The following is a 115343-nucleotide window of genomic DNA, read 5'->3' as shown; positions in this document are numbered from 1 at the left end:
CGTCGAGGCGGTGAAGCGGGATGATCGGCAGCACCTGGTCGATCGCCCAGGTATCAGGCAGGCTCTGGAATACCGAAAAATTGCAGATGTATTTGTCGGCCAGCTTGTCGTTCAGCTCGTCGAGCACCTGGCGATGCGAGCGCTGACGCGCCTTCAACGAGTTGTGCAGGCGACGGCAGACAGCGAAATAGCACTGCTCGCCCAGCGCTTTTTGCGCGAGGGTAAGCTTGCCGTCCGAATACTGGGCGGCGATGTCACTCATGTAGTGCGTGGCGCGCCAGTAGGTTTCGGTGACCATCTCGATGTCGGTCGGGCCCAGCAGATCGATGAGCCACTGCAGGGTTTCCGGCAGGCTCTCCTTGTCTTCGATCACTGGCACCTCGTCGTTGTGACGCTCGACGTCCGTGACCTGGATCACCAGCATCGCATGGTGAGCCGTCAGCGAGCGGCCGCTCTCAGAGAAGATGTGCGGATGGGGCAAACCCTGCGCGTCGCAGAATTCCTTGAGCATGCCGACCACGACGCCGGCGTAATCGTCCATGTCGTAGTTGATCGAGCTGGCATTGCGTGAGTGGGTGCCGTCGTAATCCACACCCAGCCCGCCACCGACGTCGACGTGATCGACCGGCAGGCCGAGGTTGCGCAACTCGCCGTAGTAACGAATGGCTTCCTTGAAACCGTGCTGGTAGTCGGCCAGATTGGCGATCTGCGAGCCCATGTGGAAGTGCAGCAGGCGAATGCCCTGATCCAGACCGGCTTTGGTAAAGCGGTCGACCACCGACAGCAATTGAGCGGCAGACAATCCGAACTTGGATTTTTCGCCCCCGGTGTCGGCCCATTTGCTCGACGCCAGCGACGACAACCGCACGCGCAGCCCCACCTGCGGAGCGACCTTCAGCTCGGCAGCCTCTTCGATGACCAGTTCGACTTCCGATTCCTTCTCGATGACGATGAAGACGTTATGGCCAAGCTTCTGCCCCATCAGCGCCAAACGAATGAACTCGCGGTCCTTGTAGCCGTTGCAGACGATCGTCCCGCCTTTCGGCGCCAATGCCAGCACAGCCATCAGCTCGGGCTTTGAACCGGCCTCCAGCCCAATGGACACGTTCTGCGTCGCAATGATGTTTTCCACCACCGCTTCCTGCTGGTTGACCTTGATCGGATACAACGCGGTGTAGGTGCTCTGGTATTCCAGACGGGCAATGTTCGCGTCGAAAGCACCGGTCAACTGGCGGACACGGTCTTGCAGAATATCGGGAAAACGCACCAGCAGTGGCAGTGACAAACCGCTCTTGCGCAATTGGTCTACCTGCTCGTAGAGATCGATGGGCGAACTGCCCGGCCCGTTGGGGCGAACTTCAACACGCCCGGCTTCGTTGATTGCAAAATAACCAGCCCCCCAATGGCGAATCCCATAGACACTGCGGCTGTCCGCCACGGTCCATTGGCTACCATCGTCTTTGCGTGTGCGTCGTACGGACATCGAAGTCCCCTGTATAGAAGTCGTGAAGCGCCGGCCATCGAAGGCTGGGCGCAGTGTATAGCGTGGAAATGACGGTTTGGCGCAGGCGTCGAGCCCCTGAATGGCTCAGTAGACCCTACACGCAGAGCAGAGTTTGCTCCGATAACCGAGCGATCGTGAAAGCCGGAACGGACGAGGCGTGACTCAACCGCCCGATTTTTTTGCCTTGAAACCCTGCTTGACCAGCTCAGCCAGTAGCGTCTCGACGTGATCGCCCTGGATTTCGATCACGCCTTCCTTGAGCGCCCCGCCTGTTCCACACCGTCGCTTGAGCGTAGACGCCAGTTCCTTGAGTGCATCTTCAGGCAGCGGGACACCGGTGACAGTGGTCACGGTCTTGCCGCCACGGCCCTTGCTTTCACGGCGCACGCGGGCGATGCCGTCGCCTTCGGGAATCAGGGTTTTCTTGCAGGTGCAGGCGTCGACAGGCTGACGGCAGTCAGGGCAATGCCGGCCGGCGTCGGTAGAAAATACCAGGCCACCGAGGGCAGCAAAGGAGGCGGCTTTTTTGGCCACGGGCAATCCTCTTCTTGAGGACCAAAGTCTGGTCGGGCAGACCGATGAGCCATCGATCTGTGATACCGACCGCGAAGCCCCACTCAGGCAGGGGCAGCGCAACCGGACCGCGGTGACGGTCCGGCGTGAAAAGGCGCGCAGTGTAACGGCAAACCACGCCGATGCTAAGAGCAAATATGCGGCAATTTACGGGACTTTTGCGACGTCGGCCAAATAGCGCTTCAGCGCAGCCAGAGAGTCCGGGCAATAGGGCATTTGCGAGGCTTCATCCAGCACCTGATCAATCGTCACAAAGCGCGCTTCCAGCACTTCCTCTGGTTGCAGATTGAGCGGTCCATCCCAGACGGCTGAGAACACTGCACACCAAAGCCGGTTGTCCGGCTGATCGAAGAAGAACCGCTCGTGTGCCGTCAATTGAACCCCAGCCACGCCCAGTTCTTCCTCCAACTCGCGGGCCGCCGACGCCGCATAGGTTTCGTCTGCCTGGACCATTCCACCCGCCGCCACATCCCAATACCCGGGGTAAATGGCCTTGCTCAGCGTGCGACGGTGGACGCACAACTTCCCTGCGGAATTGAACAGCAAGATAAAGGTGCCGCGCCCGATCAGGCCGCGCTCGCGCAAGGCAGCGCGGGGGAGCGAACCCAGTAGCTGGTCCTGACGGTCGACCCAGGCGATGAGTTCGGCGTCAGAAGCCGCGCGGTGCGCGACTTCGCTTTCAGGGATGGGCACCGATCAACCCTGCGACAGCAATTGACGAAGATCGATGACGGCGGCATTGGCGCGAGACAGGTAGTTGGCCATCACCAACGAGTGGTTGGCGAACACGCCGAACGGGCTGCCATTGAGGATGATCGGGCTCCACATTGGCTCTTGGGAGGCCTCCAGCTCTCGAATGATCTGACGTACGCTCACCGTCGCGTTCTTTTTCGCCAGCACATCGGCGAAATCCACTTCAATGGCGCGCAGCAGATGAGAGAGCGCCCACGCCTGACCTCGGGCCTCATAGAACACGTTGTCGATTTGCATCCATGGCGTTTCGACGATTTCTTCATCGACCTGCGGAACCTCACCCGGCTTCACCGACACCTCGGACTGCGCTTCGGTTTTCAGGCTGGTGTTGAGCTTGACCCGTCCCACGCTCGCCGACAGCCGTTGCGAAAGCGAACCCAGGCGCGTACCCACGTCACCCAGCCAGTTGTTGAGATTATCGGCGCGCGTGTAGAACAGAGCATTCTTCTGATTCGGGTCGGACAAGCGGGCCTGATAACGGCTTAGTGCCGCAATGCCATCCCGGTACTGCGACTCGCTGGAGGGCAGGACCCAACTGCGGTTATCAAAGTTGAACAGCGGCTCTGCGCGTGCCAGATCGCTGTCTTCGGCGGACTGCGACTGCGAGCGGGCGAAGTCTTTGCGCAAGGCGCGCGTCAGGTCGCGCACCTGGACGAGCACGCCGTACTCCCAGCTCGGCATGTTGTCGAGCCACAGGCCTGGCGGAAAGCGGTCGTTGGAAATATAACCGCCCGGTTTGTCGAGCAACGTCGAGACGACGCTTTTCAGGGTTTCGACGGTGGTGTACCCGATCACCATCTGTTTGCCTTCGCGCTCGGCAGCCGCCTGAGCGTTCTGTTGGACCGGAAACATCGCAGGCTCACTGCTCCACCAGATGCCCAGTGCAAGGGTGACCACCAAGTAGATGCCCACCACGGCACCGACCGCACGACTGAAGAACAGGCCGCCCCAGTAACCACGAGGCGCCTTGCCTATCGGCTTTTCTTCAACACGCTCACCTGTACCTTGAGTCTGCGAGCGTTTTTTCCAATCCAGCATGGCCTTGTCCTTTCAGTCACGGAGTTCAGTGCTTGTGACCGCAACCTTACAGCAAGGTGCGTTCGTCAGGAACGCAGCGGATGGCCCAGATGCGTTATCCACAGGTCCAAGGGCGTCATTGACCGGGTCGCCGCCTCGAGCGCCGGAGCCTGCCGAAGCCCCAGCATGCCGCCCGCAAAAAGGAAGTGCGTCTAGGGTTTTTCCTGAGGAGCGTACAGGGGGGACGTTGCTCGCTTTTCTGTCAGCAATTGTTCTATCGGGGTGGAAAAGATAAAAAATTGACGCGAAAAAGCCTGAAAAAATGACAACTAAATGACTTGCGGCGCACTTAAGAAAGCAAAGTGGTGCTAGCATAGCGCCAGCATTTGCATCAGGGTTTCCCCTATAAGTAGTCAGGACATGACCGAGCCAGAAGATCCGAGTCGCGACCGCCTCAAGCATCACTTCGCCCAGCGCGTCATCCATCAAGCACGTCAAATACTTGAGGTTTGGCAACGCTTGCAGCAAAGCGAATGGTCGCTCGCAGACCTTGAAGAGCTCATTGAAGCAAACCAGCGCCTGCTGCGTTTCGCCGAACGCTTCGATCAGGTCGAGCACGCTCATTTGGCGCGCGACATCAGTCAGTCACTTTTCGAGGTGCAGGCCAACCGTGGACGACTGAGCAGTGCGCTGATCACCGATCTCAATCGGCTGATGCAGCGCCTTTCGCGCACGGGACTGCGTCACGGGGACAAGCTGGAGCACACCTCGCTGCCGCCTCTGCGCAAGCCAGTCTATGTGATGCTGCAGGATCACGAACGGGCCGAGCGCCTGGCCAAGCAGCTGGAATTCTTCGGTTTGAGCGCGCAATCGCTGGACAGCGTGGAAGCGTTCAATGCGTCACTGTCCGAGCGCCTTCCCGCTGCGATCGTGATGGACGTGGATTTCGGCGGCAACGGCGCAGGCCTGCAACTGGCAGCCAGAATGCAAGAAGGGCTGGAACAGAAGCTGCCGTTGTTGTTCTTCAGCCACCAAGAGACCGATACGCCGACGCGGTTGGCAGCCGTGAGGGCCGGTGGCGAAGAATTTCTGACCGGCACCCTGGACGCGTCGAGCCTTCTTGAGAAAATCGAAATCCTTACGCGGGTCGCTCAGTACGAGCCCTATAAGGTGCTGGTCATCGACGATTCGCGTGCTCAGGCCACGCACACCGAACGTCTGCTGAACAATGCCGGCATCGTGACGCGTACTTTGTTCGATCCAATCAAGACCATGTCCGAACTGGCCGAATTCCAGCCAGACTTGATCATCCTCGACATGTACATGCCTGGCTGCACAGGCACTGAACTGGCCAAGGTGATTCGCCACAATGACCGCTATGTCAGTGTGCCGATCATTTATCTGTCGGCTGAGGACGATCTCGACAAACAGCTCGATGCGATGAGCGAAGGCGGCGACGATTTCCTGACCAAACCGATCAAACCGCGCCACTTGATCACCACAGTGCGCAACCGTGCGGCGCGAGCGCGCAACCTCAAGGCGCGAATGGTCCGTGACAGCCTGACCGGCCTCTACAACCACACCCACATCCTCCAGTTGCTGGAAGATTGCAGCTTCCGCGCGCGTCGCGAGTGCAAACCGTTGAGCTTCGCCATGCTCGACATCGACCACTTCAAGAAAGTGAACGACACCCATGGCCACCCAATGGGTGACCGCGTGATCAAAAGCCTGGCGCTGTTTCTCAAACAACGTTTGCGCAAAACCGATTACATCGGCCGCTATGGGGGCGAAGAGTTCGCCGTGGTCATGCCTGACACGGATCTGAAAGCAGCCTATGGCGTGCTCGACGAAATCCGCCGTCGCTTCGCCGAAATCCACTACCCGGCGCAGCCGGCCGATCTGTTCTGCACCTTCAGCGCGGGCGTTGTCGAGCTGGGCGAATACGACGATGCGCTGATGATGGCCTCCCACGCGGACGAAGCCCTGTATCGGGCCAAGAAAGCCGGCCGCAATCAGGTCTACACGGTCAGCGATGATTTCATGCAGACCAGAAAGCATTCGCCGGTGGATGTCGATTAGTCGCAAAGGTCTCTGACGAGGCGCTCACGACCGCAAACACAGACCGGCCACACTGCAACGGGTCACGATCGGTAACGCCTGGCACAGCCTCAGGTAGGCAAGATCCGTTATCATGCGCCGATCTTTGTATCGCGAGACCGCCATGCGCCGCCTGCTTTGTCTGATTCTCCTCACTCTCGCCCTTCCTGCGTTCAGCGCCAGCCTGCTGGACAGTCGGCCGGCATCAGGACTGGGCACCCCGGCGCTGGGCGCTTCAGCCATCGACAACAGCAAAGATTTCCTCCCGGTTCGCCAGGCCTTTCAGTTGAACCTGATCGACACCACGCCTGAGGCGATCAAGCTGCAGTTCGTCGCGACCGAGGGTTATTACCTTTACCGCCACCGCTTTCAATTCCGCACCGAACCGGCTGACATCAAGCTGGGAGCCCCGCAGTTACCGGCAGGTGAGAAAAAGCACGATGAGTATTTCGGCGATGTCGAGGTCTATCACGGCATTCTCGATGTCACCCTGCCCCGCGAATCCGCGGCCACTGGCGCGTTCACGCTGGTGGTGACCTATCAAGGCTGCGCCGACAAAGGCTTGTGCTACCCACCTGAGACCGAGCGCTTGACTATAGGCGGCGCGCCCTCCAGCGAGGCGGACATCCCCGTCAGCGACAGCAACGCCCCATTCAGTTGGAAGCAACTGGCGCTGTTCTTTCTCGCAGGCATCGGCCTGACCTTCACACCCTGCGTTCTCCCCATGTTGCCCATCCTGTCTGGCGTGGTGTTGCGCGGCCAGGTGGGCGGCCTGCGAGGCCTTTCGCTTTCCCTTGCCTACGTGCTGCCGATGGCCATCTGTTTTGCAGCGCTCGGTGCGTTGATGGGCCTATTCGGCGCCAGTCTCAATTTGCAGGCGCGGCTTCAATCTGCTTGGGTGCTCGTGCCGTTCTCCCTGTTCTTCGTCGTGTTCGCCATCGCCATGTTCGGCGTCTTCGAGTTGCGCTTGCCTCGGGCCCTCAATGACCGGCTGGATCGCATCGCAGGAAATGCACAAGGCGGATCCCTATGGGGGGCGGCGGTACTGGGCGTGGTCTCCAGCCTGCTGGTTTCGCCTTGCGTCTCCGCGCCATTGGCAGGCGCGCTTCTTTATATAAGCGCCAGCGGCGATGCGTGGGGCGGAGCATTGAAACTGTTTGCGCTGGGCCTTGGCATGGGCGCGCCGCTGGTGCTCGTCGCTACAGGTGGTGCGGCCTGGTTGCCCAAAAGCGGCCCCTGGCTGGTCACGGTCAAAAATGCGATCGGTGTTCTGCTGCTGGCCCTGGCCATCGCGTTGCTCAGCCGCGTGATTCCAGGGCAGGCCACCCTGCTCCTGCTCGGTTTGCTGTGGGCCGGGGTCGCGCTGTTTCTCGGCACGCTGGAGTTCACGAAGAAGAGCCCCCGAGCTCGCCTTGCTCAGTTGGTGGGGCTCTTCCTGCTGGTTTACGCGGTGTCCTGCTGGTACGGCGCTTTGAGCGGGCAGACCGATCCGCTCCGCCCCCTGGGCCGCGACCAGAACACGTCGATGACCGGGCAGCCCCAGGCACAGCAAGGCTGGCAAACCGTCACTCAAGTCAGTGAGTTGAAACAGCAGCTGAGCGATGCGAAGAATAACGGCACACCGGTGTTGGTGGACTGGTATGCCGATTGGTGCATCAGTTGCAAGGTCATCGAGCATGACGTGCTGCCCGATCCGAAGATCGTCAGTCAGCTGAAGGGATTTCGCCTGATTCGCTTCGACATGACCGATAGCAATGCCGAGCAGCGCGCTTTACTCGATCACTACAAGCTGTTCGGTCCGCCAGCGTTGCTATTTTTCGGAAAAGACGGCAACGAGCTTGAAAATGTCCGTGTTGTCGGCGAAATCGACGTCGAAGGGCTCGCAGAGCGCCTTTCTAGAGCAAATGACCAAATTTAGCCACTTAGTCACAAACTTTGCGCAAACATCGCTCATCGTGCTTACATTGTCGATATCTGGGTCGGTAACTGGACAGTCCATTGCGCTTTCCGGCATAGTCCCGGCGCAATAAACGCTCATCTCAGGCGAATGCCTGGGTGTAAGCGACGGCTAGCAGACAACAAGGAACACTCAATGGCGACTTTTCTGGTCCTGCACGGGCCCAACCTGAACTTGCTAGGGACCCGCGAACCGGGGATCTACGGCTCGATCACGTTGGCCGACATCAATCAGGACCTCGAAACGCGCGCTCGCGAAGCGGGCCACCATCTGATGTACCTTCAGAGCAACGCCGAGTACGAGTTGATCGATCGCATTCACGCAGCCCGCGATGAAGGCGTGGACTTCATTCTGATCAACCCGGCGGCTTTTACTCACACAAGTGTTGCAATACGTGACGCATTGCTGGGAGTGAGCATCCCATTCATCGAAGTGCACCTCTCGAACGTGCACAAACGCGAACCTTTCCGCCATCACTCCTATTTTTCAGATGTTGCCGTAGGAGTGATCTGCGGCCTTGGCGCCAGCGGTTACCGACTGGCCCTGGAGGCCGCCATGGAACAACTGGCCACCCGTTCGCAGGCGTGAGCGGCACGGTTTAGCACTGAGCCACGCAGCCCGAACCGGCTACTGAATTACCCCTGACCGTCCCCTGGGAGTTGATTAATGGATATCCGTAAAGTCAAGAAACTGATCGAACTGCTGGAAGAGTCTGGCATCGACGAGCTGGAGATCAAGGAAGGCGAGGAGTCCGTCCGTATCAGCCGCCACAGCAAGGCGCCAGCGCAGCAGTACTACGCACCGGCACCAGCCGCCGCTCCGGTTGCTGCCCCGGCACCAGCCGCCGCTCCCGTTGCCGCTTCCGCCGACGCGCCGGCCGCCGCACCGAAACTGAACGGCACCGTGGCTCGCTCGCCAATGGTCGGCACCTTCTATCGCAAAGCGTCGCCCACCTCGCCAGCTTTCGTTGAAGTCGGCCAGTCGGTGAAGAAAGGCGACACCCTGTGCATCGTCGAAGCGATGAAAATGATGAACCACATCGAAGCCGAAACCAGCGGCGTGATCGAGTCCATCCTCGTCGAAGACGGCCAGCCGGTTGAGTTTGACCAGCCGCTGTTCACCATCGTTTGAACCGCGGAGTGTCTGTGATGACGAATCCTGCGAAGTTGGAAAAAGTACTGATCGCCAACCGCGGTGAAATCGCCCTGCGGATCCTGCGTGCCTGCAAAGAGCTGGGCATCAAGACCGTCGCCGTGTATTCGAAGGCCGACAAGGAGCTGATGCACCTGGGTCTGGCGGACGAATCGGTGTGCATCGGTCCGGCATCGGCCGCTCAGTCCTACCTGCACATCCCGGCCATCATTGCCGCCGCCGAAGTCACGGGCGCCACGGCTATTCACCCGGGCTACGGCTTCCTGGCGGAAAACGCCGACTTCGCCGAGCAGGTCGAGAAATCCGGTTTTGCCTTCATCGGCCCGAACGCTGACGTCATTCGCCTGATGGGCGACAAGGTGTCGGCCAAGGACGCAATGATCAAGGCCGGTGTTCCGACCGTTCCAGGTTCCGACGGCCCGCTGCCGGAAGACGAAGCGGAAGCACTGCGCATCGGCCGTGAAGTGGGCTACCCAGTGATCATCAAGGCCGCTGGCGGCGGCGGTGGTCGCGGCATGCGCGTGGTGCACAAGGAAGAAGACCTGATCGCTTCGGCCAAACTAACCCGTTCCGAAGCGGGCGCGGCATTCGGCAACCCGATGGTTTACCTGGAGAAGTTCCTGACCAACCCGCGCCACGTGGAAGTTCAGGTGCTGTCCGATGGCCAGGGCCACGCGATTCACCTGGGCGACCGCGATTGCTCCCTGCAACGCCGTCACCAAAAGGTGCTGGAAGAAGCGCCAGCGCCAGGCATCGACGAAAAAGCCCGCGCTGAAGTGCTGGCCCGCTGCGTCAAGGCGTGCATTGACATTGGCTACCGCGGTGCCGGTACGTTCGAATTCCTGTACGAAAACGGCGCGTTCTATTTCATCGAAATGAACACCCGCGTTCAGGTCGAGCACCCAGTGTCCGAAATGGTCACCGGTATCGACATCGTCAAGGAGATGCTGAGCATCGCCGCTGGCAACAAGCTGTCGTACACCCAGGATGACGTGAAGATTCACGGCCATGCGCTGGAGTGCCGGATCAACGCCGAAGACCCGCGCACCTTCATGCCAAGCCCTGGCACGGTCAAGCATTTCCATGCCCCGGGCGGTAACGGCGTTCGCGTCGATTCGCACCTGTACAGCGGCTATGCGGTGCCACCGAACTACGACTCCCTGATCGGTAAACTGATCACTTGGGGCGCGACCCGCGACGAGGCCATGGCCCGTATGCGTAACGCGCTGGATGAGATCGTCGTCGACGGCATCAAGACCAACATCCCGCTGCACCGTGATCTGACCCGTGACCCAGGCTTCTGCAAGGGCGGTGTCAACATTCACTATCTGGAACACAAGCTGGCCGGTGAGAAACACTGATCCACCCAGTCACGCTGCAGATACGACAAAGCCGCTTCCGAGCGGCTTTGTCGTTTTCCCGACCTGCCCCATCAGCCTCTTTGTTGTTTTTCCCCGAACCCCGTAAACTTGCCGGTCTTTCGCGACATTGCGTCGCCTGTCATCTTTTCATTCGAAGGTAATACGCCATGCCTTGGCTGCAAGTCCGTCTCGCCATCAGCCCGGAACAAGCCGAAACCTACGAAGATGCGCTCCTTGAGGTCGGCGCGGTGTCCGTGACCTTCATGGACGCTGAAGATCAGCCCATCTTCGAACCGGAACTCAACACCACGCCGCTGTGGACCCACACCCATCTGCTGGCCTTGTTCGAAGCTGATACTGACGCCGCTCTGGCCCTCGCCCATCTCAAGCTGCTGACCGGGGCCGAATTGCCCGAGCACAGCCATGAAGTCATCGAGGACCAGGATTGGGAACGCAGCTGGATGGACAATTTTCAGCCCATGCGTTTCGGCCAGCGCCTGTGGATCGTACCCAGCTGGCATGCCGCGCCCGAGCCCAACGCCGTCAACCTGTTGCTGGATCCAGGGCTGGCGTTCGGTACCGGCACCCACCCCACCACCGCCCTGTGCCTGGAATGGCTGGACGGCCAGGATCTCAGCGATAGCCACGTGCTGGATTTCGGCTGTGGCTCGGGTATTCTCGCCATCGCCGCCCTGCTGCTGGGTGCGAAACATGCCGTGGGCACCGACATCGACGTGCAGGCATTGGAAGCCTCGCGTGAAAACGCTGGCCGTAATCACGTACCCGCCGAAAAATTCCCGCTGTACTTGCCGCCGGATCTGCCTCAAGAGCCGGCTGACGTGTTGGTGGCGAATATCCTGGCCGGGCCGCTGGTCTCGCTGGCACCTCAGTTGAGCCGCCTGGTCAAACCGGGTGGGCGTCTGGCGCTGTCCGGCATCCTGGCCGAGCAAGGCGATGAAGTGGCCGCCGCCTACGCCGACGCCTTCGAGCTTGACCCAATCGCCAATCGCGACGGCTGGGTGCGCATTTCCGGCCGCCGTCGCTGATACACACTGACCGCAACCTATAAGGGCTTCCAACCCCGGATAACCGCATGACCGATAGCTTCGTCACTCAGTGCCCTCACTGCCAGACCAGTTTCCGCGTCAGCCACGCTCAGTTGAGCGTGGCGCGGGGGATGGTTCGTTGCGGCTCCTGCCTGCAGGTGTTCAACGCAGCGAAACAACTGCTGGAAAAAAGTGCCCAGGCGCAAACGTCGACCGCTGCCCCAACGTCAGCACCGGCACAGAGCGACCCGCAGCCAGCGATCATTGCACCGCACTCTGTCACCGTCGCACAGCCTGCCTCGCCGCCCGCCCGGCAGGCCGATCACACGGTCGATCTGGACAGCCTTGACCTGGACGATCTGGATGTCGAACTCGCCCGCCTGGAGCAACGCGAAATCCAACTGCCGGAATCCTTCGGCCGCGCCCAGCCATCGAAAGAGCATGAAGTCGAATCCTTCAGTGCCCGCCGGGATGAACCGGACGTGGCGCCCGAAGATTGGAACCCAGCCCTCAGTCACGACGACATCAACCGGCTGCCGGAGCTGCGGGCTGAAGTGGTGGAAGAGCGTGAAGACCCGCTGGAGTCCGACGCACGGCAAGAGCCCATCGTGGGCGAAGCGTCTGACCCTGATGACCATCGCACCGAACCTTCGCTGTCCATGGCGCCAGACGCGGTGGACGACGAACGTTATCCTTCAGAGCACGTCCGTGCGACTGAAAACGCCCAAAGTGCGGCCCCTGCCGAGCGGCTGTCGGCGCTGGACGACGAGGACGATCACCCTTCCGCCCGACACGAGATCGATGAGGATGACGGGCCGAGCCTTGGCAAGGGCAAGCGCAGTGAACCGGGCTTGCGCGATCAGGCGCTGCTGGACCTGATGGACGACCCGCTGCAACTGTCCTGGCAAAAACCCAAGCCTCGCTGGGGCCGCCGCCTGCTGTGGCTGGCTCTTGCACTGATCGCGCTGGGCGCCCTCGCGGGGCAGTACGTGTGGTATCACTTCGATGAACTGGCGCGACAGGACCAGTACCGGCCCTGGTTTCAGGACATTTGCCCGCAGGTCGGCTGTAAGGTGCCTTCCAAGGTCGACATCAAACTGCTCAAGAGCAGCAACCTCGTCGTGCGCAGTCACCCCGAGTTTCAGGGGGCCCTGGTCGTCGACGCGATCATCTATAACCGCGCCTCGTTCTCTCAGCCGTTTCCCCTGCTGGAGCTGCGTTTCGCCGATACCAATGGTCAGTTGATTGCCAGTCGTCGGTTCAAACCGGGGGAATACTTGAGTGGCGAGCTGGCGGGAAAGGACGAAATGCCGCCCCAGACGCCCATTCATATCGCCTTGGACATTTTGGACCCCGGTCCCAAAGCGGTGAATTACAGTTTGAGTTTCCGCTCGCCGGAGTAGACTTCTCCACGGGCCAAGATGATGCTGACCCGGCGCCACGCGCCAAAATGCGGCACAGAGCCATCAGCATTCCACTGACGCTTTCGGCCATCAAGCGAACCGTGACCTAACCGTTCGCGATAAGAATGCAGCTGTTCAGATTTTATCCAATTCAGCCTTTATCCAGTCATCGAGAGCGGGTATCATGCCCACCCTTTTTCATACTCTGGGTCCCGTCTGAACAGTTGCCTAAGCACTTTTCGGACCAGGCTTCGTGATTCGGCCCCACAACAGGTCACCCTATGTCGGCGGTACGCATCGGCCCCTATACATTGCAAAACGGCTTGATACTCGCCCCAATGGCGGGCGTCACTGACCAGCCGTTCCGCCAGCTCTGTCGCCAACTCGGCGCGGGCCTGGTGGTGTCGGAAATGGTCACCAGTGACATGAGCCTGTGGAACAGCCGCAAATCGCGGCTTCGCATGATTCATGAAGGCGATCCCGAGCCCCGCTCGGTCCAGATCGCCGGTGGTGATCCGCAAATGCTTGCAGATGCGGCGCGTGCCAACGTCGAACTTGGCGCACAGATCATCGATATCAACATGGGTTGCCCAGCCAAGAAGGTCTGCAACAAGGCTGCTGGCTCTGCGCTGTTGAAAGATGAGCAGTTGGTGACCGAAATCCTGCACGCGGTAGTCGCGGCAGTCGAGGTACCGGTCACCCTGAAGATTCGCACTGGCTGGGACCGGGCGAACAAGAACGGTATGACCATTGCCCGAATCGCCGAACAGGCGGGTATTCAGGCATTGGCGGTGCATGGGCGTACCCGTGCGGACCTGTACACCGGCGAAGCCGAATACGACACCATCGCCGCCATCAAACAGGCGGTGTCGATCCCGGTTTTCGCCAATGGCGATATCGATTCACCGGAAAAGGCCCGGTACGTGCTGCATGCGACCGGCGCCGATGGACTGCTGATTGGCCGGGCCGCTCAAGGGCGCCCATGGATTTTTCGCGAGATAGAACACTTCCTGCGCACCGGAGAAAAACTTCCGGCGCTGGCATTGGATGAGGTGGAACGCATTCTGCTAGAGCATCTGGCCGCGCTTCACACGTTCTATGGCGACGTGATGGGCGTGCGGATCGCCCGCAAGCACGTCGGCTGGTACCTCGCAACCCTGCCGGGCGCCAGGGAGTTTCGTGCCCTTTTCAATCGTTTGGAAGATACGGAAGCACAGTGCGCCAACGTTCGGGACTTCTTTGCCGAACGCCAAAAAAGCCCGGTAGCAGGGAACGAACAAGAGGTGGCCGCATGACGATGATGACTGAGACTTTAGTGAGTGGAACAACACCCGTGAGCGACAACGTCAATTTGAAACAGCACCTCAACACGCCGAGCGAAGAGGGTCAGACCCTGCGCGGCAGCGTTGAAAAGGCGCTGCACAATTATTTCGCTCACCTGGAAGGTGCTGCCGTCACTGATGTCTACAACCTGGTGCTCTCGGAAGTCGAAGCACCGTTGCTTGAGTGCGTGATGAACTACGTCAAGGGCAACCAGACCAAAGCCTCCGAGCTGCTGGGCCTGAACCGTGGCACCCTGCGCAAGAAGCTCAAGCAGTACGATTTGCTGTAAGCCGCCCACACACAAAAAGCGACCTCACTCGATGCGGTCGTTTTTTTTGCTGAACCCTTTAGCTTTTGATGGAAGTTGAGATGACCGACCAGACGACCCGCCTGCCGATCCGCCGCGCCTTGATCAGCGTTTCCGACAAAACCGGAATCCTTGAATTCGCCCGTGAACTCGAAACCCTGGGTGTCGAGATCCTGTCCACTGGCGGCACGTTCAAACTGCTCAAGGACAACGGCGTCGCTGCAGTCGAAGTCGCGGACTACACCGGCTTCGCAGAGATGATGGACGGACGGGTCAAGACCCTGCACCCGAAAATCCATGGCGGCATCCTGGGCCGTCGCGGCACCGACGACGCCATCATGGCCGAGCACGGGATCAAGCCGATCGACCTGGTGGCGGTGAATCTGTACCCATTCGAAGCTACGGTCTCCAAACCTGGCTGCGATCTGCCGACAGCTATCGAGAACATCGACATCGGCGGCCCGACCATGGTCCGCTCGGCGGCGAAAAACCATAAAGACGTGGCCATCGTGGTCAACGCCAGCGATTACGGCCAAGTGGTGGACAGCCTGAAAGCCGGTGGCCTGACCTACGCCCAGCGCTTCGACCTGATGCTCAAGGCGTTCGAGCACACTGCCGCCTACGACGGCATGATCGCCAACTACCTGGGCAGCATCGATCAGCGCGCCGACACCCTGTCGACCGAAGGCCGTAGCCAATTCCCCCGCACTTTCAACACCCAGTTCATCAAGGCTCAGGAAATGCGCTATGGCGAGAACCCGCACCAGAGCGCGGCGTTCTACGTGGAAGCCAAACCTGCCGAAGTCGGTATCGCCACTGCGACTCAGCTTCAAGGCAAGGAACTGTCGTACAACAACGTGGCCGATACCGATGCCGCGCTGGAGTGCGTCAAGAGCTTCGTCAAGCCTGCCTGCGTCATCGTCAAGCACGCCAACCCGTGCGGCGTCGCGGTCAGCCCGGAAGGCGGCATCCGCCAGGCCTACGAATTGGCTTACGCCACCGACAGCGAGTCGGCCTTCGGCGGCATCATTGCCTTCAACCGGGAACTGGATGCTGAAACCGCCAAAGCCATCGTCGAGCGCCAGTTCGTCGAAGTGATCATCGCCCCTTCCGTGAGTGCCGAAGCGCAAGCCATCGTTGCCAGCAAAGCCAATGTGCGCCTGCTGACCAGCGGCCAATGGGCGGCCGAGCGTGTACCGGCCTGGGATTACAAGCGCGTCAATGGTGGGCTGCTGGTACAGAGCCGAGACAACGGCATGATCACCGCCGACGACCTGAAGGTCGTCACCCAACGCGCCCCAAGCGAGCAGGAAATCCATGATCTGATCTTCGCCTGGAAAGTGGCGAAATATGTCAAGTCCAACGCCATCGTTTACGCCAAGAATCGCCAGACCATCGGTGTCGGCGCAGGCCAGATGAGCCGGGTGAACTCGGCGCGCATCGCCGCCATCAAGGCCGAACACGCGGGTCTTCAGGTCGCCGGTTCCGTGATGGCATCGGACGCCTTTTTCCCATTTCGTGACGGCCTGGACAACGCTGCCAAGGTGGGTATCACCGCAGTGATCCAGCCGGGTGGCTCGATGCGTGACGCGGAAGTCATCGCGGCAGCCGACGAAGCCGGTATCGCGATGGTGTTCACTGGCATGCGCCACTTCCGCCACTGAGTTATGAAATCGGCCGCACTGGCGCAGGCGTCTGCTGCGTTGGATGGGGCTCCGCTGATGCTCATTGCCAGAAGGCAACTCCGCTCAGCGAAGCCCCATCCGCCTTGCATCCACCTACGCCATTGCGACCTCGTGATGCGGTGAGGCATTCCCACGTGGAGCGTGGGAACGATCAACCGTCACACCGGCGAATGCCCCAAACAGAATTAGCGTCATCGAGGTTTTGAAATGAACGTACTCATCATCGGCAGCGGTGGCCGCGAACACGCGCTGGCCTGGAAGGTTGCGCAGGACGCCCGCGTGCAAAAGGTTTTCGTTGCGCCAGGCAACGCTGGAACGGCCATCGAAGCCAAGTGCGAAAACGTCGCAATCGATGTGCTGGCACTGGAACAACTGGCGGATTTCGCTGAAAAGAACGTCTCGCTGACCATCGTCGGCCCTGAAGTCCCCTTGGTCGCCGGTGTGGTTGACCTGTTCCGTTCCCGCGGCCTGGACTGTTTCGGTCCGACTCAAGGCGCTGCGCAACTGGAAGGTTCGAAAGCGTTCACCAAGGATTTCCTGGCGCGCCACAAGATTCCAACCGCTGACTACCAGAACTTCACCGAGATCGAGCCTGCGCTGGCTTACCTGCAGGAAAAAGGCGCACCGATCGTGATCAAGGCCGATGGCCTGGCTGCGGGCAAGGGTGTGATCGTCGCGATGACCCTGGAAGAAGCCGAAGCGGCCGTGCGTGACATGCTGGCGGGCAACGCGTTCGGCGACGCTGGTTCGCGCGTGGTGATCGAAGAATTCCTGGACGGCGAAGAAGCCAGCTTCATCGTCATGGTCGATGGCAAGAATGTACTGCCGATGGCCACCAGCCAGGACCACAAACGTGTCGGCGATGGCGATAGCGGCCCGAATACCGGTGGCATGGGTGCCTATTCGCCAGCCCCCGTGGTCACTGCCGAGGTGCATCAGCGCGTGATGGCCCAGGTGATCTGGCCGACTGTCAGAGGGATGGCCGAGGAAGGTAACGTTTATACCGGTTTCCTCTATGCTGGTCTCATGATCGACAAGGCCGGAAATCCCAAGGTCATCGAGTTCAACTGCCGTTTTGGTGATCCGGAAACCCAGCCGGTGATGCTGCGTCTGCAATCGAGCCTGGTCTTGCTGGTCGAAGCCGCTTTGGCGCAAGCTCTGGACAAAGTGGAAGCCCAATGGGACTCGCGTCCCAGTCTTGGCATCGTGCTGGCCGCAGGCGGCTACCCCGGCGATTACGCCAAGGGCGCGGCCATCCACGGCCTGGACGCAGCGGCAACATTGCCGGGCAAGGTTTTCCATGCGGGTACTGCATTGAAGGATGGCCAGGTGGTAACCTCCGGCGGTCGAGTTCTGTGCGCCACGGCACTGGGTGACAGCGTTGGCGACGCTCAGAAACAGGCCTCCGCGCTGGCTGCAAAGATTGATTGGGAAGGTTGTTTCTACCGCAAGGACATTGGCTACCGCGCCATTGCCCGGGAACGCGGCGAACATCTGGAGTAACGCCGGCTTCGGACAATCACCTGGAAACAGGCGATTGTCCGATCGTCCACGGCCGCACCAGAGTAACTGGCTTCATTCACGAAGGGATTTCGCCGTGCGCTGGCTCAGGATTGCCACTTGTTCGATCATCGCCATGATGACCCTGCTCTGTATGCCGCCTTCGACCGCGGCGGTGAGTGCAGGATGGTCGACGCTTGTCGACGACCAGGCCAACCTTCAGCTCAGCGACGTTCGTTCTCCTCACTATGACTCTCAGTTCGGTCCTGTCGAGCTGGGTCAGATTCGCGCCTTCAGCCGCGATGCCGCCCTCTGGCTGCATTACCGACTCGCTCCAACCCCTCATGAGCAACTGGTGCGCATTTTCGCACCTGACCTTGCGACCGTGGACATGTACGTCCTCAACGGGGAATCGTTGATCGATCATTTGCGTTCGGGCAACAAAGTCCCGCGCGCCCAGCAACCGCTCCCCTCCGTCGACTTTCTCCTGCCTATACCGCAGAGCAGCACCCCGCTGGACATCTACCTGCGCCTGAAATCCGACCAGGAACTGCGACCGAACATTTCGCTGGAATCTGCCGTGTCCAGCGCCGCGGATGAACATCGCCCGCTCCTGCTCGGCCTGTTCTTCGGCTCGCTGATCATGTTGATCGTGCAGAACATCACCCGCTACGCGCAATCGCGCTCGGTCAGCAGCCTGTGGCTGGCCGCCTGTGAAGCGTGCCTGGGGCTTAGCGCATTCCTGCTGTTGAACCTGCAGGCGCTGTGGCTGCCGCACTGGCATCTGGCGCAAACGCCAAGCGCCCATCTTGCGCTGCTCATGGCCGCGGCGACCGGGCTGATGTACACCCAATGTTTCTTTGTCCAGCGAGGTGCCGAATTCCTCAACAGGCTGCTGATGGGCGTACTGTTGATCGTGGGGTTCGGCGGTCTGCTGGTGCTGTTCGTCGATAACCTGCCGCTCAATATCATGACGTTCCTGTTGGTCGCGCTTACCACGCTGACCATCACCCTGGTGTCGATCTATCACCTGCAAAGAGGCTACACACCGGCGCGCCCCTTCGTGATCGCGATGATCGCCTTCAATCTCGGGAACCTGGTGATTCTTCCCGCCTTGCTTTGGCTGACGACCCTTCCCGCCCAGACGCTGATCATCGCCGTGATGGGTATGTTCTGCCTCTGTGGCCTGCTGATGAGCATTGCCTTGAGCGAGCGCCATCGCAGCATTACCGAAGACAACTTCAGCATCAGCCGAGAACTGGCGGCCAGTACCGCAGAGATCAACGCCAAGGCCGAATTTCTGGCCAAGATCAGCCATGAGATCCGCACCCCCATGAACGGCGTGCTGGGCATGACCGAGTTGCTGCTCGGAACACCGCTGTCGGTGAAACAGCGCGACTACGTTCAAACCATCCACAGCGCGGGCAATGAACTGCTGACGCTGATCAACGAGATTCTCGACATCACCAAGCTGGAGTCGGGGCAGATCGAGCTGGACGATGTGCAGTTCGACCTCAACGCGATGATCGAAGATTGCCTGAATATCTTCCGGGCGAAAGCCGAGCAGCAACGCGTGGAGCTCATCAGTTTTATTCAGCCGCAAGTGCCGCGGGTGATCAGCGGCGATCCGACGCGGCTTCGTCAGACGCTGCTGAGCCTGCTCGAAAACGCACTGAAAATGACCGACGAAGGCGAGATTCTGCTGGTGGTCGCGCTCGACTCACGGGGCGGCAAACCGCGGCTGCGCATTGCCGTTCAGGACAGCGGCACGCCGCTCACCGCCAAGGAGCGCGACGCGCTGCTGCACGCCGAGTTGCACAGCAAGAATTTTCTCGCCGCCAGCAAGGTGGGCGGCCATCTGGGCCTCGTCATTGCCCGCCAGTTGATTTTGTTGATGAATGGCGAGTTCGGTATTCAGAGCGGCGCCAGCCAAGGCAGCACACTGTGGCTCAGCTTGCCTCTGGATGCCGATCGGCTGGAGCAACCGCCTGCCGATCTGGACAGCCCTCTCAAAGGCGCACGCGTGCTGGTCGTGGACGATAACGACACCTGTCGCAAAGTGCTGGTCCAGCAATGCAGCGCGTGGGGGCTGAACGTCAGCGCGGTGCCTTCGGGCAAGGAAGCGCTCGCCCTACTGCGCACCAAAGCCCACCTGCGCGACTACTTCGACATCGTCCTGCTGGATCAGAACATGCCCGGCATGACCGGGATGCAACTGGCGGCGAAAATCAAAGAAGACCCGAGCCTGAACCATGACATTCTGCTGATCATGCTCACCGGCATCAGCAATGCGCCGAGCAAAGTCATCGCCCGTAACGCAGGGGTCAAGCGCATCCTCGCCAAGCCAGTGGCAGGCTACACGCTCAAGACCACGCTGGCCGATGAACTCAACCAGCGCAACAAAGGGCAGGCTGCGTATCTCTCGGTGCCAGCCCCCGTTCCGGAAGTCGACGTCCCCAGTGATTTCCGCATTCTCGTGGCCGAGGACAACAGTATTTCCACCAAAGTCATCCGTGGCATGCTCGGCAAGCTCAACCTGCAACCGGACACGGCCAGCAATGGCGAGGAAGCGCTGAGGGCAATGAAGGCGCAGCGTTATGACCTGGTTCTGATGGATTGCGAAATGCCCATTCTCGATGGCTTTTCGGCAACGCAGCAATTGCGGGCCTGGGAGGTGGGCAACCAGCGGCTGCGTACGCCCGTGGTGGCATTGACCGCGCACATTCTGGCGGAACACAAGGACCGCGCCCGGCAGGCCGGCATGGACGGGCACATGTCCAAACCCGTAGAGCTTTCGCAACTGCGCGAACTGGTTGAGTACTGGGTCGAACAACGGGCGCGCACGCCGGTGAGCGATGAGCCGGACGAACGGAATCGCTATCAGCGAAACTGACGCTCGGTCGGCGGCGCCTGATAGACTGCCCCGGTCCGAATCTGTCACCACGAGCCCACCCCATGCTTCATGTGCTGTTCAGCGTTTATCTGAAGATGCTGGTGCTTTACAGCCCGTTCTTCGTCCTGTCCTGCTTCATCAGCCTGAGCCGCGGCTATACCCGCAAGGAGCGACGCCATCTGGCCTGGAAAGTCGCCTTCGCCACCTTGGTGGCCAGCGTGTTGCTGTACTTGTTCGGACGAGTGATTTTCAGTGTGTTCGGGATCACCGCCGACGCCTTCCGCATAGGCGCGGGCAGCGTGCTGTTCATCTCGGCGCTGGGCATGGCGCAGGGCAAATCAGGTGTGCAGACGGACAACGTTCAGCAGGACGTGACCATCGTCCCGCTGACGATCCCCATCACCGTCGGCCCAGGCACCATCGGCGCGCTGCTGGTGATGGGCGTCAGCCAGCCCCATTGGGACGACAAGCTGACCGCCATCGTGAGTATCGCCCTGGCCAGCTTCACCGTGGGCGTCGTGCTTTATCTGTCCAATAGCATCGAGCGCATCCTGGGTGAACAAGGGTTGCAGATCGTCAGCCGCTTGATGGGGCTGTTCGTCTGCGCCCTCGCAGCACAGATCATTTTTACGGGGATCAGGGGCTATCTGATCCAGTGAGCGAACGACCCGCCAGCCCTACAGCTGGGTGATCGCGTGGTGCGCCTCACGTGCCAGGTAGCGAGTGATGGCCTCTCGGTAGGGCGCACATCGTCAGTCAGCATTTGAGGGGCTATGTCAGCCGATACTCGATTATTTCCCGTCTGGTCCTATCTGACTTCGAGCTTTTTCCGACCTTCGACATCTTCATTTCCCAGGCTTGGCGCCATACCAGCGGGGCGTGTAGACCCATTGAGCGCCATCGCCGCGCGGGAAGGTGCAGGTCAGCGACGAACCAATCAGCACCATGGTGCGCATGTCCACCTGCTCAGCGGTGAGCTCGGCGAGGGTAGTGACGCGCAGTGTCTGCCCCGGACGGCCGATGTCACGCCCCAGCGTGACGGGTGTTTCAGGACGACGATGCTGGCGCACGATCTCCAGCGCCCGTCCCAATTGCCACGGACGCGAGCGGGAAATGGGATTGTAGAAGGCCAGCGCCAGATCGGCCTGACACGCCAGTTCCAGACGCTTTTCGATGATGTCCCAAGGCTTGAGGTTGTCCGAAAGCGACATCACGCAGAAATCGTGGCCCAACGGGGCGCCCGCCTGTGCGGCGGTCGCCAAGGACGCCGAGACGCCTGGCAGTATTTCGAGGTCCACCGCGTGCCACTGCGGATTGTCGGACTCGTGAAGCGCCTCCAGCACCGCCGCCGCCATGGCGAACACTCCGGGATCGCCCGAAGACACCACGACCACCGAGCGCCCTTTGGCTGCCAGCTCGAAGGCATGGCGAGCACGTTGCATCTCTTCGCGGTTATCGGTGCAATGCAGCACCTGATCGGCTCGGAAGGGGCCAGCCATTCGCACGTAGGTCTCATAGCCCAGCACATCGTTGGCACGCGTGAGTTCGGCCTTCACGGCAGGGATCATGAATTCGGCAGCGCCCGGCCCCAACCCGATTACCGCCAGGCGTCCACGCCCTCGCCCCACCTGTTCAACCTCCAGCGGCTGTGGCGCCACCGCAATGGCGACGCCATCGACCGTTGCAAGCACTGACGACCCGTGCGGCGAGGCCCGCTGCGCCATGTCGCCAGGTACAGCATGCGCCGTGAAGCGTACCGGCACACCCAAGGCCGCGGCGGCAGCGTGCAGCGCAGAGTGCGCCATGTCGCGCTCGCTCGCCAGCAGGCAGGCCACTGCCTGTACGGCGATGCGCGAATCACGCAACGCGGCACGTACGACATCAACCAGGTTTTCCACCGACGCGTCCACCGCGACCAACACGTTTCGCGGGTAAATCAGCAATTCATTGGCAGACGGCTCCCGCTCGAGGCAGCTCACATGAATCGCCAGGTTCGCCTGATCGTCCTGCGGCAGTTGCGCCTGCGCCAGCCAGGGTGCGGTGCCTTCCACGCGGACGGACTCACCTGAAAGCAGGTCCGACACGAAACGCTTGCCCCGCTCAAGGTCACCCAGCGAATAGCCCGCAGGTGGATTGAGCAGGCAGGTGCCAAAGCGCAACTCGCCACTGGTGGTGATGGCCGCGTCAGTTTCCAGCACAGCCGCGATTTCACGCGCCATGACGTTGACCCCGCCCAGCCCGCCCAGTAACGGAACGACCGCACTGCCATCCTCGGCTACGGCCAGTACGGGCGGCTCCGCGCCTTTTTCCAGGAGTACGGGGGCGAGCGTGCGTATGACGATGCCCGCTGCACACAGCGCGATGATCGGCGTGTCCTGTTGATACAACTGGCGCAGCGTCGCGCCGAATTCGACGTAACGGCGGTCCGCCCCCTCGACTCGGTCGGCAAGCCCGTGAATCACAGCGTCCGGATACCGCTGTTGAATCCGGCGCGCGGTGTCCAGCGCGCCTTTGCCCAAGATGACGATGGCCGGGGCCTGGCCGTTCGAAGCGCCCATCAGCCTTGCCACCTTTCACCCGGAACGATGATCAGCGAGAAATACGGCGACGACATCGGATCGACGTCTGCCAGGGGCACGATCTTCTGGTTGGCCATGGTTGCCCGCTCAACGTACAGTGCCCGTGCCGCCAGGCCGGTTTCCACCAGCACCTGACGAACTTTCGGCAGATTGCGACCCAGCTTCATGATCACTGCCGCATCGGCATCCTGCAGTTTGCGTTTGAGCTCTTCGGACGACAGCACGCCTGATAGCACCGACAGGCTCTGGTTGCGATACACCAACGGCGCCCCCAATACCGACGCGCCACCCAGCATCGAGCAGACCCCCGGCACCACCTCAGCTTCATAGCGTGCGGCGAGGCGATCGTGCAGGTACATGTAAGAGCCATAGAAAAACGGATCGCCTTCGCAGATCACAGCCACATCGCGACCGGCATCCAGATGCGCCGCGACGTCCAGGCTGGCAGTGTCGTAGAAGTCACTGATGATCCGCTCATAAGACAAGGGTTCGGGCAACACTTCGGTGGTCACCGGGTAGACCAATGGCATCAAGGTCTGGGCAGCCTGCAAATGCGCTTCAATGATCCCGAAGGCATTGCCCTTCTTACCCTTGGCGACGAAATAGGCCACCACAGGTGACTCACGCAGCAACCGCAATGCCTTGACCGTGATCAATTCCGGATCACCCGGGCCCACGCCAAGCCCGATCAGACGACCGCGAGCCTGCATCATTCGACCTCCGTGGCAAGGGCGTTGACCGCCGCAGCGGCCATGGCACTGCCGCCACGACGCCCTTGCATGATCACGTAGGGCACGCCACGGCTGTCCGCGGCGAGCATGTCCTTGGATTCAGCCGCGCCGACGAAGCCGACCGGGAAGCCGAGGATCAGCGCGGGTTTAGGCGCGCCCGCGTCAAGCATTTCAAGCAGGTAGAAAAGCGCTGTGGGTGCATTGCCGATCACCACCACAGCCCCTTCCAAATGAGGGCGCCAGAGTTCCAGCGCGGCGGCGGAGCGGGTATTGCCCAGCTCGCGTGCCAGCTCCGGTACGCCTGGGTTTTTCAGGGTGCAGATGACCGGATTGTTGGCGGGCAAACGGGCGCGGGTCACCCCTTCGGCGACCATATGGGCGTCACACAGGATCGGCGCTCCCGCGGCGAGAGCCTGACGTCCCGCTGTACCGGCACCCGGCGAAAAACGCAGGTCATCGACCGCATCGACCATGCCGCAGGCATGAATCACCCGCACCGCGAGTTTCTCCAGATCGGCCGGTACGCTGTCGAGGCGGGCTTCGGCGCGGATGATCGCGAACGAATTGCGATAGATCTCCTGACCGTCGCGGATGTATTCAATCATGGGTGTTGCTCCGTGAGTCGGCGGTCAACAACGCACCAACTGCTTCAATAGTGAGGTCACGCCCGCGCAACTCGCCGAAACCCGGCTGATCGGCGTGGCGAAAATACAAGTCGTAATGGCCGGCGCTCACCGCCAGCAAGGTGACAGGCGCTACGTGGGCGGCAGCGCAGGAACGATTGCACCCCGTCAGGTGCACGGCGTAAGTCACGCCTTGTTTCTGCAAGTCAGCCGCCAGTTGCAACGCGTCCGTCTTGGTGTCGGCCAGGCCCTTGCCACAGGCGGCCGAGCCCGTGCACGCAATCATCTGCGACAGGGCCTGACCGGCGTCACACATCAACCCGGCGTTCTGCAGACTGTCGAGGACGCGCGACGTATGTTCATCTTGCACGTTACGCAACATCAGGCTCTGCCATGGCGTCATCACCAGGCTCCCGTCGCCGACGTCAACAGCCAGTTTCGCGGCGCTGCGCAACATGGACGGCGTGAGGCGCCCCAAAGGCACGCCACCGCCGACCGAGAACAGACCGGGCTGGCGTTGTGGATAAATCCCGATGTGCGCGTTTGGCCTTGTCGGGATGGGCCGCGCATCGGAAAGGGTACGATCCCTTCGAAGGGCGTGTGGCAAGCGCTGGGCCAAATCGTCGAGGAACTGCTCGGGCGACAGCCCCTCCAGCAGATGGCGCATGCGCGTCTGATCGGGCCGGGCATGGTGGAGGAACCCTTCCAGTACCGCGACAACCAGATCATGCGCTGCATCCAACGACACCGCTGCCAAGGGCGAATCGGTCGCAGGGCAGCCGGCAAGGCCGAAGCCCAGCACGACCTCGCCCTCCAAGTGGAGCGCAGATAGCCAAAGGTCATGGGGATGGTCGCGCATCGTCAGGCCCTCACCCGCATCCAGCGAGAGTGCGAACTTGGGCGAGAGATCATGAAAGCGACGATGGCTTTGCAGCGTATCGAGGATCTGGCTCGCCAACGGGCGCGCATCGAACAACTGCTGCGGATCGATACCGGCAGTGGGACTGATCATCAGGTTGCGCACATCATCGCTGCCAGGATGCTTCGGGCCCAATCCGGCATTGAGTAACGTCATGATCAGGCCCTGATGATCCTGACCGATCCCGCGAACCTGCAGATTGCCGCGATTGGTCGCCTCGATGACACCGCAGCCGAATCGCTCGGCGGCATCCGCCACGGCCATCGCCTGATCCGCGGTGATCACCCCGCCCGGCAGCTTGATCCTGCAAATCCCGCCATCCAGCGCCGGGACGATACGCAGCAACCCCGGGCAAGCCGAGGGGCGCAGGGGCGCAGCGGGGATTCGAGCGGACAACGGCTCGGCCAAAGGATCACCTGGTGTGAACGGACTGAACGGGCAGAAGGCGGGTTCTGCGAGGGCAGTATTATGCCTGCTTTGGCAGGGGGCGGGAAAAGGCGGTTGGTCGGAAGCGTCCGGCTCGATGGGGCGAACCCGCGCGGACGTGAGCATCTGGGCAAGACGACGAGCCCCCTCTCTCGCGCTATCATGCCCACCTTATCCACAGGCCCCCGCAACCGGGCCTGTTGCAAGCATTCTGTCTGAGGGCAATACATGTCGCCGTGGCTGACAGTCGTGGGAATCGGTGAAGACGGCTACAAGGGCCTGGGGCGCAATGCGCGGCATGCGCTGTTACAGGCGCGTCAGGTGTTCGGCAGCTCGCGCCAACTGGAGCTGCTACCGGCGTGCATCCAGGCCGAGCGGCGGCGGTGGCCGAGCCCTTTCTCCCTGCAACCAGTCCTGGAGCAGCGCGGTGAGCCGGTGTGTGTGATTGCCAGCGGCGACCCCATGCTGTTTGGCGTAGGGGCCAGTCTTTCACGTCACGTGCCGGCGGAGCACATGCGCGTGATCCCCGCGCCCTCTTCCTACTCGCTGGCCGCCGCGCGCCTGGGCTGGGCATTGCAGGACGTGGTGACACTGTCGGTGGTCGCGCGCCCCATGGCCGCACTCAATGCCCATCTGCACCAAGGCCTGCGCTTACTGGTCCTGAGCAACGACGGCAGCAGCCCAGCCGCGATCGCGGCGTTGTTGCGTGAGCGCGGATTTGGTCTCAGCCACATGACCGTGCTGGAACATCTGGGCGGATCATCCGAGCGACGCATCGATGGAGCTGCGAACGACTGGACGGACGTGCAAACCGCAGCCCTGAATCTAGTGGCGATCGATTGCCGTGCCGAGCCTGGGGCACTTCGCCTGTCGCCGCTCGGCGGCCTGCCCGACGACGCATTCCGCCACGACGGCCAACTGACCAAGCGCGACGTGCGCGCCGTCACACTCGCCCGCCTTGCGCCAGTGCCCGGCGAGCTGCTATGGGACGTGGGGGCAGGCTGCGGCTCTATTGGCATCGAATGGATGCGCGCTCACCCGACCTGCCGTGCGGTGGCCATCGAGGCGAACGAAGAACGCCAACAGATGATCGAGTTCAACCGCGATGCGCTGGGCGTGCCTGGACTTCAGTTGGTACGTGCCCGTGCCCCCGATGCCCTCGAAGGCCTGGAACAGCCCGACGCGGTTTTCATTGGCGGTGGCGTCACCCGCCACGGCGTCCTGGATCGTTGCTGGGAGCAGTTGCGCAGCGGTGGTCGGCTGGTGGCCAATGCGGTCACGCTGCAGAGCGAAGCGATGCTGGTGAACTGGCGTGAACGGCACGGCGGCGAACTGACGCGCATACACTTGGCCCATTCGAAGCCGCTGGGCACATTCGACACTTGGCGCCAGGCGCTGCCCATCACCTTGCTGGAAGCGGTCAAACCCTGATGCGCGAAGAGACCGGCGAACAACCTGCACCGCTGCGCAGTGGCCTGACGACGGGCAGTTGCGCCACCGCCACGTCACTCGCCGCCGCGCGGTTACTGCTGTGCGCCGAGGTCAATGACGCTATTCACATCACCCTGCCCAAGGGCAAGCAGGTAGAGATGCGCCTGGAGTTCTGCCGCGCCGTTGAGGGTGGCGCAGAAGCCGGCACGATCAAGGATGCCGGCGATGACCCGGACGTGACCCATGGCGCGCTCTTGTCCTCGCAAGTGCGCCTGATTGCCGGGCCGGGCGTTCGCTTCGTCGCAGGGGCCGGTGTCGGCACGGTCACCCGCCCCGGCCTGGTGCTGGGCGTTGGCGAACCGGCAATCAACCCCGTGCCCCGGCGAATGATGACCGAACATCTGATGCAACTGGCCGCCGAATGCGGTTACACGGGCGGCTTCGAGGTCACCGTGTGCGTCGAAAACGGCAGCGAACTGGCACTCAAGACCATGAACCCCCGCCTCGGCATTCTTGGCGGTCTATCGATCCTGGGCACCAGCGGGATCGTTCGTCCCTTCTCTTGCGCCGCTTATATCGCGTCTATCCACCAAGGCATCGATGTTGCTAAAACCAACGGTTATATGCACATCGCCGCTTGCACGGGCAATGCGAGCGAAGACACCATGCGCCGGGTCTATCGCCTGCCCGATATCGCGCTCATCGAAATGGGCGACTTTGTGGGCGCCGTCCTCAAGCACCTGCGCAAAGTCTCGGTGGATAAACTCAGCCTGTGCGGCGGGTTCGGAAAAATCAGCAAACTGGCCGCAGGGCACATGGATCTGCACAGCCGTCATTCCAGTATCGACCTGGAACAACTGTCGCATTGGGCTGCGGACGTCGGCGCCAGCGCCCATCTGCAGCAACAAATCCGCGAAGCCAACACCAGCCAGCAGGCGCTGGCGATGGCGTCCGCCCTCGGTGTGCCGTTGGGCGATGCCGTCTGTGAGCATGCGCTGGCTTTCGCTCGCACGGTGGTGCCATCACAGGTCGAGGTCGAAGTCTTCGCGATCGACCGTCAGGGCGAGATCGTGGGCCACGCCGGGGCTTTGGCATGAAACGAATCCTGCTGTTGGGCGGTGTCACCGAAGCTCTGGCAATCGCCCGCACGCTGGGGCCAGCGCACATTTACAGCCTTGCGGGTGTGGGGCGGGTGCCCAACGATCTGACCTGCCAAGTCCGGGTCGGGGGCTATGGCGGAGCGCAGGGGCTGGCTCGATTCATAAGCGATGAAGGCGTAGACCTTATCCTCGATGCGACGCACCCCTACGCGGCGCAGATCAGCCAGAACGCCGCCACAGCGGCGAGACTCGTCGGCACCCCCATCTGGGCCCTGCGACGCCCAGCCTGGCAACCCAGGCCGGGAGACGACTGGCGAGAGGTAGCGAACTGGGCTGAGCTGGCCGCTGCCCTCACCCCCTTCGAACGGCCGTTGTTCACCCTCGGCCGCGAGCCGCTCGAGCATCTGGACGAGATTCCACATCATCAGTTCTGGACCCTTCGCGCGCTCGACACCTACCCCGGCAACGAGCGCTGTGAGGTGATCGGGGCCCGAGGCCCGTTCAACATCGAGGACGAACGGGCGCTGTTCACGCAGCGCGCGATCGATGTACTGGTCAGCAAGAACAGCGGCAGCAGCGCAACCGAGCCCAAACTTGAGGTGGCGAGGGAACGGGGGATACCGGTGCTGGTAGTGAGGCGCCCAGTGTTGGCGGGGGTGGATCGGGAGTTCTGGGGTGTAGAAGAGGTCGTTGCGCAGTTGGCGGCGTTTTCTTGAAGCTCCCACTCCAGCGAAACACCCACGGCATCCAGAAAACGCTGACTGGCTGGGATTGCCCACCCATCCGCGACATAACGCCGCACCCTTAGTTTTTACATCCATCGGCCATTCAGGCTAAATGGCCGACATGAAACCACAACAATATTCCCTTCCCAGCCAAAAGCGGCGCCGGACGTTCGCCTGGATCGCCTGCTTTGCGCTGCTGTTTGGCATGCTGGCGATGCCCATGACGCCAACGATGCCCCGCATCCAGGGTGAACAGTGGGTATGGAGCAGCTTTTGCACCGGTCAGGGCACAAAATGGGTAGCGACGCCCGTTGCGCTGGTCGATCAAGGCACCCCCACGCACAACGACCACACCTCTGTGCAACATTGCCCGTGCTGTTCCGGCGCTCTGTCGATGGTCGCGGTCCCCGCGGGCAATCAGCTCGGTTTCCTGGTTTTAGTGCAGCCGGTCCACCTGCAGGACGTCGAACTCTGGTTCCATGCGCCGCCTCGTGTGCTCTGGCCCCATCTCAATCCACGCGCCTCCCCACGAGTCTGATCGTTCGCACACGCCCTATGCCGCGTATCTGAATGGATTGGAGACTCTCCGCGATGTTGAAAACACTTCTGTTGCTCGCAGTGCTGCTGCCTGCCTGCTTTGCTGATGCCCACGACTATGCGAAAGGCAATCTCGCCATCGCTCACCCTTGGTCAAAGGAGCTACCGCCGAATGCGCCAACGGTGGCGGCCTATTTCGTGATCCAGAATTCCGGCTCGGACGACGACCGGCTGATGGGGGCTGACAGCCCTATCGCTGGTGCCGCACAACTCCATGAACATGTGAGCAAGGACGGGCTGATGAAAATGCAGCAGGTGCAGACCGTCAGCGTGCCGGCGGGCGGCACCGTGACGTTCGCGCCCATGGCCTATCACGTCATGCTGCTGGATGTGAAGGACCGCTCCAGGCTGACCGAGGGCCTGACGTTTCCGCTGAACCTCCACTTCGAGAAAGCTGGCGACGTGACGGTGCAGGTCATGGTGCAGAAGCAGCCACCCGACGCATCCACGTCCCACACGCATTGAATGATCCCCGACCGTAGAAGCTGACCGAGTGAAGCGCATGCTTGCGAAACACGCTCATTCCACCCATGCCCCTCGCAGATTGCCAGGTGCGTGGCTGAGCCTGTTCGCCATGCTGATGATCTTCATCGGGCCACTGATTTCCCAGTCGATGCCAATGGAGCATCACACTGGGATGTCGATGTCCTCGTCCATGTCGGGCGGGATGGACATGTCCTCGCCGATGACCATGACGGCAGACGATCACGCCGGCCATCACACCGTGAAGGCCGATAAGGGCGGCATCGATCATGTGATCTGGGCAAAGTGTGGCTATTGCACCCTGCTCTTCAGCTGTCCGGCGCTGACGCAGACATTGGCGGTGACAGCGCCCGTCCCGCCCAAACCGGCCGACTTCTACCGGGCGCTCCCGCAAAATGGCCACGCCCAACGCAGCGTGTTCCCCAACGCCCGCAGCCGAGCGCCGCCCTCCCGCTCCGTCGTGTAATGCCTTTGACAAGATCCGTATCCGTTGGCGGCCCTGGTGCCGCTGACGTGCTGCGCCGTGTTTTTCCCTGACGGGAGCGTTTCACCATGTCCAAACCGAATGTGTCGTTCTACAACCTGGCGTGGCGTTGGCATTTCTATGCCGGGCTGTTCGTTGCGCCGTTCATGATCCTGCTGTCACTGACCGGGATCGTCTACCTGTTCAAACCCCAGCTCGACTCGCTCATGTACAGCGACTGGCTGACGGTCAAACCCGCCCATCATTCGCTGAGCGCCGATGCTCAACGCCAGCGAGTGCTGGAGGCGTACCCCAATGTATCGATCAGCAAGTACCTGCCGCCCGTCAACGCGGAAAGCAGCGCGCAATTCGTGGTGAAACAGGACGGCCGTGAGTCGAACCTGTTCGTCGACCCGTACAGCGGGAATATCCTTGGCACGCAGGACGCCAAGAACAACCTGCAAGCGATGGCCCGCGCCCTGCACGGCGAGCTGATGATCGGCACCGTGGGGGATCGTTTGGTGGAACTGGCCGCAGGTTGGGGCGTCGTACTGGTGGTGTCGGGCCTTTACCTGTGGTGGCCTCGTGGACGCGCCTCGGCGGGCGTACTCTGGCCAAGGGTCACGGCGAAAGGGCGCGTTCTGTGGCGTGACATTCACGCCGTCACCGGTTTTTGGGGGGCCGTGGCATTGCTGTTCATGCTGCTCAGTGGCATGACTTGGACCGGTATGTGGGGCAAGCTGTACGCCGATGTGTGGAACACGTTTCCGGCTGCCATGTGGAATGACGTGCCCAAATCCACCAGGCAGGCGAGCGAGCTCAATACGGCCGCCGCACAGACGGTGCCCTGGGCCATGGAAAACACGCCGATGCCGGTGTCGAGTGGCGATCACGCCGAGCACATGAACCATGGCGCGCACTCCAGCGCCCCTGCCGCCCCGGGCATCACCCTGCAAAGGGTCGTGGACATCGCCCGCGAACGCCAGATCGAACCCGGCTACAGCATCACCCCGCCCAAGACCGCCGACGGCGTGTTCACCGTTTCGGTCTTCGCCGATGATCCGCGCAACGACGCCACGCTGCACATCGATCAGTACAGCGGCAAGGTGCGGGCGGACGTTCGCTACAGCGATTACAGCCTGGTTTCAAGAGCGACCGAACTGGGTGTGATGCTGCACGAGGGCAAGATGTTCGGGTGGTTGAACCAACTGGTCATCCTGCTTGTTTGCCTGATGGTATTGCTGAGCTCGGCGAGCGGGATCGTGATTTGGTGGAAGCGCCGCCCCCAAAACGGCTGGGGCGTTCCGCCGTTGCGCCATGACTTGCCCCGTTGGAAAACCGCGACAGGCGTGATGCTGGTGCTGGGCATCGCTTTCCCGCTCGTCGGGATTTCCATGCTTGCCGTGTGGTTGCTCGATCGGATAGCCCTTTCGCGCTTTGCCAAATCCTCGGCGACAGCTTAGATTGCGTGCTGCGGGGCCTGGGATCATTTTTGAGTGGTTTAGTGATGAATTCCTCCTCATTTTCGATCCCAGGCCCCGTCCTTCTTTCGTAAGTCCCCGCCCGGCTCCGCTATCAAAAAACCTGTCGGGCGCGTCAGCTTTACGCACCAGACCGGCGCGCGCAGCGCACCATCCCCACCACCCCGCCTCACATTGGTGCGCCAGCCTGATCACAGGCGACGCTTTCATTCGATTTTGCGACCTGCCGCGCCTTGGCCCAGCCTTTGCTAAAGCCTCAATAGCCTCAACCTCTGCATCGCCAACCGCAGTCGTCTCAAAAAAATCAAAGAATGGAGCTAGCCAATGAAGCGTCGTAGTCTGCTAAAAGCGTTCACCTTGTCCGCGTCGATCGCCGCGATGGGTTTGACCTGGACCGCCCAGGCCGCCGAGACCATCAAGGTCGGCATTCTGCACTCTTTGTCCGGCACCATGGCCATTTCCGAGACGTCGCTCAAAGACATGGCGCTGATGACCATCGACGAAATCAACGCCAAGGGCGGCGTCAACGGTAAGAAGCTGGAAGCGGTGGTGGTCGACCCGGCTTCCAACTGGCCGCTGTTCGCCGAGAAAGCCCGTCAGTTGCTGACTCAGGACAAAGTGTCCGTGGTGTTTGGCTGCTGGACGTCGGTCTCCCGCAAATCGGTACTGCCGGTCTTCGAAGAACTGAACGGGCTGCTGTTCTATCCGGTGCAGTACGAAGGCGAAGAGATGTCACCGAACGTGTTCTACACCGGCGCTGCGCCCAACCAACAGGCGATTCCTGCGGTCGAGTACCTGATGAGCGAAGACGGCGGCGCGGCCAAGCGTTTCTTCCTGCTGGGCACCGACTACGTTTATCCGCGTACCACCAACAAGATTCTGCGCTCCTTCCTGCACTCCAAAGGCGTGAAAGACAGCGACATCGAAGAGGTCTACACCCCGTTCGGCCACAGCGATTATCAGACCATCGTGGCCAACATCAAGAAATTCGCGGCCGGTGGCAAGACCGCCGTGATTTCCACCGTTAACGGCGACTCCAACGTGCCGTTCTACAAAGAACTGGGCAACCAGGGTCTGAAAGCCACCGATGTTCCGGTCGTTGCGTTCTCGGTGGGTGAAGAGGAACTGCGCGGGGTCGACACCAAGCCGCTGGTGGGCAACCTCGCCGCCTGGAACTACTTCGAATCGGTGAAGAATCCGGTCAACACAAAATTCGTGAACGACTGGAAGGCCTATGCCAAAGCGCACAACCTGCCGAACGCCGACAAGGCGGTGACGAACGACCCGATGGAAGCCACCTACGTGGGCATCCATATGTGGGCGCAGGCCGTCGAGAAAGCGAAATCCACCGACGTGGATAAAGTCCGCGAAGCCATGGCGGGCCAAACCTTCGCTGCGCCTTCAGGGTTCACGCTGGAAATGGACAAGACCAACCACCACCTGCACAAACCGGTGATGATCGGAGAGATCAAGGCCGACGGTCAGTTCAATGTGGTCTGGAAAACCAAGGAGCCTATCCGCGCTCAGCCGTGGAGCCCCTACATCCCAGGCAACGACAAGAAGCCTGATTATCCGGTGAAGAGTAACTGACACCCCGTCGGGTTCACGCCCGACATCCCTGTAGGAGCGCGCTTGCCCGCGATGCGTTGTGCCGGGCGACGTCAATGGCACAGGCATTGCGCAATCGCGGGCAAGCGCGCTCCTACAGGTTGATCGCGTTCCATCTGTGGGAGCGAATTCATTCGCGATTGCCTCAACGCGGTTGCCCTGCTGTACGCCGGCACCAAGGCCAAACGATATGCCCAGATTTCTTTACCGCCTCATTTTCGCCCTGACCCTGGCGTTGCCTATTGCAGCCCACGCCAGTGACGCTGGCGACTTTGTCGCAGCCGAATCCTCCGAACGCGCCGAACTGCTGGAAACCTGGGCCGCCAAGCCCGATCCGGCACGGGTGCCCCTGCTCATAGCGTTGCAAGAAGGCCGAGTGGCGGCCGACAGCAGCAACCGCGCATTCATCCAGAGCAGCGACGACAGCTTCACTCCCGTCGACCCCGATGCGCCAGCAGCGGCTGACGCACCGAACCCCGATGAACCGCAATCCATCAGCCTGAACAACCGTTTGCGAGGTCTGCTGGAAAATGCGATGGCCAGCCATCGTCTGCTGGATCCGGATGCAAAGCTGCGCCTGGCAGCGGCCCTCACCTTGCAGAAGACTGCTCGTCCTGCGCAGTTGCCGCTGCTGATGCAATACGTCGCCAGCGAGAAAGATGACGCCGTTCATTCCGCGTTGAACCTGGCACTGGCCAACCTTCAACTGGTCGATACCAGCCCCACCGTGCGCCTTGCCGCGGTGCGCTTGCTGGGGGAAACCGGCGACCCACTGGCCCGCACCCGCCTGGAAAACCTGCTCGAACCCAACGTGGAAACCGATCCGACCGTTCGCCTCGCGGCCGAGACCAGTCTGGCGCAAGTCAAACGCAAACTGATGGTCGGCGAAGTCATCGGTCAGGTGTTCAGTGGTGTCTCGCTGGGCTCGATTCTGTTGCTCGCAGCGCTGGGCCTGGCCATTACCTTCGGCTTGCTCGGGGTCATCAACATGGCCCATGGCGAGATGCTGATGCTGGGCGCCTACGCCACGTACGTGGTGCAGCTGATGTTTCAGCGCTACGCGCCCGGCGCCCTCGAGCTTTATCCGCTGGTTGCGCTGCCCGTCGCGTTCTTCGTCACGGCCTGCATCGGCATGGCACTGGAACGCACGGTGATACGCCATCTGTATGGTCGACCGCTGGAAACCCTGCTCGCCACATGGGGGATCAGCCTGATGCTGATCCAATTGATCCGCGTGCTGTTCGGCGCTCAAAACGTCGAAGTGGCGAACCCGCAATGGTTGTCCGGTGGCATTCAGGTGTTGCCGAACCTGGTACTGCCCTACAACCGAATCATCATCATTGCCTTCGCTCTGTTCGTGGTCGCCCTGACCTGGCTGCTGTTGAACAAGACCCGCCTGGGCCTGAACGTGCGTGCCGTGACGCAGAACCGCAACATGGCTGCGTGCTGCGGCGTACCCACAGGACGCATCGACATGATGGCTTTCGGGCTCGGTTCCGGTATCGCGGGGCTGGGCGGGGTGGCGCTGAGCCAGATCGGCAACGTTGGCCCCGACCTCGGTCAGAGCTACATCATCGACTCGTTCCTGGTGGTCGTCCTTGGCGGCGTCGGACAGTTGGCCGGGAGCATCATGGCGGCGTTCGGGCTGGGCATCGCCAACAAACTGCTCGAACCGCAAATCGGCGCAGTGCTGGGCAAGATCCTGATCCTGGCGCTGATCATTCTGTTTATCCAGAAACGTCCGCAAGGTCTGTTTGCACTGAAAGGACGGGTGATTGACTGATGAACCAGCCATTGATGGTTACCGCTGCGCAACGCGCTGGCACCCGCATCACGCTCGCTGTGGGGGCCGTGATCCTCGCGATCCTTATCGCCCTGCCCTTGCTGTCGCTGCTGCCTGACGACAACGGGCTTCAAGTGTCGGCCTACACGCTGACACTGGTGGGCAAGATTCTCTGTTACGCCATCGTCGCGCTGGCCCTGGATCTCGTCTGGGGCTACGCCGGCCTGCTGTCGCTGGGCCATGGCCTGTTTTTCGCCCTCGGGGGCTACGCCATGGGGATGTACCTGATGCGCGAAGCCTCGGGGGACAGCCTGCCTGCGTTCATGACTTTCCTGTCCTGGACGGAACTGCCGTGGTATTGGATCGGCACCCAACACTTCCTCTGGGCCTTGTGCCTGGTGGTGCTGGCGCCGGGGCTGCTGGCGCTGGTATTCGGGTTCTTCGCCTTTCGCTCGCGGATCAAAGGCGTGTATTTCTCGATCATGACCCAGGCCTTGACCTTCGCCGGCATGCTGCTGTTCTTTCGCAACGAAACCGGCTTCGGCGGCAACAACGGCTTCACCAACTTCCGCAGCATCCTGGGCTTCGGCATCACGTCCCAGGGGACGCGGGCTGTGCTGTTTCTGCTGACCGTGGTGTTGCTGGCGGGCAGCCTGTTCGTCGGCTGGCGCCTGGCACGCAGCAAGTTCGGCCGCGTCCTGACCGCCGTGCGCGACGCAGAAAACCGTTTGATGTTCTGTGGCTACGATCCACGCGGGTTCAAACTCTTCGTGTGGGTCTTGAGCGCCGTGCTGTGCGGCCTCGCCGGTGCGCTGTATGTGCCGCAAGTCGGGATCATCAACCCGAGCGAAATGTCGCCGACCAACTCCATCGAAGCCGCGGTCTGGGTTGCACTCGGTGGCCGCGGCACGTTGGTGGGTCCGCTGCTCGGCGCCGGTCTGGTCAACGGCATGAAGAGCTGGTTCACCGTGGCATTTCCTGAGTACTGGCTGTTCTTCCTGGGCGCGCTGTTCATCGTGGTCACGCTGTACCTGCCCAAAGGCGTGATCGGACTGATCAAGAAAAGGGGCGAACAATGAAAACCACTCCAACGCCCGCATTCGATCCGGTGCTGGATCCGACTCTCCATCCAAACAGCGATGCCGGCACCAGCCGCGATGCCATCGGACTGGGGCAAGTGGCGGGCGAAGGGCTCAACACCCTGCACGGCACCATCCTGACCCTGGAAGACATCAGCGTGAGCTTCGATGGCTTCAAAGCCCTGAATGATCTGAACCTCTACATTGGCGTCGGCGAGCTGCGCTGCATCATCGGGCCCAACGGCGCGGGCAAGACCACGCTGATGGACGTGATCACCGGCAAGACCCGCCCCACCCATGGCAAAGCCTGGTTCGGCGAGACGCTCGACCTCACGCGCATGAGCGAAGTGCAGATCGCCCAGGCCGGGATCGGTCGCAAGTTCCAGAAACCCACCGTGTTCGAGGCGTTGAGTGTGTTCGAGAACCTGGAACTGGCGCAGAAAACCGACAAGTCGGTATGGGCCAGCCTGCGGGCCAAACTCAAGGGTGAACAACGCGACCGTATCGACGAGGTGCTCGAAACCATTCGCCTGACCGCGTCCCTGTCACGTCCGGCAGGCCTGCTGTCTCATGGTCAGAAGCAGTTTCTGGAGATCGGCATGTTGCTGGTTCAAGACCCGCAATTGCTGTTGCTCGACGAACCGGTGGCCGGCATGACTGACGCCGAGACCGAATTTACCGCTGAACTGTTCAAAGGCCTGGCGGGCAAGCATTCGCTGATGGTGGTCGAGCACGACATGGGCTTCGTCGGCACCATCGCCGACCACGTGACGGTGTTGCATCAGGGCAGCGTACTGGCCGAAGGATCGCTGGAAGACGTGCAGGCGGATGAACGAGTGATCGAGGTTTACCTCGGCAGATAACACCGCCCCGTTTGTTCGTTCCCACGCTCCGCGTGGGAATGCATCCGCTGACGCTGCGCGTCAGGCAGGGGACGCAGAGCATCCGTCGCGGCGTTCCCATGCAGAGCGTGGGAACGATCACTGGGAGAATTCGTACATGTTACAAGTTGAAAAGCTTCATCAATACTACGGTGGCAGCCACATCCTGCGTGGTCTGTCTTTTGACGTGAAGGTCGGTGAAGTGACCTGTCTGCTGGGCCGCAACGGGGTCGGCAAGACCACCTTGCTCAAGGTGCTAATGGGCCTGCTGCCCGCCAAAGAGGGCGTCGTGCAGTGGGAGGGCAAGCCGATCACCGGCTTCAAGCCGCATCAGCGCGTGCAGTCAGGTATCGCCTACGTGCCTCAGGGGCGAGAGATTTTCGGGCGCCTGACGGTGGAAGAAAACCTGCTGATGGGCCTGTCACGCTTTCCGGGCTCGCAAGCCAAGGAAGTCCCAGCATTCATTTACGATCTGTTCCCTGTGCTCCTGCAGATGAAACATCGCCGGGGCGGTGACTTGTCCGGCGGTCAGCAACAGCAGTTGGCGATCGGGCGGGCGCTGGCCAGCCGCCCTCGCCTGCTGATCCTGGATGAACCCACCGAAGGCATCCAGCCGTCAGTGATCAAGGAGATCGGCGCGGTGATCAAAAAGCTCGCCGCACGGGGCGACATGGCGATTCTGCTGGTGGAGCAGTTCTACGACTTCGCTGCCGAGCTGGCCGATCAATACCTGGTCATGTCCCGTGGCGAGATCGTCCAACAGGGCCGCGGCGAGCACATGGAAGCCGAAGGTGTGCGTGGTCTGGTGACCATCTGATGCGCCGATCGGCTAAGGTACACCCCTTCGTAGAACGATCACGAGCCTTATGAACTTTCCTGCCCACACCGCCCTGTTCACGCCCAGCTGGCACGCCGAGCTGGAACTGGGCTATGGACGTTTCGACGCCACCACACGCCCGACGCTGCGTCGCCACAAAGGCCCGTTGCGCGTGCAGAAACACCTCTATGCCGAAGGCCCGGAAGTTTGCCAGCACATCATCGTTCACCCGCCGGGCGGGATTGCCGGTGGCGATCGGCTGGACATCAGCACGACCGTCGGCCCGAACGCCTGGGTGCAACTGACCAGCCCGGGCGCCGCCAAGTGGTATCGCGCCACCGGGGCCGCCTACCAACAGCTTGAGTTAAAGGTGGCCAGAGGCGCGACGCTGGAATGGCTACCCCAGGAAACGATCGTGTTCAGCGAGGCCAAAGCCGAACTGACCACGCGCATTGACCTTGAGGGAGATGCCCGGCTGTTCTATTGGGATGTGGTCGCGCTCGGGCGCCCCGCCAGTGGAGAGCGCTTCGATCAAGGATACTTTCAGGCCCATCTGGACATTCACCGCGACGGCAAGCTGCTGTGGCACGAGCGCCAGCGAGTCATAGGCGATGACGGCCTGCTGGACTCCCCGATTGGGCTGTGCGGAAAACCGGTGTTCGCGACGCTGATCGTGACAGGGCAAATCGACGCCGCGCTGATGGAGCGCTGTCGGGAGCTGGCGGGGCACGCCTCGGTGCGCGGAGATCTGAGCCAGTTGCCAGGGCTGATCATCGCCCGCTGCCTGGCCGATGAAGCCCTGCACGCCCGAGCCTGGCTGATCGATCTGTGGAAGCTGCTGCGGCCCGCGTTATTAGGCAGAGAAGCGCTGGCGCCGAGGATTTGGAATACATAAACACAGTCCCTCCCGTAGGAGCGCGCTTGCCCGCGATGACATCATGCCTGTGCCATTGATGTCGCCTGACACAACGCATCGCGGGCAAGCGCGCTCCTACGGGGTGGCGTTCACCACTTATTTGGCTTTCTGAAACGGACAAACACATGGACCTGACCCCACGCGAAAAAGACAAGATGCTGATCTTCACCGCTGGCCTGGTCGCCGAGCGGCGGCTGGCGAGAGGGTTGAAGCTGAACTACCCGGAAGCCATGGCGTTCATTTCCGCCGCGTTGCTGGAAGGCGCGCGGGACGGCCAGACCGTGGCCGAACTGATGCACTACGGCACCACCCTTTTGACGCGGGAACAAGTGATGGACGGCATCCCGGAGATGATCCCGGAAATCCAGGTAGAGGCTACCTTTGCGGATGGCACCAAACTGGTCACCGTGCACCAGCCGATTGCCTGACCCCTTCGACCCGTGGAAAGAAGATGATGTTTACGATTCGTGACGCCCTCCTGACCGACATGCCTGCGGTGCTTGAGATCTACAACGACGCAGTGCTCAACACGACGGCGATCTGGAACGAACAACCCGTCGACCTGGCCAATCGTGAAGCCTGGTTTGCAGCGCGTCAGAGTCAGGCTTACCCGATTCTGGTGGCTGTCGATGACGCCGAGCGCGTGCTGGGCTACTCCTCGTTCGGCGACTGGCGCCCATTCGAAGGTTTTCGTCACACCGTCGAGCATTCGGTCTATGTGCGTGCCGATCAACGCGGCAAGGGCCTTGGACCCCTGCTGATGCGGGCGCTGATCGAGCGGGCGAAAGCCTGTGACAAGCACATGATGGTGGCGGCCATCGAAAGCGGCAACGCGGCGTCGATTCACCTGCATGAGCGTCACGGCTTCGTCACCACCGGACAGATGCCGCAGGTGGGCACCAAGTTCGGCCGTTGGCTGGACCTGACGTTCATGCAGCTGGACCTGTCCCCGGGGGCGGATGCTCCGCCGTCCCAAGCCCCCATCCGATGATGGACAAACCCATGTGTCCCGATTTCTCTCAATGAAAGGAAGCCGAGTCATGAATGCTGCTCAGTTGCGACGTGTTACCGGTGAAAGCTTTGCCTATTACCGTCACGGCCTGGTGGCGCTGCTGATGGACGCCGTGCATCGCGGCGCTTCGGTAGGCTTCATGGCGGATTTGAATGCCGATCAGGCGTACACCTGGTGGGAGAGCGTCAAGGCAGACGTCGAACACGGCAAGGTGCTGCTGTGGGTCGTGGTCCAGGAAGAACAGGTGCTGGCGACTGTGCAGTTGGCGCTGTGCCAGAAACCCAATGGCCTGAACCGCGCCGAAGTGCAGAAACTGCTGGTGATGCACCACGCCCGCCGTCATGGCTTGGCGACACAATTGATGCAGGCCGTTGAACAGGCTGCCTATCAGCATCAGCGCGGCCTGCTGTACCTGGATACGGAAACGGGCTCACCGGCCGAGGATTTCTATCGATCGCAGGGTTACCAACTGTCCGGCAAGATTCCGGACTACGCGTGCAACCCGGACGGGGAATACCACCCTACATCCCTTTATTACAAGTTACTGTCGAGGAAGAGCGCATGATTCCTGGTGAATACCAGATCCAGCCTGGCGAAATCGAGCTCAACGTCGGGCGCCGGACGATCACCCTCAGCGTCGCCAACAGCGGCGACCGACCAATCCAGGTCGGCTCGCATTTCCATTTTTTCGAAACCAACGACGCCCTCACCTTCGACCGCGCCGCGAGCCGGGGCATGCGCCTGAACATCCCCGCCGGAACGGCCGTGCGCTTCGAGCCGGGCCAGGCACGGGAAGTTGAACTGGTCGACCTGGCGGGCCATCGTCGGGTGTTCGGGTTTGCCGGACGCGTGATGGGCGATCTGTAACCCGCTTTTGATCGTTCCCACGCGCCACGTGGGAACGCCGGACTGGACGCTCTGCGTCCGTTTTGTGACGCAGAGCGTCACGGGATGCATTCCCACGCGAAGCGTGGGAACGATCATTGAATCTCAAGGCATGCGCATGAAAATTTCCAAACAAGCCTACGCTGACATGTTCGGTCCCACCGTCGGCGACCGCGTCCGACTGGCCGACACCGAGCTGTGGGTGGAGGTCGAGAAGGACTACACCGTTTACGGCGAAGAGGTGAAATTCGGGGGCGGGAAGGTCATCCGTGACGGCATGGGCCAGAGCCAGTTATCGGCGGATGAAGTGATGGACACCCTGATCACCAATGCGTTGATCATCGATCACTGGGGGATCGTCAAAGCCGACGTCGGGCTCAAGGGTGGACGCATCGCGGCGATTGGCAAAGCGGGCAACCCAGACATCCAGCCCGGCGTGACCATCGCGATCGGTGCCGCGACGGAAATCATCGCCGGCGAAGGCATGATCCTGACAGCAGGCGGCGTCGACACCCACATCCACTTCATCTGCCCGCAGCAGATCGAAGAAGCCCTCATGAGCGGCGTAACCACCATGATCGGCGGCGGCACCGGCCCCGCGACCGGCACCAACGCGACGACCGTCACCCCCGGCAAGTGGCACATGATGCGCATGCTGCAAGCCGCCGAAGCGTTTCCGATGAACATCGGCTTCACCGGCAAGGGCAACGTCAGCGTGCCCGAACCGTTGGTCGAACAGGTGAAAGCAGGGGCCATCGGCCTGAAGCTGCACGAAGACTGGGGCACTACACCCGCCGCGATCGACAATTGCCTGAGCGTCGCCGATCAATACGATGTGCAAGTGGCCATCCACACCGACACCTTGAACGAATCCGGCTTCGTCGAAACCACCCTCGGCGCGTTCAAGAACCGCACCATTCACACCTACCACACCGAAGGCGCCGGCGGCGGTCACGCGCCCGACATCATCAAAGCCTGCGGCTTCCCGAACGTCCTGCCGAGTTCGACCAACCCGACCCGCCCATTCACCCGCAACACGATCGACGAGCACCTGGACATGCTGATGGTTTGCCATCACCTGGACCCGAGCATCGCCGAAGACGTGGCGTTCGCCGAAAGCCGCATCCGTCGTGAAACCATCGCCGCCGAGGACATCCTTCACGACCTCGGTGCGTTCTCGATGCTGAGCTCCGACAGTCAGGCCATGGGCCGTGTGGGCGAGGTGATCCTGCGTACCTGGCAGACGGCCGACAAAATGAAACGCCAGCGCGGTCCGCTGCCAGGCGATGGCGAAGGCAACGACAACTTCCGCGCCAAGCGCTACATCGCCAAATACACCATCAACCCGGCGATCACCCACGGTATCAGCCATGAAGTGGGGTCGGTCGAGGTTGGCAAATGGGCGGATCTCGTGCTGTGGCGCCCGGCGTTTTTCGGCGTAAAACCGACGCTCATTCTCAAGGGCGGCTCGATCGCGGCCAGCCTGATGGGCGATGCCAACGCTTCGATCCCGACCCCGCAGCCGGTGCATTACCGCCCCATGTTCGCAAGCTTCGGAAGCGCCCTGCATGCCAGCAGCCTGACCTTCATCAGCCAGGCCGCGTTCGAGGCCGGCGTCCCCGAACAATTGGGCCTGAAAAAACAGATCGGCGTGGTCAGAGGCTGCCGCAGCGTGACCAAGGCCGATCTGATTCACAACGACTATTTGCCGAAGATCGACGTCGATCCGCAAACCTACCAAGTCAAGGCCGACGGCGTGTTGTTGTGGTGTGAGCCTGCAGAAGAACTGCCGATGGCGCAGCGATACTTTCTTTTCTGACAGGCACCAGAGGGAGGCGTCATGCGCCTCCCTATCGCAGTTTCTCGCCGGACAGGTTTGACCGCCTCTTGGGGCGAATTGTCGAGTGGCAGCCGCATGGCCAATGCCAGGCTCTTCGCGCCTGCCCGTCTACTGTCAGAAATGACAGTCCTGCTGCACGAATCCCTGTTCTTCCTGACACAACATGGCGCTAAGATGGCCCCCTCTTCCTCCAGCGCCCCACCAGCAAGGTCGTACCTGAATGCGTCTCTCCGATTTCATCGTGCATCACGTTGATCGCATCGTCGATGAGTTTGAAAAGTTCGCAGCCACGTTGACGCCAGCGGCCGATTCGATGAATCGGGTGGAACTGCGCGATCACGCCAAGTCCATTTTGCTGGCCGCCGCGCGGGACATGAACACGGCACAGACCAAGGCTGAGCAGATCGCCAAATCCCAGGGTGAGGAAATCGGCAAGACGCCGACGCTGGACCAGGCCGCCGCCAGTCATGGCGAACTGCGCCATAACGTCGGCTTCGATCTGGTGCAGATGACATCCGAGTTCCGGCACCTACGGGCGACCGTCATCCGCTTCTGGGTCGAGAGCCTGACGTCGCCCGATGTCGCCTATTTCACGGACATGATTCGCTTCAACGAGGCGATCGACGAAGCGCTGGCCGAATCCACAGCGGCTTACGCCGAGCGAGTGACGCGCTCGCGGGATATCTTTCTGGCGATTCTCGGCCATGACCTGCGAGCGCCATTGCAAGCGATTGGCATGTCGGCCGAAATTCTTCTGCGCAAGGCGGGTCTAGCCGAGGCTGATCTGGCTTACATCAAGCGCATCAAAAGCAGCAGCCGTCATATGTCGACGATGGTCAGCGATCTACTGGAATTCGTGCGCAGCCGCCTCGGCGTGACGCTCCCGGTGGAGCGCAAACCCATGGAAATGACCCTGGCCTGTCGCGAGGCGATCGAAGCCGCCACTGCCGGAAATCCGGACTGTGATCCGCTGTTCACCACCACTGGCGACACTCAGGGGGAATGGGACCGCGCGCGCATCGACCAATTGCTGCAGAACCTCATCGGCAATGCCCTTCAACACGGGGCCGCAACGCACAAGATCAGCGTGTCACTGGCAGGGGGCGAGCATCATGTCAGCCTGTCCGTGCACAACGACGGCGAGCCGATCGCCGAAGAAGCGATCGGCAGCATCTTCGATCCCCTGGTGCGTTCGGTCAATGCAGAGGCGGGCAACCGCAACCCGTCCACCAGCCTTGGCCTGGGATTGTTCATCGTCAAGGAAGTGGTCAATGCTCACGGCGGGAGCGTCACTGTGACCTCTAACGTCGGCGACGGGACAACGTTCACCGTCGTGCTGCCGAAAAAAGGGTGAGGCCTGTCGGCGTTTTACAACGCCCCGCTGACGCGGTCGGAACCCGCTCAGTCCTGAATGAAACGCCCCAGCCGTTGCCTGAGCATGCGATTTTCGGCGCGCACCTGCTCCAACTCATCCAGCAGGTCCAGCGCCAGCGCCACGCCGTCCCATTCCATGGCCAAATCGCGATGCAACTTGGCCGCACGTTTGGCGACCGACAGTGAGGACGTGTCGAACAGCCATTCATCCGGCCTCTGCCCCTGAGGTTCGACGATGCCGTGCTCGACGATTTCGATGACATACGCGGTGGGCATACCGACCACCTGACAGAATTCCTGCATGTCTACGACCAGGGTGTTGCTCATGATCAGTGACTCCCTCTAGCTGCTCCACTGCGCCCGTGGGTCGAACGCGGCCTTTTTGGCGAGCTGTTCCCAGAGGGCTTTAGTGGCGTCATCGGTGGACTTGGGCATGACGATTTTCAATTGCGCGAAAAGATCGCCCCGCTCGCCCTTCTTGTTCAACAGACCGTTACCTTTAACCCGCAATCGCTGCCCGCTCTGACTGTCCGGACGAATGGTCAGGTTGATCTTGCCGGTCAGCGTCGGCACCGCGACCTTGGCACCCAGTGCGGCCTCCCACGGAGCCAGCGGGACAGTGATAATCAGGTCATGCCCCTCGACATCGAACTTGGGATGCGGCGCCAGACGAATGGTCAGAAACAGATCGCCGTTTTCTCCGCCGGCGATGCCCGGCGCGCCTTGCCCCTTCAGACGAATGCGCTCGCCATCGGTGACCCCGGCCGGAATCTTCACGTTCAGGTTCTTGGTGATGTCCGCCATGCGCTGGCCATTGGCGCTGTGCTGGGGCACCTTGAAGCTGATCTTCTTCGACTCGGTCGACAATGTTTCTTCCAGGAAAATCGCCAGATCCAGTTCCACGTCTTGCCCTCTGCGGCCTGTGCTGTGCGAGCGGCCGCCCGGCTGCTGACCGCCACGGTTGCCGAAAATCGAGCTGAAAAAGTCAGAGAAGTCTCCGCCTTCGAAGCCGCCCCCGAAGCCGCCGGTCGCACCGCCCCGGCTCTGCCAGCCAGGCGGTGGCTGAAAGCGGCCCTGCTGGCCATATTTGCGAATGTCGTCGTACTCGGCGCGCTTTTCTGGATCGCTTAGCGCTTCGTAGGCCTCGGACGCCTCTTTGAATTTGTCTTCCGCGCCAGGCTCTTTACTGACGTCGGGGTGATATTTGCGCGCGAGCTTGCGGTACGCGGTCTTGATTGTCTTCTCGTCCGCGGTCGGCTCAACGCCCAATATCTTGTAATAGTCTTTGAAGTCCATCTAACGGTCACCCATTCCGGATTGTCCAGCACAGTTCCGTACCGCGTTTTCTGATGAGAACGTCGACCGCGCTGAATGTTGCAAGGTTATCGGCACGCGGCCTCGCGCGCTTGAAACAGGGTTCATGCCGGGCCGAATGCATCGAGAGTTGCCTGAAAGATTGGGGGTGGCGCGCCGCTATTCAAGTTGCAGGCGCGAAATAGCCCGGTCAGTGAAGAAAACCGACACGACGCGCTACGCATCTGGCGTTCTCTCGCATACACTGCGCGGCCGTTTTTTTGACCGGAACGTACCGAACATGAGCACCTCATCCCCGGCCCGAGCCCTCGGCATCGACTTCGGCACCTCCAACTCGACGGTCGGCTGGCTTCGCCCCGGTGAGCAAACGCTGATTGCGCTGGAGGACGACAAGATCACCCTGCCGTCGGTGGTGTTCTTCAACCTTGAAGAGCGCCGCCCAGTCTACGGTCGCCTGGCACTGCACGAATATCTGGAGGGTTATGAGGGGCGACTGATGCGCTCGCTCAAGAGCCTGCTGGGGTCCAAGCTGATCAAGCACGATACCAGCGTGCTCGGCACCGCCATGCCATTCAAGGACCTGTTGGGGCTGTTCATCGGGGAACTGAAGAAGCGCGCCGAAGCGACTGCCGGCCAGCCATTCGAACAGGTGGTGCTGGGCCGTCCGGTGCATTTCGTCGATGACGACGCAGCGGCGGATCAGGAGGCTGAAGACACCCTGGCGCAGGTTGCGCGCAAGATCGGTTTCAAGGAGGTCTCGTTTCAGTTCGAACCCATTGCCGCCGCCTTCGACTATGAGTCGACGCTGGACCGCGAAGAACTGGTGTTGATCGTCGACATCGGCGGCGGTACTTCGGACTTCTCGCTGGTGCGTCTGGCTCCGGAGCGTCGTCAGGTCGACGAGCGTCAAAGCGACATCCTGGCCACCGGCGGCGTACACATCGGCGGCACCGACTTCGACAAGCAGCTTAGCCTGCAAGGCGTCATGCCGCTGTTCGGCTATGGCAGCCGTATGAAAAGCGGCGCCTATATGCCCACCAGCACCCACATGAACCTGGCGACCTGGCACACCATCAACTCGGTGTATTCACAGAAATCGCAGTTGGCGCTGGGCAGCATGCGCTATGACATCGAGGACACCTTGGGCATCGACCGTCTGTTCAAGCTGATCGAACAGCGCGCCGGTCACTGGCTGGCGATGGAGGTAGAAGAGACCAAGATCCAGCTCACCCACGCTCACACCCGCCGGGTGCCGATGGACCGTATCGAAGCCGGTTTGAACGCCGACCTCACCCGAGCATTGTTCGAATCGTCTATCGAATCGTTGCTGGAGCGCGTGCGGGAAAGCGTGACCGTTCTGCTCGGCGATGCCGGGGTGACTGTGGGCGACGTCGACACGGTGTTCTTCACCGGCGGCTCGAGCGGCATCCCCGCCCTGCGCAACAGCGTGTCCGCGATGCTGCCCAATGCGCGGCATGTGGAAGGGAATATTTTCGGCAGCATCGGCGCAGGCCTGGCCATCGAGGCGAAGAAGCGGTACGGCTGAACCCAGGCGCAAACGGGAGCGCACATGCTGATCGTTCCCACGCTCCGCGTGGGAACGCCGCCCAGGACGGTCCGCGTCCCGTCGACGCAGAGCGTCTTCACCGCGTGCCCACGCGGAGCGTGGGTACGATCAGTCAGGGCTTGGGGTCAACAGATCAAACCAGCTCAGCCTTGCGCAGCTCGCTTTTCAGGTAGGCGTAGTAAATCGGCCCGGCCACGACGCCCGGCAGCCCGAATGCGGCTTCGAATATCAGCATCGCCAACAGCAGTTCCCACGATTTGGCACTGATCTGCCCGCCGACGATCCGCGCATTGAGGAAATATTCCACTTTGTGGATCACGATCAGATAGCCCAGCGCGGCCAGCGCTACCCAGATCGACAGCGACATCCCGACGATGAAAATCAGGGTGTTGGACATCAGATTACCCACCACGGGCAACAGCCCCAGCAGGAAGGTCATGACGATCAGCGTCTTGGTCAACGGCAGGTGCACACCACACAACGGCAGGATCACGGCGAGGAAGACTGACGTAAAGGCGGTGTTGAGCGCCGAAATCTTGATCTGCGCGAAAACGATATTGCGAAAGGCCTGGCTCAACAGGTGAAGACGCTCGAACAGCGCAGCGGCCAGCGGCTTGCGCTTGGTGACGTCGGGAATGCGTTGCAGGGCAATGATTGCCCCCAGCACCATGCCGATCAGCAAGGTGACGAACATGTGGGCGGCGCCCTTGCCAAGCAATTGCAGCTCGCCGATGTGCTTGGTCAGCCAGGCACTGAGCGACGCCTGGAATTCCGACGCGCTGGCGGGCAGGTACCCGTCGATAAAGGGCGGCAACTGACCTCGGGCACGGTCCACCAGGATCATGAACTTGTCGAGGGAGGCCCCTGGGTTCTCGGCTTCGTGCAGGATAAAACTGATTGCTCCGGCGAACAGCAGCGCCAGCACGCTGACCACCAATGTGCCCAGCAACGCCACGGCCAGCCAACGCGCGCGCTCTCCGGCGATCAGGCGCTGCAGTTGGGGGGTGAGCATGTCGACCAGTTCATACACCAGCAATCCTGCCAGAAGGCTGGGCAGCAATTTGAGCGGTAATACCAGCAGCAAACCACCAAACACCAGAATGCAGCTGGCCAGGTACACATGACGCGGCGAAAACGTTGGCATACAGCCTCAAAACAAACGGCCTGAAAAGATGGGCAGTCTGCCAGCGTTCCCCGCTTACGACCAGCGTCAGGAAGCGTCGTCAGTCGCGTTGCAATGATTTGTAGCAGTACGGCAGGGCGGCAGTCATTCACTCGCGCTCACCACCCCGCCCAGCAATGCGATCCGACGTCGTCGTCCGCTTACTTTTTCTTCAGGCAATCGCTCATGAAGGCCTTGCGGGCGTCGCCTTTGAGTGCCTGACTGCTGGCCGTGGCATTGCAGGTCTTCATCTTCTCCTGCTGAGTGGCCGCCGGGGCTGGCGCGGCCTTGAGGCAGGTGCTCATGAAGGCCTTGCGCTCGTCACCCTTGAGCGATTTGGCCGTCGCATCAGCATTGCAACTGGTCATCTTGTTCTGTTGCGCAGTGGCCGCGAAACCTTGAGCGCACACCATCAAGCCCACGACCAAAAGAGGAACACGCAGCATTTTCATCGACCTTCTCCAGAGACGCCGCGCAAACCCGCAGCTTTCGAAGCAGTGTAGCCAAGAAATGTTGCGCCATATTTCAGATACCAAGCGCACAGGGCTGGACGCTCATGCTCACAGGCCGATAATGGCGTCTCTTTCGACTGCCGGTTTTCCCATGCAATACCTCTTCCCCCTGCTGACCGTCATGATCTGGGCGGGCAACAACGTTATTACCAAAGCTGCGGCCGGTCGCATTTTTCCGGCCGAGATCGGTTTCTATCGGTGGCTGCTGGCAGGGCTGCTCTTTACACCCTTCCTTCTTGGGCCGGTGCTGCGTAACCGCACCACGATTCGTCCGGTTCTGGGCAAGATCGCGATCCTCGGCGTGCTTGGCATGGCCATCTACCAGAGCCTGGCGTATTACGCAGCAAACATCACGACCGCGACCAACATGGGCATCATCCTGTCGTTGGTACCGGTAATGACGCTGGGCATGTCGATCGTCAGCCTGGGTACGCGGTTGACCGCAGGTGCCCTGGTGGGCGCGCTGGTCTCGTTTGCAGGGGTGTTGTCAGTGGTGTCACAGGGAAGTTGGGCGACGTTGGTCGCTCACGGTGTCAACCTGGGTGATCTGATGATGCTGATCGCCACGTTGGCTTACGCGACTTACAGCACGCTGCTGAAAAAATGGCAGCTGCGCATGCCGCCGCTGCAACTGCTCTACTTGCAGATCCTGGTGGCGATCCTTGCCCTTTTTCCGCTATTCCTGATGTCTCCACGGAGCGGGCTCAATGCGAACAACGTCGGGCTGGTGCTCTATGCGTGCATCCCCACCTCGATGATTGCGCCCTTGCTATGGATGAAGGCCATCAGCAGACTGGGGCCTAGCCGCACCACGCTGTTTTTCAACCTGGTGCCGATCCTGACCGCCTTGGTCGCCGCAGTTGCACTGGGCGAGCGGCTGGCGCCCTACCACTTCGTTGGCGGCGCGCTCACACTGGGCGGCGTGATCCTCGCCGAACGCTGGACCACACCGCTGCGCAAAGCCATCGACCGCTGAAACTCAAGCTTCATCCCGCTCCTCGGCGCTGTGAATCGACACATCAGTGATGCCGGCGACCAAGGGCATGTCGGCGTGGGCTTCGCCTATATCCAGCGGATCGTCCTCCAGCGCCACATGATGCTTGTGCGCCAGCTCATGGACGATCTCGATGATCGGCACGTCCAGGTCGTCGATCACGTCGACATGATGCTCACCGGCCAATTTGTACTCGATTTCATAGTGCTCTTTATCACTCATCGCATCACTTCCTTAGCGGCCCTTTTGGCTCGTTGATCACTCATCACAACTCATGAAGTCATAGACCCGCGGCCTTCAACCGCGCGGCATGCTCGACGAACAGCCCCACTGGATCAGCCCCTTTGCCCACCAGACCGAGGTGCTGGTTGACGATGTCGAAATGGTCGAGTGGAAAATCATCGCCAATGACGGTGCCGAGGTGAGAGCTGTATCGCCCGACCATGCCATCAGATTGACCTCGCTCTTTTGTGAACGTGCGAGCGAATAATTTGCAGGTGAGATGAGTGGTATCGAGCAGGTTCTTGCCCCGATCCGTTCGTCCCGGCTGCAACGTGCCCGACCACGAGTAATACCTCACGCCATTCACTTGCTCGGCACCCTGCCCGCCCCAATGGGTGGGCAAGCCCTGAGGAAAGAGAAGGTTGAAGCGCGCAACGCCCTGAGTAGTCAGCGAGTGATGCGCTGCTTCCACATCGGTTGGCAACCGAGTGCCGCGATAGCCCGTGTCGAGCGTGGCCAGCACCCAGGTGGTCACGCGTATGGCGGCATTGACCAGCCAACCGCGCAAGCTGCTTGGCGGGCAATGCGCTTCGAGGTAGTCCGCCAGTTCCGAGCCGTGGTTTGGCCCTGCGACGGAGGTCACTGACGCGACCAGGTCGGGTCGTATCCCCGCCACGTAACGGATGGTCAGCGCCCCCTGACTGTGGCCGATCAGGTTGACCTTGGCCGCGCCGGTCTCCTTGAGGATTTCCTCGACCCGGGCCAGCAATTGCTCGCCACGGATCTCGGTGGAGTTGACGGCCGACACCATCACCGGAATCACCGTCGCCCCGCCACGGCGCAGCGCCGGAACGATGCCGTACCAGTACGGGTAGACCACCAGCTTCACGAAGCCCAACAGTCCGGGCACAAGCACGATGGGGTATCGGGTCGCCTGATCTTGCGTCATGAATGATCCTCGTCGAACAACGTCCGAAAGCCTGGCGTCACGGGCTTGAAGCGCCTGCATGAACAGTAGCCGCAAAGCCGTTCCGCATTGATGACAGCCGGTAATGCCCCTTCGCCATCTGTTGGATCGAACTCTTTGAAGCGGGCAGCGCTCATACCAGCAACGGGCCAATGAAGGCTCTTCTGTGGAGTGAACGGTTATGTACAAGCAATCTTTGGCAGTCGTGTTTGCAATGGCCGCGCTGGCTGGCTGTACGTCGACGACCTTGCAAAACCCGGTGGATTACGCGACTTACCGCAATGAACCGCTGGTCAAGCAGGTGGACGACGGCATGACTGAACAGCAGGTGCTGACCATTGGTGGCGAACCTTCGTCTCGAGTGCAGCGCAAGGTGCACCCCGGCACGTGCAATAACTACGTGCTCAACAAGGACGGCCATCAACAGACCTATTACGTGACGTTCAACGCCAATGGCCGGGTGGACAGCAAAGGTTTCATGACCTGTGAACAGCGCGAGGCCAACGAGCGCGCGATGTGATGTGAGGCAGCAAAACAAATCAAACTTTTCGAAGCGCTTGCCACTCACATCTTGAACCCGATCTTGCCGGGCGTCGGTCAATCAGTGCGCGACCGACGCATCAAGAGCGAGACGGCCCCAAACCGGATCAGCCCTGGAGATGAATCATGAGCGATGTGCATCAATTAACGGACGTCAGCACCCTGCGTGAACGCGCGCGCCAGCATGTCGAGAACGGCGCCGTCACTGAAGGCTACGACGCCGACCGCGAGACCATTCTGCGCCTGCTCAACGAGTCGCTGGCCACCGAATGGGTTTGCGTACTGCGTTACAAGCGCCACTACTACATGGCCAAGGGTGTGAAAGCCCAGGTCGCGGCGGACGAATTTCTCGAACACGCAAATCAGGAAGCCTCCCACGCCGACAAGCTGGCCGAGCGTATCGTGCAACTGGGTGGCGAACCGGAACTGAACCCGGACCTGCTGTCGAAGAACTCCCACGCGCAGTACGTGGCGGGCAACACCCTCAAGGAAATGGTCACCGAAGACCTGATCGCCGAGCGTATCGCGATCGATAGCTACCGCGAGATCATTCAGTACATCGGCGACAAAGACCCGACCACCCGCCGGATCTTCGAAGAAATCCTCGCGCAGGAAGAAGAGCACGCCGACGACATGGCGGACATTCTCGACGGTCTGTAAGGTTTGACGGAATGCAAAAAGCCAAGGCTCGAGCCTTGGCTTTTTTGTGGGTGCGGCGCCAGTGATGTGTCTCCCCCCAACGGTCGCGCAACGGTGCGCGCTCCCGCTGAGGCGCCGGTCCTGCAACAGAATCGGCTGGTTTTATTGCACCGTTTTAGGCGCCTTGCCCGAACGCATCTGCTCCAGCAGAGGCGCACACTGGTTAGGTTCACCACCACTTGGGGCCACCAGTGCCAGTAAGCCCGCCGCCGGTCCCGCCGCCGCGCCCAACAGCACCATCCCCGCGCCGCGCAACAGCAGGGGTCCAGATTGCACGCCTGCGCTGGGCTTGACGAACGGCCCACGCACATAGAGCGGCGACCGCAGCGAGAACACGCGGAAACCTTTGGACTCAGGGGTGATCTTGAGATCCAACTGCTCGGTCTTCATGTTCGCGGTGCCGTCGATGTAGATAAACGCGTTCTCGGTATCGAAGACCGACAATTTGCTTGTCGCCAGCCCATCCTTGAAGCCGAAATTGGACGCTGCGCAGTTGATCTTGACGTTCTTGTCGCCAAACAGCCTCCCAACGACGTAGTTGCCCACGTTCAGCCCTGCGATCTCCATCAGGTCACGGCTGATCGCCCCATCATTGATCAGCAACTTCATCTCACCGTTGGCCGTGCCCAGCAGCGCTGCGACGGAGTTGCCTTTGCCGCTGATATCGGCATCGCCGTTGAGCTCGCCAAAGCTGGTTTTCATCGGCTCGAAGGTCGGGAACAATTGCTTGAGCTTGAAGCCTCGGGCAGTGAGCCGGGCCCGCCCATCGAGCGGCCGGGAATGGCCATTGAGTTTGATGTCCGCGTCCAACTTGCCACCCGCCACGCCAAAACGCAGGGGTTGCAGACTCAATTGCCCGTCATTGAGCACAACGTGGGTGTACAGGTCTGTGAAGGGCAGGTCCGCACTCTGAACAATGCGCTTGCCGGTAAATTCGACATCCGCGTCCATCGCGCTCCAGCGATCGGTCTTGAACTCTTCGACCGGAAGCACCTTGTCGGCAGGCTGCTTGCTTTCGCCGCCACGGTTTTTCTGCTCTGCGTTGGAGTCGGCACCGATCAATGGTTTGAGGTCAGCCATCAACAGTTGGTTGGACACCAGCGCCCCGGTCAGCTTGGGGCGGGGCTGGCTGGCGACGAAACCAAGGTCGCCATGGATATCGCTGTTGCCGATTTTGCCGTTGAAGCCTTTGTACTGGAATGAGGCGCCGGCGGGGTCGTGCAGCTTGGCGATCAGGCGGCCGTCTGTGGAATAAGGCGGCGAGTCAGGCAGCGTCACGCCGGTCAGCGGGTAGAGGTTGCCAAGGCTGTCCCCAGACAACTTGAGGCGCAAATCCAACTCGCCCAGGTTTTGCGGGTCGGTCACGGTCCCGGCGACAGCCACACGCGTGTTTCCGGCACTGACGTCAGCCTGTACAGGGAACGGCAGCGCGGCGTCTTTGAGCGCCAGCAGACCACCCACTTTGCCGCTGCCGTTAAGTTTTTGCCCGTGGTACTGCCCCTTGGCAGTAAAACCGAATGCGTAGTCCTGGGCAGATGCACCTTTATCCTGCACCTTCTTGGCCTCGCCGCTGCCAACGATATCGCTGAACGGTATCGGCTTGCCCAGCGGATCGATCACGACGTCCACTGCAGTGTTGATCATTTGATCGTTATAGCTCACGAAGCCTTTGTCGAACCCGATGGTGCCTATGTCCACGACCCAGTTGGACGGGGCTGCATTCGGGTCGCTCTTGGGCAAGTCGAACACCCAGTTGGCGCGACCATCGGCCAGACGCTCTATTTTTGCGTTGGGCTCCTTGAGGTCGATGCGGGGAATCACCACGCGCTGAGCCAGCAACGGAAGGGGCGACAGGCGCATCTCAACCCGTTTGAGGGTGACCATTTGAGGTGTCTTCGACCATTCAGGATTACCCAACGCGATGTCTTCGGCCGACATGTGCGGCCATGGCACCCAGGCACGCCACCCCCCTTCGTCCGGCTCACGCTGCCAATGCACCGCCAGGTTGCCGTTAATGGCGAACGGTCGGTGCAATTCGGCGGAAACTTTTTCGTTGATGGTCGGTTTGAGCCGGTTCCAGTCGAAGGTAGCGATCACAACGATCAATATGGCCAGCAACAGCAGTACGATGCCCACCGTCCAGGCAAGAATCTTCCGTCCTCGCGTCATTGCGTTATCTCCCCAAATCCGAACGCCCATCCTGGACGCGTTGCATACGTCGTAGCCGTTCGACTGACAAAAGCGCAGCGGGTTTGATCGAATCCTCAAAAACCAGCGGTTTCATACCGCTGCCAACGCTGAGCGAGCGCGCAGGCGGCAGCGAGCCTGTGCCTGGAAAAACGCTACAGCCCTCGATTTACAAGGCTTGAGGGCTGAATCAATTCCATCGATGGTCACCATCAGCCCTTTGAACTTCTTTATACAGGCAGCCCCAGTAAAATTGCCTCCATGTTCACTGCCCGCCCTTTCGAGGAGCACCCATTCATGAAACGCCAACTGATCGCACTGACCCTTTCCCTCCTCGCCACGACTGCCTTCGCGATGCCTGCCAGCGAACAGCCCGTGCTTGGCGAAGCGAAAGCGACCCAGCACGTTGGCCTGCCAACTGTGGCGCAGGACGGTCCCGGTCGATTGATCAATCAATATCAGCGTGTGGCCGATAACGGTCCTGACCGCCTGGTTCAGCAGTATCAACGCGTCTCCTGAATCAAGCGAACCCCATGAGCCCGGCACCCTGCCGGGCTTTTTCATGCCCGGTCGCCAAGACGCCCCCTTCCCGATGGAACCTTGCCACTGGCGGGAGAAACCGCTGCCGGCGCGATGTCACGGCTTCTTGAGGCCTGCGGGCGGGTTCGGGAAACTGGGTTCGACGCCGCGCGAGGGCATTTGTTAGAGTGCGGCCCAAATTCGCTTCAAACAGTTCGAGTCCCATGCTGCCGCGCGCCGAACAGAAACAGCAGACCCGCCACGCCTTGCTCGATGCCGCCAAGGGGTTGATGGAGAGCGGGCGTGGCTTTGGCAGCTTGAGCCTGCGCGAGGTGGCGAAGACAGCGGGTATCGTGCCGACAGGTTTTTATCGCCACTTTGACGATATGGATCACCTCGGGCTGGCCTTGGTCAGCGAAGTGGGCCAGACCTTCCGTGAAACCATCCGCCGGGTGCGACATAACCACAACATCAACGGCGGCATCATCGACGCGTCCGTGCGCATCTTTCTGGAAGTGGTCGCGGCCAACCGCTCACAGTTTCTGTTCCTGGCCCGCGAGCAATACGGGGGCTCGCTGAAGGTCCGCCAGGCACTGGGGGCGCTGCGCGAAGCTATCATCGCGGACTTGGCGACTGACCTGGCCTCGATGCCCAAATTCCAGCACCTGAACACCGATGACCTTTCGGTGATGGCCGACCTGGTGGTGAAAAGCGTTTTTGCCATGCTGCCGGAACTGATCGATCCTCCGCCGTCGACCTTGGCGGAGCATTTGACGCCCCGCGCCAAGATCACTCAACAATTGCGTTTCATCTTCATTGGCGCCAAACGCTGGCAGGGGCTGGGCAGCACTGAGTGAGGGGACACTGCGCGCGCTTGATGGAACAAGGGCGTAATTGCACCAAATCAATGCACGCCCTGCCGATGCGCACCAACAAGCATCATGACAATGCCCCACCTTCAACCATCGCCCTCCCACCACCCGCCAATTTCTGACCACTCTGTCAGTTGGCAAGCCCCTTGCTCTGGCCCTGTCATCGCACATTGCTGGAAGTAATCCGATGCTGGTGATTCACCAACGAATCGACCCCCAGTCCGAATGGGCCGCTGAGCTGCATTTGAATTTCGAGGCCCGAAGCAAAAGTCGCCTGCGCTGTTTCAGTGCCGAGGGCGAGGATGTCGGGCTGTTTCTGGAACGCGGGCAACCCCCATTGCGTGACGGGGACTTTCTCAAGGCGCAGGACGGACGCGTCGTACGCGTTTGTGCACGCCCGGAAGCGCTGATGCACGTGACGTGCGAGAGCGCATTCGAGCTCACGCGGGCCGCCTATCACTTGGGCAACCGTCACGTCGCGCTGCAAGTGGGCGACGGTTGGCTGCGCCTGCTCGATGACTACGTGCTCAAGGCGATGCTGGATCAACTCGGCGCCACGACCACGTCCATCGAAGCGCCTTTCCAACCGGAGCACGGCGCCTATGGCGGCGGCCATCACCATTCGCGAGCTGGAGAAGAAGACTTCAACTACGCGCCCCGCATCCACCAGTTCGGCGTTCGCAAATGAGCGCGCGCCGATGAATAAGGCATGGGCGCTGTTACGTCTGGCGAGCCCGCAACTGCCGATCGGCGGCTACAGCTACTCGCAAGGCCTGGAAATGGCAGTCGAAAACGGCATCGTCACCGACCCAGCCACTGCCGGGCGCTGGATCGGCGACCAGTTGCTGCTCAACCTCTGTCGCTTCGAAGCGCCCATGCTGCTGGCCCATTGCGTCGCCGCGACCGACGGGGATTGGGCAACGCTGCGCCGACTGAGCGAAGAGCATCGCGCCAGCCGGGAAACCCGCGAGCTGCAACTGGAAAGCCGACAAATGGGCTATTCGTTGCAGCAATTGCTCAGCGGCTTGCCGGAACTGGACCCATCGGCCAGCGACTTTCTGCAACAAATCGACGAGCCGCACGTGGCGCTGGGCTGGGCGCTGGCCGCCCGTGCTTGGGCCATCGAACCGCAGGACGCCCTCGCCGCCTGGCTGTGGAGCTGGCTGGAAAATCAACTCGCGGTGCTGATGAAAACCTTGCCGCTGGGCCAGCAGGCCGCTCAGCGACTGACCACGGAGCTGACGCCTTTGCTGCAACAGGCTCAGCAGCGGGCGTGTGAAATTGACCAGGGACACCTCGGCAGTGCGCCGTTTGGCCTGGTGCTGGCGAGCATGGCCCACGAGCGTCAATACAGCCGCTTGTTCCGATCCTGACCGCTTAAGGGCCTCACCTTGAATCGCACAAGAAGATCAACGGAGAACACCATATGAACAGCCAACCTCTGCGCGTCGGCATCGGCGGCCCGGTCGGGTCAGGCAAAACCGCGCTGACCCTTGCCCTCTGTCTCGCGCTACGCGAGCGCTACAACCTCGCGGTGGTCACCAACGACATTTACACCCGTGAAGATGCGGACTTTCTGGTGCGCAACGAAGCCCTCGCGCCGGAGCGCATCATCGGTGTCGAGACCGGTGGCTGTCCGCACACGGCGATTCGTGAAGACGCGTCGATCAACCTTGAAGCGGTTGATCAATTGAACCGACGCTTCGAAGGGCTGGACCTGATCATCGTAGAGTCGGGCGGCGACAACCTCTCCGCCACGTTCAGCCCCGAATTGTCGGACCTGACCATCTATGTGATCGACGTGTCGGCAGGCGACAAACTGCCTCGCAAAGGCGGCCCCGGCATCTGCAAGTCCGACCTGCTGGTGATCAACAAGATCGACTTGGCGCCACTGGTGGGCGCGTCGCTGGAAATGATGGACCGCGACACCAAGAAAATGCGCGGCGAGAAGCCGTTCGTGTTCAGCAATCAGAAAACCGGCCATGGCCTGGAAGACATCATCGCCTTCATCGAGCGCCAGGGCCTGCTGACTGCCGCCTGATTTCAATCACTCCAAGGACTTCTGTTCATGAATTGCAAAAAACTCTTCGGCGCACTCGCGCTGCTGCTGGCACCGGCGCTGGCGTTCGCTCACCCCGGCCACGATGAAAGCGGTCTGGTCGCGGGGATCAGCCACCCCTTGGGCGGCCTCGACCACTTGCTGGCAATGGTCGCCGTGGGCCTGTGGGCTGCACAGCAGAAGGGCGCCGCGCGCTGGGCTTTGCCTTGCACCTTCGTCGGCACCATGCTGATGGGCGGCCTGCTGGGCTTCGAAGGGCTCGACGTCCCCGGCCTCGAAAGCGGCATCGCGGCCTCGGTGTTCGCCTTGGGCCTGGCGGTGGCGCTGGCTGTTCGTCCACCGCTGTTGATGGCGGTCGCGGCGACCGCGGTGTTCGCTTTGTTCCACGGCGTGGCGCATGGCTTGGAATTGCCCGAAATGTCCAGCCCTTGGGGTTATGCAGCGGGCTTCGTCGGCGCCACCGCCGCGCTGCACGCAGCGGGTTACGCTGTCGTCCGCTTCCTGCCTGCCGCTGCGGCACCTCTGGTGCGTATCGCCGGTGCGCTGTCGGCCGCTACCGGCATCTGGTTGTTCGCAGGTTGATTTGAAGGCGCATCGCCCCTCCCTGTAGGAGCGTGACTCGCCCGTGATCGGCCCGGGGTCGCACCCGACCGAGGCAGTCGTGAATTCGGCCACTGTGTCCTGACCCGACACTCCGCGTTGGCTGATTTTACTGCCGCTGCGCGCCAGATCACGGGCCAAGCCACGCTCCTACAGCGTATTGCGGCGACCATTTGATCGCCCCTCATCCCCGCCTCCTGCTACCATGTCGCGCCATTTGTCCTCTGCTGCGACGCCATCCAATGCCTGACGCCTCTTCTCTTCCTGCCAAGTCCGAATTGTCTGCGATGTTCGCTCGCGTGCAGCAGCATTTTACGGGAGTGATCGTGCCGCTCTGGCAAGGCCCTGGCTGGAATCCGGACCTGGCGTTGCCGTATGAGGCGCTGGACGCACAGCATCGACCGCTACCGCCTCAACGCTATCGCGCCATGGCCTGTGCGCGGCAGCTTTTCCTGTTTTCCAGCCTGATCGACGACCCACGCTTTCCCGACGCGCGAACGCGTGCAGCCGCGCTGTTCCGCTCGCTTCAGCACCACTTTCATGATTCGGAACACGGTGGCTGGTTCTACAGCATCGGTCCCGACGGTGTGCCGCTGGATCGCCGCAAGGATCTGTATACCCACGCCTTTATCATCTTTGCGTGCGCACATTACTGGGCCAAGGTCCGTGAGCCGTTGGTTGAATCCGTGTTGAACGCCGCCCTGCACGTCGTCGCCGAGCGCTTTGCCGATGGCGACGGTTTGTATGAGTCAGTGCTGGACGAAGACTGGGCGTTGCTGGGCGCCGGCCCTCTGCAAAACCCGCTGATGCACCTGGCCGAGGCCTTCCTGGCCACGCTGGAGGTGCGCGAGGACACCGCCACCCTCGCCGCTCTCGATGCGCTTGCCGACAGCATGCAGCGTCGCTTCATCGATGCCGACAAAGGAGTGATGCTGGAACGGCCGCTGGGCTCGGAGGACAACTGGTCAGAGCCGGGGCATCAGTTCGAATGGTTTTACTTGCTGGAGTCGTCAGACCGACTGCGTGGCACCGCCTTGCACCGCTCGCTGAACACCGCCTTCGACCATGCCGAGGCGCAAGGCGTCGATCCGGTTACAGGCGCAGTGGTTGCGTCGCTGGAGGTGGATGGACAAGTGAAGGACGGCACCCAGCGCATTTGGGCCCAGGCCGAATACCTGCGAGCGCTGACACTGCGCCCGCACAGCGAGCCACTGCTTGCGCGGCAACTGGCGGCCTTGCAGCAGCGTTTTCTGCACGCCGGGGGCTGGAACGAGTGCCTGGACAGTCAGGGCCGGGTCAGCCGCAGCGACATGCCCTCGACCACGCCCTATCACTTGGCGACCTGTTATATCGGCCTGAGTGAGTACTTCAGCGCCTGACACCCTCCGGTTGAAAGGCAGCACGTTCGATCACCCCCACGCGCCGCGCGGGAGCGATCAGCTTTATTTGCGCTTACTTCGCATCACCGCGGGTACGGTCGATGGCAAAACCTGCCCAGGTCTGGCTCACAGGCATCAATTCCAGGCTGTTGACGTTGACGTGGGCCGGTGTGTTCATGATCCAGAAGATCGTCTCGGCGATGTCCTGCGGCTGGATAGGCTCGGCGCCGGCATAGGTGGCGTCATACTTGGCCTGGTCACCGCCGAAACGTACCAACGAGAACTCACTCTCGCACAACCCAGGCTCCAGGTTGGTGACGCGCACGCCCGTGCCAATCAGGTCATTGCGCAAGTTGAGCGAAAACTGACCGACGAAAGCCTTGGTGCCGCCATACACGTTACCGCCCGGATACGGATAGTTGCCGGCCACCGAACCCAGGTTGACGATGCTTGCGCCGCGGCCATACGCAATCAATCGGGAAAGCAGCAGGCGAGTGGTGTAGACGAGCCCTTTGACGTTGGTATCGATCATCGTTTCCCAATCGTCGAGATCGCACTTCGGTGCGGGGTCGATGCCCAGCGCCAGGCCCGCATTGTTGATCAGGCCACGGATCTTGCCGAACTCGGCAGGCAGTCCTTCGATAGCCTTCTCCACGGCCGCCCGATCCCGCACGTCGAGCGTCAGGGTGTGGACCTTGGTCTTTTTTGACAACTCGGCGCTCAGCGCCTGCAGACGCTCTTCACGGCGACCGGTCAACACCAGCGACCAACCCGCTTCAGCGAACCGACGGGCACAGGCTTCGCCAAACCCGGATGTGGCACCGGTAATGAACACGGTAGAAGTCATTTGATTCTCCTGACTGAGGGTTTCGGCTGAGGGACAGCTCGGATTGACGCAAGCAAGCGCGTTGCGTGTAGGAAAGTTCTGGAGAATGCCCGCGCAGACGGTTCGGGATCAAGCCTGTCATGAAGCAGCGCCTTCGGCTTACTGCACCGTACAAAAAACGACCAATCCTCTACGAGCCTTGTACTGCATGGGCTGCGGACGCTTTTGCCCACCTTATCCACAGCCGGATGCACAAAATCCGGGGGCAACTTCAGCCGATGCAAGCAAACGCGCCAGGCCCCGGTAAGCCACATCCACGACGATTGCGCTTGACCGATCTCGCTTCTCGGAACGGCCTTGACTCCGACGATTCGCCTAGGCGGTCAAGATCGACCGCCTCCACCCTCGGATAACGCTATCCTCAGCGCTCTTTCCAAGGGTTGCACACAGAGTTATCCACAGGTCTTACACTGTCAAAAGCTGTATAAAATACCAGCCCACCAACCGTTGACAAACCTGCAGAAAACAGGACCCAAAAAGACTGTTCAAATTATAACCGACGCGCCAGAGCCCACGTAGATAAAGGCTTGTAGCTAACTGCCACCAAGTTATTCACAGCAGACTCCACAGTAAAACTGAACAAGTCAAAACCGTGACAAAACAACTGTTTGCAGCGGCTAACTGTCGAGGTTTGGCAACTGCTCAAAAAGGTTTTCCACAACGGCGCGTCGGAGCTCGAATCAGCCAGCACGGCGCTCGGCAGAGCCGGTCAGCCTTGCTCCCCCCCCCAAAAAAAACGCCCCGGTGTGTATCCACCCGGGGCGTTCATGAGGTCAGCGTAACGGACCGACTCAGTGGCCGCCGAGGTACGCGTTTCTCACTTCTTCGTTCGTCAACAACTCCTGCCCTGTGCCCGTGAGGCGAATTTCGCCATTGACCATGACGTACGCGCGGTCCGACAGCTTCAGCGCGTGGTTGGCATTCTGCTCGACGAGAAAAATCGTCATGCCCGTTTGAGCCAGTTCACGCAAGGTGGAGAAGATCTGTTTCACGATGATCGGCGCCAGCCCCAGGCTCGGCTCGTCCAGGAGCAAGAGCTTGGGACGGCTCATCAGGGCACGTGCAATCGCAAGCATCTGTTGCTCCCCGCCTGACATGGTCATCGCCCGCTGGTTGCGACGCTCCTTGAGGCGCGGGAACAGGTCGAACATCCGTTGCATGTCTTCCTTGGCGTACTGATCCCCAATGGGGATAGTGCCCATCATCAGGTTCTCTTCCACTGACATGTCCGGGAACACGCGACGCCCCTCCGGAGACTGCGCGATGCCGTTGGACGCGATGTAGTGAGACGACTTCTGAGTGATGTCGGTACCTTGATAGATAATCTGCCCGCGTGCGGCCCGTGGCTGACCGAAAATGGACATCAACAGCGTGGACTTACCCGCGCCGTTGGAGCCGATCAGGCTGACCGTTTCACCTTCGTTGATGTGCAGCGAGACCTTTTTCAGGGCCTGAATCGGCCCGTAGTACACGTCGATCTCTTTCATTTCGAGGATCGGCTTACTCATACCAACTCCTCTTCATCAGCACCCAGATACGCGGCGATCACTTTTGGATCGTTGCGAATCTGCTCCGGTTTGCCCTTGGCGATGACATTGCCATGGTCGAGCACGACAATGTCATCGGAAATGCCCATGACCATGCCCATGTCGTGCTCGATCAGCACGATGGTCATGTCATGTTCGTCGCGCAGGTGGCGGATCATGCCGCTCAGTGCTTCGGTTTCCTGCGGGTTGAGGCCTGCGGCTGGCTCGTCCAGGCAAATCACCTGCGGACGGGTGCACATGGCGCGGGCGATTTCCAGGCGCCGTTGCTGGCCATACGAAAGCTCGCCAGCCAGGCGGTTGGCGCAGTCCACCAGGTCGACCACCTCCAGCCAGTAGAACGCCGTGTTCATGGCGTCCTCTTCGGCCTTGCGATACCCCTTGGTGTTAAGGATGCCCGCGATCATGTTGCGGTTGACCCACATGTGCTGGGCAACGAGGAGGTTCTCGACGACGGACATTTCCTTGAACAGCCGTATGTTCTGGAACGTCCTCGCCAGCCCGGCGCGGTTCACCAGGTGGGTGCCGCCGAACATCTTGTAATAAAGGCGGCTGCCGAAACGCTTGGGCGAAGCGAAGTCGCTGGCGCGGAACTGTTCACCCAGCAGCTGAATGACGTCGGTTTTCTTGCCCCGCGCATTGAGTTCGATGCGCCCGCCCGTGGCCTTGTAAAAGCCGGTCAGGCAATTGAAGACCGTGGTCTTGCCTGCCCCGTTAGGGCCGATCAGGGCGAAGATCGAGTTGCGCCGCACTTCGAGGCTGACATCGCTGAGGGCCTTGATGCCGCCGAAATGCATCATCAGGTGTTCGACGGACAGAACGATTTCGTCGCTCATCAAAAGCCCTCCGCTTTTGCCAGCACGCCTTTGCGTGGTTGTACGCCGGTTCGGCTGATTCGGATCAGGCCCCGCGGGCGCCAGATCATCATCAACACCATCAGGACGCCGAACAGCAGAACGCGGTATTCGGCGAAGCTGCGCAACATTTCCGGCGCAACGGTCAAGACGAACGCGGCAATGACCACCCCGACGGTGGAGCCCATGCCGCCCAGTACGACGATGGCGAGGATCAATGCCGACTCGAAGAACGTAAACGACGTCGGGTTGACGAAGCCCTGATAGCTGGCGAAGAACACGCCGGCCAGTCCTGCGGTCGATGCGCCGATGGTGAAGGCCGAGAGCTTGACCAGCACATGGTTCAGGCCCATGGAGCGGCACGCGATCTCGTCTTCACGCAGGGCTTCCCAAGCGCGACCGACCGGCATGCGGGTCAGGCGATGCTTGATGTACAACACGGCCAGCACCACGAGGAACAGCACGGTGTAGATGAAAATGAATTTCAAGTCCGGGTTGTATTCGAAACCGAAGTATTCATGGATCGGAATGCCGCCGTCTTTGGCGCGGCGCCCGAACTCCAGACCGAAAAAGGTCGGCGAAGGCACTGGGACGCCATTCGGTCCACCGGTGAACGACAACCAGTTGTTGAGCACCAGGCGAATGATTTCACCGAAGCCCAGGGTCACGATCGCCAGATAATCGCCGTGCATGCGCAAGACGGGGAAGCCCAGGATGCAACCGGCGAACGCTGCGGCAATGGCCGCCAAGGGCAGCGCTGACCAGAAGCCCAACCCGAGGTACTGATAGCCGAGCGCGAGCCCGTACGCGCCGATGGCGTAGAACGCCACGTAACCCAGGTCGAGCAGGCCAGCCAGACCGACCACGATGTTCAGACCCAGGCCCAACAGGACGTAGATCAAACCAAGGATGACCACCGTCAGCACGTATTTGTCGGCGAACACCGGAAAGATCACGGCAATCAGGATCATCAGCGGAATGATGAAGCGCAACCGCGTCTTGTAACCCGGCGGCAGCACATGCACGCCCGACCCCGGCCGCTCGAAGCTGTCGGCGATCGCACGGCCCTTGGGCGTCTGCAGAAAGAGGCTCATGAAGAAACGGCCGACCACTACCACGCCGACCAGTACCGCGACGCGGCCCGGCTGCAGGTTGAAGTCGTAGCCATCCAGCACGATGCCGACGATGGGACCGAACACGATCAGTGACAGCAGACCCGCCAGCACAGCGTCGATCACGCTTTGTTTGATATCGATGGGTTTGACAGGAGCAGACATGGTTATACCTTCGCCACGAGTGGGCGACCCAGCAGGCCTTGAGGACGGAAGATCAGAATCACCACCAGCAGGCCGAAACTGAACACGTCTTTGTAGTCGGAGTTGATCAGACCGGAGAATTGCGACTCGGCAACCCCCAGGATCAACCCACCGAGCATGGCGCCCGGCAATGAACCGATACCGCCCAATACCGCAGCGGTGAAGGCCTTGATGCCGATGACGAACCCGGCGAAGAAGTCGAATGTGCCGTAGTTCATGGTGATCAGCACACCGGCCAGGGCCGCCATGGCGGCGCCGATGACGAACACATAGGAAATGATGCGGTCGGTGTTGATCCCCAGGATCGAGGCCATTTTCCGATCCTGCTGCGTGGCACGGCACATCCGGCCCAGCTTGGTGTATTTGATGATGTAGGTCAGCACGCCCATGCCGATGAAGGCGGCGACGAGAATGAAGATTTTGGTGTAGGTGATCTGCACGAAGCCCGTACCGACCTCGAAGCGCATGGCGCCTTCGAGCAGGGTTGGGACGCCTTGCTGGCGCGGCCCCTGGGCGATCTGGGCGTAGTTCTGCAGGATCAGGGAAATGCCGATGGCGCTGATCAGGGGCGCCAGACGCGTCGAGTTGCGTAGCGGCTTGTAGGCCACGCGCTCAATGACGAAGCCGTAGACGCCGGTCACCACGATGGTGAAGATCAGGGTGCCGAGAATCAGGAAGGGGAACGACTGGATACCGAAGAACGACAGCACGGCCAGGCCGATGGCTGCCAGATAGGCAGAGATCATGTACACGTCGCCGTGGGCGAAGTTGATCATGCCGATGATGCCGTAAACCATCGTGTAACCGATGGCAATCAGGCCATAGACCGAACCTAGGGTCAGGCCGTTGACCATTTGTTGCAGGAAAATACCATCCATCACGCACGCTCACGAACTTGAAGGCCAACCTGGTGCGGACCGGCAACACCCTCGTGAGGCGCAGCGGGACACACTCGATGGCAACAGAAGAAATCCGGCGCCACACAAGGCGGCGCCGATTACCGAATCAAGCGGCGCAGAGGTTCCAAGCCCGCTGAGCCGCTCGCTCGACTAGGCGCTCAACTCACTTCTGTTTTTCAAGCTGGTGGTATTTGCCGTCCTTGTCCCACTGGTAAACCACGTAGTCGGAGACCTTCAGGTCGCCTTTCGCGTCCCAGGCTTTTTCGCCCATGACGGTTTTCACTGGATGGGACTTGAGGAATGCGGCGGCGGCTTCGCCCTTGTTGGACTTCGCACCGTTGAAGCCGGCGGCCAGCGCCTGCACCGATGCATAGGCATACAGAGTGTAGCCTTCAGGCTCATAGCCAGACTTGCGGAACTGCTCGACCACAGCCTTGCTGTCGGGCAGCAGACGTGGGTCGGCGCCGAAGGTCATGTACACGCCGTCAACGTATTGAGCGCCACCGGCGGTGGTGACCAGTTCGTCGGTGACGACGCCGTCGTCGGACATGAACTTGACGTCTTTCAGGCCTTGCTCACGCAGTTGGCGAACCAACGGGCCGGCTTCCGGATGCAGGCCACCGAAGTAAACCACGTCGGCACCGACAGAACGGATCTTGGTCACCAGGGCGCTGAAGTCTTTCTCGCCACGGGTCAGGCCTTCTTCCAGAACCGGCTTCACGCCACGGGCAGTCAGTTGCTTGGCGGTAGCGTCCGCCAGGCCTTTGCCGTAGGTGTCCTTGTCGTTGATGACAGCGATTTTTTTGCCTTTGAGCACGTCGACGATGTAATCACCCGCCACAACGCCTTGCTGGTCGTCACGCCCGCACATGCGGAACATGGCGCTCAGGCCGCGTTCGGTCACAGTCGGGTTGGTGGAGCCTGGGGTAATCGCGATGATGCCGGCTTCGTCATAGACTTCCGACGCAGGAATGGTCGAAGACGAGCAGAAGTGGCCGACGACGCCGGCGACTTTTTCCTGAGACATTTTGTTGGCAACGGCCACGGCCTGTTTCGGCTCGCACGCGTCGTCGCCCTGAACCAGAACGATCTTCTCGCCGTTCACGCCGCCTGCGGCGTTGATGGCATCGGCTGCTGCCTGAGCGCCCTTCATGTACTGCTGGCCGAACGAGGCGTTGGCACCGGTCATGGGGCCTGCGACACCGATCTTGACGTCAGCCTGCGCCAAACCAGCCGCACCTATTGCAGTAGCGACTGCGAGTGCCAGAAAGCCTTTCCTGTAAAACGTCTGCGACATGAGTTGGTGCTCCTAGGTTTTTTAATTAGCACTGCGACCACAGAAATGCTCTGAGCAAGCGCCGTGCCATCGGTTTTTTATTCTTAAAAAAGTCATCGATTTGTTGTTATTTGACTGATTCGGGCCCTTTTTCACTGGGCGTGCAACCGTCTAAACCGCGCAAGGTGCAACCCTGCGACTTCAAAAGAGCAACCCGTGACGTCGGGACGAGCAACCTCGACGCGCCAACCTGTACAACCCTGTTGTAACAGCCTGCGTCACCGAACTGCACACCCCCGGTGCGAAGCCGCTACGGGACGCACCATTTCAGGCGACCGGATGTGCAAAAGGCGCTGGCGAAGGTTTCAAGTCCCGCACTAGATCACAATTCTCAAACACTGACCGGCATGGTATAGCGAAAAGCCAGCCTCATACAGCGCGCTGCGCAAACCGATGCCAGAGAGCGGCTGCATGGGCGAGAACGGGATTGGCAGTACCTGAGGGTCGCCACTGCACAGGTAGTCGGCGAACGCCTTGCCCACCACGGTGCCGGTCGTATTGCCTCGACCGTTGTACCCCGTGACGGCGACCAGTCCTGGTGCAGGCTCGAACATGCGCAGCAGATGATCGGGGGTGAATGCGATGCATCCGGTCCAGGCGCATTCCCATTCGACCTTCTTCAAATACGGGAAGTAGTGCTGCTGAACCCGGTCGGCCCAGGCTTTGAGAAACCACGCCGGCTTTTGATTGCCGTTGCCCAGGCTGCCCAGCAGCAGACGCCCGTCGGCATCACGGCGAATGCTGCTCAACACCTGGCGTGTGTCCCATGAACCCTGGCCACCGGGCAGGATTTGCTGCGCAGCTTCTTCGGTCAGGGGCGCGGAAGCGACCTGATAGTAGTAGCCGGGAAAAAAGCTGCGACGCAGTTGAGTCCACTCTCCTTCGGTGTAAGCGTTGGAAGCGATGACCACCTGATCGGCGATGACCGAACCGCCGTCGGTGATCACGCACCAGCGCTGGCCCTGACGCTCGAGCCGCGAGACCGGCGAGTGGTCGAAGCGCTGCCCGTCCAACGAGGTGACCGCCGCCGCCAGGCCACTGGTATAGGCCATTGGGTTGATGGTGCCCGCCCGGTGGTCGAGCAGCGCGGAGGTGATTTCCTGGGTGCCGGTGGCCTCTTGGCAGGCTTTGCCGGTAAGTAACTCGATCGGTGCGCCACGGCGCTTCCATTGTGCTTCACGGCTGCGCAAATCCTGTTCGCCTTTGGCGTTGTGCGCCATGTGCAGCGTGCCTTTGCGCGTGGCCTGGCAGTCGATGCCATACCGTTCGATCAGGCTGAACACCAGCGACGGCGCATTGCCGAGCATCGTGTTGAGCTGACTGCCCACGCGCTCACCAAAACCGGCCTCGATTTCGTCGGGCGGAATCCACAATCCGGCATTGACCAGCCCCACATTGCGCCCCGAGCCGCCCTGGCCGGTGCGATGGGCTTCCACGATGGCGACTTTCTTGCCCTGTTCCAGCAGGTGAATCGCTGCCGACAACCCTGTGATACCGGCGCCGATCACACAGACGTCGACGCTCACCTCCCCCCTCAACGCTGGCGCCTCGGGCCTCTGCGGCGTCAGCGTTTCCCACAGACATTCTTCGCGTAGCGGCATCGCAAAACCTCAGAAAGAGACGTAGCCAAACCGTTTCCTGCACCACATACCTGTACCGATCGTTACTGATCGTTCCCATGCTCCGCGTGGGAACGCCGTGGGTGGCGCTCTGCGTTACACAAAAACGGACGCAGAGCGTCCATCAAGGCGTACCCACGCAGAGCGTGGGCACGATCGTCACAAAGGAGTGGCGCTTAACTTACGGCATCAATCAAATGTAATCCCTTGCGCCAGCGGCAGCTCACGCGAGTAGTTCACGGTCGCGGTCTGACGGCGCATGTAGCCTTTCCAGGCATCCGAACCGGATTCACGGCCACCGCCCGTTTCCTTTTCGCCACCGAACGCGCCGCCGATCTCTGCACCACTCGGGCCAATGTTCACGTTGGCGATGCCGCAGTCGCTGCCCAACGCTGAAACGAACTGTTCGGCCTCGCGCACGTCGGTGGTGAAGATGCACGAAGACAGGCCTTGCGGCACCTCGTTGTTCAGGCGCACGGCGTCCGTGAAGTCGTCGTAGCCGATCACATACAGAATCGGCGCAAAGGTCTCGCTGCGCACCACATCGCTCTGCTCTGGCATTTCCACGATGGCGGGCGAAACATAGAACGCGTTCGGGAACTGATCGGCGAGCTGGCGCTTGCCGCCGAACACCTTGCCGCCTTCGCTCTGCGCCTGCTCAAGCGCCTCCTGCATGTTCTCGAAGCTCTGCCGGTCGATCAGTGGCCCCACGAGATTGCCTTCCAGCGGGTGACCGATGCGGACCTTGGCGTAGGCAGCCTTCAGTCGCTCGACGAACTCGGCCTTGACCGAGTTATGGGCGATCAGGCGGCGCAGCGTGGTGCAGCGTTGGCCTGCCGTGCCGACGGCGCTGAACAGGACAGCGCGCACCGCCAGATCCAGATCGGCGCTCGGGGCCAGAATCATCGCGTTGTTGCCGCCCAGCTCAAGAATGCTGCGCGCGAAACGCGCGGCAATCTTCGGCGCCACTTCGCGCCCCATGCGAGTGCTGCCCGTGGCGCTGATCAATGCAACGCGGCTGTCGTCGACCAAGGCTTCACCCGCCTCGCGGCCACCCACCACGCACTGCGTCAGGTATTGAGGCGCCTCTGGGAACTCAGCGGCAACGCGGTCGAACAGCGCCTGGCAGGCCAGCGCGGTCAGCGGCGTCTTTTCCGACGGTTTCCAGATGACCGAGTTACCGCACACCAGCGCCAACGCGGTGTTCCAGGACCAGACCGCGACCGGGAAGTTGAACGCACTGATCACGCCCACGATGCCCAGCGGGTGCCAGGTTTCACGCATGTGGTGGCCCGGACGCTCGGAGGCAATGGTCAGGCCGTAGATCTGGCGGGACAGGCCGACGGCAAAATCGCAGATGTCGATCATTTCCTGCACTTCACCCAAGCCTTCTTGAGTGATCTTTCCCGCTTCCCACGACACCAATTCACCCAGCTCGGCTTTGTGCTTGCGCAACGCCTCGCCGTACAGGCGGATCAGCTCGCCACGACGCGGGGCAGGCACTTTGCGCCAGGCTTCGAAGGCATGTTCGGCTCGGGTGATGCGCTGCTCGACTTCAGCCGCGCTTTCCCAGCTCACCGAAGCGACCTGGCTGCCATCGATGGGGGTGTGCACAGGCTTGTCACCCTGCTGGTAGAGCGCTGGGGCGACGCCGAGGCCATTGAGTAGGTCGCTTAACTGAGCGTTTAACATGATTTCTCCTGGATTCTGATGAATCGAAAACGCGAAGGCGCAGAACGTCTATTCGGTTATTTCGTCAGCTTCTAGTAATAGCTGGGCTGACGCAGTGCAACAAACGACGATTAAGCGAGATATCATTCCGTTTTTTCATGCAGACCCTGAGCACGCCTGAATATGCTGAACAGACGCCACCTGCCGTCCATCACGGCGCTGCAATGCTTTGAAGCGGTGACGCGCCATCTCAGTTTCACCCGCGCAGCCGAAGAGCTGAACCTGACGCAAAGCGCTGTCAGCAAACAGGTCGCGCAGCTCGAAGAACTGGTTCAGCACCTGCTGTTCAGACGCGTTCGTCGCAGGTTGCAGCTGACACCTGCTGGCGCGCTGTACTTGGGGGAGGTGAGAAAAGTCCTGACCCAGATGGAGATGTCCACCCACTTCCTGCGCTCCTACGGTGGAGAAACCGAGGTCTTGCGCGTGTCGACGCCTTCGACCTTCGGCGCCCGCTGGCTGGTGCCGCGCCTAAAAGGCTGGCGCCTGCGCCACCCGCACATTCACTTGGATTTGGTGAATGAGCAGGAAAGTGACGACTTGGCGCAAAGCCGTTGCGACGTGTCGTTCTATTTTGGCCAAGGTGCGCGCCCCGGCGCGGAGAGCGTGAAATTGTTCGGTGAAGAATTGGTCCCGGTGTGCGCACCTGACTGCCTGCCCGAACAGCCGTTCAGTGACCCGACGCAACTGGCCGACCTGGTGCTGCTGCAGTGCGCCCATCGCCCGCAAGGCTGGCATGAATGGTTCGACAGCCAGGGGCACCAGACCGAACACAGCTACCACGGGCCGCGTTTCGAGACCTTCTACATGTGCATCCGCGCCGCGCAGGTTGGCTGTGGCGTCGCACTGCTGCCGCGTTTTCTGGTGGAAGAAGAAATCGCGGACGGCAAGCTGATCATTCCCTGGCCGCATGCACTGCCCAGTCATGATGCCTACTACCTCGCCTACCCCGAGCACGCGGCGGAGGTGCCCAAGATCCGGGTGTTCGTGGAATGGATGCTGGAACAACTGCACTCGCCAACGCCGCAGTAGGCCGAGACCGGGCACGATCAGCCGATCCGTTCACGGCTGGCTGAAACATTTCTGCCCCAACCCGGCCTCGACTGGCATTATGTCCGTCATCGCCAATAACACGCCGGAAGTAGTGGCATGGAGCCAATACCAGACGCTACCGCACGGTTGTATGCGACCCCATTTGACTTTTCATGGCCGCACTCTGGCGGCCCCTGCTGGCTGGAGCGACACAATGAGTGAGAGCGCTTTTGCGGACCGGATCGTTCAGAACCTGCTCGATACCGACCTCTACAAGCTGAGCATGATGCAGGCAGTGCTGCACAACTACCCCAACGTCGACGTCGAATGGGAGTTCCGCTGCCGCAACAGCGAAGACCTGCGACCCTATCTGCCGGAGATCCGGCATCAGATCGAGCAATTGTGCGATTTATCCCTGAGCCTTGAAGAGACGGGATTCCTCGAGCGCATCAATTTCATGAAGCCTGATTTCCTGCGGTTCCTGGGCTTGTTTCGCTTCAATCTGCGCTACGTGTACACCGGCATCGAAAACGATGAATTGTGCATTCGCCTGTCCGGCCCCTGGCTGCATGTGATCCTGTTCGAAGTGCCGATCCTGGCCATCGTCAGTGAAGTGCGCAACCGGCACCGCAACCCGGAAACCCTGCTCACCCAGGCGCGCGATCAGCTCTACCGCAAGTTCGACTGGCTCAACGACGCCGCGACCCCCGATGAGCTGGCCGAGCTGAAAGTGGCGGATTTCGGCACTCGGCGACGCTTCTCGTATGCTGTTCAGGAAGACGTGGTAGCGGTGTTGAAAAAGGATTTCCCCGGCCAGTTCGTCGGCACCAGCAATGTCCATCTAGCGCGCAAGTTCGATCTCAAGCCCCTTGGCACCATGGCCCACGAGTGGATCATGGCCCATCAGCAACTGGGGCCTCGCCTGATCGACAGCCAGATCGCCGCGCTCGACTGCTGGGTGCGGGAATACCGGGGCCTGCTCGGCATCGCCCTGACCGACTGCATCACCACGGACGCCTTCCTCAACGACTTCGATCTATTCTTCGCCAAACTCTTCGACGGCCTGCGCCACGATTCGGGTGATCCTGTGCAGTGGGCAGAAAAATGCATCGCTCACTATCAGAAGCTGGGCATCGATCCGATGAGCAAGACATTGGTGTTTTCCGATGGTCTGAACCTGCCCAAGGCCTTGGAAATATTCAGGGCGCTGCGCGGTCGGATCAACGTCAGCTTCGGCATCGGCACCAACCTCACCGCAGACGTGCCAGGTATTCAGCCCATGAGCATCGTGCTGAAAATGACCGCCTGCGCCGGCCAGCCAGTGGCGAAGATTTCCGATGAGCCTGGCAAGACTCAGTGCAAGGACCCGGAATTCGTTTCCTACCTGCGCCATGTTTTCAAGGTGCCTGTCTGACTCGAGCACCGGACTGCCTCACTTTTTACATGCCTCTTTTTCTTCTCATAAGGAGTCAATCATGCAAGCCGTACAGCACGAGATCGCCAGTGCACTCAAGGTCCAGCCGCCATTCGCCAGCCAGGCCGAGCTTGAAACCGAAGTTGCGCGCCGGATCCAGTTCATCAAGGACTGCCTGCACAACGCCCGCTTGAAGGTTCTGGTGCTGGGCATCAGCGGTGGTGTGGACTCGCTGACCGCCGGTCTGTTGGCCCAACGCGCGGTCAGGGAATTGCGTGAGAGCACCGGCGATGCCGCCTATCAGTTCATCGCCGTACGCCTGCCCTACCACATTCAGCACGACGAGCATGAAGCCACGGCTTCCGTGGATTTCATCAACCCTGACGAGCGTCACACGGTGGACATCGCGCCTTCGGTCAAGGCACTGGTCGAGCAGATCAAGGCGTTCGAAGGCCAGTCGGACGCAGCGGTGGACTTCGTCAAGGGCAACGTCAAAGCCCGTACCCGCATGGTGGCGCAATACACCATCGCCGGTGCTCGCGGCGGTCTGGTCATCGGTACCGACCACGCGGCGGAGGCTGTGATGGGCTTCTTCACCAAGTTCGGGGACGGCGCCTGCGATCTGGCACCGTTGAGCGGTCTGGTGAAGAATCAGGTTCGCGCCATCGCCCGTCATTTTGGCGCCCCCGACAATCTGGTCGAGAAAATCCCTACCGCGGATCTGGAAGATCTGGTTCCGGGCAAACCCGACGAAGCTTCTCACGGCGTGACCTACGCCGAGATCGATGCCTTCCTGCACGGCGAGCCCGTGCGTCAGGAAGCGTTCGACATCATCGTCAACACCTACCGCAAGACGCAGCACAAACGCGACCTGCCGTACGTCCCTTGATACGCGCTCTTCGTAGGAGCGCGCTTGCCCGCGACGAGGGGGCGTCAGGCACAACGTGGGTGCCTGACACACTGCGTTCGTCCAGATGCAGCCCTGACCAAGCGCGCCCTACGCCAGCATATTCCGCGTCGTTCAATAGAAAACGGAATGAACCCGCAGTTTTTTTTCGCTTGTCCCTCCCCGTGAACGGGGCTTAGATAGCCCTCTGACTTTCTCGCTCAGAGCCGCTATCCATGACCCCATTCCAAGGCCTCTTTTCCCTCGTCGCTTCCACCGTTGGCCAGCCCGCTGCACAGTGGCTGGAAAGCCGTGTCGAAGTCCCGCAGGCGCTGCAGCGCTTTTCCTGGTCGGCAGACTCGGTCCATCGCGTCTGGCTGGCAGAAGCACTCAACCTGTGCCTGTTTCATAAGCTCGTCGACGCGGTGCCAGACGGCCTGCGTTATGTCGATGAGCAATTCCAGAGTGGCCGTAAGGTGATTTTCGACCACGGCGCGATTCGCACCGTGGATTGGGCGCGAAACGGCGAACTGCCCAGGGGACGCCTGGCGTTTTCCCGGCTGCTCGAGCCGCTGGGCTTTACTGACGTGCGCACCTATCCGCTGACCAAGCTGAACATGACGGGGTGGGGTTATCGCCAGATGGATCTGCCGGAAGACATCGCGCAGTTCTTCGTCTCCGAGCTGCACCCAGGCCGGCTGAGCGAGGCATTTCAAAACGCCGTCAGCCGCGTGGTTGGGTCGAGCCGGGACCCACTGGGCAACGAAGACCTGAGCACGCTCGAGCGGCTGCGCCTGACCCGTCATTGCAGCCTGGCGGAAGCGATGCGTCTGCTGCCGAATCTGTATCGCGCCTTCGGCCGCCAGCATGGTGCAGTGCAAGAAGCCGACTATCGCCAGTTGCTCAGTGAAAGTGCGGAAATGGCGTGGATTTCCACCGAGGGCAACAGCTTCAATCACTTGACCGACAGGGTCGAGAATCTGGAAGCCACGGTGCAGGAGCAGGTGCGACGCGAGCGCCCGATGAAAGACAGTATCGAAGTGTCGGCATCAGGCCGAGTCATGCAGACCGCCTACAAAGCCTGCACCGTGGCGCGCGATCTGCTGGACGCCGAGGGCGTGGCCAGAAGTCATCAAGTGCCGGGCTCGTTCGTCGAGTTCATTCAGCGCAAGCTCGATCCGGATAGCGGAACGCTCGACCTGAATTTCGACAGCAGCAACGCTCAGGGAATTTTCAAGATGACGGCGTCGTAACTGCCCGGACATCGCTCTATCCGTAGGTGCGCCCTTGCCATGGGTGGCACGTGCGCGCCTACAGATGAAATCCCGATCACTTCAGGGTCACGGAGCCCTTCATCATGCTGATGTGGCCCGGGAATGAGCAGAAAAAGCCGTACTTCTGCGCAGGGTCCAATTTCGACACATCCAGGGTCAACGAGTCCTTTTCACCCGCGCCGATGATCTTGGTGTGGGCAATCACCCGCGCATCACCTTCTTTCAGGTATTGCTTGTCGATCCCCGCACTCAGGCCGTCGGTGGCGATGGGCTGCATGTCGGCTTCCTTGCTGATCACCAGGTTATGCCCCATCACATTCTTTGGCAGGCTGCCGGAATGCTCCAGGTTGATGGTGAATTCTTTGCAGCTTTTGTCGATTTCGATGGCTTTGGTGTTGAAAGACATTTGATCGGTGGAGTCCACGGTCACCGAACACTCGGCGGCCAGCAGGTGTCCACTGACCAGGGTCAGCAGAGATGCAGCAACAAGCTTGCGAATCATGAACGAGTCTCCTGAATGGGGTTGCTCTTGGTTTTTGTATACAAAGAGTGCCCTAACTTTACACAATTTATCAATCACAGATTATGAAACCTGCTGCAGGGCCTCTATCAGGCCTATCGAGACAATCAAGCAGCGGCCGCCACAGTGCCGCTCTAACATCGGCTTGTCACTCATTTATCAGGATGATCATCATGCAGCTCAATGCACTCTTCCGCAGCTTGCTCGCCGCTTACGCATGCGGCGCCAGCGGCAATTACGCCAGTGCTATTCAGGAATACAGCGACTACCGCCGGGGCGTCAGTCCGACAGTGGCATGACCGTCACCCGCACTTCCGGGTCGTGATGGCCGCCGCCGAGAATGACGCCGCGCAACGGTGAGACATCCGAAAAGTCTCGCCCCCAGGCCAGGCTGATGTGCTCCAGCGCAGGCTGGATATTGTTGGTGGGGTCAAAATCCACCCAGCCCAAGGTCGGACAGAACACCGACACCCAGGCATGGGAGGCGTCGGCGCCAATCAGACGGGGCTGGCCGGGTGGCGGCTGGGTCAACAGGTAACCGCTGATGTAGCGTGCCGCCAACCCACGAGAGCGCAGGCAGGCGAGCATCAAATGGGCGAAGTCCTGGCAGACGCCGCGGCGGCGTTCGAGCACCTCCACCAGCGGTGTGGCCACTTGGGTCGCTTCGCCATCGAACGTGAACTCGTCGAATATCTTCTCCATCAATGCCCGTGCGCACTGCAGCAAGGGCCGACCAAGCGGAAAGCACTCTGTGGAGAACTCCACGAACGATTGCTTGAGGTGCACATAAGGCGACTCGAAGCGGTAGCGGCAGGCATCGAGAATGTCCGGCGACATTTGCAGGGCATTGTAGGTCAGCGTGCTGCGGGCAAGCTCCCATGGCATCGAGTCCTGAAAATCCAGCGCGGGCCGCGCCAGCACCTCGATTCGCAGCCGTGCATTGACCTGCAACTCATCATGGGGGCGCTCGAATGCCAGCCGGGTCAGCGGATTGCCGAACACGTCCAGCTCGTCGCGTCGAGTGGTCGGCTGCGGGTTGATCTCCAGACGCTGGTCGAGGCACCGCTGCCATGGACTGACCCGCGGCCAGAGATGCGCCAATTGCTGCGCCAGCGACACGGGGCTGTCGTACTTGTAATGGGTATCGTGAAGGATTTCGTAATGGGCGCTGTTCATCAGACGGACACCGTGCGCTGGCTGACGTCATCGACATGGGCGAAATGGCGCAGGGACAAGCGGTCCGATACCTGCCCGCTGACGTCGCCAATACGTTGCAGCAGGTCTGCCAGCCCGTGAAGCGCTGCCGTCACGCTGCTCTCGCCGAACAGCCCGTTTTCGAGGCACCCCAGATCGAACGTGGCCAGGCGCTGGGTCAGCAGCGAAAGGTTGTTGTCATGAGGCACACCGAAGTCATCGTTCAGACGCTTGACCGAGCGCCGCACCAGTTTGAGCTGGAACAGCACGGCGTGCGGGTTTTGCTCGTCGAGTAACAGCAGGTCAAGCACGGGAATCAACTGCGGCAATGCCAGATAACGCGAGCGATAAGTAATGCTGCTGTTGCCCAGTTCCAGCAACCAGTCCAGGGCATCCTGATCGAACACCGTGTCGCTGCGCAGGAACGCGGCCAAGCTGGTGCTGAGGAACTGCAGGCGCTCGATGCGCCGACCGATCATCAGGAAACGCCAACCGTCATCGCGGGTCATGTCGTCGAGCGCGAAACCCGACAGCGCCGCAAGGGACATGACCAACCGATTGAGGAAATCCAGAAGCTCGCCAAAGTCCGGCTGGTCGGTGTCGAGGTTCGCGGCTTCGCGCTGCAACTCCACCAGCGCCTGCCAGTTTTCCCGCGAAAGCTTGCCGCGCACCTGCGAGGCGGCCCACTGCAGGCGCTGCAAATTGGAGCGCAGGCTGAACGGCCAGTCTTCGCCCAGCAGCGCATCGAGCAAACGCTCGTGCAACTGCCGAGGCTCTTCTTCGTCCTCCGCCGGCACCAGATTCAACCGTTCGCCCAGTTCGACGGCCGCTTGCAGGGCCAAGGGATCATCGCCATCCACGTAACGGGCGAGCATGATGCGCAGCAACCGTGCGCTGTCGTCGCAACGCTCGCAATAACGGCCGAACCAGAACAGGTTTTCCACCACCCGCGATGGCAGATAAGGGTCGCGACGTATCAAGTCGTGAACGCCCAGCGAATGACGGTTGCGCCAAGGCTCACTGCCCGATGTGCGCTCGCCGAGAATCCAGGTGTCCTTGCTCGCCCCACCCCGCTGCATCGACACCACGTCGGCGTCGGCCTCGGCCGCGACGCGGGTCAGCCCGCCTGGCAATACACGGTAGCCGTCGGCGGTCGCCACGGCGTACACGCGCATACCAATGGCGCGCGGCTGCAATTGTGCGTCTTCGCCTTGCCAAACGGGTGCGTGGGACAGTTGCGCCAGCTCTTGGGCAACATAGGCATAAGGCCGGGCCTGCATGCGGGCGGCCAATGCCTGGCGTTGCTCGTCGTTGAGGTCGCGGCCGAAGACCGGGGCGAAGCTCTGCGACGGAAAGGCCGGTTTGATCAGCAATTCCGGGATTTTTTCCAGCGCTTGGGCCAGGACAGGAGGCTCGCCGCACCACCAGGTTGCAATCGACGGCAGAATCAGTTCTTCGCCGTACAGGTGCTGATTGATCTTGGGCAGGAAACCCAGCAAACCCGGGGATTCCAAAACGCCGCTGCCCAGCGCGTTGGCCACGACGACACGCCCCTGACGTACCGCTTCCAGCAAGCCGGGCACACCGAGTGCGGAGTCGGTACGCAGCTCCAGCGGATCGCAGAAATCATCGTCCAGACGCCGCATGATGGCGTGCACCCGCCGCAGCCCACTGAGGGTTTTCAGGTAGACCGTCGCATCGCGCACGGTGAGGTCACTGCCTTCCACCAGCGGATAGCCCAACTGGCCCGCGAGGTACAGGTGTTCGAAATAGCTCTCGTTGAAGCGTCCCGGTGTCAGCAGCACGATCAAGGGGACTTCCATGCCACTCGGCGCCTGACGGGCCAGGGTCTCCTGCAGCGAACGAAAAAAGCCGGACAGATGTTGCACTTCCAGGTCGCGGTACAGCTCGGGAAAGGCCCGGGAAATGATCAGGCGGTTTTCCAGCGCGTAACCTGCGCCAGACGGGGCCTGCGTGCGGTCTGCCGTTACCCACCAGCGACCATCCGGCGTGCGGGCAAGGTCCACGGCATACACGTGCAGAAAGGTGTTTTCAGGCGGGGTGACGCCTTGGCAAGGCCAGAGAAAATTGTTGTGCCCGAACACCAGCTCGGCAGGCAGCATGCCGTCGGCGATCAGCTTCTGTGGGCCATAGAGATCCGCCAGGACTGCATTGAGCAGGCGCGCACGCTGCGCGATGCCGGCCGCGACCTGTTGCCATTCCTCCACCGGAATCAGATGCGGCAGCAGGTCCAGCTCCCACGGCCGGTCTGCACCTTTGGGATCGGCGTACACGTTGTAGGTCACGCCGTTTTCCTGAATCTGCCGGGCCAGCAATGCCTGGCGCTGTATCAACTGCGCAGGGGTGCTGCGTTGCAGATGCTCGTAGAAGCGCAGCCAATGCGGCCGGACAGCGCCGCTGGCGTCAAGCATCTCGTGATAATTACCCGCAGAGAGCGGATATCGGTCAAGCAGGTCGGGCATGGAAGGCTCGGCAGACAACTAAAGGGATCAGATTAGCGCAGACAGAATGACACTCAGTGGCTCGCTTCCCTGCGGCCACCATTCAAGCCTGACCGCCTGACAGAGGCTGTCAGGCTGGGCCGTACCTCTATCGGTGCAGACGCAAATCCAGCGTCATGGGCATTTCATCGTTGATGGACGGGGCAGGTACCGCCAGCTTGCCGGGCGTGTGCCCGATGCGGAAGAACCGCGCCAAGCGTCGACTTTCGGCCTCATTGGCGTTCACCGGCAGGGTTTCATAATTGCGGCCACCTGGATGCGCGACATGATACTCGCAGCCGCCCAATGAGCGCTGCATCCACGTGTCGACGATGTCGAATACAAGGGGCGCATGCACCGCAATGGTGGGCTGCAGCGCGTTGTACGGCTGCCAGGCGCGGTAGCGCACGCCCGCGACGAATTCGCCGACGCGCCCTGTCGGTTGCAGCGGCACCGGCACACCGTTGCAGGTCAGCACGTAGCGCTGGGGTGGCAGACCGCTGACCTTCAGTTGCAGACGCTCCAGCGATGAGTCGACGTAGCGTACCGCGCCCCCCGCTGCCCCTTCCTCACCCAGGACATGCCACGGCTCCAGCGCCTGTCGCAATTCCAGCTCGATCCCACTGACGGCGTAGTCGCCCACCTTGGGAAAGCGGAACTCCAGATGCGCCGCGAACCACTCGGCACGCAGCGGATACCCCGCAGCGTTGAGCTCAACGATGACATCAGCAAAATCCTGCTCGATGAAATGCGGCAGCATGAAGCGGTCATGCAACTCGGTGCCCCAGCGCGCCAGCCTTGCGGGCGCATAGGGCGTTTGCCAGAACCGTGCAATCAGCGCACGCAACAGCAACTGTTGCGCCAGGCTCATGCGTGCGTGGGGTGGCATCTCGAAGGCACGCAGTTCCAAAAGGCCCAGGCGCCCGGTTGCGCCATCCGGCGAATACAGCTTGTCGATGCAGAACTCGGCGCGGTGGGTGTTACCCGTCACGTCGATCAGCAGGTTGCGCAACAGTCGGTCAACCAGCCAGGGCGGGCACTCTTCACCCGGCTGTGGCATTTGCGAGAAGGCGATCTCAAGCTCGTACAGCGAGTCATTGCGGGCTTCATCGACCCGCGGCGCTTGAGAGGTCGGGCCGATGAAAAGGCCGGAGAACAAGTAGGACAACGAGGGGTGGTTGTGCCAGTAACTCAGCAGGCTGCGCAGCAAATCAGGCCGGCGCAGGAATGGCGAATCTCCGGGCGTGGCACCGCCGAGCACGAAGTGGTTGCCCCCGCCGGTACCGGTGTGGCGTCCGTCGATCATGAATTTTTCAGTGGTCAGCCGGGTCAGCCGGGCCTGCTCGTACAAAAACTCGGTGCGCTCGAGCAACTCATCCCAACTGGACGAGGGCTGCACGTTGACCTCGATGACGCCCGGGTCAGGGGTGATGCGAAAGTTAACCAGACGCGGATCGCTCGGGGGCTCATAACCTTCCAGCAACACAGGGCAGTGCAGCTCTTCAGCGGTGGCCTCAATCGCCGCGACCAGTTCCAGGTACGCTTCGAGCGACTGCAGCGGCGGCATGAAGACGTACAAGCGACCGCCTCGCGCTTCGGCACTCAAGGCCGTACGGGTCAGCCAGTCTGTCGACTGGTCAATCACCGGCACGCGTTCGGCCTGTGGATCATCGTGCTGGTGTAGGCCATCGAGCTGAGCGTCGATCTCGTCGCGATCGGCCAGCTCGGCGAAGTCCTGATTCGGATCGTTCGGATGGATGTAGGGATACTCCGCCGCCTTGACCCAAGGCTGCGAGGCCAGAGGCAGGCGGTACCCCAAAGGCGAGTCGCCAGGCACCAGGCGACAGTGCTCGCCGCGCAAATACCAGCGTCCGCTCTGCCAGCGATCATCAGCCGCCGTACGCGCCAACGGCAGGACATGACCGATGACCTTGTCCAACCCTTGGGAAAACACATTGCTCAACCGCGCCCGTTCCAGTTCGTCGCTCAAGCGCGAATCTTCCGGGCTGACGTTTTGCGGCAAAGCCTGCTCCCGCCACAGGTAATAGAAATTGTCTTCGTAGGCGGCGAAAACATAACGCTCAGGCACCTTCAGCCGCTCGGCGACACTGCGCAGAAAGTGCCCTGCCACGTCACTATTGGCCCCGTAGTCTTCGTTCTCATCGGCGATCAGCGCGGTATTGCGCCACACCGGCTCACCGTCGCGGCGCCAAAAGCAATTGAGCGACCAACGCGGCAACTGCTCGCCCGGATACCACTTGCCCTGACCGAAATGCACCAGACCGTGCGGCGCATAATGGCTGCGCATGCGTTGAAACAGCTCAGCCGAAAGGACCCGTTTCTTCGGCCCCAGCGCAGCCGTGTTCCACTCGCTGCCATCACGGTCGTCGATCGACACGAACGTGGGTTCGCCGCCCATGGTCAAGCGCACGTCGTTGGCAATCAGATCGGCATCGATCTGCCGCCCCAGGGCTTGAATTTCGAGCCACTGTGCTTCGGTATACGGCTTGGTGACCCGAGGAGCCTCCCAGATGCGCTCCACCGACATGTCGTGACTGAATTCGGTTTTGCACGGCTCCACCAAGCCGCTGATCGGCGCTGCCGAGGAGGGGTCAGGGCTGCAGGCGAGCGGAATGTGCCCTTCGCCGGCAAACAACCCGGACGTAGCGTCCAGGCCAATCCAGCCCGCACCCGGCAAATACACTTCGCACCAAGCGTGCAAATCGGTGAAGTCGACATCCGTTCCCGAAGGCCCGTCCAGCGCTTCGACATCGGCCTTCAACTGAATCAGGTACCCCGACACGAACCGTGCTGCGAGCCCCAGGTGACGCAGCAACTGCACCAGCAACCAGGCCGAATCCCTGCAGGACCCAGACGCGCTGTCCAGCGTGTACTCAGGCGTCTGAATGCCGGGCTCCATACGGATCAGATAATTGATGTCGTTCGCCAGCCGCTGATTGAGGCTGACCAGAAAGTCGATCGCAGGCACGGGCGTGCGGTCGATGCTGTCCAGATAGGCCTGGAATTTTGGCGTCAGCGGCAGCTTTTCCAGGTAAGGCAGCAGTTCGTGGTGCTCTTCCTTGGCATAAGCGAAAGGAATGTTCTCGGCGTAGGGCTCGAGGAAAAAATCGAAGGGGTTGAACACCGCCATCTCGGCGACCAGGTCGACCTCGATACGCAGCTCGTCGGTTTTATCGGGAAAAACAAGACGCGCCAGGTAATTGCCCTGCGGGTCCTGCTGCCAGTTGATGAAGTGATTTTCAGGCAGCACCTTCAGCGAATACGACAACACCCGCGTGCGGCTGTGGGCCGCTGGGCGCAAACGAACGATTTGCGGCCCCAACTCGACCGCACGTTCGTAGCGGTAATGCGTGACATGGTGCAAGGCAATGTGAATCGACACGGCGTGCCTCCTGCGAGCCTGAACGGTAGCGGAACCGCGCAAGACTTATGCCATTCAGGTAAGTCATGCGCCTCCGGGGTGGAGCGTGCTCGTGCAGCTAAGCACAGCACCAAAATTGCGCCAACTTAGATAAGGGGTGCAAGGGGTGCGCGTGAATGGGGCAGTCATGGGTGAGCGAGAAAAACCCGTGTCCCCCCGCCGACACCATCACACACTTTTTCTTTCTTGTAGGACTTATTCCCTGCAATCCGTCAGAACGCTCTTGAAAAAAATGGGACCCCCTTTCGACACCCTGGGTCGTGTTAGCGTCTGCCGGACGTAACACCTAGAGCATGGAAGCTCGGCCTATCCAACTGATCAAGGAAGTCTTGCATGCGCCCCATCATTGTTCTGAACGACCCCACCAAGCGAAGAACTGATCGCCAGAATGTGCGAAGAAAAAGAACTCGACCCGGCCACCGGCTGGCCCTCAAGCGGGTTGATATATCAACCCGCGCCCTTCAGAAATGCACCAGACGCTCTGGTGCCAATACAACTTCTTGGAGAGCGCACTAAATAAAACGCCAGCTCGTAAGCTGGCGTTTTTATTTGTAGCGGTATCAAGAATCAGCGTGGAAACACTGGCTGCCGCGATGGCTTTTTCTTACCGCCGTTTTTCCCGCCTTTAGCTGCATCAGCCCTATCTTTGGCTGCTTGTTTATTACGCGCAGCGGCAGCCGCCTTCGCTTCTTCACGCTTGTCCCACGGCTTGCTGCCGTCACTGCCCCGTTGCGGCAGGCCGGTGTGCTGGGTGAGGAGTTTGGTGGTTTTCGCGACCTTGTGGCTGCCAGCAGGCGTCGAGTTCTTGCGACGGGCGCTCTGGTAGCTGTCGGTTTCCGGCTGATGCAGCGGAATCAACTGATGCTTGCCCGGGCCGATCAGGTCGGCCCGGCCCATGCGCTCGAGCGCTTCACGCAGCATCGGCCAACCTTTCGGATCGTGGTAGCGCAAGAACGCCTTGTGCAGACGGCGTTGTTCTTCACTCTTAACGATGGTCACCGGATCGCTCTTGTACGTCACCTTGCGCAGCGGGTTCTTGCCAGAGTGGTACATCGCGGTGGCGCTGGCCATCGGCGACGGGTAGAACGCCTGCACCTGATCCGCCCGGAAGCCATTGGCCTTGAGCCACAGCGCCAGGTTCATCATGTCTTCGTCGGTGGTGCCGGGGTGGGCAGCGATGAAGTAAGGGATCAGGTATTGCTCCTTGCCCGCCTCTTTCGAGAACTTCTCGAACATGCGCTTGAAGCGGTCATACGTGCCGATGCCCGGCTTCATCATCTGGTTGAGCGGACCTTCCTCGGTGTGTTCCGGGGCGATCTTCAGGTAACCGCCGACGTGATGCGTCACTAGTTCCTTCACGTACTCCGGCGATTCCACAGCCAGGTCATACCGCAGACCCGAAGCGATCAGAATCTTCTTCACGCCCGGCAACTCCCGCGCGCTGCGGTAAAGCTGGATGAGCGAGGAGTGATCGGTGTTGAGGTTCGGGCAGATGCCGGGGAACACGCAGGACGGCTTGCGGCACGCGGATTCGATTTCCGGGCTCTTGCAGGCGATGCGGTACATGTTCGCGGTCGGGCCACCGAGGTCGGAAATGACGCCGGTGAAACCTGGCACCTTGTCGCGAATCTCCTCGATTTCGCGAATGATCGAATCGTGCGAGCGGTTCTGGATGATGCGACCTTCGTGCTCGGTGATCGAGCAGAAGGTGCAGCCACCGAAGCAGCCCCGCATGATGTTCACCGAGAAGCGGATCATGTCGTAGGCCGGGATTTTTTCCTTGCCGTACGCGGGGTGAGGAATACGTGCGTAGGGCATGCCGAAAACGTAGTCCATTTCTTCGGTGGTCATCGGAATGGGCGGCGGGTTGAACCAGACGTCAACATCACCATGCTTCTGCACCAATGCACGGGCGTTACCGGGGTTGGTTTCCAGGTGAAGCACGCGATTCGCGTGGGCGTAAAGTACGGCGTCGTTGCGCACCTTTTCCATCGACGGCAGGCGGATGACCGTCTTGTCACGGGTCATGCGCGGGCTGGCGAGGATCTGCACCACCTTGGCTTCGTTCGGGTCTTCAACGTCACCCTTCTCCTGCTCGATGGCACAGGCCGCGGTGTCTTGGGTGTTGACGTACGGGTTGATGATCTTGTCGATCTTGCCCGGCCGGTCGATACGCGTGGAGTCGACTTCGTACCAGCCTTCAGGCGTGTCGCGGCGAATGAATGCAGTGCCGCGTACGTCAGTGATGCTTTCGATCTTTTCGCCACAGGACAGGCGGTTGGCGACCTCGACGATCGCCCGTTCGGCGTTGCCGTACAACAGGATGTCGGCGCAGGCGTCGATCAGGATCGAGTTGCGAACCTTGTCTTGCCAGTAGTCGTAATGCGCAATGCGACGCAGCGAAGCCTCGATGCCACCGAGGATGATTGGCACGTTTTTGTAAGCTTCCTTGCATCGCTGGCTGTACACCAGGCTCGCACGATCAGGGCGCTTACCCGCCAGGCCGCCTGGGGTATAAGCGTCATCGGAACGGATTTTCTTGTCGGCGGTGTAGCGGTTGATCATCGAGTCCATGTTGCCGGCCGCAACGCCGAAAAACAGGTTCGGCTCGCCCAGCTTCATGAAGTCGTCTTTGGACTTCCAGTCCGGCTGGGCAATGATTCCCACGCGAAAGCCTTGCGATTCCAGCAATCGGCCAATGATCGCCATGCCGAACGAGGGGTGATCGACGTACGCATCACCGGTGACGATGATGATGTCGCAGGAATCCCAGCCGAGCTGATCCATCTCTTCCCGGCTCATCGGCAGGAAAGGCGCTGGTCCGAAACATTCGGCCCAGTACTTCGGATAGTCAAATAACGGCTTGGCTGCTTGCATGTCGATGACCAGGGTTCGTAATCAGGAGAGGCGATTCTTCTACGGGAATTCGCGGGCGCGGAGAATAGCACAAATTTTGATCAAATCCGACTGGAACAGTCAGTCTTACGAGCGGTATTTTGAAGGGCGCACTGTCATTTCTGACAGTATCCCGCCGCCTGGCATCGCGGCTAGATTACCGGCACAGCCCTGATAACTGCAGGATGCAGGCATCATGACCGACTCCATGCATCGCCACACACCTTCGCTCACGGTTTTCGACAGCCGGGGCCTGACGGTGCGGCAGACGGCCTACTATCGCGCGCAGATCGACCTGGACGCTCAGGCCTGCGTCAACGCTCAGGTGCATGACAATCAAGGGCGGGTTATAGAGGTGTGGGATCCGCGCCTATTCGAGTTGCGCTCGATCCGACCTGATGTGCAACCCAATCTCGCCATGGTGTACAGCCTGTCGGGGGCCACGCTGTCCAGCCACAGCGTGGATGCAGGTGCCGCCCTCTCCCTTTCTGCAGAATCTGGCGTTGTGCTTGAACAGTGGGACGCGCGGGCGACGCACTGGCAGACGGAATATGACGATTATCTAAGGCCGATTGCGATCCATGAGCAGATGGCGGGGCAACCGAGCCGGACCTGCGAGCGGTTTACCTATGCAGGCAGCGGTAGTGAATCGGCTTTGCGTAATCAGTGCGGGCAACTCATCCGTGTCGACGATAGTGCGGGCACGCTGGCGATCACCGAGTACGGCCTGCTGGGCGGGACACTCATGGAGGAGCGTCGCCTGCTGACGATGATCGAGCCGCCTGACTGGCCGCCGTCAGCGGAGGAGCGTGACGCGCTGCTGGAGCCCGGTCAAGGCGCCATTACCCGCAGGCAGTTCGACGCCACAGGCACCGCCATCAGCGCCACAGACGCACGCGGCCACCAGCAAAGCATGGGGTTGAACATCGCAGGTCAGCTGGCACAAGTGACGCTCACGCTAAAGAACAGCCCTTCTCAGTTACTGTTGCGTGACGTGCAGTACAACGCCAACGAGCAGATCACATCGCAAACCGCAGGCAACGGAGTGATCAGCCAATACCTCTACAACGATAGAGACGCACGCCTGGCCACGCTGAAAACCACCCGCGCAGCCAACGACCCGCTGCAACTGCTGACCTACGGCTATGACCCGGTTGGCAACGTCACCAGCATCACCGACGAGGCCCAGGCCGTGCGGCACTTTGCCAACCAGCGCATCGAACCGATCAACCGCTACACCTATGACAGCTTCTATCAGTTGGTCGAAGCCCAGGGGCGGGAGACGGCCAAGGTCTCCAGCGGCCCGCAGCTGCCAGACATGCAGCCCCTACCCATCGACAGCAGCCAGTGGCTCAACTTCACAGAGCGCTACCGTTACGATTCGGCTGGCAACCTGACGCAGTTGCGTCATGAGGGTAGCCAGCCCTACACCCGCGACTTTGAGGTTGATGGGACCAGTAACCGTGCGCTGGTGAAGTTTGAGGGCAGCGCACCGCCGGACTTTGCCAGCGGTTTCGACGCCAGCGGCAACCTGCAGTACCTGTTCCCCGGCCAGAAAATGCTCTGGGATACGCGCAATCGCCTGTTGAAGGTCACCCCCGTCAGCCGCAAGGACGCAGATGACGACGCAGAACACTACGTGTACGACAGCAGCGGACAGCGGGTTCGCAAGATCGGCACATTGGCAGCCCGAGCGGCCTCCCACACACGGGAAGTCCGCTACCTCCCTGGGCTGGAACTGCGCAGCGACAGCGCCAACGACGAACAGCTGGAAGTCATCGTGATCCAGGCCGGCCGATGCACGGTGCGCTGTCTGCATTGGTCGAGCGGACGTCCTGCCGGCATCGAAAACGATCAATTGCGGTATTCGGTGGACGACCACTTGGGCTCCAGCGTGCTGGAATTGGACGCCCACGCACACCTTATTAGCTACGAGGGCTACTACCCTTTCGGCGGAACGGCTTGGTGGGCGGCGCGCTCGGCGGTCGAAGCGAAGTACAAAGTGGCGCGGTATTCGGGGAAAGAGCGGGATGCCAGCGGCTTGTATTACTACGGACTGAGGTACTACGCGCCATGGTTGATGCGCTGGGTGAGTTCGGATCCGGAAGGATTTGTGGATGGGCTTAATCTGTATTGCATGGTCAGGAATAACCCGATTAATCGGGTGGACGTGCAGGGAGGTCAGAGTTCAGATTTAGATGACGTGCCCGAAGAAGTGCAGCTTGCGATTTTTGTACTTGTGACACTGGCATCCGCAGGGCTTATTTTCTGGCAATTGCGAGACTTTTACGTGAGCGCCGCCACCGCTTACCAAGCTGAAACTAAGGCCAATCTGGCAGCTCGCGCCCAAAGAGATGAAGAACGGACTCAAAATATCAACCGGGCGGTGAAGGGGGCCACCTCCAACTACTCACTTACTTCTGATGAAGCTGATTTGCTTAATGGACGCTACTTGAGGACGCAAAATCCGGTGAGCTGGCTGCATATTGCACAGGACAGTAAGGGCGCCATCAACCTGTACCAAGCGATTAGTGCTGACCAGCACAATGAGCTGGCTAAAGCGAGGCATATACCGTCGAAAGCCCAGAAGCTGGGAATAGACCCCTATCAGTTAAGGACGTCCCGTGAACCGAGGCCACCGCTCACTCTCAGCAACGACTCCTCTGCCAGCGCTAGTGCCAATTCGACGCCGCGCACGTCAATTGACGCCGCGGTGCCGAGTACGAGTGCAGAGCTCAGAACTGTTCAAGAGCGATTCCGGCAAAAACGAGGCTCTACCGTATCGAACGCAAGCCTTGGTTCAGACAACGAAATCACCGCTCCAGCGCCCGCCAGCAGCGCAGCCGGACAAATTTTCACCATGGACCCCAGCGGCTTTTTCGAGGATGCAGATATTGTCGCCTGGCTTCGCGGCCGTCCTGGTATGAAAGACAATCTGAGAGCGGCATTAGATAGGTTCAACCCTAATCGCAAAGGACATACCGGATTACTCCGGATGAAAACGACGGATATCCCCAGTGGCACCGCGGGCGGCAGGGGAGATTTGCGTCTGGGCTTTACCGTCCGGGGTAACGTTTTTTACCCGCAAGCCATCCTGTCACATAAAGGCAAGAAGGGTACGATCCTCGCGCAGCGCCGGGCATAGTCGAACAATCCACACAGGCTCTGCGCAGGGCTCACTACTCATCATCATCAAAGTTGTAACTACCCGGCGCCAGGTTTTCGAAACGGGTGTACTTGCCGATAAACGCCAGACGCACGAAACCAATCGGGCCGTTCCGCTGTTTACCGATGATGATTTCAGCGATGCCTTTGTGCTCGGTTTCCGGGTGATACACCTCATCCCGGTAGACGAACATGATGACGTCGGCGTCCTGCTCGATCGCTCCGGATTCCCGCAAGTCGGAGTTCACCGGCCGCTTGTTCGGCCGCTGCTCCAGCGAGCGGTTGAGCTGGGACAAGGCGACCACTGGGCAGTTGAATTCCTTGGCCAGCGCCTTCAAGGAGCGAGAGATTTCAGAAATCTCGTTGGTCCGATTGTCGCCACTGGAGCCTGGGATCTGCATCAACTGCAAGTAGTCGATCATGATCAAACCGATGTCGCCGTGCTCGCGAACCAGGCGGCGGGTGCGCGCACGCATCTCCGACGGGCTGATACCGGCGGTATCGTCGATGAACAGCTTGCGATCGTTGAGCAGGTTGACCGCCGACGTCAGGCGAGGCCAGTCGTCGTCATCCAGTTGGCCGGAACGCACTTTGGTCTGGTCGATGCGACCGAGCGAGGACAACATACGCATCATCAGCGATTCGCCAGGCATCTCGAGCGAGTACACCAAGACCGCCTTGTCGCTGCGCAGCACGGCGTTTTCCACCAGGTTCATGGCGAAGGTGGTCTTGCCCATCGAGGGGCGACCCGCGACGATGATCAGGTCCGCAGGCTGCAAACCACTGGTCTTCTCGTCCAGGTCGGTGTAACCGGTCGACAAGCCGGTAATGCCTTCGCCCATGTTGAACAACGTGTCGATCCGATCGATGGCTTTGGTCAACAGGTCGTTGACTCCCACCGGGCCACCGGTTTTGGGCCGGGCTTCGGCGATCTGAAAGATCTGCCGCTCAGCCTCATCGAGAATCTCTTCGGCAGTGCGCCCTTCTGGGTTGAAGGCACTGTCGGCAATTTCGTTGCTGATACCGATCAACTGGCGCAGCGTGGCACGTTGGCGGACGATTTGCGCGTACGCCTTGATGTTCGCGACCGACGGGATATTTTTCGCCAGTTCGGAGAGGTAGCCGAGCCCGCCCACTTGAGAAGTCTGCCCCTCCTTGTCCAGTTGCTCGGCAAGGGTCACGACGTCAATGGGCAGGTTCTGATCGGCCAGTTTCGCAATGGCCCTAAAGATCAGGCGGTGGTCATGACGATAGAAATCGCCGTCCGACACCTGATCAAGTACCCGCTCCCACGCGTTGTTGTCCAGCATCAAACCACCGAGCACGGCCTGTTCGGCCTCGATGGAATGCGGCGGTACCTTCAGCGCAGCGGTTTGCAGGTCGTATTGCTCGGGAGCGGAAATATCGTTCATGGCCACACGGTGTCTGGGGTTTGAATCAAAAGTTGATCAACAATACCTAGAAAAGACAAAGGGCACGACCTGTATAACAGGAGCGCACCCTTTGCTGACCGGCTGACGCACAGGTCGTCAGCCAATCGGATCTCGGCACCGAAGCGCCAAAATCGAACAGCTTACGCAGCCACCACGACAACGCGGACGGTTGCTTCAACGTCGCTGTGCAGGTGCACGGCAACGTCGTACTCGCCAACGTTACGGATGGTGCCGTTCGGCAGACGAACTTCGGACTTGGCCACTTCAACGCCAGAGGCGGTCAGTGCGTCAGCGATGTCGTGAGTACCGATCGAACCAAACAGCTTGCCTTCGTCACCGGCGGTGGCAGTGATGGTCACTTCCAGTTCGCCCAGTTGAGCGGCGCGAGCTTCAGCCGAAGCTTTCTTCTCGGCAGCTGCTTTTTCCAGCTCGGCACGACGCTCTTCGAATGCAGCCAGGTTGGCAGCGGTCGCAGCGGTGGCTTTGCCGAAAGGCAGCAGGTAGTTACGGCCGTAACCAGCCTTAACGTTTACTTTGTCGCCCAGGTTGCCCAGGTTGGCGATTTTTTCCAGCAGGATCAGTTCCATTTGGTAATAACCTCTTAACTTTAACCTTCACCGTTCGCAGCGCCGTCATCAGGGCCTTTCGGCACCAGGCGGCTGCGAAAATCAATCAGGCTGTCGACAATGGCAAACACCACCAGCAACGGATAAATCAACTGCATGAACAACACCAGCGTGACGTACAACCCCACCAGCCAGAACCGTGTCAGGTGCTTTGCAGCCACCATACCGTGAACCAGTGCCAGGCCCGCGAACGCCAATGGAACGCTGCACAGCGGCGTAAGCATTGCCAGTTGCGGCCCGAAATTCGGCGCCACCAACATGCACACCAGCAGCACCAGCATCGGTGCCCGCGGGAGCCTCAAGCTGCGAAACTCGCGACCGAAGCCTCCCGGGTTGTACAACAGCGCCTGCCAGTACCGCCCAAGAATCAGGCAGACCACGCTGACGATCTGCAACACCGCCGCTATCAGGCCGTTGAGGACCGGAGTAATCAGTGCGCCCAGACGCGCTCGCTCTTCTACCGACATTTGCTGGTAGACCTCACCGAAAACATGGGGCAAAAGCTTCTGCAGCTCTGCGGCCATGGCCTCGATGGGCTCGCGAAACACGGCGCCCAGGATCACGCCATACAACAATCCAAGCCCCACGCTGACCAGCAGCACGCGAACCCAGGACTCGCTGGCGCGCAACAGCGCCGCCAACCCCCACGAACCCACCAGCACCATCAAGGTGCGAGGGTCCCCGAAGTACCACCAGACAACCGCCGGCAGCAACCCCCAGGCGAGGACGCTCGTCGCATCACTCAACCCGCGTCGCAGGAGCACCAGGCACCCTGCGGCAGCACTCAACCAGAACAGCAGCGGCAATGCCGCACACCCGACCACTACCAGAGTGGCCTGCACGCGACCGCGCATGATGAAGTCAGCCATGGCGCGCATGCGATTTATCCCTTACTGCGTTTTGTCGACTGAACCTGGTCTCAGCGGCCGTGGCTGTCGGTGTAGGCCAGCAGGGCCAGGAAGCGGGCGCGCTTGATAGCGGTAGCCAGCTGACGCTGATAACGAGCTTTGGTACCGGTAATGCGGCTAGGAACGATCTTGCCGGTTTCGGATACGTAGGCTTTCAGGGTGTTGAGATCTTTGTAGTCGATCTCTTTAACGTTTTCTGCGGTGAAACGGCAGAACTTACGACGACGGAAGAAACGTGCCATGTGATTGGCTCCTCAAAAGGTCCGTGGATTACTCGTCAGCGTTATCGCTGTTGTCGCTGTCATCACTGTCAACGCCTTCAGCGTCGGAGTGCTCAGGACGGTCGCGACGCTCACGGCGCTCACTGCGGTTCTCTTCAGCCTTGAGCATCTCGGACTGGCCAGTGATGGCTTCGTCGCGACGGATGACCAGGTTACGGATCACGGCATCGTTGTAACGGAAGTTGTCTTCCAGCTCAGCCAGTGCCTTGCCGGTGCACTCAACGTTCAGCATCACGTAGTGAGCCTTGTGAACATTGTTGATTGCGTAGGCCAGTTGACGACGGCCCCAGTCTTCCAGGCGGTGGATCTTGCCGCCGTCTTCTTCGATCAGCTTGGTGTAACGCTCAACCATGCCGCCGACTTGTTCGCTCTGGTCCGGGTGAACCAGAAAGATGATTTCGTAATGACGCATGAATGCTCCTTACGGGTTGTAGCCTGCCGCCAGAGCGGTCAGACAAGGAGTGAAAAACACGGGTTTGGCTTGCACAGGAACAGGCACATCAGTGCCTGCCATGACAGCAAGGGGCGCAATTGTAGAGAAGGGCCCGAAACGGCGCAAGGTAATTGGCGATTATTTGAACAAACGCGGATTCAACGGCATTGAGCCACAAGCCACAAGCTGATCACGGACGGCTTCAGCTTGTTGCTTGCAGTTGAAGCTCACGACGACCGAGCGGCGGCCTTGGCGGCGCGCTGGCGCATGGCTTCGAACAGGCAAACGCCCGTGGCTACCGAAACGTTGAGGCTGCTGACGCTACCGGCCATCGGCAAGCGAACGAGGTAGTCACAATGCTCGCGAGTCAGGCGACGCATGCCTTTGCCTTCGGCACCCATGATCATGATCAGCGGCCCCGTCAGATCCTGCTGATACAGCTCCTGCTCCGCCTCGCCTGCCGTGCCGACGATCCACAACCCACGCTGCTGAAGTTTTTCCAGCGTGCGCGCCAGGTTGGTAACGGCCACAAGGGGAATGACTTCCGCCGCACCGCAGGCAACTTTTCGCACTGTCGGCGTCAACGTCGCTGACTTGTCCTTGGGCACGATCACCGCCAACGCACCTGCAGCATCAGCCGTGCGCAGACAGGCGCCGAGGTTGTGCGGGTCCGTCACACCGTCGAGCACCAGAATCAATGGCGCCCCCTCTGTGCGGTCCAGCAGCTCGTCGAGCATCGCTTCGCCCCAGACCTGGCTGGGGCTCACCTCAGCGACAACGCCCTGGTGCACGCCTTCGACCCACGCATCCATTTCTCGCCGCTCGGCCTGGCCGACTTGCACTCGATTTTGCGCAGCCAGATCGACCAGCACCTGAACGCGCGGATCGCTACGCCCCTCGGCCAGCCAGATTTGCTTGACTCGCTTGGGGTGATGACGAAGCAATGCCTCCACGGCATGCACACCGTAGATTTTTTCCAGCTGACTCATGACTTGGCCTTAGGTTTACGTGCACCACCGCTTTTGGAAGCCGTGGACGAGCCCGATCCGCCCTTGCGATGCTTGGTTGGCTTCGAGCTTTTGCCCGAACCACTGTCGTCACCCTTGGCAGACTTGCCGCCGCTCTTGGCTTCGGCCAGCAAGGCCTTTTTCATCTCGCGACTCTTGCGGACTTCAGCATTTTTGGCTGCAGCATCGCTGGCGCGGTAGGCTTCGACAGGCTCCTTGGCAGGACGACGACTCGGCTTGGAGAGCGTCACCGTTTCCTTTGCCTTCTCGGCTTTCTGCACCGGTGCAGGCTTCGCTTCGGCAGCCTTGCGCTTGCGACCTGTGGGTGCCATGGCAGGCTTGTCCGACATTTCGAAGTCGATTTTCCGCTCATCGAGATCGACGCGCATGACTCGCACTTCGACCGAATCCCCCAGTCGGAAGCTTCGACCTGTGCGCTCGCCCGCCAGGCGGTGATGAACCGGGTCGAAATGGTAGTAGTCACCTGGCAGTGCGGTGACGTGCACCAAGCCCTCGACGTAGATGTCGGTCAGCTCGACAAACAGACCAAAGCCGGTGACTGCGGTGATCACACCGGGGAACGACTCGCCCACGCGATCCTTCATGAATTCGCACTTGAGCCAGTTCACAACGTCGCGGGTAGCCTCGTCAGCGCGGCGTTCGCTCATCGAGCACTGCTCGCCCAGTTGCTCCAGCGCCGCTTCGTCGTACGGATAGATCCGCGCCTTCGGAATGGTGGGAGCCCCGGCGCGCCGCACGTGGGGCGTATCCTGCTTGGAGCGAATGACACTGCGAATGGCGCGGTGGGTCAGCAGATCCGGGTAACGACGGATAGGCGACGTGAAGTGGGTATATGCTTCGTAATTGAGACCGAAATGCCCGTTGTTGTCGGAGGTGTACACCGCCTGGCTCAACGACCGCAGCATGACGGTCTGGATCAGGTGATAGTCCGGACGATCCTTGATCGACTCCAGCAGCGCCTGATAGTCCTTGGGCGACGGGCCGTCCTTGCCTTTGTGTAGCGACAGTCCCAGTTCACCCAGGAAAGCGCGCAGCTTTTCCAGACGCTCTGGCGGCGGACCATCGTGAACCCGATACAACGCAGGGATTTCATGCTTCTTGAGGAACTCCGCCGTGGCCACGTTGGCGGCCAGCATGCACTCCTCGATCAGTTTGTGAGCGTCGTTGCGCTGCGTCGGCCGAATTTCCGCAATCTTGCGCTCCGAGCCGAAGATGATGCGCGTTTCCTGGGTTTCGAAATCGATCGCACCCCGGGCATGACGCGCGCCCAGCAGAACTTTATACAGCGCATAAAGCTGCTTGAGGTGTGGCAGGACTTCACCGTATTCACCCCGCAGCTTTTTCGCGTCGGCCGTTTTCGAGTGCTCCAGCAACGTACTGACCTTGTTGTAGGTCAGCCGCGCGTGGGAGTGAATAACAGCCTCATAGAACACGTAATCGGTCATCTCGCCGGTCTTGGAGATGGTCATTTCGCAGACCATCGCGAGGCGATCGACCAACGGGTTCAGCGAGCACAACCCATTGGAGAGCTGCTCAGGCAACATCGGCACCACGCGCTCGGGGAAATACACCGAGTTGCCACGCACCTGCGCTTCGGCGTCCAGTGCGGAGCCGATCTTCACGTAGCTGGAAACGTCCGCGATCGCGACATACAGCTTCCAGCCCCCGGAGAACAGCCGCAGCTTGCCGGGTTTGGCTTCGCAATAAACAGCGTCGTCGAAATCACGCGCGTCTTCGCCGTCGATCGTGACAAACGGAAGATGGCGCAGATCGACACGATGCTCCTTGTCTCGCTCCAGCACTTCGGGCTTGAGCCGTCCGGCTTCCTTGAGCACGCCCTCGGGCCACACATGGGGAATGTCGTAAGTGCGCAACGCCACATCGATTTCCATGCCCGGCGCCATGTAGTTGCCGACCACTTCGATCACATCGCCCTGTGGCTGGAAGCGCGGGGTCGGCCAATGGGTGATTTTCACCTCGACGAACTGACCGACCTTGGCGTTGGCGTTCCGTCCTGGCGTCACCAGGACTTCTTGCTGAATCTTGGGATTATCGGCAACGACGAAACCGATGCCCTGCTCTTCGAAATAGCGACCGACGATGGTTTCGTGCGCGCGGGAGACGACTTCCACGATCACACCTTCGCGGCGGCCGCGGCGATCCAGACCCGACACACGCGCCAGGGCGCGGTCGCCATCGAACACCAGACGCATCTGCGCTGGACTCATGAACAGATCGTCGGATCCATCGTCGGGCACCAGGAAACCGAAGCCGTCGCGATGCCCGCTGATACGACCCAGGATGAGGTCGAGCTTGTCTACGGGTGCGTAGGTGCCGCGCCGGGTATAAATCAGCTGAGCATCACGCTCCATTGCGCGCAGACGTCGGCGCAGGGCCTCGATCTGGTCTTCAGTCGTCAGGCCAAACTCGGCAACCAGTTCTTCGCGGGCAGCGGGCGAACCGCGCTCGGAGAGGTGCGCCAAAATCAGCTCACGGCTAGGGATGGGGTTTTCGTATTTTTCCGCTTCTCGAGCGGCCTCGGGATCGAGGGACTGCCAATCGGCCATTAGAATGAATTCACCTTATCTGTATGCAATTAGTTTGGCATATACCCGATTGAAACGCGAAGCCAGCGTTAATAGGGCAATTGCGCGCTTTCAAAAAAAATTTCACTGCGGGTCTTTACAGGCCCGAATCTCATCCGTAAGATGCGCCCCACAACGACGGCACTGCCCACGTTGTAGTTGAAATCAGACGAAATATTCGATTGAAATCAACGATTTGCCCAGATGGTGAAATTGGTAGACACGCCAGCTTCAGGTGCTGGTGACCTTACGGTCGTGGAAGTTCGAGTCTTCTTCTGGGCACCAATTCAACGAAACCGAGCCATGCGCTCGGTTTTGTGCTTTTCGGCATATGAAAAACCTCTCCGCACGAAACCTCCTCCAGCCTAGAACATTTTTATTGCCGCTACCCACTGGGGGCTATGGCGGTCCACGTTGTGCTCATTCCAAGAAAACGCGAAAGAAAAGCGCCTCTGCCGACGGCCTGAATGCCCCAGCGGTAAAAAATCTCAAATTTATGTTGCACTTGGACGAAATATCTAATTAAATCAGCGCCATGCCCAGGTGGTGAAATTGGTAGACACGCCAGCTTCAGGTGCTGGTGACCTTACGGTCGTGGAAGTTCGAGTCTTCTCCTGGGCACCATACAAAACGAAACCGAGCCAAGCGCTCGGTTTTGTGCTTTATGGGGTATGTAAAATCGCCTCGATCACCTGCAGCGATCACCAAGATGCTGCAGGCGCCCTTCCCCACGATCACTCACCCCTCAAGCGCGAAACTGGCCGAGACTGGCCTTGAGCTGCGCTGCCAGTTTGTCCAACGTCTTGCCACTGGCGGTGGTTTCGACGACGGCCTGCGCGGCTTTCTCCGCCTGAGCATGGATCACTTCGACGCGTCCCCTGACCGCTTGAGCGCCTTTGGCCTGATGCTCGGCGGCCCGTGTCGCCAGCCCGATTGCGGCATGAACCTGCTCGACAGAAGCCTGGACACTTTGCTGCAGACGCGCACTGTCTCGAAGCACTTCAAGCCCTTCCTTGGCTTGCCTTCCCGCCAGACCGATGGTGGCGACCGCCTCTTTCGCACCCGATTGCAGTTTGGTGATGTGCTCCTGGATGTCTCCCGTCGAACTCTGTGTCTTACTGGCCAAGGCGCGTACTTCATCGGCAACCACCGCAAACCCGCGACCGGTTTCACCCGCACGGGCTGCTTCGATCGCTGCGTTGAGCGCCAGCAAGTTGGTCTGCTCAGCGATGCCATGAATGACCTCCAGCACCACCTCAATCTGTTCGCTCTGCTTGGCAAGACGCTCGATCACCTGAGCCCCGGCATCGACCTGCCCGGCCAAGGCCTCGATGAGGTTGCCCACCTGATTCGAGGTTCGCGTGTTTTCATCGGTGGCCTGTCGAATATCCACAACCTGCTGCAAAGCCGCCTGCATCGCCTGGCTCTCGGCCTGCGCCTCATCGGCCATCTGGGACAACGCCTGAAGACTGGCCGCGACCTCGTCACGCTGCAATTCAGCCGCTGCATCGGCGCCTGCGTTGCGTTTGCTCATCGCACCGATCTCGACACCCGTCTGCTGGGCAACATCCCCTGCCTCACGGACGATGGGCTGCAACTTGTCAACGAAGCGGTTGACGGCGGAAGCCATATCACCGATCTCATCATTGCTGTTGAGTTTGACGCGCTTGGTCAGGTCACCCTCCCCGGCCGCCAAGTCATCCAGCGCGCGGTTGAGCAGTTGCAGGCGCAACACGACACGACGCCCCAGGACTACCGCCAAGGCAAGAAGAACACCCAAGCCGACCAACGCCAGACCGACACCGATCCTCCAACGCAAGGTCGTCGCAGCATCCTGCACGGCCGCGCTGGTATTGGTCGCCATCGCATCAGCGGAGGACTGGGCAGTTTGCAGCCGTGCACGCAGGGCCGACGAACTCTCGGCAGCCGCTCCGCCCAGGCTGTCAGACACCAGTTGCTCGCCATTGGCGATCAGCGCAGCGAATCGCTTGTCCAGGGCAGCCAAGTCGGCCTCGACCGATGCAGTCGACACGCCCATGCGGACTTTGCCGATCTCAACCCCGTTCGGACTGATCGACGCTTCGACGTAATACACGGAAGGGTCTTTTTGAGCCGCATTCAGCACTTTATCCATCGCCCGCTCCCCTTCACCTTTAGCGAGCAGGTTCTTGATCGATTCGTTATCGCGATTCAAGTAACGAGTGAGGTGTTCACCCTGAGCATCGTCGTAAACCACGAACAGAACGTTGGGATTACGCTGTGCGCGTCGTGCGAATTCGGAAAGTGTTGGGGTGTCGTTGTCCCACATGGCCCGCGGCGCTACAGCCGCCAGAAGCTCGGCCATATCAGTGGCGGAGTCCTTCAGCGCTTTCTCCAGCGTTGCTCGAAGTTGTTTCTGCTCATCCTTCAGACGAGTCGAAAGCCCTGCGCTCAGGCGCTGCCGGGTATTCTGCGAGAGGCTGTCGAGGCTCGCGGTAACGTCGCGGCTCGCTTGCTCAAGTTCGCCCGACAAGTGTTGCGAATCTACACCCAGGCGCGCTGCCAGATCAGCTTCGAGCGCAGTGACGGTGCTCCGGGTAAGGGCGACAGCCACCAGCACTTGCACCAAAAGGGCAATGCCAAGAGCGATGAAAACGGGACGCAGCAAACGACTGCGCAGAAGCGATAGGACGGCTGACACTGGAGACTCCCCCGACAACGAACGCCATTAAAATGGTGGCATCTTGTTTGACGTTATCTACAGCAAGGGGCGTGCCGTTCTGATGAACAGGATCATAAACACATAAAAAAAGGGTCGCAGTTGCGACCCTTCTTTGCGTTTCAACGACTTATCAGCCAAACGGGTGACGCAGGATGATGGTCTCGTTGCGGTCAGGGCCCGTCGAAATAATGTCGATGGGTGCGCCGACCAGCTCTTCCAGACGCTTGATGTAAGCGCGAGCGTTGGCTGGCAGCTCTTCCAGGGTCTTGGCGCCCAGGGTCGATTCGGTCCAGCCTGGCATCTGCTCGTACACCGGCTCCAGGCCAATGTAGCTGTCGGCGTCGGTCGGCGCGTCGATCACTGCGCCGTTTTCGTTCTTGTAACCCACACAGATGTTGATGGTCTCAAGACCGTCCAGCACGTCCAGCTTGGTCAGGCAGATGCCCGAGATGCTGTTGACGTCGATGGCGCGACGCAGGATGACGGCGTCGAACCAGCCGCAACGACGGGCACGGCCGGTGGTAGCACCGAACTCGTGGCCACGCTTGGCCAGGAACGCACCCACGTCGTCGAACAGTTCGGTCGGGAACGGACCGGAACCGACGCGAGTGGTGTACGCCTTGGTGATGCCCAGGATGTAGTCGATGAACATCGGGCCCACACCGGAACCAGTGGCGATACCACCAGCAGTGGTGTTGGAGCTGGTGACGTACGGGTAGGTGCCGTGGTCGATGTCCAGCAGCGAACCTTGAGCGCCTTCAAACATGATGTCTTTGCCAGCGCGACGCATCTCGTGCAGCGCAGCAGTGACGTCCAGCATCATCGGCTTGAGCAGTTCGGCGTATTCCATGCACTCGTCGAGTGTTTTCTGGAAGTCGATCGCAGGCTCTTTGTAGTAATTGACCAGCACGAAGTTGTGGTAGTCCAGCAGCTCGCCCAGCTTGGCGGCGAAACGCTCGCGGTGGAACAGGTCACCGATGCGCAGGCCACGACGTGCAACCTTGTCTTCATAGGCAGGGCCGATGCCGCGACCGGTGGTACCGATCTTATGCTCGCCACGAGCCTTTTCACGGGCCTGATCGAGCGCAACGTGGTACGACAGGATCAGCGGGCAGGACGGGCTGATGCGCAGACGCTCGCGCACCGGAATGCCTTTCTCTTCCAGCTTGGTAATTTCACGCATGAGCGCATCAGGCGCTACGACCACACCGTTGCCGATCAGGCACTGCACGCCTTCGCGCAGTACACCGGACGGAATCAGGTGCAGAACGGTTTTCTCGCCATCGATCACCAGGGTGTGACCGGCGTTGTGGCCGCCTTGATAGCGAACTACCGCGGTAGCATGTTCGGTCAGCAGATCAACGATCTTGCCTTTGCCCTCATCACCCCACTGGGTGCCCAGGACTACGACATTCTTACCCATAACACTTGTCCTCATTCACGCAAACTGGGTGCCGGCCTGCAGCCGACTGGAATAACTCAAACGGCCAGCGGCATTACCTGCCAGCGCTCGCCATGCTGAACCAATTGCCGATCGCAATCGGCTTCTTTCGCTGCCGAGACCGGCTGGCCAGGCAACGCTTGAACCACGCGCTGCCCCTCACTGCGCAGTTGGCAGACTGCCTGCCAAAGGGCCGCATCCGTACTGTCCGGCATCCAAATGCCGCCAGACGGCAATTCGATCTGCGCGCGACCCAACGTGACCAGGGTTTTCAAATCGGTAGAAAAGCCCGTTGCCGGACGTGCGCGGCCAAAGTCAGCGCCGATGTCATCGTAACGACCGCCTTGTGCGATGGACTGCCCCACGCCAGGCACGAACACCGCAAATACCACGCCGGTGTGGTAGTGGTACCCACGCAGCTCGCCGAGGTCGAAATACAGCGGTAGATCCGGGAAACGCGCCGACAAGCGCTCGGCGATCTCCGTCAGATCATCCAGTGCATCGATCACTGGCCCAGGCGCCTTGGCCAGCCGCTCACGTGCAGCGTCCAACACTTCGCGACCGCCGCACAGATCGACCAACGCGCGCAGCATGGCGGCCAGGTCGGCTGACAACCCTTCAGTCAGGGCGACGACCTCGTCGATGGCTTTGCGCTGCAGCGCATCGAACAACTGTTGCTCGACTTCGCCGGATAACCCTGCCGCACGGGCCAGGCCACGGTAGATGCCAACATGTCCCAAGTCCATGTGAACATCGGGCACCTGCGCCAGTTGCAGCATGGCCAGCATCAGGCTGATGACTTCGACGTCACTGCTCGGACTGGCGTCGCCGTACAACTCAGCACCGAGTTGAATCGGGCTACGCGAGGACGACAACGCTCGAGGCTGAGCGTGCAGGACACTACCAGCGTAGCAAAGACGGCTCGGACCCTCGCGGCGCAATGTGTGGGCATCGATCCGCGCCACCTGTGGCGTGATGTCTGCACGAAATCCCATCTGGCGACCTGATTGCGGATCGACCACTTTGAAGGTGCGCAGATCCAGATCCTGACCCGCGCCTGTGAGCAGAGATTCGAGGTATTCGATGTGCGGGGTCACGACGAACTCGTAACCCCAGCTTTGAAACAGATCCAGCACCTGACGACGCGCCACTTCAATGCGCGCCGCTTCCGGCGGCAGTACTTCTTCGATGCCATCCGGCAGCAGCCAGCGGTCAACCGTTGCCATTACGCCTTTCCCCTATGATCCGGGCGGCCAACCCCTTGGGCGAGCCTTGAGTGAAGCAGACAGCGTTCAACAGGACGGCCGCGCCGGGTCGATGATGCCCAGACAAAACCGCCCTGCGCGTTGCGAACGCCGCCCTCGAAAAAACTGCCGGGCACGAGTTACGCCACGGCCAATCAATCGTGTAGACGCAAAAAAGCCGGGAATTTCCCGGCTGCCGCATAATACACACGTTTTGCCTTTCGATCACCCCGCCGGACAGTTTTGCCGCCCGGCGGAGCTCTCGGACACGCGTGCAACTACGGTTTGGCTTTTTCCATATAGCGGAAGAACTCGCTGTTCGGATCCAGCACCATCACGTCGCTCTTGTTTGCGAAGCTCTCGCGATAGGCGCGCAGACTGCGGTAGAACGCGTAGAACTCCTGATCCTGAGCGTAAGCCTTGGAGTAAATCGCTGCGGCTTGCGCATCACCGTCACCGCGGGTTTCTTCGGACTCACGGTAGGCTTCGGCCAACAGCACGCGGCGCTGGCGATCGGCATCGGCACGGATACCTTCCGCCAGCTCGTTACCCTTGGCGCGATGCTCGCGGGCTTCTCGCTCGCGTTCGGTGCTCATGCGCTCGAACACGCTGCGGTTGACTTCCTTCGGCAAGTCGATGGCCTTGACCCGAACATCGATGATTTCAATGCCCAGCTCCTTTTCCGCCATCTTGTTGAGGGACGCCGTGATGTCAGCCATCAGCGCGTCACGCTCGCCCGACACTGCTTCGTGCAGGGTGCGCTTACCGAACTGATCACGCAGGCCCGACTCCAGGCGACGGGAAAGGCGCTCATCGGCATTCTGCTTCAGGCCCGACGTCGCGGTATAGAAACGCTCGGCGTCCTTCACGCGCCATTTGGCATAGGCATCCACCATGACGGCTTTCTTTTCCAGCGTCAGAAACCGTTGTGTGGGCGCATCCAGCGTCAGCAAACGCCCGTCGAACTTGCGCACCTGGTTCACGTAAGGAACCTTGACGTGCAAGCCGGGCGGTACGTCCGATTCGACGACACGACCGAACCGCAGCATCACCGCGCGCTCGGTCTGAGCGACGATATAGAAGCTGTTCCATGCAACCACGGCCAGCACGACACATACAATCAAGGCGACCAGAGATTTATTGCTCATCAACGACTCTCCCTAGTGCGCGTGTCACGTGGCGTTTGCATGTCCGATGCGCGTACGCCCGGATCGGTGGCAGTCGTCGAGGCGCCGCTCGTGGAAGCCCCTGAACCGCTACGGCTGCTGTCGATCATTTTGTCCAATGGCAGATAAAGCAGGTTGTTCTGGCCTTTGTCGCCAGTCACCAACACCTTGCTGGTGTTGCTGAAGACTTCCTGCATGGTTTCCAGATACAGGCGCTCGCGAGTGACCTCGGGGGCCTTGCGATATTCGGCTACCAGCTTGGTGAAGCGATCCGCCTCACCCTTCGCCCTGGAGATCACTTCATCACGGTAACCATTGGCGTCTTCAACGATGCGCTGTGCCTGACCCCGGGCTTCTGGGATCACGCCATTGGCATAGGTTTCCGCCTGGTTGCGCGAACGTTGCTCGTCTTCACGGGCACGGATCACGTCATCGAAGGCTTCCTGCACTTCGCGCGGGGCTGCGGCACTTTGCACGTTCACCTGAGTGACCGTAATACCGGTGCGATAGGTATCGAGGAAACGCTGTAGCCGCTCCTTGATTTCGCTGGCCATCAGCTCACGCCCCTCGGTCAGCACCTGATCCATCGCGGTCGACCCGACAACGTGACGCAAGGCACTTTCAGTGGCGTGCTGCAGACTGACTTCAGGCTGATCGACGTTCAGCACGAAGTCCTGCAGATTGGTGATCTTGTACTGCACGGTCAGCGGCACTTCGACGATGTTCTCGTCTTCGGTGAGCATCTGGCCCTGCTTGCTGTACGCACGCTCACGCGTGACGTTTTCGAGGTACTTGCGATCGAACGGCGGGAAGTAGATGTTCAGGCCCGGACCGACGGTTTCGTAGTATTTGCCGAACCGCAGGACCACGGCCTGCTCCTGCTCGTCCACCACGTAGATGGCGTTGTACAGCCAGATGGCAAGCAACACGACCAGGCCAATACCGAGCAGACCGAAGCCGCCGCCCTTGCCCGAACTGCCGCTGCCGCCACCGTCACTGTTGCGTTTTTTTCCACTACCGAACAACCCATTCAGGCTTTCCTGCAGCTTTCGGAAGGCCTCGTCGAGATCCGGGGGCCCCTTGCGGTCGCCGCCTTTGCGCTTGCCACCCCAGGGATCCTGATTATTCGAGTTGCCACCCGGCTCATTCCAAGCCATAGCGCTCTCCATCTGATAAAGCAAAGACGCGCCCGCGGCGCGCCGACCAATGCTACAGAATGCCCGTCGCGGCAGGACAACCGCCGCGAAGGGCTTTTTATTGCAAAGTGTGTTGCTCGATGAATTCCAGCGGCTGCAGTCCTTCGCGACTCACCAGGCGATTGAATTCAACACGGGGCAAACGAACTGCCAACAGGCTGCTACCCTCGTCATCGTGCGCCTCGCTCTGCACGGCACCCAGTTGGAAAAACTGAGCGCGCAACCGCGCGAAACGCTGCGACAAACGCAAGGTGCCAACGAACAGGTCGTCCCCCAACAGCTCGGCAATGGCTTGCTTGAGCAAGTCCAGCCCTCGACCATCACGCGCAGACACCCAGACCCTTTGCGGTTTGCCATTGGCATCGCGCTGAATCTGAGGCTCGACCCCCTCGAGCAGATCGAGTTTGTTATAGACCTCCAGCATCGGCAAGTCCTGCGCACCAATCTCGCGCAGCACCTCCAATACCTGTTCGATCTGCTCCATCCGGTCAGGCTCGTGGGCATCGATCACGTGCAGCAACAGGTTCGAATTGCTCGACTCTTCGAGCGTAGCCCTGAACGCCTCGACCAGCTTGTGCGGCAAGTGACGAATGAAACCTACGGTGTCTGCGAGCACGATCGGCCCCAGGTCGTTCAGCTCAAGGCGGCGCAGCGTCGGGTCCAGCGTTGCGAACAACTGATCAGCAGCGTAGACCTGCGAATCGGTCACTGCATTGAAAAGCGTGGATTTCCCGGCGTTGGTGTAACCCACGATGGAAACCGTAGGAATATCCGCCCGAGAACGCCCGCGACGGGCCTGGTCGCGCTGGCTACGAACCTTCTCCAGACGGCTTTTGATCTGACGCAGGCGAACCCGCAGCAAACGGCGGTCCGTTTCAAGCTGGGTTTCGCCCGGCCCACGCAGGCCGATACCCCCACCCTGTCGTTCAAGGTGAGTCCACCCTCTGACCAATCGGGTACTCATGTGCTCAAGCTGAGCGAGTTCGACTTGCAGCTTGCCCTCGTGGGTGCGTGCACGCTGGGCGAAGATGTCGAGAATCAGACCCGTGCGATCGAGCACGCGACACTCGAACACACGCTCGAGGTTGCGCTCCTGACTGGGCGTTAGGACGTGGTTGAAAATAACCAGATCGGTTTGTTCGGCGTGGACCAGGTCGCGCAATTCATCGACCTTGCCGCTGCCGACCAGAAACTTGGCGGTTGGCCGATGCCGGGGCACGTTGACGAACGCAACGATGTCGGCACCTGCCGAAAGAGCCAGCTCCCTGAACTCCTGCGGATCTTCGCGCGCCTCAGGGTCCTGACCATCCAAATGAACGAGGATCGCCCGCTCACCACCGCCGTGGCGCTCAAAGAACAAGGCAGACTCCTATCAGGCGTTACCTGGCTCAGCGTCACTCTGGTCGGATTCGGAAGCGCTAGGCAGACGAATTGGACGGACCGGAACAACGGTCGAGATTGCGTGCTTGTAAACCATTTGGCTGACAGTGTTTTTCAGCAGAATAACAAACTGGTCGAAGGACTCGATCGTGCCTTGCAGCTTGATGCCGTTTACCAGATAGATCGAAACCCCAACCTTCTCTTTACGCAAAGTGTTCAGGTAAGGGTCTTGTAGCGAATGCCCTTTTGACATGTGCCGCACTCCTTTAAGGATCAATAGAATAAATTCGAAAACATTGGCTCAGGCCGTTACCCCCCAAGGATAGACGGCAATTGCAAGGACTCAGCCCAATATGGAGACCGATCCCAGGTATTTCAAGGTGCGTGGCAGATTGTCGCAAGCCAGGCTGTCCAACCAGTGTAAATTTTCCCAGCTTCGCAGCCAGGTGAACTGTCTCTTGGCCAACTGCCGCGTGGCGATGATGCCGCGTTCCTGCATCTCGTCCCGGGTCAGGCTGCCATCCAGATAGTCCCAGACCTGGCGATACCCTACAGCTCTTATAGACGGCAAATTCGAGTGCAGGTCACCCCTCGAACGTAACGCCATCACTTCCTCAACGAACCCCTCATCAAGCATTTGCCTGAAACGTAGCGCGATTCGGTCGTGCAATACCTTTCGATCCTGAGGCGCGATCGCAAGATTGGCGACAGTATAGGGCAATTGATGTTGCCCCGAAGCGCCAGCTTGAGCACTTTGCGCACTTTGTTGCGCTCTGTGTTCGGTCATGCTGATCCCGCTCACCCGGTACACTTCCAGCGCGCGGACCAGCCGCTGCGGATCATTGGGATGAATACGGGCCGCCGATACCGGGTCAATGGCCGCCAATTCATCATGCAACGCCTGCCAGCCGCGGCTGGCGGCCTCGTCTTCCAATTGGGCACGCACCTGCGCATCCGCCGCAGGCATGTCCGCCAGGCCTTCCAATAGAGCTTTGAAATACAACATGGTGCCGCCCACCAACAAAGGAATTTTTCCCCGGGCGGTTATTTCGGCCATGGCCTGGAGCGCATCGGAACGAAAATCCGCTGCCGAATAGCTCTGCGCCGGATCGAGGATATCGATCAAGCGGTGGGGATACTTCTCCAGGAGCGCTTTTGCAGGCTTGGCGGTGCCGATGTCCATGCCGCGATAGACCAGAGCCGAATCGACGCTGATCAACTCACAGGGCAGCACCTTGGTCAGTTCGATGGCCAGATCGGTTTTGCCAGCGGCAGTGGGGCCCATCAGGAAGATGGCCGGAGGGAGGGCACTCATCAGCGGCCGCGCAGAAACAGTTTGTCGAGATCATCCATACCCAGTTGAGTCCAGGTCGGCCGCCCGTGGTTGCACTGGCCGCTGCGTTCGGTGTTTTCCATGTCTCGCAGCAAGGCGTTCATCTCCGGAATCGCCAGCCGCCGGTTGGCGCGCACCGCGCCATGACAGGCCATGGTCCCGAGCAATTCATTCATGTGTGCCTGAACGCGGTCACTGGTGCCGTACTCCATCAGATCCGCCAGGACATCGTGCACCAGCCGGTTGGCCTCCGCTTGTTTGAGCAACGCCGGGATCTGCCGGATAGCCAGGCTTTCAGGCCCCAGGCGTTGCAGCTCAAAGCCCAACTGCTGAAAGGTCCCCATGTGCTCTTCGGCACAATCGGCTTCGCGCTGACTGACGGCGATCGACTCGGGCACCAACAGCGGCTGACCGCTCAAGCCTTCGCTGGCCATGGCGATCTTGAGGCGCTCGTACATGATCCGCTCGTGCGCGGCATGCATGTCCACCAACACCATGCCATGAGCATTTTCGGCCAGGATGTAGATGCCTTTGAGTTGCGCCAGCGCATAGCCCAACGGCGGAATGTCGCCGTGGGATTCGGGCAACGCGACGCTGGCAGGCGCACTCGCGCCGGGCTGGGCTGCGGGCAATGGGGCGAAGAATGCGCTGTAGGCGGCCCGCGCCTCTTCGGCAGGCAACACAGAGGATGGTCGCGGTGTGTACTGATACCCATAACCTGCACCGCCGGAACCCGCGGAGGGCGATGCAGCAGACCCTGCCGAGGTGTTCCAGGCAGAGCCTTGAGGCGTTTCCAGCAGGTTGTTGGCCAGGCGCATTTCACCCTGCGGGCCAAACTCTCCCGCTTCGGGTCCCGTAGGACGTACCAATGCAGCCACGGACGTGGTACCCGCGAGTTGATCGTCGGGACGCACGTCACCCAGCGCCCGGTGCAAAGTGCCATACAAGAAGTCATGAACCATGCGGCCGTCGCGGAAGCGCACTTCATGCTTGGTCGGGTGCACGTTGACGTCGACAACGGCCGGATCGACTTCGAAGAACAACACGAAGGTCGGGTGACGCCCGTTGAACAACACGTCACGGTACGCCTGACGCACGGCATGGGCGACCAGCTTGTCGCGCACTGCACGGCCGTTGACGAAGAAATACTGCAGGTCTGCCTGACTGCGCGAGAAGGTCGGCAACCCGACCCACCCCCACAATTTCAGGCCATTGCGCTCGACCTCGATCGGCAGCGCCTGCTCCAGAAAGCCCGGGCCGCAGACTGCGGAAACCCGTCGCGCGCGGGAAACGTCATCGCGGGCTTCGTGCAGGCTCAGAATCGTCTTGCCGTTGTGACGCAGGTGGAAGGCCACATCGAAACGCGCGAGCGCCATGCGCTTGATCACTTCCTGAAGGTGGTCGAATTCGGTTTTCTCCGCCTTCAGGAATTTGCGCCGCGCCGGCGTATTGAAGAACAGATCGCGCACTTCCACCGACGTGCCCACCGGGTGGGCGGCGGGCTGAACCCGGGAGGCCATGTCGCGCCCCTCGGTTTCGACTTGCCAGGCCTGATCGGCACCGCGCGTTCGGGAAGTCAGCGTCAATCTCGAAACGGAACTGATCGATGCCAGGGCCTCCCCCCTGAAACCGAGACTCATGACCCGTTCAAGGTCTTCCAACTCACGAATCTTGCTGGTGGCATGGCGTGCCAGGGCCAGGGGAAGGTCGTCGGGCGAGATACCGCCGCCGTCGTCGCGCACACGCAGCAGTTTTACACCGGCCTGCTCGACTTCGACATCGATGCGACGAGCACCGGAATCGAGGCTGTTCTCCAGCAACTCCTTGATGACCGAAGCGGGTCGCTCGACCACCTCACCGGCAGCGATCTGGTTCGCCAGCCGGGGGCTGAGCAATTCGATGCGTGCGGCATCCACAGCCGGGCTGTGGTCACTCACGGCAAGGTCCAGGCCCTCTCCGTCCACTAACAAGTCGCTCACGGCTCACCCGCCAGTTCCGCGCTTGGAATTTTCAGTTGCTGACCCACCTTCAGCTCATTGGAGCTGAGTTTGTTGGCGTTGCGCAGTGCTTCCATGCTCATGTCGTAGCGAATGGCGATCATGCTCAGGGACTCTCCCGCTCGCACGGTGTGTTCACGGGGGCCCATGGCCAGCTTGCCGTTGTCACGCAGCCACGCGATGTAGGTGCCTTGTGGCGGATTCTGCTGGAAGAACTGCTTCACGCCTGCCGTGATCGAGCGAGCCAAGGCCTGCTGATGGCTGGCGCCTTCAAGCTTGTTGGCTTCGGCGGCGTTGGAGATAAAGCCTGTTTCGACCAGGATCGATGGAATGTCCGGGGACTTGAGCACCATGAAACCCGCCTGTTCCACGCGGGATTTATGCAGCGGCGTCACTCGACCGATGTTAGTCAGGACCTTCTGCCCGACGTTCAGACTCGACGTCAGCGAGGCGGTCATCGACAGGTCCAGCAGGACACCGGCCAGCATCCGGTCCTTGTCATCCAGACTCACCGCGCCGGCACCGCCGATCAGGTCCGAGCGGTTTTCGCTGTCCGCCAGCCAGCGCGCCGTTTCAGACGTAGCGCCACGGTCGGACAGGGCGAACACCGAGGCGCCGAAGGCCGCCGATGAGGGTGCGGCGTCGGCGTGAATGGAGACGAACAGGTCCGCACCCTTGGCCCTGGCAATTTCGGTCCGCTTACGCAGCGGGATGAAGTAGTCGCCGGTACGGGTCAACTCGGCACGGTAGCCCTTTTCGGCGTTGATCTGACGCTGCAACTCCTTGGCGATCGACAGCACCACGTTCTTTTCCTTCTGCCCTCGCCCTCCCGACGCGCCAGGGTCCTCACCGCCATGTCCCGCATCGACGACGACCACAATGTCGCGCTTGCCATTGGGCACAGGCGGCAGTTTGATTTCCGGCTTGGATGGGCTGACCGGCACGGCAGGCGTGGCTGGAGCAACGGTGGCAGGCGTGTCGGCAACGGTCGGTGCCGGGTTGGCATCGGCGGGGTTGTCGTACAGATCCACGACCAGGCGATTGCCGTATTGCTGGTTAGGGGCCAAGGTGAAGCTTTTCGGCGTCACGGTCTTTTTCAAGTCGACGACCACGCGCAGATCGTCGGGCGTACGCTGAGCCGACCGGATGGAGGTAATGGGGGTGTTGGCGGTGGCGATATTGAGCGAGCCGCCTAACGTCGCACCATTGATGTCGATAACCAGGCGGTCCGGGGATTGCAGAGTGAAAACGCTGTGCTGAACCGGGCCCGAGAGGTCAAAGACCAGCCGGGTGTTATCCGGTGCACGCCATAAGCGGACACTTCGTACCTGTGAGGCGGCAAACGCGTCGACAGCCAAGGCCATCAGCAGCAATCCAGTCACAGTCACCAGCGCGCGCATGCGCATACCAAACCCCATATCTATTTGAATTCCAAAGCCAAAGCGGCACACCACGTCTCGCCTCGCGAGCTCTCTGGGCTCAGCGTCAGGGCTCGACCATCCGCGTGCGGCCTAATGGTAATGATCAGGTCAGGCTTTGGCAAAAAGCCCGCCCCCAGATCAGGCCACTCGATCAGGCAAAGCGCTTGCCCTTCGAAGTAGTCGCGTATGCCGAGGAATTCTAGCTCTTCTGGATCAACAAGTCGGTAGAGATCAAAGTGATACGCGCGATTTCTCCCAATTTCGTAAGGTTCCACCAAGGTGAACGTCGGGCTTTTTACCGCACCGGTATGGCCCAGCCCCCGGATGATGCCTCGCGACAGCGTGGTCTTGCCCGCGCCGAGATCGCCCACCAGAAAAATAATCCCATTGCCTTCAGTCACTTGGGCAATCCGTGCGCCAAAGTCCGTCATTGCCTCTTCACCTACCAGGTGCAGGGTTACCTCAGACACGGTTGTTGCTCCTCCAGCAGCTTGCGAATTTCGGGAATCAGATCAGCGGCAGCCATGCCGCGCCCGTTTGCCCCACATTTTTCCCCCGCGTACGCATGCAACCATACGCCCAGACACGCCGCCTCGAATGGGGGCATCTTCTGCGCCATCAGCGCGCCGATCACGCCAGAAAGCACGTCGCCCAGCCCGCCCGTCGCCATTGCCGGATGACCGTGATCAGCCAGCGCCAGGTCGCCTGCAGGGTTGGCGATCAGGCTGCCACTGCCCTTGAGCACGCAGACAGCATTGAACCGCTTCGCCAACGCACGCGCGGCAGCAGGACGATCGGCCTGTACCTGTGCAGTGTCCATTCCCAGCAGCCGGGCCGCTTCACCGGGATGCGGCGTGATGACGCATCCTTCGGGCAACTGCACGTTGCCTGCAGCCAATTGATTGAGTGCGTCAGCGTCCCAGACCTGCGGCCGCCTTGCATTGGCAGCCGCCGATAACAGGCTGCGCCCCCATGGGTGTTGGCCCATGCCAGGGCCGACGACCAGCACCGTGGCCGGCCCGATCAGCTCCATCAATTGATTGGCCGACTGAATCCCGGCGGCCATCACTTCGGGAAAGCGCGTCAGCGCCGCGGTCACATGTTCGGGGCGGGTCGCCAGCGTGACCATCCCAGCGCCGCAACGCAAGGTGCTTTCGGTGGCCAACAGCGCAGCGCCGCCGAAGCCGAGATCCCCCCCGATCACCAGCACCCGGCCAAACATGCCCTTGTGAGCGGTCGGCGAACGCGGGTTGAGTGTCGGCAGGTTAAAGGTATCGAGCCGCTTAACGCTGGCGGAGGTTTGGGCGACGATGACGGAGTCGGCCTGCAAGTCGTCGAACACCAGCTCGCCGACCCGGTCAGGCCCATCGGCGGTGAACAGCCCGACCTTCAGCCCGATGAAGGTGACCGTCAGGTCAGCACGAACGGCGACCCCCAGCGTCCTGCCAGTGTCTGCACACAGCCCCGAGGGTATGTCCACCGACATGACCGGCAAGCCACTGTCATTGATGCACTCGATGGCCGAGGCATAGGGCGCACGGACATCTCCCTTGATACCCGTGCCCAGCAGCGCATCGACCACAATGCCGGCCAGCCGCTGTTGATGCCAGGGCAATACCTCGACCTGCTCATCCAGTGCATCTTTATAAGCGGCCTCGGCATCACCGGTCATAACAGCCGTGCCGCCGACCGCGAGGACGGTCACTCGCCATCCCGCGCGTCGGGCCAGCATGGCAATGAGGTAACCATCGCCCGCGTTGTTGCCGTGACCGGCTAATACTGTAAGTTCGCGGCCTTCCGGCCAGCGACGCCGGATCGCACGCCAGGCGGCATGCGCCGCTCGCTGCATCAATTCGAAGCCCGGCGTGCCCGCTGCAATCAGCCGTGCGTCGAGGTCGCGGACCTGCGCGGCGCTGTACAGTGCGTCGGGAAATGTGGGTTTGCTGTGCAACATGCGTCTTTGGGCTCCGATGTCTGGCAGAATTATACGCACCTGTACCCCGGTGTCCTCTTCAGCATGTCCGCAATTACTGTCGATCCCTCCACAAACCCCGCATTGCTGTCGGCTGCCGGGTTGGCTGAGCTTGCCCAATCGATCAAGGACTGGGGGCGCGAACTCGGCTTTCAGCAGGTCGGCATCTCGGGGCTGGATCTGGCGGAGCATGAGCAGCATCTGCAACGCTGGCTCGAAGCCGGGTACCACGGTGAGATGGACTATATGGCAGCGCATGGCAGCAAACGTTCGCACCCTGACGAATTGGTGCCGGGCACGCTGCGAGTGGTGTCGCTGCGGATGGACTACCTGCCTGGCGACACTTCGATGGCGAAACGGCTGGCCGAGCCGGAAAAAGCCTACGTTTCCCGGTACGCGCTGGGACGTGACTACCACAAACTGATCCGCAAACGCGTGCAACAACTGGCGGAACGGATTCAACAGGCCATCGGCCCGTTTGGTTTCAGAGCCTTCGTCGACAGCGCGCCGGTGCTGGAAAAAGCCATTGCCGAACAGGCCGGGCTGGGCTGGATCGGCAAGAACACGCTGGTGCTCAACCGCAAGGCGGGCAGTTACTTTTTCCTGAGCGAGTTGTTCGTCGATCTCGCATTGCCCGTCGACCCGCCTCACGCGACGGAGCATTGCGGTCGTTGCAGCGCGTGCCTGGACATCTGCCCAACCAACGCCTTCGTCGGCCCTTATGTGCTTGATGCGCGGCGCTGCATTTCCTACCTGACCATCGAGCTCAAGACGTCGATCCCCGAAGCGCTGCGTACGCTGATCGGCAACCGTGTGTTCGGGTGCGATGATTGCCAGATCGTCTGCCCCTGGAACCGCTTTGCCCGCCCAACGGATCAGAACGACTTCAAGCCTCGCCACGGGCTGGATAACACTGAGCTGGCCACACTGTTCCTGTGGGACGAACCCACTTTCCTCAGCAACACCGAAGGTTCACCGCTGCGACGGGCAGGCTATGAGCGCTGGTTACGCAACCTGGCGGTGGGGCTGGGCAATGCGCCGTCCACCATCCCAGTGATTGAAGCATTGAAGGCGCGCCGAGATCATCCCTCGGAAATGGTCCGTGAGCACGTCGAATGGGCACTGCGGCGGCATGACGCCTGATCGAAGGATCGCTGCTGAATGCGGGCCACCGATCACCCGCCGCAACCGGCGACACGCGCCACGCGCTTAATGCCCGTCCTTATAGACGAACTTGGGCATCTCCCAGCGAAATCGGATCGCCAACAACCGCAGCAACAGCCCACCTGACAGCGTGATCAGCGTTCCTTGCTCGATGGGCAGGCCAGCCCACTGACACAGAAGAAAGCACCACGCGGCCGCGAAGGAAACGCTGGCGTACAGCTCGCGACGAAAGATCAGGGGGATGTCGTTGCAGAAGATGTCGCGCAGAATCCCGCCGAATGTGCCCGTGATCACCCCACTGACAGCCGCGACCATCATCCCCAACCCCATGTCCACCGCCGTCGTGCAGCCGATGATGGTGAACGCCACCAACCCCAGGGCGTCTAGCACCAGAAACAGCGAACGCAGGTGCCTCATGAGGGGCGCGATGCAGATGGTGATCAACGCTGCAACGCTGGTCAGTATGAGGTATTCAGGATGCTTGACCCACGTCAGCGGGTAATGCCCCAGTAACACATCGCGCACCGAACCACCGCCCAACGCCGTGATGCAGGCGATCAGCACCACCCCAAACCAGTCCATGCCGCGGCGCCCGGCAGACAGCGCGCCCGTCATGGCTTCCGCGGTAATGGCGATCAGATAGAGCATCAACAGCATGGCGGCGATCCGTGCGAGTCAGGACGAAGTCCTCTTCGTAGGAGCGCGCTTGCCGCGATTGCGGCGTTTCAGCTACCCGCGATGTCGAGGCCGACAACGTATTCGCGGGCAAGCGTGCGCTCCTACACTGAAGGGTTAAACCTTGATGAAGTGTTCGCGATAGAAACGCAACTCCGCGATGGATTCACGGATATCGTCCAGTGCCAGATGCGTGCTGCCCTTTTTGAACTTCAGCTCGGGGGACCAGCGTGCCGCGAGCTCCTTGAGGGTGGAGACATCAAGGTTCCGGTAGTGGAAATAGTTTTCCAGCGTGGGCATGCGCTTATAAAGGAAGCGGCGATCCTGGCAGATGCTGTTGCCGCATATGGGCGAGCTGCGCTCAGGCACCCATTGCTTGATGAACTCCAGCGTCATGGCTTCAGCTTGTGCGGTGGTGATCGTGCTCTCACGCACGCGCTGAGTCAGCCCCGATCCACCATGCTGGCGGGTGTTCCACTCATCCATGCCGTTGAGGATGTCGTCGCTTTGATGAATGGCGATGACCGGGCCTTCGGCCAGCGTGTTCAATTCGCTGTCGGTAATGATGGTGGCCATCTCGATGATGACGTCGTTATCCGGGTCCAGACCGGTCATCTCCAGGTCGATCCAGATCAGGTTCTGCTTGTTCTGCATATGTCGGCTCCTCAGCGTAGGCGCGCAGTTTAGCTCAGACAAGCGTGCTAGACTCCCGGCGTTTTACTCAATCCTCTGCTTTACACCCCGAAACGGATCACTGAACACCCATGGCCAAACGCCAACTCAACCGCCGCCAAAACTGGCGTATCGAAAAGATTCAGGGCGAGCGCGCCGCCCGAGCGGCCAAGCGTGAGTCCTTGGCCCTCGAAACCCTCGAAGGCGGTGATCTGGGGCCGGAGCAAACGGGCTTGGTGATCGCCCACTTCGGCGTTCAGGTGGAAGTCGAAGCGCAGGAAGGCGAGCTGAGCGGCCAGGTATTCCGCTGTCATTTGCGGGCTAACCTGCCCGCGTTGGTGACGGGCGATAAAGTGGTCTGGCGCCCGGGCAATCAGGGTATCGGCGTGATTGTTGCGCAACTGCCGCGTAGCACCGAACTGTGCCGACCCGACTCTCGTGGCCAGCTCAAACCGGTGGCTGCCAACGTCGATTTGATCGTCATCGTCTTCGCGCCTGCACCGGAACCCCATGCCAACCTCATTGACCGCTATCTGGTAGCGGCTGAGCATGCGGGGATTCGTCCACTGCTGCTGCTGAACAAGTACGACCTGATCAACGAACAGAACGCCCCTGCGCTCGATGCGCTGCTCGCGGTATATCGCACGCTGGGGTATCCGGTGCTGGAAGTGTCCGCCCATCACGGCAACGGCATGCAGCAGCTGCAGGATCTGTTGGACCATAACACCAGTGTGTTCGTGGGCCAGTCCGGCGTCGGCAAGTCATCGCTGGTCAACAGCCTGCTGCCGGAGGTCGGCACGCGAGTCGGACCGCTATCCGAATATTCAGGCCAGGGGACACACACCACCACCACCGCCCGGCTGTTCCACTTCCCCCACGGCGGCGACCTGATCGACTCCCCCGGCATTCGCGAATTCGGCCTGGGCCACGTCAGCCGCGCTGACGTTGAGGCCGGCTTCATCGAGTTCAACGACCTGCTCGGCCGCTGCCGTTTCCGCGACTGCAAACATGACCGAGAGCCCGGCTGCGCCCTGCTCAAAGCCCTGGAAGACGGCCGCGTGCAGCAACAGCGGATGAACAGCTATCGCTCGATCATCGCGAGCTTGCCTGAAGACAGTTACTGATCGAGTGCACCCCGCTGTATCAGGGGACGTCTGCAAGATTGCTCCCGCCAGCAAGCCAAGCGGCTATAACTCACCTGTAATGCCTCGAAAAACAAAAACGCCGCGATGATCGCGGCGTTTTCGTCAGACCATAGTTCAGTT

101 protein-coding genes and 2 tRNA genes (2 of these 103 running past the window's edge) are annotated in these 115343 nt (G+C 60.7%); 53 read left to right on the top strand and 50 right to left on the bottom strand.

Annotation, left to right across the window (positions count from 1 at the left end; genetic code table 11):
* The 4 genes from speA to N5D61_RS10130 all read right to left on the bottom strand — a co-directional run.
* On the bottom strand, window positions 1-1483 hold the 5' portion of the coding sequence (gene speA / locus N5D61_RS10145) for an arginine decarboxylase (RefSeq protein ID WP_108237825.1). The gene continues 431 nt to the left of window position 1, outside the view; the window shows 1483 of its 1914 coding nt (coding positions 1-1483); the start codon lies at window positions 1481-1483; the stop codon falls past the left edge of the window.
* A 183-nt stretch (window positions 1484-1666) separates the two neighbouring features.
* Window positions 1667-2038: a translation initiation factor Sui1 gene (locus tag N5D61_RS10140; protein WP_279892399.1), complete on the bottom strand. Its 372-nt coding sequence runs from the start codon at window positions 2036-2038 to the stop codon at window positions 1667-1669.
* A gap of 186 nt (window positions 2039-2224) precedes the next feature.
* On the bottom strand, window positions 2225-2770 hold the full coding sequence (locus tag N5D61_RS10135; RefSeq protein ID WP_108237823.1) for an NUDIX hydrolase: 546 nt from the start codon (window positions 2768-2770) through the stop codon (window positions 2225-2227).
* 3 nt (window positions 2771-2773) lie between these two features.
* On the bottom strand, window positions 2774-3868 hold the full coding sequence (locus tag N5D61_RS10130; RefSeq protein WP_279892393.1) for a DUF2333 family protein: 1095 nt from the start codon (window positions 3866-3868) through the stop codon (window positions 2774-2776).
* A gap of 399 nt (window positions 3869-4267) precedes the next feature.
* On the opposite strand from N5D61_RS10130, the gene N5D61_RS10125 reads away from it, so the two are divergent.
* The 13 genes from N5D61_RS10125 (at window position 4268) to N5D61_RS10065 (ending at window position 21230) form a co-directional block, all read left to right on the top strand.
* Window positions 4268-5926 (top strand): PleD family two-component system response regulator, encoded by a 1659-nt coding sequence (locus tag N5D61_RS10125; protein WP_108237821.1) that lies wholly within the window; start codon window positions 4268-4270, stop codon window positions 5924-5926.
* Between the two features lie 142 nt (window positions 5927-6068).
* Window positions 6069-7862, top strand: a complete 1794-nt coding sequence (locus N5D61_RS10120) for a protein-disulfide reductase DsbD (RefSeq protein ID WP_177411138.1) — start codon at window positions 6069-6071, stop codon at window positions 7860-7862.
* Between the two features lie 174 nt (window positions 7863-8036).
* Window positions 8037-8489, top strand: a complete 453-nt coding sequence (gene aroQ, locus N5D61_RS10115; RefSeq protein ID WP_108237819.1) for a type II 3-dehydroquinate dehydratase — start codon at window positions 8037-8039, stop codon at window positions 8487-8489.
* Between the two features lie 78 nt (window positions 8490-8567).
* A complete protein-coding gene (gene accB / locus N5D61_RS10110; RefSeq protein WP_108237818.1) occupies window positions 8568-9032 on the top strand; it encodes an acetyl-CoA carboxylase biotin carboxyl carrier protein in 465 nt (154 codons plus the stop codon).
* A 17-nt stretch (window positions 9033-9049) separates the two neighbouring features.
* Entirely contained in the window at window positions 9050-10414 is a 1365-nt protein-coding gene (gene accC, locus N5D61_RS10105; RefSeq protein WP_108237817.1) for an acetyl-CoA carboxylase biotin carboxylase subunit, read from the top strand.
* Between the two features lie 167 nt (window positions 10415-10581).
* Entirely contained in the window at window positions 10582-11460 is an 879-nt protein-coding gene (gene prmA / locus N5D61_RS10100; protein ID WP_108237816.1) for a 50S ribosomal protein L11 methyltransferase, read from the top strand.
* 47 nt (window positions 11461-11507) lie between these two features.
* A complete protein-coding gene (locus N5D61_RS10095; RefSeq protein WP_279892388.1) occupies window positions 11508-12863 on the top strand; it encodes a DUF3426 domain-containing protein in 1356 nt (451 codons plus the stop codon).
* 281 nt (window positions 12864-13144) lie between these two features.
* Window positions 13145-14158, top strand: a complete 1014-nt coding sequence (gene dusB / locus N5D61_RS10090; protein ID WP_279892386.1) for a tRNA dihydrouridine synthase DusB — start codon at window positions 13145-13147, stop codon at window positions 14156-14158.
* On the top strand, window positions 14155-14475 hold the full coding sequence (fis, locus tag N5D61_RS10085) for a DNA-binding transcriptional regulator Fis (protein WP_007907419.1): 321 nt from the start codon (window positions 14155-14157) through the stop codon (window positions 14473-14475). Before dusB ends, fis begins: the two co-directional genes overlap by 4 nt.
* Before the next feature lie 80 nt (window positions 14476-14555).
* The gene (purH, locus tag N5D61_RS10080) at window positions 14556-16157 is read left to right on the top strand and encodes a bifunctional phosphoribosylaminoimidazolecarboxamide formyltransferase/IMP cyclohydrolase (RefSeq protein WP_108237813.1); all 1602 of its coding nucleotides are present in this window, start codon (window positions 14556-14558) and stop codon (window positions 16155-16157) included.
* A gap of 228 nt (window positions 16158-16385) precedes the next feature.
* Window positions 16386-17681, top strand: a complete 1296-nt coding sequence (gene purD / locus N5D61_RS10075) for a phosphoribosylamine--glycine ligase (RefSeq protein ID WP_279892374.1) — start codon at window positions 16386-16388, stop codon at window positions 17679-17681.
* A 94-nt stretch (window positions 17682-17775) separates the two neighbouring features.
* Window positions 17776-20571: a hybrid sensor histidine kinase/response regulator gene (locus N5D61_RS10070; RefSeq protein ID WP_108237811.1), complete on the top strand. Its 2796-nt coding sequence runs from the start codon at window positions 17776-17778 to the stop codon at window positions 20569-20571.
* Window positions 20572-20633: 62 nt separating this feature from the next.
* A complete protein-coding gene (locus tag N5D61_RS10065; RefSeq protein WP_108237810.1) occupies window positions 20634-21230 on the top strand; it encodes a MarC family protein in 597 nt (198 codons plus the stop codon).
* A 186-nt stretch (window positions 21231-21416) separates the two neighbouring features.
* Here N5D61_RS10065 and cobJ read toward each other — a convergent pair whose 3' ends face one another.
* From cobJ to cobG, 4 genes are read right to left on the bottom strand one after another with little or no spacing between them, the layout of a single operon-like run.
* Entirely contained in the window at window positions 21417-23129 is a 1713-nt protein-coding gene (cobJ, locus tag N5D61_RS10060) for a precorrin-3B C(17)-methyltransferase (protein ID WP_279892371.1), read from the bottom strand.
* Window positions 23129-23863 carry a precorrin-2 C(20)-methyltransferase gene (locus N5D61_RS10055; protein ID WP_279892370.1) on the bottom strand — a complete coding sequence of 245 codons (735 nt, stop codon included), beginning with the start codon at window positions 23861-23863 and terminating at the stop codon, window positions 23129-23131. Before N5D61_RS10055 ends, cobJ begins: the two co-directional genes overlap by 1 nt.
* A complete protein-coding gene (locus N5D61_RS10050; protein WP_108239502.1) occupies window positions 23860-24486 on the bottom strand; it encodes a precorrin-8X methylmutase in 627 nt (208 codons plus the stop codon). The genes N5D61_RS10055 and N5D61_RS10050 overlap by 4 nt, the downstream gene beginning before the upstream one ends.
* Window positions 24479-25831, bottom strand: coding sequence for a precorrin-3B synthase (cobG, locus tag N5D61_RS10045; protein WP_279892367.1), 1353 nt, complete (start codon window positions 25829-25831; stop codon window positions 24479-24481). The genes N5D61_RS10050 and cobG overlap by 8 nt, the downstream gene beginning before the upstream one ends.
* Before the next feature lie 246 nt (window positions 25832-26077).
* Here cobG and cbiE point away from each other — a divergent pair, with 246 nt between their 5' ends.
* The 19 genes from cbiE (at window position 26078) to N5D61_RS09950 (ending at window position 44304) form a co-directional block, all read left to right on the top strand.
* Window positions 26078-27280, top strand: a complete 1203-nt coding sequence (cbiE, locus tag N5D61_RS10040; RefSeq protein ID WP_279892365.1) for a precorrin-6y C5,15-methyltransferase (decarboxylating) subunit CbiE — start codon at window positions 26078-26080, stop codon at window positions 27278-27280.
* Window positions 27280-28377, top strand: a complete 1098-nt coding sequence (locus tag N5D61_RS10035; RefSeq protein ID WP_279892364.1) for a cobalt-precorrin-5B (C(1))-methyltransferase — start codon at window positions 27280-27282, stop codon at window positions 28375-28377. Before cbiE ends, N5D61_RS10035 begins: the two co-directional genes overlap by 1 nt.
* On the top strand, window positions 28374-29096 hold the full coding sequence (locus tag N5D61_RS10030; protein ID WP_279892362.1) for a cobalt-precorrin-6A reductase: 723 nt from the start codon (window positions 28374-28376) through the stop codon (window positions 29094-29096). The genes N5D61_RS10035 and N5D61_RS10030 overlap by 4 nt, the downstream gene beginning before the upstream one ends.
* A gap of 121 nt (window positions 29097-29217) precedes the next feature.
* Window positions 29218-29643, top strand: a complete 426-nt coding sequence (locus tag N5D61_RS10025; protein ID WP_279892360.1) for a DUF2946 domain-containing protein — start codon at window positions 29218-29220, stop codon at window positions 29641-29643.
* A 53-nt stretch (window positions 29644-29696) separates the two neighbouring features.
* Window positions 29697-30167: a copper chaperone PCu(A)C gene (locus N5D61_RS10020; RefSeq protein ID WP_279892358.1), complete on the top strand. Its 471-nt coding sequence runs from the start codon at window positions 29697-29699 to the stop codon at window positions 30165-30167.
* 37 nt (window positions 30168-30204) lie between these two features.
* Entirely contained in the window at window positions 30205-30651 is a 447-nt protein-coding gene (locus tag N5D61_RS10015; RefSeq protein ID WP_279892356.1) for a DUF2946 domain-containing protein, read from the top strand.
* 86 nt (window positions 30652-30737) lie between these two features.
* Complete coding sequence (locus N5D61_RS10010; RefSeq protein WP_279892354.1) at window positions 30738-32111, top strand: PepSY domain-containing protein; 1374 nt, start codon at window positions 30738-30740, stop codon at window positions 32109-32111.
* Window positions 32112-32453: 342 nt separating this feature from the next.
* Complete coding sequence (gene urtA, locus N5D61_RS10005; RefSeq protein ID WP_108239494.1) at window positions 32454-33719, top strand: urea ABC transporter substrate-binding protein; 1266 nt, start codon at window positions 32454-32456, stop codon at window positions 33717-33719.
* A gap of 208 nt (window positions 33720-33927) precedes the next feature.
* On the top strand, window positions 33928-35520 hold the full coding sequence (urtB, locus tag N5D61_RS10000; protein ID WP_279892352.1) for an urea ABC transporter permease subunit UrtB: 1593 nt from the start codon (window positions 33928-33930) through the stop codon (window positions 35518-35520).
* Complete coding sequence (urtC, locus tag N5D61_RS09995; protein ID WP_279892350.1) at window positions 35520-36599, top strand: urea ABC transporter permease subunit UrtC; 1080 nt, start codon at window positions 35520-35522, stop codon at window positions 36597-36599. The genes urtB and urtC overlap by 1 nt, the downstream gene beginning before the upstream one ends.
* Complete coding sequence (gene urtD, locus N5D61_RS09990; RefSeq protein WP_108239491.1) at window positions 36596-37462, top strand: urea ABC transporter ATP-binding protein UrtD; 867 nt, start codon at window positions 36596-36598, stop codon at window positions 37460-37462. Before urtC ends, urtD begins: the two co-directional genes overlap by 4 nt.
* 136 nt (window positions 37463-37598) lie before the next feature.
* On the top strand, window positions 37599-38297 hold the full coding sequence (gene urtE, locus N5D61_RS09985; RefSeq protein ID WP_108239490.1) for an urea ABC transporter ATP-binding subunit UrtE: 699 nt from the start codon (window positions 37599-37601) through the stop codon (window positions 38295-38297).
* A 49-nt stretch (window positions 38298-38346) separates the two neighbouring features.
* Window positions 38347-39192 carry an urease accessory protein UreD gene (locus N5D61_RS09980; RefSeq protein ID WP_279892347.1) on the top strand — a complete coding sequence of 282 codons (846 nt, stop codon included), beginning with the start codon at window positions 38347-38349 and terminating at the stop codon, window positions 39190-39192.
* 146 nt (window positions 39193-39338) lie between these two features.
* The gene (locus tag N5D61_RS09975; protein WP_108239488.1) at window positions 39339-39641 is read left to right on the top strand and encodes an urease subunit gamma; all 303 of its coding nucleotides are present in this window, start codon (window positions 39339-39341) and stop codon (window positions 39639-39641) included.
* A gap of 23 nt (window positions 39642-39664) precedes the next feature.
* Window positions 39665-40204: a GNAT family N-acetyltransferase gene (locus tag N5D61_RS09970; RefSeq protein ID WP_279892346.1), complete on the top strand. Its 540-nt coding sequence runs from the start codon at window positions 39665-39667 to the stop codon at window positions 40202-40204.
* 49 nt (window positions 40205-40253) lie between these two features.
* Window positions 40254-40790, top strand: a complete 537-nt coding sequence (locus tag N5D61_RS09965) for a GNAT family N-acetyltransferase (protein ID WP_279892344.1) — start codon at window positions 40254-40256, stop codon at window positions 40788-40790.
* Window positions 40787-41092: an urease subunit beta gene (locus N5D61_RS09960; RefSeq protein WP_108239485.1), complete on the top strand. Its 306-nt coding sequence runs from the start codon at window positions 40787-40789 to the stop codon at window positions 41090-41092. Before N5D61_RS09965 ends, N5D61_RS09960 begins: the two co-directional genes overlap by 4 nt.
* A 136-nt stretch (window positions 41093-41228) precedes the next feature.
* A complete protein-coding gene (ureC, locus tag N5D61_RS09955; RefSeq protein WP_279892341.1) occupies window positions 41229-42929 on the top strand; it encodes an urease subunit alpha in 1701 nt (566 codons plus the stop codon).
* A 241-nt stretch (window positions 42930-43170) separates the two neighbouring features.
* Window positions 43171-44304, top strand: a complete 1134-nt coding sequence (locus N5D61_RS09950; protein WP_108239484.1) for a HAMP domain-containing sensor histidine kinase — start codon at window positions 43171-43173, stop codon at window positions 44302-44304.
* 47 nt (window positions 44305-44351) lie between these two features.
* On the opposite strand, the gene N5D61_RS09945 is transcribed toward N5D61_RS09950, so the two are convergent.
* A complete protein-coding gene (locus tag N5D61_RS09945) occupies window positions 44352-44651 on the bottom strand; it encodes a chaperone modulator CbpM (protein WP_108239483.1) in 300 nt (99 codons plus the stop codon).
* 15 nt (window positions 44652-44666) lie between these two features.
* Window positions 44667-45620 carry a curved DNA-binding protein gene (gene cbpA, locus N5D61_RS09940; protein ID WP_279892338.1) on the bottom strand — a complete coding sequence of 318 codons (954 nt, stop codon included), beginning with the start codon at window positions 45618-45620 and terminating at the stop codon, window positions 44667-44669.
* Between the two features lie 298 nt (window positions 45621-45918).
* Between cbpA and N5D61_RS09935 the strand changes: the two genes are divergently transcribed.
* Window positions 45919-47184 carry an Hsp70 family protein gene (locus tag N5D61_RS09935; RefSeq protein WP_279892336.1) on the top strand — a complete coding sequence of 422 codons (1266 nt, stop codon included), beginning with the start codon at window positions 45919-45921 and terminating at the stop codon, window positions 47182-47184.
* A gap of 154 nt (window positions 47185-47338) precedes the next feature.
* Here N5D61_RS09935 and N5D61_RS09930 read toward each other — a convergent pair whose 3' ends face one another.
* Both N5D61_RS09930 and N5D61_RS09925 read right to left on the bottom strand, forming a co-directional pair.
* Window positions 47339-48349 (bottom strand): hypothetical protein, encoded by a 1011-nt coding sequence (locus N5D61_RS09930; RefSeq protein ID WP_279892335.1) that lies wholly within the window; start codon window positions 48347-48349, stop codon window positions 47339-47341.
* A 179-nt stretch (window positions 48350-48528) separates the two neighbouring features.
* Entirely contained in the window at window positions 48529-48819 is a 291-nt protein-coding gene (locus N5D61_RS09925; protein ID WP_279892334.1) for a PsiF family protein, read from the bottom strand.
* 151 nt (window positions 48820-48970) lie between these two features.
* Here N5D61_RS09925 and N5D61_RS09920 point away from each other — a divergent pair, with 151 nt between their 5' ends.
* Window positions 48971-49855, top strand: coding sequence for a DMT family transporter (locus N5D61_RS09920; protein WP_279892333.1), 885 nt, complete (start codon window positions 48971-48973; stop codon window positions 49853-49855).
* 3 nt (window positions 49856-49858) lie between these two features.
* On the opposite strand, the gene N5D61_RS09915 is transcribed toward N5D61_RS09920, so the two are convergent.
* Both N5D61_RS09915 and N5D61_RS09910 read right to left on the bottom strand, forming a co-directional pair.
* Window positions 49859-50095: a hypothetical protein gene (locus N5D61_RS09915; RefSeq protein ID WP_108239477.1), complete on the bottom strand. Its 237-nt coding sequence runs from the start codon at window positions 50093-50095 to the stop codon at window positions 49859-49861.
* A gap of 58 nt (window positions 50096-50153) precedes the next feature.
* Window positions 50154-51044, bottom strand: a complete 891-nt coding sequence (locus N5D61_RS09910; protein ID WP_279892332.1) for a triacylglycerol lipase — start codon at window positions 51042-51044, stop codon at window positions 50154-50156.
* A 199-nt stretch (window positions 51045-51243) separates the two neighbouring features.
* Between N5D61_RS09910 and osmE the strand changes: the two genes are divergently transcribed.
* On the top strand, window positions 51244-51582 hold the full coding sequence (gene osmE, locus N5D61_RS09905; RefSeq protein WP_108239475.1) for an osmotically-inducible lipoprotein OsmE: 339 nt from the start codon (window positions 51244-51246) through the stop codon (window positions 51580-51582).
* A gap of 146 nt (window positions 51583-51728) precedes the next feature.
* Window positions 51729-52262 (top strand): ferritin-like domain-containing protein, encoded by a 534-nt coding sequence (locus N5D61_RS09900; protein WP_108239474.1) that lies wholly within the window; start codon window positions 51729-51731, stop codon window positions 52260-52262.
* Window positions 52263-52403: 141 nt separating this feature from the next.
* Here the strand turns inward: N5D61_RS09900 and N5D61_RS09895 are convergent, their stop codons facing one another.
* The gene (locus N5D61_RS09895) at window positions 52404-54470 is read right to left on the bottom strand and encodes an AsmA family protein (RefSeq protein WP_108239473.1); all 2067 of its coding nucleotides are present in this window, start codon (window positions 54468-54470) and stop codon (window positions 52404-52406) included.
* Between the two features lie 315 nt (window positions 54471-54785).
* Here N5D61_RS09895 and N5D61_RS09890 point away from each other — a divergent pair, with 315 nt between their 5' ends.
* The 7 genes from N5D61_RS09890 (at window position 54786) to N5D61_RS09860 (ending at window position 59917) form a co-directional block, all read left to right on the top strand.
* A complete protein-coding gene (locus tag N5D61_RS09890; RefSeq protein ID WP_108239472.1) occupies window positions 54786-55007 on the top strand; it encodes a hypothetical protein in 222 nt (73 codons plus the stop codon).
* 224 nt (window positions 55008-55231) lie between these two features.
* Window positions 55232-55864, top strand: a complete 633-nt coding sequence (locus N5D61_RS09885; RefSeq protein WP_279892331.1) for a TetR family transcriptional regulator — start codon at window positions 55232-55234, stop codon at window positions 55862-55864.
* A gap of 202 nt (window positions 55865-56066) precedes the next feature.
* Window positions 56067-56567, top strand: a complete 501-nt coding sequence (gene ureE / locus N5D61_RS09880) for an urease accessory protein UreE (RefSeq protein WP_108239470.1) — start codon at window positions 56067-56069, stop codon at window positions 56565-56567.
* Between the two features lie 10 nt (window positions 56568-56577).
* Complete coding sequence (locus N5D61_RS09875; protein WP_279892330.1) at window positions 56578-57252, top strand: urease accessory protein UreF; 675 nt, start codon at window positions 56578-56580, stop codon at window positions 57250-57252.
* A 53-nt stretch (window positions 57253-57305) separates the two neighbouring features.
* On the top strand, window positions 57306-57920 hold the full coding sequence (gene ureG, locus N5D61_RS09870; protein WP_108239468.1) for an urease accessory protein UreG: 615 nt from the start codon (window positions 57306-57308) through the stop codon (window positions 57918-57920).
* 27 nt (window positions 57921-57947) lie between these two features.
* Window positions 57948-58520 carry a HupE/UreJ family protein gene (locus N5D61_RS09865; RefSeq protein ID WP_279892329.1) on the top strand — a complete coding sequence of 191 codons (573 nt, stop codon included), beginning with the start codon at window positions 57948-57950 and terminating at the stop codon, window positions 58518-58520.
* A 260-nt stretch (window positions 58521-58780) separates the two neighbouring features.
* Complete coding sequence (locus N5D61_RS09860) at window positions 58781-59917, top strand: AGE family epimerase/isomerase (RefSeq protein ID WP_279892328.1); 1137 nt, start codon at window positions 58781-58783, stop codon at window positions 59915-59917.
* Window positions 59918-59990: 73 nt separating this feature from the next.
* Here the strand turns inward: N5D61_RS09860 and N5D61_RS09855 are convergent, their stop codons facing one another.
* The 8 genes from N5D61_RS09855 to N5D61_RS09820 form a co-directional block, all read right to left on the bottom strand.
* Window positions 59991-60764: an SDR family oxidoreductase gene (locus N5D61_RS09855; protein ID WP_108239465.1), complete on the bottom strand. Its 774-nt coding sequence runs from the start codon at window positions 60762-60764 to the stop codon at window positions 59991-59993.
* An 830-nt stretch (window positions 60765-61594) separates the two neighbouring features.
* Window positions 61595-62311 (bottom strand): ABC transporter ATP-binding protein, encoded by a 717-nt coding sequence (locus N5D61_RS09850; protein WP_279892327.1) that lies wholly within the window; start codon window positions 62309-62311, stop codon window positions 61595-61597.
* Window positions 62308-63183, bottom strand: coding sequence for an ATP-binding cassette domain-containing protein (locus tag N5D61_RS09845; RefSeq protein ID WP_108239463.1), 876 nt, complete (start codon window positions 63181-63183; stop codon window positions 62308-62310). The genes N5D61_RS09850 and N5D61_RS09845 overlap by 4 nt, the downstream gene beginning before the upstream one ends.
* Window positions 63183-64478, bottom strand: coding sequence for a high-affinity branched-chain amino acid ABC transporter permease LivM (gene livM / locus N5D61_RS09840; protein WP_279892326.1), 1296 nt, complete (start codon window positions 64476-64478; stop codon window positions 63183-63185). The genes N5D61_RS09845 and livM overlap by 1 nt, the downstream gene beginning before the upstream one ends.
* Before the next feature lie 2 nt (window positions 64479-64480).
* Window positions 64481-65395: a branched-chain amino acid ABC transporter permease LivH gene (locus N5D61_RS09835; RefSeq protein ID WP_108239461.1), complete on the bottom strand. Its 915-nt coding sequence runs from the start codon at window positions 65393-65395 to the stop codon at window positions 64481-64483.
* A gap of 184 nt (window positions 65396-65579) precedes the next feature.
* Window positions 65580-66713 (bottom strand): branched-chain amino acid ABC transporter substrate-binding protein, encoded by a 1134-nt coding sequence (locus tag N5D61_RS09830; RefSeq protein WP_279892325.1) that lies wholly within the window; start codon window positions 66711-66713, stop codon window positions 65580-65582.
* 356 nt (window positions 66714-67069) lie between these two features.
* On the bottom strand, window positions 67070-68353 hold the full coding sequence (locus tag N5D61_RS09825; protein WP_279892324.1) for an FAD-binding oxidoreductase: 1284 nt from the start codon (window positions 68351-68353) through the stop codon (window positions 67070-67072).
* Window positions 68354-68560: 207 nt separating this feature from the next.
* On the bottom strand, window positions 68561-70063 hold the full coding sequence (locus N5D61_RS09820; RefSeq protein ID WP_279892323.1) for an aldehyde dehydrogenase family protein: 1503 nt from the start codon (window positions 70061-70063) through the stop codon (window positions 68561-68563).
* A 162-nt stretch (window positions 70064-70225) separates the two neighbouring features.
* Here N5D61_RS09820 and N5D61_RS09815 point away from each other — a divergent pair, with 162 nt between their 5' ends.
* The 4 genes from N5D61_RS09815 (at window position 70226) to N5D61_RS09800 (ending at window position 74684) form a co-directional block, all read left to right on the top strand.
* Window positions 70226-71131 carry a LysR family transcriptional regulator gene (locus N5D61_RS09815; RefSeq protein ID WP_279892322.1) on the top strand — a complete coding sequence of 302 codons (906 nt, stop codon included), beginning with the start codon at window positions 70226-70228 and terminating at the stop codon, window positions 71129-71131.
* 214 nt (window positions 71132-71345) lie between these two features.
* Complete coding sequence (gene pncB, locus N5D61_RS09810; protein WP_108239456.1) at window positions 71346-72545, top strand: nicotinate phosphoribosyltransferase; 1200 nt, start codon at window positions 71346-71348, stop codon at window positions 72543-72545.
* A gap of 61 nt (window positions 72546-72606) precedes the next feature.
* Window positions 72607-73434 (top strand): ammonia-dependent NAD(+) synthetase, encoded by an 828-nt coding sequence (nadE, locus tag N5D61_RS09805; protein ID WP_108239455.1) that lies wholly within the window; start codon window positions 72607-72609, stop codon window positions 73432-73434.
* A gap of 233 nt (window positions 73435-73667) precedes the next feature.
* Window positions 73668-74684 carry a DUF1338 family protein gene (locus N5D61_RS09800; protein WP_108239454.1) on the top strand — a complete coding sequence of 339 codons (1017 nt, stop codon included), beginning with the start codon at window positions 73668-73670 and terminating at the stop codon, window positions 74682-74684.
* Window positions 74685-74760: 76 nt separating this feature from the next.
* Here N5D61_RS09800 and azu read toward each other — a convergent pair whose 3' ends face one another.
* On the bottom strand, window positions 74761-75207 hold the full coding sequence (azu, locus tag N5D61_RS09795) for an azurin (protein ID WP_279892321.1): 447 nt from the start codon (window positions 75205-75207) through the stop codon (window positions 74761-74763).
* A 191-nt stretch (window positions 75208-75398) separates the two neighbouring features.
* Here azu and N5D61_RS09790 point away from each other — a divergent pair, with 191 nt between their 5' ends.
* Window positions 75399-75524, top strand: a complete 126-nt coding sequence (locus N5D61_RS09790) for a hypothetical protein (protein WP_279892320.1) — start codon at window positions 75399-75401, stop codon at window positions 75522-75524.
* On the opposite strand, the gene N5D61_RS09785 is transcribed toward N5D61_RS09790, so the two are convergent.
* The 4 genes from N5D61_RS09785 to N5D61_RS09770 form a co-directional block, all read right to left on the bottom strand.
* On the bottom strand, window positions 75505-76401 hold the full coding sequence (locus N5D61_RS09785; RefSeq protein WP_108239452.1) for a transglutaminase family protein: 897 nt from the start codon (window positions 76399-76401) through the stop codon (window positions 75505-75507). The genes N5D61_RS09790 and N5D61_RS09785 overlap by 20 nt on opposite strands.
* Window positions 76401-78902 (bottom strand): circularly permuted type 2 ATP-grasp protein, encoded by a 2502-nt coding sequence (locus N5D61_RS09780; RefSeq protein WP_279892319.1) that lies wholly within the window; start codon window positions 78900-78902, stop codon window positions 76401-76403. The genes N5D61_RS09785 and N5D61_RS09780 overlap by 1 nt, the downstream gene beginning before the upstream one ends.
* 127 nt (window positions 78903-79029) lie before the next feature.
* Entirely contained in the window at window positions 79030-82323 is a 3294-nt protein-coding gene (locus tag N5D61_RS09775) for a transglutaminase family protein (protein WP_279892318.1), read from the bottom strand.
* Between the two features lie 606 nt (window positions 82324-82929).
* On the bottom strand, window positions 82930-85239 hold the full coding sequence (locus N5D61_RS09770) for a YgiQ family radical SAM protein (RefSeq protein WP_279892317.1): 2310 nt from the start codon (window positions 85237-85239) through the stop codon (window positions 82930-82932).
* Between the two features lie 214 nt (window positions 85240-85453).
* On the opposite strand from N5D61_RS09770, the gene N5D61_RS09765 reads away from it, so the two are divergent.
* Complete coding sequence (locus N5D61_RS09765) at window positions 85454-88402, top strand: RHS repeat-associated core domain-containing protein (protein WP_279892316.1); 2949 nt, start codon at window positions 85454-85456, stop codon at window positions 88400-88402.
* A gap of 34 nt (window positions 88403-88436) precedes the next feature.
* Here N5D61_RS09765 and dnaB read toward each other — a convergent pair whose 3' ends face one another.
* From dnaB to rnr, 7 genes are all read right to left on the bottom strand, one after another.
* Window positions 88437-89834: a replicative DNA helicase gene (dnaB, locus tag N5D61_RS09760; RefSeq protein ID WP_108239443.1), complete on the bottom strand. Its 1398-nt coding sequence runs from the start codon at window positions 89832-89834 to the stop codon at window positions 88437-88439.
* A gap of 161 nt (window positions 89835-89995) precedes the next feature.
* Window positions 89996-90442: a 50S ribosomal protein L9 gene (gene rplI, locus N5D61_RS09755; protein ID WP_108239442.1), complete on the bottom strand. Its 447-nt coding sequence runs from the start codon at window positions 90440-90442 to the stop codon at window positions 89996-89998.
* A 20-nt stretch (window positions 90443-90462) separates the two neighbouring features.
* On the bottom strand, window positions 90463-91359 hold the full coding sequence (locus N5D61_RS09750) for a hypothetical protein (protein WP_279892313.1): 897 nt from the start codon (window positions 91357-91359) through the stop codon (window positions 90463-90465).
* A gap of 41 nt (window positions 91360-91400) precedes the next feature.
* Entirely contained in the window at window positions 91401-91631 is a 231-nt protein-coding gene (gene rpsR / locus N5D61_RS09745; RefSeq protein WP_037015707.1) for a 30S ribosomal protein S18, read from the bottom strand.
* A gap of 28 nt (window positions 91632-91659) precedes the next feature.
* A complete protein-coding gene (gene rpsF / locus N5D61_RS09740; protein ID WP_108239440.1) occupies window positions 91660-92082 on the bottom strand; it encodes a 30S ribosomal protein S6 in 423 nt (140 codons plus the stop codon).
* 248 nt (window positions 92083-92330) lie between these two features.
* Window positions 92331-93092 carry a 23S rRNA (guanosine(2251)-2'-O)-methyltransferase RlmB gene (rlmB, locus tag N5D61_RS09735; RefSeq protein ID WP_108239439.1) on the bottom strand — a complete coding sequence of 254 codons (762 nt, stop codon included), beginning with the start codon at window positions 93090-93092 and terminating at the stop codon, window positions 92331-92333.
* A complete protein-coding gene (gene rnr, locus N5D61_RS09730) occupies window positions 93089-95698 on the bottom strand; it encodes a ribonuclease R (protein WP_279892305.1) in 2610 nt (869 codons plus the stop codon). The genes rlmB and rnr overlap by 4 nt, the downstream gene beginning before the upstream one ends.
* A 216-nt stretch (window positions 95699-95914) precedes the next feature.
* Between rnr and N5D61_RS09725 the strand changes: the two genes are divergently transcribed.
* A tRNA-Leu gene (locus tag N5D61_RS09725) sits at window positions 95915-96001 on the top strand.
* Between the two features lie 252 nt (window positions 96002-96253).
* Window positions 96254-96340 (top strand) — tRNA-Leu (locus N5D61_RS09720).
* Window positions 96341-96461: 121 nt separating this feature from the next.
* On the opposite strand, the gene N5D61_RS09715 is transcribed toward N5D61_RS09720, so the two are convergent.
* The 12 genes from N5D61_RS09715 to N5D61_RS09660 form a co-directional block, all read right to left on the bottom strand.
* Entirely contained in the window at window positions 96462-98396 is a 1935-nt protein-coding gene (locus N5D61_RS09715; protein WP_279892304.1) for a methyl-accepting chemotaxis protein, read from the bottom strand.
* A gap of 151 nt (window positions 98397-98547) precedes the next feature.
* Window positions 98548-99840: an adenylosuccinate synthase gene (locus N5D61_RS09710; protein WP_279892302.1), complete on the bottom strand. Its 1293-nt coding sequence runs from the start codon at window positions 99838-99840 to the stop codon at window positions 98548-98550.
* 56 nt (window positions 99841-99896) lie between these two features.
* Window positions 99897-101084 (bottom strand): ATP phosphoribosyltransferase regulatory subunit, encoded by a 1188-nt coding sequence (locus tag N5D61_RS09705; protein WP_108239435.1) that lies wholly within the window; start codon window positions 101082-101084, stop codon window positions 99897-99899.
* Between the two features lie 296 nt (window positions 101085-101380).
* Window positions 101381-102250 (bottom strand): protease modulator HflC, encoded by an 870-nt coding sequence (gene hflC, locus N5D61_RS09700; protein ID WP_108239434.1) that lies wholly within the window; start codon window positions 102248-102250, stop codon window positions 101381-101383.
* Complete coding sequence (hflK, locus tag N5D61_RS09695; RefSeq protein WP_279892298.1) at window positions 102250-103425, bottom strand: FtsH protease activity modulator HflK; 1176 nt, start codon at window positions 103423-103425, stop codon at window positions 102250-102252. The genes hflC and hflK overlap by 1 nt, the downstream gene beginning before the upstream one ends.
* Window positions 103426-103522: 97 nt before the next feature.
* Window positions 103523-104824 carry a ribosome rescue GTPase HflX gene (hflX, locus tag N5D61_RS09690; protein ID WP_279892296.1) on the bottom strand — a complete coding sequence of 434 codons (1302 nt, stop codon included), beginning with the start codon at window positions 104822-104824 and terminating at the stop codon, window positions 103523-103525.
* 12 nt (window positions 104825-104836) lie between these two features.
* Window positions 104837-105097 (bottom strand): RNA chaperone Hfq, encoded by a 261-nt coding sequence (hfq, locus tag N5D61_RS09685; protein ID WP_108239431.1) that lies wholly within the window; start codon window positions 105095-105097, stop codon window positions 104837-104839.
* A 90-nt stretch (window positions 105098-105187) separates the two neighbouring features.
* Complete coding sequence (gene miaA / locus N5D61_RS09680; RefSeq protein ID WP_279892295.1) at window positions 105188-106159, bottom strand: tRNA (adenosine(37)-N6)-dimethylallyltransferase MiaA; 972 nt, start codon at window positions 106157-106159, stop codon at window positions 105188-105190.
* Window positions 106159-108093 carry a DNA mismatch repair endonuclease MutL gene (mutL, locus tag N5D61_RS09675; RefSeq protein ID WP_256601406.1) on the bottom strand — a complete coding sequence of 645 codons (1935 nt, stop codon included), beginning with the start codon at window positions 108091-108093 and terminating at the stop codon, window positions 106159-106161. The genes miaA and mutL overlap by 1 nt, the downstream gene beginning before the upstream one ends.
* Before the next feature lie 59 nt (window positions 108094-108152).
* Window positions 108153-109592, bottom strand: coding sequence for an N-acetylmuramoyl-L-alanine amidase (locus N5D61_RS09670; protein WP_218565116.1), 1440 nt, complete (start codon window positions 109590-109592; stop codon window positions 108153-108155).
* Window positions 109593-109594: 2 nt separating this feature from the next.
* Window positions 109595-110065: a tRNA (adenosine(37)-N6)-threonylcarbamoyltransferase complex ATPase subunit type 1 TsaE gene (gene tsaE / locus N5D61_RS09665; RefSeq protein WP_279892292.1), complete on the bottom strand. Its 471-nt coding sequence runs from the start codon at window positions 110063-110065 to the stop codon at window positions 109595-109597.
* On the bottom strand, window positions 110053-111549 hold the full coding sequence (locus N5D61_RS09660) for an NAD(P)H-hydrate dehydratase (RefSeq protein ID WP_279892290.1): 1497 nt from the start codon (window positions 111547-111549) through the stop codon (window positions 110053-110055). The genes tsaE and N5D61_RS09660 overlap by 13 nt, the downstream gene beginning before the upstream one ends.
* 63 nt (window positions 111550-111612) lie before the next feature.
* On the opposite strand from N5D61_RS09660, the gene queG reads away from it, so the two are divergent.
* Window positions 111613-112710 (top strand): tRNA epoxyqueuosine(34) reductase QueG, encoded by a 1098-nt coding sequence (queG, locus tag N5D61_RS09655; RefSeq protein ID WP_279892288.1) that lies wholly within the window; start codon window positions 111613-111615, stop codon window positions 112708-112710.
* A gap of 66 nt (window positions 112711-112776) precedes the next feature.
* On the opposite strand, the gene N5D61_RS09650 is transcribed toward queG, so the two are convergent.
* Together N5D61_RS09650 and orn are read right to left on the bottom strand one after the other, a co-directional pair.
* Complete coding sequence (locus tag N5D61_RS09650) at window positions 112777-113388, bottom strand: trimeric intracellular cation channel family protein (RefSeq protein WP_108239426.1); 612 nt, start codon at window positions 113386-113388, stop codon at window positions 112777-112779.
* A gap of 135 nt (window positions 113389-113523) precedes the next feature.
* A complete protein-coding gene (gene orn, locus N5D61_RS09645; protein WP_279892286.1) occupies window positions 113524-114060 on the bottom strand; it encodes an oligoribonuclease in 537 nt (178 codons plus the stop codon).
* Window positions 114061-114170: 110 nt separating this feature from the next.
* Between orn and rsgA the strand changes: the two genes are divergently transcribed.
* On the top strand, window positions 114171-115202 hold the full coding sequence (gene rsgA / locus N5D61_RS09640) for a small ribosomal subunit biogenesis GTPase RsgA (protein WP_108239424.1): 1032 nt from the start codon (window positions 114171-114173) through the stop codon (window positions 115200-115202).
* A gap of 135 nt (window positions 115203-115337) precedes the next feature.
* Here the strand turns inward: rsgA and motB are convergent, their stop codons facing one another.
* On the bottom strand, window positions 115338-115343 hold the final stretch of the coding sequence (motB, locus tag N5D61_RS09635) for a flagellar motor protein MotB (RefSeq protein WP_108239423.1). Its footprint extends 1041 nt past the window's final position; 6 of the gene's 1047 nt are visible here — the last part of the coding sequence; its start codon lies beyond the right edge, outside the window; it ends in the stop codon at window positions 115338-115340.

Origin of the sequence: Pseudomonas sp. GD03842 (genome assembly GCF_029841165.1) — a bacterium.
GTDB lineage: Bacteria > Pseudomonadota > Gammaproteobacteria > Pseudomonadales > Pseudomonadaceae > Aquipseudomonas.
The sequence above is the reverse complement of the archived record's forward strand: the minus strand, read 5'-3'. Positions and strand labels throughout refer to the sequence as shown.

Excerpts from the sequence above, each read along its gene's own strand:
- N5D61_RS09915 (WP_108239477.1), bottom strand. The coding sequence starts at position 50,095 with ATGAGTGATAAAGAGCACTATGAAATCGAGTACAAATTGGCCGGTGAG.
- N5D61_RS09885 (WP_279892331.1), top strand. The coding sequence starts at position 55,232 with ATGCTGCCGCGCGCCGAACAGAAACAGCAGACCCGCCACGCCTTGCTC.
- N5D61_RS10010 (WP_279892354.1), top strand. The coding sequence starts at position 30,738 with ATGTCCAAACCGAATGTGTCGTTCTACAACCTGGCGTGGCGTTGGCAT.
- azu (WP_279892321.1), bottom strand. The coding sequence starts at position 75,207 with ATGATTCGCAAGCTTGTTGCTGCATCTCTGCTGACCCTGGTCAGTGGA.
- N5D61_RS10065 (WP_108237810.1), top strand. The coding sequence starts at position 20,634 with ATGCTTCATGTGCTGTTCAGCGTTTATCTGAAGATGCTGGTGCTTTAC.
- fis (WP_007907419.1), top strand. The coding sequence starts at position 14,155 with ATGACGATGATGACTGAGACTTTAGTGAGTGGAACAACACCCGTGAGC.
- accB (WP_108237818.1), top strand. The coding sequence starts at position 8,568 with ATGGATATCCGTAAAGTCAAGAAACTGATCGAACTGCTGGAAGAGTCT.
- N5D61_RS09865 (WP_279892329.1), top strand. The coding sequence starts at position 57,948 with ATGAATTGCAAAAAACTCTTCGGCGCACTCGCGCTGCTGCTGGCACCG.
- N5D61_RS09770 (WP_279892317.1), bottom strand. The coding sequence starts at position 85,239 with ATGCAAGCAGCCAAGCCGTTATTTGACTATCCGAAGTACTGGGCCGAA.
- N5D61_RS09855 (WP_108239465.1), bottom strand. The coding sequence starts at position 60,764 with ATGACTTCTACCGTGTTCATTACCGGTGCCACATCCGGGTTTGGCGAA.
- N5D61_RS10025 (WP_279892360.1), top strand. The coding sequence starts at position 29,218 with ATGGCCGACATGAAACCACAACAATATTCCCTTCCCAGCCAAAAGCGG.
- N5D61_RS09670 (WP_218565116.1), bottom strand. The coding sequence starts at position 109,592 with ATGGGGTTTGGTATGCGCATGCGCGCGCTGGTGACTGTGACTGGATTG.
- N5D61_RS09850 (WP_279892327.1), bottom strand. The coding sequence starts at position 62,311 with ATGAGTAAGCCGATCCTCGAAATGAAAGAGATCGACGTGTACTACGGG.
- accC (WP_108237817.1), top strand. The coding sequence starts at position 9,050 with ATGACGAATCCTGCGAAGTTGGAAAAAGTACTGATCGCCAACCGCGGT.
- N5D61_RS09965 (WP_279892344.1), top strand. The coding sequence starts at position 40,254 with ATGAATGCTGCTCAGTTGCGACGTGTTACCGGTGAAAGCTTTGCCTAT.
- N5D61_RS09750 (WP_279892313.1), bottom strand. The coding sequence starts at position 91,359 with ATGCGCGCCATGGCTGACTTCATCATGCGCGGTCGCGTGCAGGCCACT.
- N5D61_RS10055 (WP_279892370.1), bottom strand. The coding sequence starts at position 23,863 with ATGATGCAGGCTCGCGGTCGTCTGATCGGGCTTGGCGTGGGCCCGGGT.
- hflK (WP_279892298.1), bottom strand. The coding sequence starts at position 103,425 with ATGGCTTGGAATGAGCCGGGTGGCAACTCGAATAATCAGGATCCCTGG.
- N5D61_RS09815 (WP_279892322.1), top strand. The coding sequence starts at position 70,226 with ATGCTGAACAGACGCCACCTGCCGTCCATCACGGCGCTGCAATGCTTT.
- ureE (WP_108239470.1), top strand. The coding sequence starts at position 56,067 with ATGCTGGTGATTCACCAACGAATCGACCCCCAGTCCGAATGGGCCGCT.
- rplI (WP_108239442.1), bottom strand. The coding sequence starts at position 90,442 with ATGGAACTGATCCTGCTGGAAAAAATCGCCAACCTGGGCAACCTGGGC.
- cbiE (WP_279892365.1), top strand. The coding sequence starts at position 26,078 with ATGTCGCCGTGGCTGACAGTCGTGGGAATCGGTGAAGACGGCTACAAG.
- dnaB (WP_108239443.1), bottom strand. The coding sequence starts at position 89,834 with ATGAACGATATTTCCGCTCCCGAGCAATACGACCTGCAAACCGCTGCG.
- N5D61_RS10035 (WP_279892364.1), top strand. The coding sequence starts at position 27,280 with ATGCGCGAAGAGACCGGCGAACAACCTGCACCGCTGCGCAGTGGCCTG.
- N5D61_RS10130 (WP_279892393.1), bottom strand. The coding sequence starts at position 3,868 with ATGCTGGATTGGAAAAAACGCTCGCAGACTCAAGGTACAGGTGAGCGT.
- N5D61_RS09945 (WP_108239483.1), bottom strand. The coding sequence starts at position 44,651 with ATGAGCAACACCCTGGTCGTAGACATGCAGGAATTCTGTCAGGTGGTC.
- N5D61_RS09950 (WP_108239484.1), top strand. The coding sequence starts at position 43,171 with ATGCGTCTCTCCGATTTCATCGTGCATCACGTTGATCGCATCGTCGAT.
- N5D61_RS09910 (WP_279892332.1), bottom strand. The coding sequence starts at position 51,044 with ATGACGCAAGATCAGGCGACCCGATACCCCATCGTGCTTGTGCCCGGA.
- N5D61_RS10020 (WP_279892358.1), top strand. The coding sequence starts at position 29,697 with ATGTTGAAAACACTTCTGTTGCTCGCAGTGCTGCTGCCTGCCTGCTTT.
- N5D61_RS09650 (WP_108239426.1), bottom strand. The coding sequence starts at position 113,388 with ATGCTGTTGATGCTCTATCTGATCGCCATTACCGCGGAAGCCATGACG.
- miaA (WP_279892295.1), bottom strand. The coding sequence starts at position 106,159 with ATGAGTGCCCTCCCTCCGGCCATCTTCCTGATGGGCCCCACTGCCGCT.
- N5D61_RS10120 (WP_177411138.1), top strand. The coding sequence starts at position 6,069 with ATGCGCCGCCTGCTTTGTCTGATTCTCCTCACTCTCGCCCTTCCTGCG.
- urtB (WP_279892352.1), top strand. The coding sequence starts at position 33,928 with ATGCCCAGATTTCTTTACCGCCTCATTTTCGCCCTGACCCTGGCGTTG.
- queG (WP_279892288.1), top strand. The coding sequence starts at position 111,613 with ATGTCCGCAATTACTGTCGATCCCTCCACAAACCCCGCATTGCTGTCG.
- prmA (WP_108237816.1), top strand. The coding sequence starts at position 10,582 with ATGCCTTGGCTGCAAGTCCGTCTCGCCATCAGCCCGGAACAAGCCGAA.
- N5D61_RS09830 (WP_279892325.1), bottom strand. The coding sequence starts at position 66,713 with ATGTCGCAGACGTTTTACAGGAAAGGCTTTCTGGCACTCGCAGTCGCT.
- purH (WP_108237813.1), top strand. The coding sequence starts at position 14,556 with ATGACCGACCAGACGACCCGCCTGCCGATCCGCCGCGCCTTGATCAGC.
- N5D61_RS09920 (WP_279892333.1), top strand. The coding sequence starts at position 48,971 with ATGCAATACCTCTTCCCCCTGCTGACCGTCATGATCTGGGCGGGCAAC.
- N5D61_RS09935 (WP_279892336.1), top strand. The coding sequence starts at position 45,919 with ATGAGCACCTCATCCCCGGCCCGAGCCCTCGGCATCGACTTCGGCACC.
- ureG (WP_108239468.1), top strand. The coding sequence starts at position 57,306 with ATGAACAGCCAACCTCTGCGCGTCGGCATCGGCGGCCCGGTCGGGTCA.
- pncB (WP_108239456.1), top strand. The coding sequence starts at position 71,346 with ATGAGTGAGAGCGCTTTTGCGGACCGGATCGTTCAGAACCTGCTCGAT.
- aroQ (WP_108237819.1), top strand. The coding sequence starts at position 8,037 with ATGGCGACTTTTCTGGTCCTGCACGGGCCCAACCTGAACTTGCTAGGG.
- rpsR (WP_037015707.1), bottom strand. The coding sequence starts at position 91,631 with ATGGCACGTTTCTTCCGTCGTCGTAAGTTCTGCCGTTTCACCGCAGAA.
- rpsF (WP_108239440.1), bottom strand. The coding sequence starts at position 92,082 with ATGCGTCATTACGAAATCATCTTTCTGGTTCACCCGGACCAGAGCGAA.
- rnr (WP_279892305.1), bottom strand. The coding sequence starts at position 95,698 with ATGGCCGATTGGCAGTCCCTCGATCCCGAGGCCGCTCGAGAAGCGGAA.
- N5D61_RS09845 (WP_108239463.1), bottom strand. The coding sequence starts at position 63,183 with ATGAGCGACGAAATCGTTCTGTCCGTCGAACACCTGATGATGCATTTC.
- ureC (WP_279892341.1), top strand. The coding sequence starts at position 41,229 with ATGAAAATTTCCAAACAAGCCTACGCTGACATGTTCGGTCCCACCGTC.
- rlmB (WP_108239439.1), bottom strand. The coding sequence starts at position 93,092 with ATGAGTCAGCTGGAAAAAATCTACGGTGTGCATGCCGTGGAGGCATTG.
- N5D61_RS09895 (WP_108239473.1), bottom strand. The coding sequence starts at position 54,470 with ATGACGCGAGGACGGAAGATTCTTGCCTGGACGGTGGGCATCGTACTG.
- purD (WP_279892374.1), top strand. The coding sequence starts at position 16,386 with ATGAACGTACTCATCATCGGCAGCGGTGGCCGCGAACACGCGCTGGCC.
- N5D61_RS09710 (WP_279892302.1), bottom strand. The coding sequence starts at position 99,840 with ATGGGTAAGAATGTCGTAGTCCTGGGCACCCAGTGGGGTGATGAGGGC.
- nadE (WP_108239455.1), top strand. The coding sequence starts at position 72,607 with ATGCAAGCCGTACAGCACGAGATCGCCAGTGCACTCAAGGTCCAGCCG.
- N5D61_RS09790 (WP_279892320.1), top strand. The coding sequence starts at position 75,399 with ATGCAGCTCAATGCACTCTTCCGCAGCTTGCTCGCCGCTTACGCATGC.
- N5D61_RS09900 (WP_108239474.1), top strand. The coding sequence starts at position 51,729 with ATGAGCGATGTGCATCAATTAACGGACGTCAGCACCCTGCGTGAACGC.
- N5D61_RS09835 (WP_108239461.1), bottom strand. The coding sequence starts at position 65,395 with ATGGATGGTATTTTCCTGCAACAAATGGTCAACGGCCTGACCCTAGGT.
- N5D61_RS09970 (WP_279892346.1), top strand. The coding sequence starts at position 39,665 with ATGATGTTTACGATTCGTGACGCCCTCCTGACCGACATGCCTGCGGTG.
- N5D61_RS10125 (WP_108237821.1), top strand. The coding sequence starts at position 4,268 with ATGACCGAGCCAGAAGATCCGAGTCGCGACCGCCTCAAGCATCACTTC.
- N5D61_RS09785 (WP_108239452.1), bottom strand. The coding sequence starts at position 76,401 with ATGAACAGCGCCCATTACGAAATCCTTCACGATACCCATTACAAGTAC.
- N5D61_RS09705 (WP_108239435.1), bottom strand. The coding sequence starts at position 101,084 with ATGGCAACGGTTGACCGCTGGCTGCTGCCGGATGGCATCGAAGAAGTA.
- urtE (WP_108239490.1), top strand. The coding sequence starts at position 37,599 with ATGTTACAAGTTGAAAAGCTTCATCAATACTACGGTGGCAGCCACATC.
- N5D61_RS10015 (WP_279892356.1), top strand. The coding sequence starts at position 30,205 with ATGCTTGCGAAACACGCTCATTCCACCCATGCCCCTCGCAGATTGCCA.
- N5D61_RS09780 (WP_279892319.1), bottom strand. The coding sequence starts at position 78,902 with ATGCCCGACCTGCTTGACCGATATCCGCTCTCTGCGGGTAATTATCAC.
- urtA (WP_108239494.1), top strand. The coding sequence starts at position 32,454 with ATGAAGCGTCGTAGTCTGCTAAAAGCGTTCACCTTGTCCGCGTCGATC.
- cbpA (WP_279892338.1), bottom strand. The coding sequence starts at position 45,620 with ATGGACTTCAAAGACTATTACAAGATATTGGGCGTTGAGCCGACCGCG.
- N5D61_RS09800 (WP_108239454.1), top strand. The coding sequence starts at position 73,668 with ATGACCCCATTCCAAGGCCTCTTTTCCCTCGTCGCTTCCACCGTTGGC.
- N5D61_RS10095 (WP_279892388.1), top strand. The coding sequence starts at position 11,508 with ATGACCGATAGCTTCGTCACTCAGTGCCCTCACTGCCAGACCAGTTTC.
- N5D61_RS09930 (WP_279892335.1), bottom strand. The coding sequence starts at position 48,349 with ATGCCAACGTTTTCGCCGCGTCATGTGTACCTGGCCAGCTGCATTCTG.
- N5D61_RS09820 (WP_279892323.1), bottom strand. The coding sequence starts at position 70,063 with ATGTTAAACGCTCAGTTAAGCGACCTACTCAATGGCCTCGGCGTCGCC.
- N5D61_RS09860 (WP_279892328.1), top strand. The coding sequence starts at position 58,781 with ATGCCTGACGCCTCTTCTCTTCCTGCCAAGTCCGAATTGTCTGCGATG.
- livM (WP_279892326.1), bottom strand. The coding sequence starts at position 64,478 with ATGTCTGCTCCTGTCAAACCCATCGATATCAAACAAAGCGTGATCGAC.
- cobJ (WP_279892371.1), bottom strand. The coding sequence starts at position 23,129 with ATGGGCGCTTCGAACGGCCAGGCCCCGGCCATCGTCATCTTGGGCAAA.
- N5D61_RS10030 (WP_279892362.1), top strand. The coding sequence starts at position 28,374 with ATGAAACGAATCCTGCTGTTGGGCGGTGTCACCGAAGCTCTGGCAATC.
- hfq (WP_108239431.1), bottom strand. The coding sequence starts at position 105,097 with ATGTCAAAAGGGCATTCGCTACAAGACCCTTACCTGAACACTTTGCGT.
- N5D61_RS09960 (WP_108239485.1), top strand. The coding sequence starts at position 40,787 with ATGATTCCTGGTGAATACCAGATCCAGCCTGGCGAAATCGAGCTCAAC.
- N5D61_RS09660 (WP_279892290.1), bottom strand. The coding sequence starts at position 111,549 with ATGTTGCACAGCAAACCCACATTTCCCGACGCACTGTACAGCGCCGCG.
- orn (WP_279892286.1), bottom strand. The coding sequence starts at position 114,060 with ATGCAGAACAAGCAGAACCTGATCTGGATCGACCTGGAGATGACCGGT.
- N5D61_RS09975 (WP_108239488.1), top strand. The coding sequence starts at position 39,339 with ATGGACCTGACCCCACGCGAAAAAGACAAGATGCTGATCTTCACCGCT.
- urtC (WP_279892350.1), top strand. The coding sequence starts at position 35,520 with ATGAACCAGCCATTGATGGTTACCGCTGCGCAACGCGCTGGCACCCGC.
- N5D61_RS09925 (WP_279892334.1), bottom strand. The coding sequence starts at position 48,819 with ATGAAAATGCTGCGTGTTCCTCTTTTGGTCGTGGGCTTGATGGTGTGC.
- urtD (WP_108239491.1), top strand. The coding sequence starts at position 36,596 with ATGAAAACCACTCCAACGCCCGCATTCGATCCGGTGCTGGATCCGACT.
- N5D61_RS09765 (WP_279892316.1), top strand. The coding sequence starts at position 85,454 with ATGACCGACTCCATGCATCGCCACACACCTTCGCTCACGGTTTTCGAC.
- hflC (WP_108239434.1), bottom strand. The coding sequence starts at position 102,250 with ATGAGCAATAAATCTCTGGTCGCCTTGATTGTATGTGTCGTGCTGGCC.
- dusB (WP_279892386.1), top strand. The coding sequence starts at position 13,145 with ATGTCGGCGGTACGCATCGGCCCCTATACATTGCAAAACGGCTTGATA.
- rsgA (WP_108239424.1), top strand. The coding sequence starts at position 114,171 with ATGGCCAAACGCCAACTCAACCGCCGCCAAAACTGGCGTATCGAAAAG.
- N5D61_RS09890 (WP_108239472.1), top strand. The coding sequence starts at position 54,786 with ATGAAACGCCAACTGATCGCACTGACCCTTTCCCTCCTCGCCACGACT.
- N5D61_RS09980 (WP_279892347.1), top strand. The coding sequence starts at position 38,347 with ATGAACTTTCCTGCCCACACCGCCCTGTTCACGCCCAGCTGGCACGCC.
- N5D61_RS09875 (WP_279892330.1), top strand. The coding sequence starts at position 56,578 with ATGAATAAGGCATGGGCGCTGTTACGTCTGGCGAGCCCGCAACTGCCG.
- N5D61_RS10050 (WP_108239502.1), bottom strand. The coding sequence starts at position 24,486 with ATGATTGAATACATCCGCGACGGTCAGGAGATCTATCGCAATTCGTTC.
- osmE (WP_108239475.1), top strand. The coding sequence starts at position 51,244 with ATGTACAAGCAATCTTTGGCAGTCGTGTTTGCAATGGCCGCGCTGGCT.
- N5D61_RS09825 (WP_279892324.1), bottom strand. The coding sequence starts at position 68,353 with ATGCCGCTACGCGAAGAATGTCTGTGGGAAACGCTGACGCCGCAGAGG.